Annotated in this window: 105 protein-coding genes and 1 pseudogene (2 of these 106 running past the window's edge); 60 read left to right on the plus strand and 46 right to left on the minus strand. The window is 39.8% G+C overall.

Features of this window, described 5'->3' with window-relative positions; translation table 11 throughout:
• The 6 genes from G0Q07_RS02645 to G0Q07_RS02670 form a co-directional block, all read right to left on the minus strand.
• On the minus strand, window positions 1-510 hold the 5' portion of the coding sequence (locus G0Q07_RS02645; RefSeq protein WP_163344624.1) for a beta-ketoacyl-ACP synthase III. Its footprint begins 489 nt before the window's first position; the window shows 510 of its 999 coding nt (coding positions 1-510); it begins with the start codon at window positions 508-510; the stop codon falls past the left edge of the window.
• Between the two features lie 279 nt (window positions 511-789).
• Entirely contained in the window at window positions 790-975 is a 186-nt protein-coding gene (rpmF, locus tag G0Q07_RS02650) for a 50S ribosomal protein L32 (protein ID WP_163344625.1), read from the minus strand.
• A gap of 12 nt (window positions 976-987) precedes the next feature.
• The gene (locus tag G0Q07_RS02655) at window positions 988-1551 is read right to left on the minus strand and encodes a YceD family protein (protein ID WP_163344626.1); all 564 of its coding nucleotides are present in this window, start codon (window positions 1549-1551) and stop codon (window positions 988-990) included.
• 258 nt (window positions 1552-1809) lie between these two features.
• Window positions 1810-2991, minus strand: coding sequence for a sensor histidine kinase (locus tag G0Q07_RS02660; RefSeq protein WP_163344627.1), 1182 nt, complete (start codon window positions 2989-2991; stop codon window positions 1810-1812).
• Between the two features lie 124 nt (window positions 2992-3115).
• Window positions 3116-5035 (minus strand): 1-deoxy-D-xylulose-5-phosphate synthase, encoded by a 1920-nt coding sequence (gene dxs / locus G0Q07_RS02665; protein WP_163344628.1) that lies wholly within the window; start codon window positions 5033-5035, stop codon window positions 3116-3118.
• Window positions 5036-5134: 99 nt separating this feature from the next.
• Window positions 5135-5899 (minus strand): type III pantothenate kinase, encoded by a 765-nt coding sequence (locus G0Q07_RS02670; protein WP_163344629.1) that lies wholly within the window; start codon window positions 5897-5899, stop codon window positions 5135-5137.
• A 141-nt stretch (window positions 5900-6040) separates the two neighbouring features.
• On the opposite strand from G0Q07_RS02670, the gene G0Q07_RS02675 reads away from it, so the two are divergent.
• From G0Q07_RS02675 to G0Q07_RS02685, 3 genes are all read left to right on the plus strand, one after another.
• Window positions 6041-6535, plus strand: a complete 495-nt coding sequence (locus tag G0Q07_RS02675; protein WP_163344630.1) for a response regulator — start codon at window positions 6041-6043, stop codon at window positions 6533-6535.
• Between the two features lie 110 nt (window positions 6536-6645).
• Window positions 6646-8082 (plus strand): MFS transporter, encoded by a 1437-nt coding sequence (locus tag G0Q07_RS02680; protein ID WP_163344631.1) that lies wholly within the window; start codon window positions 6646-6648, stop codon window positions 8080-8082.
• Between the two features lie 443 nt (window positions 8083-8525).
• The gene (locus tag G0Q07_RS02685) at window positions 8526-8885 is read left to right on the plus strand and encodes a four helix bundle protein (RefSeq protein WP_163344632.1); all 360 of its coding nucleotides are present in this window, start codon (window positions 8526-8528) and stop codon (window positions 8883-8885) included.
• 268 nt (window positions 8886-9153) lie between these two features.
• On the opposite strand, the gene G0Q07_RS02690 is transcribed toward G0Q07_RS02685, so the two are convergent.
• The gene (locus tag G0Q07_RS02690) at window positions 9154-9675 is read right to left on the minus strand and encodes a DNA-3-methyladenine glycosylase (RefSeq protein WP_163344633.1); all 522 of its coding nucleotides are present in this window, start codon (window positions 9673-9675) and stop codon (window positions 9154-9156) included.
• 285 nt (window positions 9676-9960) lie between these two features.
• On the opposite strand from G0Q07_RS02690, the gene G0Q07_RS02695 reads away from it, so the two are divergent.
• From G0Q07_RS02695 to G0Q07_RS02725, 7 genes are all read left to right on the plus strand, one after another.
• A complete protein-coding gene (locus G0Q07_RS02695; protein WP_163344634.1) occupies window positions 9961-11103 on the plus strand; it encodes a DegT/DnrJ/EryC1/StrS family aminotransferase in 1143 nt (380 codons plus the stop codon).
• A 130-nt stretch (window positions 11104-11233) separates the two neighbouring features.
• A complete protein-coding gene (locus G0Q07_RS02700; protein WP_163344635.1) occupies window positions 11234-11611 on the plus strand; it encodes a GxxExxY protein in 378 nt (125 codons plus the stop codon).
• A 72-nt stretch (window positions 11612-11683) separates the two neighbouring features.
• Complete coding sequence (locus G0Q07_RS02705) at window positions 11684-12259, plus strand: acyltransferase (RefSeq protein ID WP_163344636.1); 576 nt, start codon at window positions 11684-11686, stop codon at window positions 12257-12259.
• Window positions 12249-13559, plus strand: coding sequence for a nucleotide sugar dehydrogenase (locus tag G0Q07_RS02710; protein WP_163344637.1), 1311 nt, complete (start codon window positions 12249-12251; stop codon window positions 13557-13559). Before G0Q07_RS02705 ends, G0Q07_RS02710 begins: the two co-directional genes overlap by 11 nt.
• A gap of 217 nt (window positions 13560-13776) precedes the next feature.
• Window positions 13777-14718: a Gfo/Idh/MocA family protein gene (locus G0Q07_RS02715; protein WP_203532656.1), complete on the plus strand. Its 942-nt coding sequence runs from the start codon at window positions 13777-13779 to the stop codon at window positions 14716-14718.
• 218 nt (window positions 14719-14936) lie between these two features.
• Entirely contained in the window at window positions 14937-15551 is a 615-nt protein-coding gene (locus G0Q07_RS02720) for an REP-associated tyrosine transposase (RefSeq protein WP_246222974.1), read from the plus strand.
• A 65-nt stretch (window positions 15552-15616) separates the two neighbouring features.
• Window positions 15617-15829, plus strand: a complete 213-nt coding sequence (locus tag G0Q07_RS02725) for a hypothetical protein (protein ID WP_163344638.1) — start codon at window positions 15617-15619, stop codon at window positions 15827-15829.
• A gap of 422 nt (window positions 15830-16251) precedes the next feature.
• On the opposite strand, the gene G0Q07_RS02730 is transcribed toward G0Q07_RS02725, so the two are convergent.
• The 4 genes from G0Q07_RS02730 to G0Q07_RS02740 all read right to left on the minus strand — a co-directional run bounded on the left by G0Q07_RS02730 (window position 16252) and on the right by G0Q07_RS02740 (window position 20799).
• Complete coding sequence (locus tag G0Q07_RS02730; RefSeq protein WP_163344639.1) at window positions 16252-16905, minus strand: hypothetical protein; 654 nt, start codon at window positions 16903-16905, stop codon at window positions 16252-16254.
• Between the two features lie 620 nt (window positions 16906-17525).
• Window positions 17526-18008 (minus strand): hypothetical protein, encoded by a 483-nt coding sequence (locus G0Q07_RS20190; RefSeq protein ID WP_203532657.1) that lies wholly within the window; start codon window positions 18006-18008, stop codon window positions 17526-17528.
• A gap of 6 nt (window positions 18009-18014) precedes the next feature.
• Window positions 18015-18317 carry a methyltransferase domain-containing protein gene (locus tag G0Q07_RS20195; RefSeq protein WP_203532658.1) on the minus strand — a complete coding sequence of 101 codons (303 nt, stop codon included), beginning with the start codon at window positions 18315-18317 and terminating at the stop codon, window positions 18015-18017.
• Window positions 18280-20799: a YfhO family protein gene (locus G0Q07_RS02740; RefSeq protein WP_163344640.1), complete on the minus strand. Its 2520-nt coding sequence runs from the start codon at window positions 20797-20799 to the stop codon at window positions 18280-18282. The genes G0Q07_RS20195 and G0Q07_RS02740 overlap by 38 nt, the downstream gene beginning before the upstream one ends.
• A gap of 226 nt (window positions 20800-21025) precedes the next feature.
• Here G0Q07_RS02740 and rfbF point away from each other — a divergent pair, with 226 nt between their 5' ends.
• The 9 genes from rfbF to G0Q07_RS02785 all read left to right on the plus strand — a co-directional run bounded on the left by rfbF (window position 21026) and on the right by G0Q07_RS02785 (window position 30176).
• Window positions 21026-21799: a glucose-1-phosphate cytidylyltransferase gene (gene rfbF, locus G0Q07_RS02745; RefSeq protein ID WP_163344641.1), complete on the plus strand. Its 774-nt coding sequence runs from the start codon at window positions 21026-21028 to the stop codon at window positions 21797-21799.
• Window positions 21799-22890 carry a CDP-glucose 4,6-dehydratase gene (gene rfbG / locus G0Q07_RS02750; protein WP_163344642.1) on the plus strand — a complete coding sequence of 364 codons (1092 nt, stop codon included), beginning with the start codon at window positions 21799-21801 and terminating at the stop codon, window positions 22888-22890. Before rfbF ends, rfbG begins: the two co-directional genes overlap by 1 nt.
• A gap of 62 nt (window positions 22891-22952) precedes the next feature.
• Window positions 22953-24266: a lipopolysaccharide biosynthesis protein RfbH gene (gene rfbH / locus G0Q07_RS02755; protein ID WP_163344643.1), complete on the plus strand. Its 1314-nt coding sequence runs from the start codon at window positions 22953-22955 to the stop codon at window positions 24264-24266.
• Window position 24267: 1 nt separating this feature from the next.
• On the plus strand, window positions 24268-24951 hold the full coding sequence (locus tag G0Q07_RS02760) for an FAD-dependent oxidoreductase (protein WP_163344644.1): 684 nt from the start codon (window positions 24268-24270) through the stop codon (window positions 24949-24951).
• Complete coding sequence (locus G0Q07_RS02765) at window positions 24938-25807, plus strand: NAD-dependent epimerase/dehydratase family protein (RefSeq protein WP_163344645.1); 870 nt, start codon at window positions 24938-24940, stop codon at window positions 25805-25807. The genes G0Q07_RS02760 and G0Q07_RS02765 overlap by 14 nt, the downstream gene beginning before the upstream one ends.
• Window positions 25808-25810: 3 nt before the next feature.
• Window positions 25811-26824: a GDP-mannose 4,6-dehydratase gene (locus G0Q07_RS02770; RefSeq protein WP_163344646.1), complete on the plus strand. Its 1014-nt coding sequence runs from the start codon at window positions 25811-25813 to the stop codon at window positions 26822-26824.
• Window positions 26825-26888: 64 nt separating this feature from the next.
• A complete protein-coding gene (locus G0Q07_RS02775; RefSeq protein ID WP_163344647.1) occupies window positions 26889-27836 on the plus strand; it encodes a glycosyltransferase family 2 protein in 948 nt (315 codons plus the stop codon).
• The gene (locus G0Q07_RS02780; protein WP_163344648.1) at window positions 27833-29293 is read left to right on the plus strand and encodes a lipopolysaccharide biosynthesis protein; all 1461 of its coding nucleotides are present in this window, start codon (window positions 27833-27835) and stop codon (window positions 29291-29293) included. The genes G0Q07_RS02775 and G0Q07_RS02780 overlap by 4 nt, the downstream gene beginning before the upstream one ends.
• Before the next feature lie 37 nt (window positions 29294-29330).
• On the plus strand, window positions 29331-30176 hold the full coding sequence (locus G0Q07_RS02785) for a glycosyltransferase family 2 protein (RefSeq protein ID WP_163344649.1): 846 nt from the start codon (window positions 29331-29333) through the stop codon (window positions 30174-30176).
• Window position 30177: 1 nt separating this feature from the next.
• Here the strand turns inward: G0Q07_RS02785 and G0Q07_RS02790 are convergent, their stop codons facing one another.
• The 12 genes from G0Q07_RS02790 to G0Q07_RS02845 all read right to left on the minus strand — a co-directional run bounded on the left by G0Q07_RS02790 (window position 30178) and on the right by G0Q07_RS02845 (window position 42571).
• Window positions 30178-30960: a class I SAM-dependent methyltransferase gene (locus tag G0Q07_RS02790; RefSeq protein WP_163344650.1), complete on the minus strand. Its 783-nt coding sequence runs from the start codon at window positions 30958-30960 to the stop codon at window positions 30178-30180.
• Window positions 30961-30991: 31 nt separating this feature from the next.
• Window positions 30992-31852 carry a glycosyltransferase family 2 protein gene (locus tag G0Q07_RS02795; RefSeq protein WP_163344651.1) on the minus strand — a complete coding sequence of 287 codons (861 nt, stop codon included), beginning with the start codon at window positions 31850-31852 and terminating at the stop codon, window positions 30992-30994.
• Between the two features lie 5 nt (window positions 31853-31857).
• The gene (locus G0Q07_RS02800) at window positions 31858-32769 is read right to left on the minus strand and encodes a glycosyltransferase family 2 protein (RefSeq protein ID WP_163344652.1); all 912 of its coding nucleotides are present in this window, start codon (window positions 32767-32769) and stop codon (window positions 31858-31860) included.
• Window positions 32766-34058 carry a glycosyltransferase gene (locus G0Q07_RS02805; protein ID WP_163344653.1) on the minus strand — a complete coding sequence of 431 codons (1293 nt, stop codon included), beginning with the start codon at window positions 34056-34058 and terminating at the stop codon, window positions 32766-32768. Before G0Q07_RS02805 ends, G0Q07_RS02800 begins: the two co-directional genes overlap by 4 nt.
• The gene (locus G0Q07_RS02810; protein ID WP_163344654.1) at window positions 34055-35332 is read right to left on the minus strand and encodes a glycosyltransferase; all 1278 of its coding nucleotides are present in this window, start codon (window positions 35330-35332) and stop codon (window positions 34055-34057) included. The genes G0Q07_RS02805 and G0Q07_RS02810 overlap by 4 nt, the downstream gene beginning before the upstream one ends.
• A 2-nt stretch (window positions 35333-35334) precedes the next feature.
• Window positions 35335-36381 (minus strand): NAD-dependent epimerase/dehydratase family protein, encoded by a 1047-nt coding sequence (locus G0Q07_RS02815; RefSeq protein ID WP_163344655.1) that lies wholly within the window; start codon window positions 36379-36381, stop codon window positions 35335-35337.
• Between the two features lie 145 nt (window positions 36382-36526).
• Window positions 36527-38062, minus strand: a complete 1536-nt coding sequence (locus G0Q07_RS02820; protein WP_163344656.1) for a glycine--tRNA ligase — start codon at window positions 38060-38062, stop codon at window positions 36527-36529.
• Between the two features lie 390 nt (window positions 38063-38452).
• Window positions 38453-38728 (minus strand): DUF4834 family protein, encoded by a 276-nt coding sequence (locus G0Q07_RS02825; RefSeq protein ID WP_163344657.1) that lies wholly within the window; start codon window positions 38726-38728, stop codon window positions 38453-38455.
• An 8-nt stretch (window positions 38729-38736) separates the two neighbouring features.
• Window positions 38737-40113 carry a DUF5723 family protein gene (locus G0Q07_RS02830; protein ID WP_163344658.1) on the minus strand — a complete coding sequence of 459 codons (1377 nt, stop codon included), beginning with the start codon at window positions 40111-40113 and terminating at the stop codon, window positions 38737-38739.
• A 101-nt stretch (window positions 40114-40214) separates the two neighbouring features.
• Window positions 40215-40928, minus strand: a complete 714-nt coding sequence (locus G0Q07_RS02835; RefSeq protein WP_163344659.1) for a head GIN domain-containing protein — start codon at window positions 40926-40928, stop codon at window positions 40215-40217.
• A 72-nt stretch (window positions 40929-41000) separates the two neighbouring features.
• Window positions 41001-41714, minus strand: a complete 714-nt coding sequence (locus G0Q07_RS02840; RefSeq protein ID WP_163344660.1) for a head GIN domain-containing protein — start codon at window positions 41712-41714, stop codon at window positions 41001-41003.
• 368 nt (window positions 41715-42082) lie between these two features.
• Window positions 42083-42571 (minus strand): Spy/CpxP family protein refolding chaperone, encoded by a 489-nt coding sequence (locus G0Q07_RS02845; RefSeq protein WP_163344661.1) that lies wholly within the window; start codon window positions 42569-42571, stop codon window positions 42083-42085.
• 249 nt (window positions 42572-42820) lie between these two features.
• On the opposite strand from G0Q07_RS02845, the gene G0Q07_RS02850 reads away from it, so the two are divergent.
• From G0Q07_RS02850 to G0Q07_RS02875, 6 genes are all read left to right on the plus strand, one after another.
• The gene (locus G0Q07_RS02850; protein WP_163344662.1) at window positions 42821-44488 is read left to right on the plus strand and encodes a S41 family peptidase; all 1668 of its coding nucleotides are present in this window, start codon (window positions 42821-42823) and stop codon (window positions 44486-44488) included.
• Window positions 44489-44665: 177 nt separating this feature from the next.
• The gene (locus G0Q07_RS02855) at window positions 44666-45517 is read left to right on the plus strand and encodes a mechanosensitive ion channel family protein (RefSeq protein ID WP_163344663.1); all 852 of its coding nucleotides are present in this window, start codon (window positions 44666-44668) and stop codon (window positions 45515-45517) included.
• A 2-nt stretch (window positions 45518-45519) separates the two neighbouring features.
• Window positions 45520-46479, plus strand: coding sequence for a mechanosensitive ion channel family protein (locus G0Q07_RS02860; protein WP_163344664.1), 960 nt, complete (start codon window positions 45520-45522; stop codon window positions 46477-46479).
• Between the two features lie 7 nt (window positions 46480-46486).
• The gene (locus G0Q07_RS02865) at window positions 46487-46912 is read left to right on the plus strand and encodes a nucleoside 2-deoxyribosyltransferase (RefSeq protein ID WP_163344665.1); all 426 of its coding nucleotides are present in this window, start codon (window positions 46487-46489) and stop codon (window positions 46910-46912) included.
• 124 nt (window positions 46913-47036) lie between these two features.
• The gene (locus G0Q07_RS02870; protein ID WP_163344666.1) at window positions 47037-48443 is read left to right on the plus strand and encodes a Gfo/Idh/MocA family protein; all 1407 of its coding nucleotides are present in this window, start codon (window positions 47037-47039) and stop codon (window positions 48441-48443) included.
• Window positions 48444-48459: 16 nt separating this feature from the next.
• The gene (locus G0Q07_RS02875) at window positions 48460-49398 is read left to right on the plus strand and encodes a sugar phosphate isomerase/epimerase family protein (protein ID WP_163344667.1); all 939 of its coding nucleotides are present in this window, start codon (window positions 48460-48462) and stop codon (window positions 49396-49398) included.
• Between the two features lie 50 nt (window positions 49399-49448).
• On the opposite strand, the gene G0Q07_RS02880 is transcribed toward G0Q07_RS02875, so the two are convergent.
• Together G0Q07_RS02880 and G0Q07_RS02885 are read right to left on the minus strand one after the other, a co-directional pair.
• On the minus strand, window positions 49449-49850 hold the full coding sequence (locus G0Q07_RS02880; protein ID WP_163344668.1) for a DUF2752 domain-containing protein: 402 nt from the start codon (window positions 49848-49850) through the stop codon (window positions 49449-49451).
• Window positions 49851-49853: 3 nt separating this feature from the next.
• The gene (locus tag G0Q07_RS02885; protein WP_163344669.1) at window positions 49854-50147 is read right to left on the minus strand and encodes a CD225/dispanin family protein; all 294 of its coding nucleotides are present in this window, start codon (window positions 50145-50147) and stop codon (window positions 49854-49856) included.
• A 475-nt stretch (window positions 50148-50622) separates the two neighbouring features.
• Between G0Q07_RS02885 and G0Q07_RS02890 the strand changes: the two genes are divergently transcribed.
• The 3 genes from G0Q07_RS02890 to G0Q07_RS02900 all read left to right on the plus strand — a co-directional run bounded on the left by G0Q07_RS02890 (window position 50623) and on the right by G0Q07_RS02900 (window position 56417).
• Complete coding sequence (locus G0Q07_RS02890) at window positions 50623-53103, plus strand: outer membrane beta-barrel family protein (protein ID WP_163344670.1); 2481 nt, start codon at window positions 50623-50625, stop codon at window positions 53101-53103.
• A gap of 294 nt (window positions 53104-53397) precedes the next feature.
• The gene (locus tag G0Q07_RS02895; protein ID WP_163344671.1) at window positions 53398-53757 is read left to right on the plus strand and encodes a BlaI/MecI/CopY family transcriptional regulator; all 360 of its coding nucleotides are present in this window, start codon (window positions 53398-53400) and stop codon (window positions 53755-53757) included.
• Window positions 53757-56417, plus strand: coding sequence for a carboxypeptidase-like regulatory domain-containing protein (locus tag G0Q07_RS02900; RefSeq protein ID WP_163344672.1), 2661 nt, complete (start codon window positions 53757-53759; stop codon window positions 56415-56417). Before G0Q07_RS02895 ends, G0Q07_RS02900 begins: the two co-directional genes overlap by 1 nt.
• 134 nt (window positions 56418-56551) lie before the next feature.
• Here the strand turns inward: G0Q07_RS02900 and G0Q07_RS02905 are convergent, their stop codons facing one another.
• Window positions 56552-58501 (minus strand): glycoside hydrolase family 97 protein, encoded by a 1950-nt coding sequence (locus G0Q07_RS02905; protein ID WP_163344673.1) that lies wholly within the window; start codon window positions 58499-58501, stop codon window positions 56552-56554.
• Window positions 58502-58641: 140 nt separating this feature from the next.
• Between G0Q07_RS02905 and G0Q07_RS02910 the strand changes: the two genes are divergently transcribed.
• Window positions 58642-59370: an MBL fold metallo-hydrolase gene (locus G0Q07_RS02910; protein ID WP_163344674.1), complete on the plus strand. Its 729-nt coding sequence runs from the start codon at window positions 58642-58644 to the stop codon at window positions 59368-59370.
• Window positions 59371-59492: 122 nt separating this feature from the next.
• Complete coding sequence (locus tag G0Q07_RS02915; protein WP_163344675.1) at window positions 59493-59972, plus strand: rhodanese-like domain-containing protein; 480 nt, start codon at window positions 59493-59495, stop codon at window positions 59970-59972.
• Window positions 59973-60031: 59 nt separating this feature from the next.
• Here G0Q07_RS02915 and G0Q07_RS02920 read toward each other — a convergent pair whose 3' ends face one another.
• The gene (locus G0Q07_RS02920) at window positions 60032-60238 is read right to left on the minus strand and encodes a hypothetical protein (protein ID WP_163344676.1); all 207 of its coding nucleotides are present in this window, start codon (window positions 60236-60238) and stop codon (window positions 60032-60034) included.
• 118 nt (window positions 60239-60356) lie between these two features.
• On the opposite strand from G0Q07_RS02920, the gene G0Q07_RS02925 reads away from it, so the two are divergent.
• A complete protein-coding gene (locus G0Q07_RS02925; RefSeq protein ID WP_163344677.1) occupies window positions 60357-61040 on the plus strand; it encodes a Crp/Fnr family transcriptional regulator in 684 nt (227 codons plus the stop codon).
• Window positions 61041-61127: 87 nt separating this feature from the next.
• Here G0Q07_RS02925 and G0Q07_RS02930 read toward each other — a convergent pair whose 3' ends face one another.
• The 3 genes from G0Q07_RS02930 to G0Q07_RS02940 all read right to left on the minus strand — a co-directional run bounded on the left by G0Q07_RS02930 (window position 61128) and on the right by G0Q07_RS02940 (window position 64805).
• Complete coding sequence (locus tag G0Q07_RS02930) at window positions 61128-61742, minus strand: collagen-like protein (RefSeq protein WP_163344678.1); 615 nt, start codon at window positions 61740-61742, stop codon at window positions 61128-61130.
• Between the two features lie 126 nt (window positions 61743-61868).
• Window positions 61869-63227 (minus strand): Gfo/Idh/MocA family protein, encoded by a 1359-nt coding sequence (locus G0Q07_RS02935; RefSeq protein WP_203532659.1) that lies wholly within the window; start codon window positions 63225-63227, stop codon window positions 61869-61871.
• A 186-nt stretch (window positions 63228-63413) separates the two neighbouring features.
• A complete protein-coding gene (locus G0Q07_RS02940) occupies window positions 63414-64805 on the minus strand; it encodes an SUMF1/EgtB/PvdO family nonheme iron enzyme (protein WP_203532660.1) in 1392 nt (463 codons plus the stop codon).
• Between the two features lie 281 nt (window positions 64806-65086).
• On the opposite strand from G0Q07_RS02940, the gene G0Q07_RS02945 reads away from it, so the two are divergent.
• The 3 genes from G0Q07_RS02945 to G0Q07_RS02955 all read left to right on the plus strand — a co-directional run bounded on the left by G0Q07_RS02945 (window position 65087) and on the right by G0Q07_RS02955 (window position 68052).
• On the plus strand, window positions 65087-65821 hold the full coding sequence (locus G0Q07_RS02945; protein WP_163344679.1) for a ComF family protein: 735 nt from the start codon (window positions 65087-65089) through the stop codon (window positions 65819-65821).
• Between the two features lie 124 nt (window positions 65822-65945).
• Entirely contained in the window at window positions 65946-66992 is a 1047-nt protein-coding gene (locus G0Q07_RS02950; RefSeq protein ID WP_163344680.1) for a hypothetical protein, read from the plus strand.
• Window positions 66993-67008: 16 nt separating this feature from the next.
• Window positions 67009-68052, plus strand: coding sequence for a rhodanese-like domain-containing protein (locus G0Q07_RS02955; protein ID WP_163344681.1), 1044 nt, complete (start codon window positions 67009-67011; stop codon window positions 68050-68052).
• A gap of 23 nt (window positions 68053-68075) precedes the next feature.
• On the opposite strand, the gene G0Q07_RS02960 is transcribed toward G0Q07_RS02955, so the two are convergent.
• Genes G0Q07_RS02960 through G0Q07_RS02975 form a run of 4 tightly spaced genes read right to left on the minus strand, consistent with a single transcriptional unit; the run spans window position 68076 to window position 70299 of the window.
• Window positions 68076-68516 (minus strand): rhodanese-like domain-containing protein, encoded by a 441-nt coding sequence (locus G0Q07_RS02960; RefSeq protein WP_163344682.1) that lies wholly within the window; start codon window positions 68514-68516, stop codon window positions 68076-68078.
• Between the two features lie 15 nt (window positions 68517-68531).
• On the minus strand, window positions 68532-69140 hold the full coding sequence (locus tag G0Q07_RS02965) for a rhodanese-like domain-containing protein (protein ID WP_163344683.1): 609 nt from the start codon (window positions 69138-69140) through the stop codon (window positions 68532-68534).
• A gap of 6 nt (window positions 69141-69146) precedes the next feature.
• Window positions 69147-69749, minus strand: a complete 603-nt coding sequence (locus tag G0Q07_RS02970) for a YeeE/YedE thiosulfate transporter family protein (protein WP_163344684.1) — start codon at window positions 69747-69749, stop codon at window positions 69147-69149.
• Between the two features lie 40 nt (window positions 69750-69789).
• The gene (locus G0Q07_RS02975; protein WP_163344685.1) at window positions 69790-70299 is read right to left on the minus strand and encodes a YeeE/YedE thiosulfate transporter family protein; all 510 of its coding nucleotides are present in this window, start codon (window positions 70297-70299) and stop codon (window positions 69790-69792) included.
• Window positions 70300-70474: 175 nt separating this feature from the next.
• On the opposite strand from G0Q07_RS02975, the gene G0Q07_RS02980 reads away from it, so the two are divergent.
• Both G0Q07_RS02980 and G0Q07_RS02985 read left to right on the plus strand, forming a co-directional pair.
• Window positions 70475-71299 carry a hypothetical protein gene (locus tag G0Q07_RS02980; RefSeq protein WP_163344686.1) on the plus strand — a complete coding sequence of 275 codons (825 nt, stop codon included), beginning with the start codon at window positions 70475-70477 and terminating at the stop codon, window positions 71297-71299.
• A 45-nt stretch (window positions 71300-71344) separates the two neighbouring features.
• Window positions 71345-71773 (plus strand): globin domain-containing protein, encoded by a 429-nt coding sequence (locus G0Q07_RS02985; protein WP_163344687.1) that lies wholly within the window; start codon window positions 71345-71347, stop codon window positions 71771-71773.
• Window positions 71774-72011: 238 nt separating this feature from the next.
• Here the strand turns inward: G0Q07_RS02985 and G0Q07_RS02990 are convergent, their stop codons facing one another.
• Both G0Q07_RS02990 and G0Q07_RS02995 read right to left on the minus strand, forming a co-directional pair.
• Entirely contained in the window at window positions 72012-72620 is a 609-nt protein-coding gene (locus G0Q07_RS02990) for a porin family protein (RefSeq protein WP_163344688.1), read from the minus strand.
• Window positions 72621-73307, minus strand: a complete 687-nt coding sequence (locus tag G0Q07_RS02995; protein WP_163344689.1) for an SIR2 family NAD-dependent protein deacylase — start codon at window positions 73305-73307, stop codon at window positions 72621-72623.
• 157 nt (window positions 73308-73464) lie between these two features.
• Between G0Q07_RS02995 and dnaG the strand changes: the two genes are divergently transcribed.
• The 4 genes from dnaG to G0Q07_RS03015 all read left to right on the plus strand — a co-directional run bounded on the left by dnaG (window position 73465) and on the right by G0Q07_RS03015 (window position 78479).
• Entirely contained in the window at window positions 73465-75420 is a 1956-nt protein-coding gene (gene dnaG, locus G0Q07_RS03000) for a DNA primase (RefSeq protein WP_163344690.1), read from the plus strand.
• Window positions 75421-75424: 4 nt separating this feature from the next.
• Window positions 75425-75907, plus strand: coding sequence for a pyridoxamine 5'-phosphate oxidase family protein (locus tag G0Q07_RS03005; protein ID WP_163344691.1), 483 nt, complete (start codon window positions 75425-75427; stop codon window positions 75905-75907).
• 9 nt (window positions 75908-75916) lie between these two features.
• Complete coding sequence (locus G0Q07_RS03010) at window positions 75917-76978, plus strand: NAD-dependent epimerase/dehydratase family protein (RefSeq protein ID WP_163344692.1); 1062 nt, start codon at window positions 75917-75919, stop codon at window positions 76976-76978.
• A gap of 745 nt (window positions 76979-77723) precedes the next feature.
• Window positions 77724-78479: an SOS response-associated peptidase gene (locus G0Q07_RS03015; protein WP_163344693.1), complete on the plus strand. Its 756-nt coding sequence runs from the start codon at window positions 77724-77726 to the stop codon at window positions 78477-78479.
• Here the strand turns inward: G0Q07_RS03015 and G0Q07_RS03020 are convergent.
• The 3 genes from G0Q07_RS03020 to rnr form a co-directional block, all read right to left on the minus strand.
• Window positions 78469-79971 (minus strand): glycoside hydrolase family 10 protein, encoded by a 1503-nt coding sequence (locus G0Q07_RS03020; protein WP_163344694.1) that lies wholly within the window; start codon window positions 79969-79971, stop codon window positions 78469-78471. The genes G0Q07_RS03015 and G0Q07_RS03020 overlap by 11 nt on opposite strands.
• 333 nt (window positions 79972-80304) lie before the next feature.
• The gene (locus tag G0Q07_RS03025) at window positions 80305-80907 is read right to left on the minus strand and encodes a TetR/AcrR family transcriptional regulator (RefSeq protein WP_163344695.1); all 603 of its coding nucleotides are present in this window, start codon (window positions 80905-80907) and stop codon (window positions 80305-80307) included.
• A 159-nt stretch (window positions 80908-81066) separates the two neighbouring features.
• Window positions 81067-83229 (minus strand): ribonuclease R, encoded by a 2163-nt coding sequence (gene rnr, locus G0Q07_RS03030; protein WP_163344696.1) that lies wholly within the window; start codon window positions 83227-83229, stop codon window positions 81067-81069.
• Window positions 83230-83448: 219 nt separating this feature from the next.
• On the opposite strand from rnr, the gene G0Q07_RS03035 reads away from it, so the two are divergent.
• Together G0Q07_RS03035 and G0Q07_RS03040 are read left to right on the plus strand one after the other, a co-directional pair.
• On the plus strand, window positions 83449-85398 hold the full coding sequence (locus G0Q07_RS03035) for an Ig-like domain-containing protein (RefSeq protein ID WP_163344697.1): 1950 nt from the start codon (window positions 83449-83451) through the stop codon (window positions 85396-85398).
• A 60-nt stretch (window positions 85399-85458) separates the two neighbouring features.
• On the plus strand, window positions 85459-85755 hold the full coding sequence (locus G0Q07_RS03040; RefSeq protein WP_163344698.1) for a hypothetical protein: 297 nt from the start codon (window positions 85459-85461) through the stop codon (window positions 85753-85755).
• A 5-nt stretch (window positions 85756-85760) separates the two neighbouring features.
• Here G0Q07_RS03040 and G0Q07_RS03045 read toward each other — a convergent pair whose 3' ends face one another.
• Window positions 85761-86144: a DUF3859 domain-containing protein gene (locus tag G0Q07_RS03045; RefSeq protein ID WP_163344699.1), complete on the minus strand. Its 384-nt coding sequence runs from the start codon at window positions 86142-86144 to the stop codon at window positions 85761-85763.
• A gap of 80 nt (window positions 86145-86224) precedes the next feature.
• On the opposite strand from G0Q07_RS03045, the gene G0Q07_RS03050 reads away from it, so the two are divergent.
• Together G0Q07_RS03050 and G0Q07_RS03055 are read left to right on the plus strand one after the other, a co-directional pair.
• Window positions 86225-86578: a hypothetical protein gene (locus G0Q07_RS03050; protein ID WP_163344700.1), complete on the plus strand. Its 354-nt coding sequence runs from the start codon at window positions 86225-86227 to the stop codon at window positions 86576-86578.
• Window positions 86579-86743: 165 nt separating this feature from the next.
• Window positions 86744-89110, plus strand: coding sequence for a TonB-dependent receptor (locus G0Q07_RS03055; protein WP_163344701.1), 2367 nt, complete (start codon window positions 86744-86746; stop codon window positions 89108-89110).
• A 68-nt stretch (window positions 89111-89178) separates the two neighbouring features.
• Here the strand turns inward: G0Q07_RS03055 and G0Q07_RS03060 are convergent, their stop codons facing one another.
• Window positions 89179-91512, minus strand: a complete 2334-nt coding sequence (locus tag G0Q07_RS03060) for a TonB-dependent receptor (RefSeq protein ID WP_163344702.1) — start codon at window positions 91510-91512, stop codon at window positions 89179-89181.
• A 190-nt stretch (window positions 91513-91702) separates the two neighbouring features.
• On the opposite strand from G0Q07_RS03060, the gene G0Q07_RS03065 reads away from it, so the two are divergent.
• Together G0Q07_RS03065 and G0Q07_RS03070 are read left to right on the plus strand one after the other, a co-directional pair.
• A complete protein-coding gene (locus G0Q07_RS03065; RefSeq protein ID WP_163344703.1) occupies window positions 91703-92605 on the plus strand; it encodes a coiled-coil domain-containing protein in 903 nt (300 codons plus the stop codon).
• Window positions 92606-92700: 95 nt separating this feature from the next.
• On the plus strand, window positions 92701-93480 hold the full coding sequence (locus G0Q07_RS03070) for a radical SAM protein (RefSeq protein WP_163344704.1): 780 nt from the start codon (window positions 92701-92703) through the stop codon (window positions 93478-93480).
• Between the two features lie 166 nt (window positions 93481-93646).
• On the opposite strand, the gene G0Q07_RS03075 is transcribed toward G0Q07_RS03070, so the two are convergent.
• Window positions 93647-94090, minus strand: coding sequence for a DUF2147 domain-containing protein (locus G0Q07_RS03075; RefSeq protein ID WP_163344705.1), 444 nt, complete (start codon window positions 94088-94090; stop codon window positions 93647-93649).
• A 369-nt stretch (window positions 94091-94459) separates the two neighbouring features.
• Between G0Q07_RS03075 and G0Q07_RS03080 the strand changes: the two genes are divergently transcribed.
• The 4 genes and pseudogenes from G0Q07_RS03080 (at window position 94460) to G0Q07_RS03095 (ending at window position 101333) form a co-directional block, all read left to right on the plus strand.
• The gene (locus tag G0Q07_RS03080) at window positions 94460-95335 is read left to right on the plus strand and encodes a pyruvate, water dikinase regulatory protein (protein ID WP_163344706.1); all 876 of its coding nucleotides are present in this window, start codon (window positions 94460-94462) and stop codon (window positions 95333-95335) included.
• 215 nt (window positions 95336-95550) lie between these two features.
• On the plus strand, window positions 95551-96795 hold the full coding sequence (locus G0Q07_RS03085; RefSeq protein WP_163344707.1) for a TolC family protein: 1245 nt from the start codon (window positions 95551-95553) through the stop codon (window positions 96793-96795).
• 32 nt (window positions 96796-96827) lie between these two features.
• Complete coding sequence (locus G0Q07_RS03090; protein ID WP_163344708.1) at window positions 96828-98234, plus strand: efflux RND transporter periplasmic adaptor subunit; 1407 nt, start codon at window positions 96828-96830, stop codon at window positions 98232-98234.
• A 19-nt stretch (window positions 98235-98253) separates the two neighbouring features.
• Window positions 98254-101333, plus strand: a pseudogene (locus tag G0Q07_RS03095) (efflux RND transporter permease subunit).
• Between the two features lie 138 nt (window positions 101334-101471).
• Here the strand turns inward: G0Q07_RS03095 and G0Q07_RS03100 are convergent.
• Window positions 101472-101873 (minus strand): hypothetical protein, encoded by a 402-nt coding sequence (locus tag G0Q07_RS03100; protein ID WP_163344709.1) that lies wholly within the window; start codon window positions 101871-101873, stop codon window positions 101472-101474.
• A gap of 1 nt (window position 101874) precedes the next feature.
• Window positions 101875-103395 (minus strand): hypothetical protein, encoded by a 1521-nt coding sequence (locus tag G0Q07_RS03105; protein ID WP_163344710.1) that lies wholly within the window; start codon window positions 103393-103395, stop codon window positions 101875-101877.
• A 773-nt stretch (window positions 103396-104168) separates the two neighbouring features.
• Between G0Q07_RS03105 and G0Q07_RS03110 the strand changes: the two genes are divergently transcribed.
• From G0Q07_RS03110 to G0Q07_RS03150, 9 genes are all read left to right on the plus strand, one after another.
• Complete coding sequence (locus G0Q07_RS03110) at window positions 104169-104984, plus strand: DUF4405 domain-containing protein (RefSeq protein WP_163344711.1); 816 nt, start codon at window positions 104169-104171, stop codon at window positions 104982-104984.
• 39 nt (window positions 104985-105023) lie between these two features.
• A complete protein-coding gene (locus G0Q07_RS03115) occupies window positions 105024-105605 on the plus strand; it encodes an RNA polymerase sigma factor (protein ID WP_163344712.1) in 582 nt (193 codons plus the stop codon).
• 48 nt (window positions 105606-105653) lie between these two features.
• A complete protein-coding gene (locus tag G0Q07_RS03120) occupies window positions 105654-106085 on the plus strand; it encodes an anti-sigma factor family protein (RefSeq protein ID WP_163344713.1) in 432 nt (143 codons plus the stop codon).
• Between the two features lie 3 nt (window positions 106086-106088).
• Window positions 106089-106622: a Spy/CpxP family protein refolding chaperone gene (locus G0Q07_RS03125; RefSeq protein ID WP_163344714.1), complete on the plus strand. Its 534-nt coding sequence runs from the start codon at window positions 106089-106091 to the stop codon at window positions 106620-106622.
• 23 nt (window positions 106623-106645) lie between these two features.
• Complete coding sequence (locus tag G0Q07_RS03130) at window positions 106646-107152, plus strand: Spy/CpxP family protein refolding chaperone (RefSeq protein WP_163344715.1); 507 nt, start codon at window positions 106646-106648, stop codon at window positions 107150-107152.
• A 56-nt stretch (window positions 107153-107208) separates the two neighbouring features.
• Window positions 107209-108015 carry a DUF2202 domain-containing protein gene (locus G0Q07_RS03135; RefSeq protein ID WP_163344716.1) on the plus strand — a complete coding sequence of 269 codons (807 nt, stop codon included), beginning with the start codon at window positions 107209-107211 and terminating at the stop codon, window positions 108013-108015.
• A 352-nt stretch (window positions 108016-108367) separates the two neighbouring features.
• The gene (gene asnS, locus G0Q07_RS03140) at window positions 108368-109804 is read left to right on the plus strand and encodes an asparagine--tRNA ligase (RefSeq protein WP_163344717.1); all 1437 of its coding nucleotides are present in this window, start codon (window positions 108368-108370) and stop codon (window positions 109802-109804) included.
• Between the two features lie 64 nt (window positions 109805-109868).
• Entirely contained in the window at window positions 109869-111320 is a 1452-nt protein-coding gene (gene rpoN, locus G0Q07_RS03145; RefSeq protein ID WP_163344718.1) for an RNA polymerase factor sigma-54, read from the plus strand.
• Window position 111321: 1 nt separating this feature from the next.
• On the plus strand, window positions 111322-111927 hold the full coding sequence (locus G0Q07_RS03150; protein ID WP_163344719.1) for a phosphatase PAP2 family protein: 606 nt from the start codon (window positions 111322-111324) through the stop codon (window positions 111925-111927).
• 57 nt (window positions 111928-111984) lie between these two features.
• Here the strand turns inward: G0Q07_RS03150 and G0Q07_RS03155 are convergent, their stop codons facing one another.
• The gene (locus G0Q07_RS03155) at window positions 111985-112683 is read right to left on the minus strand and encodes a response regulator transcription factor (protein WP_163344720.1); all 699 of its coding nucleotides are present in this window, start codon (window positions 112681-112683) and stop codon (window positions 111985-111987) included.
• Between the two features lie 161 nt (window positions 112684-112844).
• Window positions 112845-113882: a sensor histidine kinase gene (locus G0Q07_RS03160; RefSeq protein ID WP_163344721.1), complete on the minus strand. Its 1038-nt coding sequence runs from the start codon at window positions 113880-113882 to the stop codon at window positions 112845-112847.
• A gap of 201 nt (window positions 113883-114083) precedes the next feature.
• Between G0Q07_RS03160 and G0Q07_RS03165 the strand changes: the two genes are divergently transcribed.
• Window positions 114084-115343, plus strand: partial view of an inorganic phosphate transporter gene (locus G0Q07_RS03165; RefSeq protein ID WP_163344722.1) — the 5' portion only. The gene runs 1014 nt beyond the window's last position; 1260 of the gene's 2274 nt are visible here — the first part of the coding sequence; it begins with the start codon at window positions 114084-114086; the stop codon falls past the right edge of the window.

The following is a 115343-nucleotide window of genomic DNA, read 5'->3' on the forward strand; positions in this document are numbered from 1 at the left end:
AATTAATACAGCAGATGCTCCATCGCCAAAAAGCGGGCAGGTGGTACGGTCTTTATAATTTATTATTGCCGACATTTTTTCGGCTGCAACGATTACAACTTTTTTATAACGCCCCGATTCGATGAATTGTGTTGCGGTAGACAAAGAGAAGATAAACCCTGAGCAGGCAGCATTTAAATCAAAACTCCAGGCGTTATGAATATTTGTTTTGTGTGCAATTATATTGGCTGTGGCCGGCAGGTTCATGTCGGGCGTAATGGTCGCACAAATCAACATGTCAATTTCATCGGGCGATGTGCCGGTTTTTTCCAGCAAATTTTCTACTGCGCGCGCTCCCATGTCACTGGTTGCTTTTCCCTCTTCCTTTAAAATCCTTCGCTCCTTGATCCCGATTCGTTGCATGATCCATTCGTCCGACGTGTCAACCATTTTGCTGATTTCGTCGTTTGTTAACCGGTATTCCGGGAGGTAGGCTCCAACTCCTGTAATTGCTGCCCTGATGTTAGCCATTATTCAAATACAAATTTTTGTTTACTGAAAATATATGTTCTGGTCTTTTTTAAAACCGGGGTTAAATGTAGAGCGATTTGTAAGACACAGCAAAGAAATACCAACAGATGTGGCATGCGAAGGTGAAAAAATGTTCTAGGAGGCAGAACAATTTATAACATTGTTCGAAAAATCAGAAAATAATAAATGGGAATATGCATGTACAAAAAATCCATCTTCGGAAGATACCAAAGATGGATTTTTGTTAGTTAATACCGGAAGTTCCGGATGTTAATTTAACTACAATGCAATTTCTTTTTCAATTACTTGTTTTCCTCTGTAGTAACCACATTCAGGACAAACTGTGTGGTATTTTACAGTAGTTCCACAATTTGAACAAGTAGCCAGAGTAGGGGCAGTAGCTTTGTAATGCGTACGTCTTTTATCCCTTCTCGATTTCGAAATTTTATGCTTTGGATGTGCCATTGTTATGTATTTTTAATTATTATTTTTTAAATTTTTTAGTGCAGCCCAACGCGGGTCAATTTCTTCTTCTTCATTTTCGTCCGCTTCATGCTGCGTTATGTTGTTTAATCTATCAATCATTTCCTGGTTACAGCTGTTTTCTCCGTTTTCATCTGGATGAACATGCCGCAAAGGAATACTCAATGTAACGTATTCGTACATGATTTGAGCTAGGCTGATGGCGTGTTCCTCGGGTAATATCCAAATTACATTTTCGCCTTCGTCAAACTCATCTTCTTCGCCAAATTTTACAAACAATTCGGTTTCTAAAGACACGTCTTGCGGATAATTGTCAAGGCAGCGGTCGCAAACAAGCTCTAACCATCCTTCGAGTGCAAAGCTTAATTTCAGAAATGCACTTCGTTTTTCAAGTTCAACTTTTACGTTAACCTTGCCTTTGTCAACCAGACTCTCATCAAAATGCTCAAAGAACTTATCGTTTACCTCAAATTGGTAATCGTGCAGGCCTTCGTTAAGACCTTTAAACTCAATATTGTATTTGCTTTTCAAGCTCACGATTCCAAAAAGTGGATGCAAAAGTATAAATTATTTATTAACAGTTAAAGAAATTGTAGAAATATTTCAAATTTCTTTCCATATCAAAACAGTTAAATCTTAGTCATTTGCACGAATGTGTGGTATCAAATTTTTGTTTGTCGCCGACAGATCAAACACGAGTGCGGCATAATGGTATTATTCTGAATAGTGGATTCATCGAAGGAGCTCAATTACCGCTGATACAAACTCATTTTATTCCAGGTTTGATAAACTGATTGAATGACAATGGTAGATGCTCTATTTGTTCAGAATAATTCTAAATGTAGTTCCTTTTCCCGACTCCGACCATTTGATGAAAATTTTACCGCTATGGTAAATCTCAACTATTCGTTTGGCCAAAGACAGACCTAATCCCCAACCACGCTTTTTGGTTGAGAAGCCGGGGTGGAAAATTGATTTCTGATGATTTTTGGAGATCCCACAACCGGTATCGGTAAGGTCAATAGTTACCTGTTTATCTTTTTCTTTTACATTAATTGTAATGGTGCCGTTATTTCCCATGGCATCAATGGCATTTTTGCATAAATTCTCAATTACCCACGAAAACAAGGCGCCATTTAATGGGGTTTCAATGTATGCGTTAGTGTCGTAGTTTTGTTCAAATTTTACTTTGGCAGATGAGCGTCGTTTCAGGTACGACACGGCCGAGTTTAAAACCTCAATGAGGTTAACGCGGAGCAATTCCGGCTTCGATCCGATTTTTGAAAAGCGTTCCGTAATCCGTTCCAGGCGGGAAGTGTCTTGTTCCAATTCTTTTATCAGGCTTGGGTCAACATCTTTTAATTTTAGCAACTCTATCCATGCCATCAGCGAAGATATGGGCGTACCTAGTTGGTGTGCTGTTTCTTTCGACATGCCTACCCACACCTGGTTTTGCTCGGCTCGGTTGGTGGCCAGAAAAGCAAAATAAGCAACTAAAATAAAGATGATTATAACAACCAGCTGAATGATAGGATACAATTGTAGGTTTCGCAGGATAGATGATTCCCGGTAGTACAACATCAACTCATAACCATCACCCAAATCGATGGGTATTGGGGCTGCATAATCCTGCATTTTTTTTAGTTCGCGGTTGAGTACTTCTTCTTTTCTGTCTTCGCGATAAGTAATGTTTCGGTCGGTATTAAATGTTCCGTCAGGATTTAATATCAAGATGGGGATGGTTGTGTTTTTCTCACTAACCATATTCAGGAACTGGAGGTAGCGTGTTTGAAGCTGGCTCAGTTGCGGAGAGGTGATATTTATTCCGGCTTCGTTAATCCCTTTAATCGCTTCGGCCCAAATCTCAACTTTGTTACGTTCTTCGGTGGCCATTTTTTTGGTCAGCCAGTTGGTGTAAAGTAAAGAAGCTACCCCGATAAGTACAGCAATAATGAGAAGTAAAATTTTTCCGCGTCGTCTTTTAAGATAAATGTCCAATGCAAATGGTTTTTAAGTACACTCTTCAGAACGACTTAAAGATAAAAATATTATACCGATAAGTGGAATGGTAGAATGTGAGAATAGTTGAATATTGGAATTGGAATGAGCGAGTGCTGTTATGTTATACGATTTTTGTTTTGCCAACTAATTCCTTCACCGTACGAACAATGCCTTTTGCATCAATGCCACATTCGTTATAAAGCTCTTCGGGTGTTCCGTGTTCGACAAATTTATCGGGTATTCCCAGAATTTTTATTTTATTGGTGAATCCGTTTTCAGCCATAAACTCCAATATCGCACTTCCAAATCCACCCTGGATGGCACCATCCTCAATGGTGATTATCTGGTCGAAATTGTGCATAATTTCGGTAAGCATCTCGGTGTCGAGAGGTTTAACAAAACGCATATCGTAATGGGCAGCCGAAATTTCTATTTTAGCCAGACTTTTTACAGCTTGTTGAGCAAAGATTCCGGTTTTTCCAATCGACAACAAAGCAATATCGTTGCCATCGCTTAATTTGCGGCCTTTGCCAATTTCAATTTTTTTAAATTCCTTTTGCCAGTCTGCAATTATTCCGCAACCACGCGGATAACGAATCGAAAATGGTTGTTTATTTTTCTCCAGCTGCGCGGTGTACATCAGGTTACGCAACTCAATTTCGTCCATTGGTGCCGATACAATCATATTCGGAACCGAACGCATATAAGCAATATCAAAAACACCGTGATGCGTTGGTCCGTCTTCTCCTACCAAACCTCCGCGGTCGAGGCAGAAAATAACAGGCAAGTTTTGGATGGCTACATCGTGTATGACCTGGTCGTAAGCGCGTTGCATAAAAGTGGAGTAGATATTACAGAACGGAACCATTCCCTGAGCTGCAAGCCCGGCCGAAAATGTAACAGCATGTTGCTCTGCAATTCCTACATCAAAAGCACGATCAGGCATTTTTGCTATCATTTTGTTCATGGAGCAACCTGTGGGCATTGCCGGAGTTATTCCAACTATTTTTTTGTTTTTTTCAGCCAACTCCAATAAAGTGTCGCCAAAAACATTCTGGAATTTTGGTGCTTGATCAGCTGCGCAATCACATTTGTAAATTTCGCCGGTTTCTTTATCGAAAATACCCGGAGCATGCCATTTGGTTTGGAAAAGTTCGGCCTGTTTAAAACCTTTTCCTTTTTGGGTAATAACGTGTAAAAGTTTTGGCCCGGGAATATCTTTCAGATCCTTCAGTGCGTTGGTTAAATAGTCAACATCGTGCCCATCGATTGGTCCAAAATACCTGAAGTTGAAAGCTTCAAAAAGATTATTCTCTTTCAGGATCATGTTTTTTAATGCATGTTGGTTTTTCTGAATAAATCGGCGTGCTTTTTTTCCAAATCCATCCAGTTTTCCAAGTCCTTCCCAAACGTCGTGTTTCATTCGGTTGTAGGTATCCGATTTTGCAATGTTTAGCAGGTATTTATTCAAGCCACCAACACTTGGGTCGATGGCCATATTATTGTCGTTCAGAATTACCAGTATATCGGCGTTTTCGCCTCCTGCGTTGTTTAATGCTTCAAAAGCCATTCCGCCTGACATTGCTCCGTCGCCAATAACAGCAACCACTTTTCGTTCTTCTTCACCTTTAATTCTAGAAGCAATGGCCATTCCTAAAGCTGCCGAAATAGAGGTTGACGAGTGGCCAACACCAAATGCATCGTATTCGCTTTCTGTGCGTTTTGGGAATCCGCTAAGTCCTTTAAATTTTCGGTTGGTGTCGAATTTGTTTCGCCTGCCGGTAAGTATTTTGTGTCCGTAGGCCTGATGTCCAACATCCCAAATCAGCTGATCGTAAGGGGTATTGTATACGTAATGCAGGGCTACTGTTAGCTCCACAACGCCCAGGCTGGCTCCAAAGTGCCCGGGATTTGTTGAAACCACGTCAATAATATAATTGCGCAACTCCCGACACACATCTTCGAGTTGGTCAACCGGTATTTTTTTTAGATCGTCGGGATTGTTTATTAATTCGAGCAGTTTCCCCTTCACATCATCCATTTTTCCAAAAGTTGTTGAAACAATAACAACTGTTCTGCCACAGTTTGTTCACTGCAAAAGAAATAAAATTACTTGTAATAAAGCATGAGATACTCGATGTTATATAAATGTATTGATCTGAACGAGGCCTTCAAGGGTTAGCATCGGCTCGCAGGCCTTAATGTTTTTGGTTAAGGGAGCAATTACAGAACTAAGCCCTCCGGTGGCTACAACAGTAAGTGAGACATGAAGCTCTTTTTCAGTTCTTTCGATCATCGAATCAACTAATCCGGTGTAGCCGAAAATTATTCCCGATTGAATGGCATGAATGGTGTTTTCACCCAGTACTGATGGCGGAGGAACAATGTGTATTTGTGGTAATTGCGCTGTTTTTCCGGCAAGCGCCCCAACGGCTGTGTGCAAACCGGGAGCAATAGCCACGCCCGATATTTCCGAGTTTTGCCCGATGGTGGTGAAAGTTAATGCGGTGCCAAAATCGATAACCATGGTATTGTTCCCATATTTTTGAAATGCGGCTGTGGCATTGGCAACAAGGTCGCTTCCAATTTCGTAAGGATTGAGAACTTTTATAGGCAAGCGATTGTAAATGTCGGGATCCAGGAGGTTAATAACGGCATTGTCAAAAAGTCCGGTTAACATTTCGCGGAAAGGATGAACAAGAGAAGGCACAACACTGCTTAAAATTATCCGGGAGATATCAGTGCGGCAGATTTTTCCTGCAGTTAGTAACGAGCGGAAAATAACTTCGTACTCGTCGGCGGTTTTCAGCTGGTCGGTTTGAATGCGCCAGTGGTTAACCCATTGCTCATCATTATGGATTCCAAAAACAATGTTTGTGTTCCCGATGTCGATTGCCAGTAACATAATTCGTATATTAAGTGTTCAAAAGTACCTTTTTCTGGTATCAGTTGCGAATGATTGCGGGTTTTTGAGCCATTATGCCCTGTTGTTTTCTAAAAAATTAATATTAATTTTAGAGCTATCACTAACAAGAGTTCTGAAACCATGCAAGGGAGAAAAAATCCATTAATATTTCTGATCGAAGACAGCACCGTTTACAAAGATCTAATTGTCGGTTACTTGCAATCGAAAAAGTTTTCGAATCTGAAAATATTTAAGAACGGAGAAGAATGTCTCAGGCACATTCATTTAAACCCTGATGTTATAATTTTAGATTATTCATCGGAAGGAATTAACGGTTTGGAGCTTATGCTTCAGGTGGAGCGCGAAAATAGCCAAATCGATTTTATTTTTTTGAGTGCGCAAAACAACGTGGATATTGCCGTTAGAATTATGAAACTGGGTGCCGCCGATTACCTTGTAAAAAATGATCAGGCTCCCAAAAAACTGGTTGAATCACTTGAGCGTTTAAAAGAGTCCACCACGCGCGAAAAGAAAAGCTATGGTTTTAAAGTGGGAGTAATCGGATTTTTTATTTTGTTGTTCCTAATCATTATGGTCATCACTTTTTTATCGGTCTTTTTCGATATGGGATTGTAGCCAGGTATTTTCAACACTTTTTTATATGCGAAATGTCAGCCTGTTAGATTTAATATGCTGAACATATTTCGAAAAATACTACCTTTCGAACTTCATCAAATTAAGAAGAAATGGCATTTGTTTCGGTATTAAAAAAATACAACCGCAGTTTTTGGGTAGCTAATACTATTGAATTATTTGAACGTTGGGCATGGTACGGCTTTTTTATGCTCTTTGCCAATTACCTTACCGGATCGGCAGATATGGGAGGACTGGAATTCTCGCAGGAACAAAAAGGTATGATAATGGGTATTGGTACCGGAATCCTTTATTTCCTGCCGGTAATTACGGGGTCTATTGCAGATAAATATGGTTACAAGCGCGTGTTGTTTATTGCTTTTTTTGTGTATACCACTGCGTTTATATTGCTACCGCAATTTGATACATTTGCCGGAGTCTTTGCCATGTATCTTTATTTGGCATTGGGCGCTGCACTTTTTAAACCGGTAATTTCAGCAACAATTGCCAAAACAACTACTGATGAAACAGCATCAATTGGGTTTGGTATTTTTTATATGATGGTGAATATTGGCGCCTTTTTCGGGCCATTGGTTACCTTAATTTACAAAGGACAGTCGGAGTTAATTTTTTATATCTCTGCCGGGATTGTAGCCTTAAATTTCATTCTGTTGATTTTTTACAAAGAGCCTGACCGAACAGTTAATACCGACTCAATTTGGGTGTCTATCGGAAAGGTCTTTACCAATATTGCTTTGGTAATAAAGGATTTTAAGTTTGTTCTGTTTCTTGTTATTGTAGCCGGTTTCTGGACCATGTATAACCAGCTTTTCTTCACACTGCCGGTTTTTATTGCCCAGTGGGTTGATACCAGTGCTGTTTACAATTTCTTCCACCAGTACCTGCCATTTTTTAGCGAAAATTATGGAATTGCCGAAACCGGGCAAATGGAGGCTGAGTTTATTACCAATTTTGATGCAATGTTTATTATTATATTTCAAATTATTGTGTCAACCATTGTAATGAAATGGCGTCCGTTGCGCTCCATGATGTCGGGATTTTTGGTGTGTGCCATTGGTATGGCGCTGACGCTTTCAACTCAGAATGTCATGTTCACGCTTGTAGCAATTTATATTTTTGCCATTGGAGAAATGGCGGGTTCACCAAAAATTACTGAATACATTGGGCGAATTGCACCAATCGATAAAAAGGCACTTTACATGGGCTATTCATTTATCCCTGTATTTTTGGGCAACGTGTTTGCCGGAATTATTTCGGGGAATGTATACGGAGGCATGTCGGATAAAAACGTTTTTGTGCGGCAGGAGGTGGCTGAAAAAGGCATTCAATTAGCTGACGGACTTACACAAAATGAATATTTTAATGCAGCTGCACAAAAAATGGGAATGACTCCTGCAGAACTTACCAATCAGTTGTGGGATAAATATAATCCGTCGCAAATATGGGTGGTGATCCTGATTATAGGGCTGGCAGCTGTTGTAGCGCTGTTTTTATACGATAAGTTTATAATGAAAGGGAAGCGGCAATAATAAGATTGTTGCTCAACATCGAGTTGTTGAAGATCAATGGGTTTGGTTGTGTTTTGTTGAAACTTCCAATTAATATCCAATATAGAATAATCAAATTTTAAATATTGGAATTGAATGTCCGCAATTAGTCACAACCAAGACGTCACCCTGAACTTGTTTCAGGGTCTTTCTCTCAAGCAACTGGTTACTATATGCGAAAGATGCTGAAACGAGTTCAGCATGACGTGCTAAATACTAATTATGACGTAGAACGGATATTCATTATTGGAAATTGGGTATTGAACATTCAATATTGGAAGTTCTTCTTTTTTGTATCTCCCAAAATTGCCAATACCCAATGTTCAATTTAGAATATCTAATGGAAATTAGGGAAAACTCTATAGATTAAACTGTATTGGTAATTTCTTGTGTCGTTCGTATCTTGAAACATAAAAATCAATGATATGAATGAAAGAAAATATGATCTTGAAGAAAGATTAATTGATTTTGTGTTAAAAGTTGATGAAGTAATTGAGAAGCTCCCGAAAACCAGAATGGCAACTCATATTACAGGGCAACTGATACGATGCAGCACCTCTCCTGCTCTAAACAATGGAGAAGCCCAGGCTGCTGAATCGCAAAGAGACTTTATTCATAAAATGCAGATCATTTTGAAAGAGTTGCGAGAAACAAAAGTTTGTCTAATGATTATTAATAGGAAGAAATACTTGAAAGAGAATGATGTTTTTCCAGCCTTAAAAGAGAATGAAGAATTACTGGCTATTTTTGCGAAAAGTGTCAAAACAGCCAAGTCCAAGCTTTAGCTTTCATTTAAAACTTGTTGGAAATTGATTATTGAACATTCAATATTGGGAATTATTTTGGGTATGCCTCTATCCGTTGACGTATTTTCTTTCAAAAATATCCAATAATCAATATTCAATTTAGAATATTTAACGGAATTTTTGGGAATTGGAAATTGATCATTCTACATTGGAAATTCTTGTCAGTAGTTTTTTATTGTTTTAATATCCAATATCCAATATCCAATACTCAATGTAGAATGTTCAATTTATTTCTGGGACTTGGATATTACGTCACTATATAACGCCACGGTTTGCTAATCCAGGGTTCGCCGGCATAGTCTATTCCTACGCGAGGAGCGGTTATATATTTGGACTTTGTCCCCGCATCTTCAACCCATATTCGTTCAGAAGTAGCCAGGTTTTCGCCATAAAATGATTTATTGAGTTGCAGTGCCCGGCCAACTCTTCCCGGTCCTGAAATTCCTTCCACTCCGCGAATTAGCACGGCAGAGGAATCTCCCGCCTTGCCGGTAACAAAATTTAGCATCCAGTACATTCCGTAAATCAGGTAAACATATACCAATCCTCCTTCTTCAAACATTACTCTGGTTCGTGGCGTTAAGCCTTTGTTGGCGTGGCACGCTTTATCATCGCCTCCGCGATAGGCTTCCGTTTCAGTAATTCTGAATTTCACAATCGTGCCGTCGTCAAAATGTCTTACCAACAATTTTCCCAGTAAATCGGGAGCGACCTGGGTTACTTCGCGTTGGAAGAATGAGTTTGGTATGCAATTCCAGTTGACTGTCATGTTTCATTTTTATGAAAGTAGAAATATGCAAAATAAATACGGAACAGCTTACCCTGTGCACTAACCTGAAAAATTTATAAATTTTTCACATGAAGTGTTGACGATTGAAAATCTGAATGATACGTTGTTTGACTTATGGTTTAGTAATTTTCAATGTCAAGGTTAGCCCTGACAAATAATTGAAAAACAATTATTTCGTCAGCCCTTCGGGCGATTAATTCAGTTTTGTGAATTAATCAGGCTAAATTTATACTTTTATAGTTTATTAGAAATAAGCTAAACGGAATGCAAACCATCCTCATGTCGGATATTTACGGGCAGTACCTTACTATGAAAGCTGAAATTGATGAGGCTATTCAAGAGGTGATTAAGTCTACCCGCTTTATAAAAAGTGGTAAGGTGCTTGATTTTGAAGAAAAATTGGCCGACTACCTGAATACCAATGTCGTTGCATGTGGAAATGGTACAGATGCTTTGCAACTGGCTTTTATGGCTTTGGATTTAAAGCCGGGCGATGAAGTAATTACCACTCCTTTTTCGTTTGTATCAACCGTTGAAGTGTTGGTGCTGATGGGACTAAAACTTGTTTTTGTTGATGTTTGTCCGGATACTTTTAACATTAATGTTACGCAAATTGAAAATGCCATTACCACCAAAACCAAAGCAATTTTACCGGTGCATCTTTTTGGTCAGTGTACCAATATGGAAGCGATTTTGAATTTGGCCGGAAAGCATGAATTGTATGTGGTTGAAGATGCATGCCAGGCACTGGGAACCGACTACCTATTTAGTTATGGTACGCGAAAGAAAGCCGGAACCATGGGGCACATTGGATGTAATTCGTTTTTTCCGTCAAAAAACCTGGGAGCTTTTGGCGATGGCGGTGCGGTTTATACCAGCAACAAAACATTGGCTGACAAGATTCGTTCCATAGCCAGTCACGGCATGAAAGCCAAATATGAATACGAACGGATTGGGATTAATTCGAGGCTCGACAGTATTCAGGCAGCCATTCTTGAGGTGAAGTTGAAGTATATTGGTAAGCATATAAAAGCCAGGCAAACGGCGGCCCGGTTTTATGATGAGCATTTACAGGGTTTGCGCGGAATAAAAATTCCTGGCAGAACTGAATTTAGTACGCATACTTTTCATCAATATACTATTCAAACAGATGATCGGGATGAGTTAAAAAGGTATTTGGATGCAAAGGGAATTCCATCGATGGTGTATTACCCAAAAGCACTGCACCTGCAGGAGGCTTATAAAAGTTTGGGATACCGGGAAGGCGATTTCCCAGTTGCTGAGAAATTAACGCAAACCGTATTGTCGCTGCCAATGCATACGGAGTTGGATGAGGAGCAGTTGGGGTATATTGTTGAAGCAGTTAAAAGTTTCTCGCAAAGGCGCAGAGACGCAAAGAAGAATTAAGTTTCTCGCAAAGACGCAGAGACGCAAAGAAATTTGAATGAATAAAGGATGTAATAAATATTAACCCAATTATAAAACTTGGCGTCTTAGCGGCTTGGCGAGAGATTTTTTTCACGCAAAGAAAAGATCAATGACCGAAAATGAAATAGCTAAAATAATAGTCAATACTTGTTATGATGTTCATGTTGAACTTGGCTCCGGATTACTGGAATCAGTGTACGAGGAGATCTTGACTTATGAGCTATCTTCAAAGGGCTTGAAGGTTGAAAGGCAAAAAGCAATCCCTCTTATTTGGGGCGACAAAAAAATGGAAATTGGTTTTAGGGCTGACCTGATTGTAGAAAATAGAGTCATTATTGAATTAAAATCAGTTGAGTGTATTGCACCTGTTCATCCGAAACAAGTATTAACTTATTTGCGGATAACCGGATTAAAACTCGGATTACTGATAAATTTCAATGAGAAATTGATAAAAGACGGGATAACACGAATAGTAAACAAATTATAGAACTTGGCGTCTTTGCGGCTTTGCGAGAGAGTGTTTTCACGCAAAGGCGCAAAGGCGCAAAGAATAAAGAAAATGAACAAAGAATATTATTCACACGAAACAGCCGTGATCGATGAAGGAGCACAAATAGGTTCCGGAACAAAAATATGGCATTTTTCACATGTAATGCGATCTGCAAAAATTGGATCGGAATGTATTCTGGGGCAAAATGTATTTATTGGAAACAAGGTGCAACTCGGCAACAATGTTAAAGTACAGAATAATGTTTCGGTGTATGAAGGAGTAACCTGCGAAGACGACGTTTTTCTGGGGCCTTCAATGGTTTTTACCAATGTTATTAATCCGCGCAGTGCGGTTGAGCGAAAAGAGGAATTTAAACCCATATTGGTAAAAAAAGGTGCAACAATTGGCGCCAATGCCACTATAATTTGCGGAACTACATTGGGCGAATACTGTATGGTTGGTGCTGGTGCTGTTGTAACAAAAGATGTAAAGCCTTTTGCATTGGTAGCAGGGGTGCCAGCCAAACAAACGGGTTGGGTGAGCCGAAATGGAATTGTTCTGGGAGACGACTTAATTTGCCCGGAATCGGGAGAAAAGTATAATTTAGCAGGCGCAAATCTAGAAATAATAAAAAATGAATCATAAAGTAGATATTTTAAAGAAGATAGAACAAAAGAAACTGGTAGTTGGAATAATCGGATTAGGTTATGTCGGATTGCCTCTTGCGGTTGGTTTTGCAGAAGCTGGTGTTCATGTTTTAGGTTTCGACAAAAACGAACAAAAGGTAAATAAAATAAATAGCGGTGAAAATTACATCAAAGACGTCAGGGATGTGGCACTGCGTGAAGTTGTTGAAAGTGTAACATTTCATGCAACCACCGACTTTTCAGAGATGAATAAATGCGACGCACTTTTGATTTGTGTACCTACTCCGCTCGATCGCTTTAAAAAGCCGGACATGAGTTATATTCAATCTGCCTGCAAAGAAATTGGCAGACATATGAAACCGGGAACATTTATAAGCCTCGAAAGTACAACCTATCCAACAACTACCGAAGATTTCATGCTTCCGATCATTGAAAAGGAATCGGGATTAAAACATGGCGATGATTTCTGGCTGGCATATTCTCCCGAAAGAGTTGATCCAGGAAACAAAAATTTTGTAACGAAGAACACACCTAAAGTATTGGGAGCTTTAACAGAAGATGGCCTCGAAGTTGGACAGGCCGTATACAAATTTGCTATTGACAATATTCATCCTGTAAGTTCACCGCGGGTAGCTGAGATGGTGAAGATTCTTGAAAATACCTATCGTTTAATAAATATCAGTCTGATCAACGAGTTGGCACTTTTATCCGGGAAAATGGATATAAATATTTGGGAGGTTATTGATGCTGCGGCAACCAAACCTTTCGGATTTCAGGCCTTTTATCCGGGGCCGGGAGTTGGTGGACATTGTATTCCGCTCGATCCCTTTTACCTGGAGCACATTGCCAAAAAGTTTCAATTCGACCTCAGCATGATCCACACCGCGGGCCACATCAACATGCGGATGCCACATTACATGTATATAAAAATTGCCACTGCCTTAAACCGACAGAAGAAAGCTGTGAACGGAAGTAAAGTCCTGTTTTTAGGTGTGGCTTATAAACCAAATATCGACGATGAGCGCGAATCACCTGCTCTTGAAATTATTGATACGGTTATTCAGAAAGGTGGTGAAGTAAGTTATCACGATCCGTTTGTTACGGCCATAAAAACGGAAGAAAAAAATGAGCTGAAGTCGGTGGCGTTAACCGAAAAGACACTGGAAGAAGCCGATTGTGTGGTGATAACCACCAATCATTCTGTTTTCGATGCTGAATATATACAAGCGCACTCGAAGCTGGTGGTTGATATGCGGAATGTGATTAAAGAGGCATCGGAAAAAGTTTATAAGCTGTAAGAGCAAGCTCTCGCCAAGCCGCAAAGAAGAGGTTTTTGAAACGAATAAAATAATCCTTTGCGTCTTTGTGAGAGTTCACCCCGTTTTTTATTGGGCATAAGGAGGTAATGACAGATGAGATACCGAAACAAGTTCGGCATGACGTTTCAGGGAAATTACAGCATAAGTTAGGGACGTCACCCTGGACTTGTTTCAGGGTCTGAAAGAAAAATCTGTCATGGGCAGATATAAAACACTATTAAAAGAAATTGCATTAACAATGAAACGATTTGCATTAATTGGAGCCGGCGGATATGTTGCTGAACGGCACATGCGGGCCATTAAGGAAACTGGAAATAAGTTGATTTGTGCCTCAGATCGTTTTGATGTAATGGGGAGAATGGACAGCTATTTCCCCGATGCTGAGTTTTTTCTGGAACACGAAAATCTCGACCGGTTTATGGACGATCAACGCATGGCCGGAAAGCCTCTTGACTATGTGAGTATTTGTACGCCCAATTATATGCATCCTTCTCACATTCGTTTTGCGCTTCGGAACGGGGCTGATGCCATTTGTGAGAAGCCGATGGTTATTCATCCCGAAGAAATGCGTATTATAAAAGAGATTGAAGGGGAAACCGGCAAACGGGTTTTTACCGTTTTGCAGCTTCGTCATCATCCCGAAATCATCAAATTAAAAGAACAAATAGACAAAGCACCCGGCGACAAATTTTACAACATCGATCTTAATTACATTACTACGAGGGGAAAATGGTATTTCAAAAGCTGGAAAGGTGATGTCTCTAAATCCGGTGGAATTGCCACTAATATTGGTATTCATTTGTTCGATATGCTGATTTGGATTTTTGGAAGTGTTAAGGAGTGCAAAGTAAGTTTGTATGAACCCCATAAAGCAGCAGGAACCTTAAAATTAGAAAAAGCTGAGGTGAGCTGGCATTTAAGCCTCGATGAAGACGATCTGCCAAAATCAGTTTTAACGGTGGGTAAACGAACTTATCGTTCAATCAATATTGAAGGGAAAGAAGTGGAATTCAGCGATGGATTTACTGATTTGCATACCATTACCTATCAACATATTTTGGCGGGCCAGGGTTTTGGTATTGACGATGCCCGGGAGAGTATAGAATTGACAGAACAGATTCGTGGTTTTGGTAGTTAATAATTTCCATGCCGTGAGCGAAGGTAGATAAATCTTAAAGATTCACCGCCTCACCGCTGTAAACGCGGTCCCCTCCGCAGCCCCCTTTGTCGGCCAACATTAAAGCCTTACCCTGACATTTCCCCCAAATGGGGGAACCGAAGCGGAAGTTTTAATTTAAAGGCGGAGAAACTTTCGTGCTTCAGTCATATTTTAATCGGACTTTCACTGCCCCTCGTTTGCAACGAGGGGTTACTATTCAGTCGATTGTATCGACAATTATTTTTACCTTTAAAACAAAAATGCCCGCAGACAATTATTTTATCTCCGACCAAAACGCAAGTTACTTTTTAACCTTTACTGTTGTAGACTGGCTTGATGTTTTTACAAGAAAAGAGTATAAAGTTGTAATTGTTGATTCGCTCAATTACTGCATAAAAAACAAAGGCTTAACTGTTTTTGCATGGTGTTTACTATCGAATCATTTGCATCTGGTGTGTCGTGCTAAGGACGGAAATAGTATTAGTGCTATTATTCGTGATTTTAAAAAATTTACTTCTAAAGCTATTTTAAAAATGATTCAGGAAATTCCGGAAAGTCGGAGAGATTGGTTGCTGTATCATTTTGAATGTGCCGGAAGATTTGATAGCCGGATTCAGCACTATAAGTTTTGGCAGGAGACAAATCATGCCGTGCTGTTGGATACCTCAGAAAAGATTGATCAGCGTATAAACTATACACATGATAACCCGGTGAAAGCATTGATTGTAGCTCATCCGCATGAATATTTGTTTAGTTCGGCTGTTGATTATTCGGGAGCACAAGGTTTGGTCGAGATTGAACTTGATGTTTAAGCTGATGTCGTTTCAAACGACAATAATGTTACCCCTCGTTGCAAACGAGGGGTAGGGGAGTAAAAATGATTCAGGAGATTTCGGAAAGCAGGAAAGATTGGTTGCTGTATCATTTTGAATGTGCGGGAAGATTTGATAGCCGGGTTGAGCACTATAAATTTTGGCAGGAGACAAATCATGCAGTGCTGTTGGATACCTCAGAAAAGATTGATCAACGCATAAACTATACACATGATAACCCGGTGAAAACATTGATTGTAGCTTATCCGCATGAATAATTGTTTAGTTCGGCTGTTGATTATTTGGGAGCACAAGGTTTGGTCGAGATTGAACTTGATGTTTAAGCTGATGTCGTTTCAAACGACAATAATGTTACCCCTCGTTGCAAACGAGGGGTAGGGGAGACAAATCATGCAGTGCTGTTGGATACCTCAGAAAAGATTGATCAACGCATAAACTATACACATGATAACCCGGTGAAAGCATTGATTGTAGCTTATCCGCATGAATAATTGTTTAGTTCGGCTGTTGATTATTTGGGCGAGAAAGGTTTGGTTGAAGTTGAATTGGATGTTTAGGCTGGGGTCGTTGCAAACGACAGGATTATTAACCCCTCGTTGCAAACGAGGGGTAGGGGAGCAGAAGAAACCCCTCGAAGCACAAAAATGTTTTTTTGATACAAACGAGGGGTTTATTCCTGTTATGATTTCACCAAAATTCCTAATTTTTCAAGGTATTGAGCTTCATCTTCGGTGAAAATGAGTTTGCCCAGGCGTTTGATATCGGCAACGGCATCGGCCAGTTCGTCCATTTTTGCATTTCGGGCCTTGATGGTATATTGGGCATCGCCGCTTTCTTTTTCGCGGTTGGCACGCAGGTCGTCGAGGTTGTCTACATTTGTTTTGTATGTTGCTATGTTTTCACCTGAATGACCAAACGGAACCAGCTTTTCCATTACTTCGGGGTGTTTCTCCAGCTCGGCATAAAACTCTTTCGCTGCTTGCACAAAATCGGTATAACGTGCAACTTTGTTGTTATACAAGCCCAGTTTTAATGCTTCATGGGTATCGGGAGCATACCAATACTGCAGCGAGCGTGTGATTGTGTTGTAAATCTTACGGGCATCGTCAACTGCATTGTTAAAATCGATACGTGCTGCGTCGTATTCGGCGTGTTCGATTTTGTCCTGAGCAATAAGGTCGGTTGTTTCCTGATACAGTGTTTTGTTGGCCTGGTGTTTTGTTTCGTCGAAGCCAAAGGGGGCAAAACGTGTGCTGATTACTGTGTCGTCGGCAGCATTAAAAATTGCAATGCGACAATCTTCCATAAAATTGTTAATCGATTTTGATTTCATCGTTTTTAAATTTTGAAATTAATATTTGGCGGAAAGACCATGGATTGAAGGTTGATAAAGAGAAGTTATTCAATTGCATGGTGCATTTTCGCGTTAACGGGAAAAAAGTTACGGCAATTATTTGTTTTGCACAATAGTTGGTAATGTTAAATTGCGCATTTGTTTTATGTTATGTAAAAGGTTGACTTTTTGTTTGAAAAGACAGGTGTAAAAAAGGTGTTGAGGGATAAATAGCAGGTAGCCCGTGGCTGAATGTAGGTGCCCCAAATGAAAAAGGAGGTAGCCCGCGGTTAATTTGGGGTGCCCCGGATCAAAATAGAGGTACCCAAATAAAAAAGTACCCCGCCCAAATGGAAAAGGTGGTGCCCCGCAAGAAAAGTACTTGTCCCGTTTGGAAATGACATGCAGATTGACAAAAAGTAGGTGTGGTTTTTGATATTTTGGTAGTTGTTGTTGTTTCACCGCCTCGCTGCTGTATACGCGGACTCCTCCGAACCCCTTTGTCGTCTGCCCACTTGCCTTACGCCGACATTTCCTTCAAATAGAGGAAAGAATTTGGAAATATTTATTTACGGCGGAGAAATGTATATGGTTATGGCAACTCTGGATTACATTTCGGTTTAGTTTTGATTTTTATTGCTTAGCAAATAATAGCCACATGTGGTCAAATAATTCCGAAGCCAGGGTGTGGAAGCAATAAGTTGGAGTTGTTTCCGGGGTTTTAGTTTGAATTTTACTTCGTAGTTTGGGTTAACCAGGAAGTGAGTTTTATCCAATACTTCAAATCCATTATTTTTAAATGCAGCCTCAAACCGTTCAATAGAAATTCCTGTTTCCTTAATTTCAAGCAGTTCTTTTATCCTTGAAGCCGGTTCTTTGAATAACTTCAATACTCCTTTATAAAGCGGTACGGGTAGCAGATGAAAATAGGGCATTTTGGAAAGAATTCTGCTGTTACATATCTGCTGATGCCCGCCAAAAGGGTTTTGCCAGGGCGGAAATCCGAAAAACACAACACTTTTTTTGTGAAAGAAGCATTTAAAATATTCCATAAAATACTCCTGATCGGGAATGTGTTCAATCACATCGCGCAGAAAAATCACGTCGAATTACCCCAGATCATTGCGGTTGTAAATGTTGTTTGCAATAAGAGTAAGGTTCGTTAAATTTTTATGCGATGCGTAAAATTCATTTCCTTTATCAATTTTTACTCTCGACAAGTCAATTCCGGTAACCTTACAACCCATATCAACAAAAGGTAAAAGGTTACCTCCTTCACCACATCGGATTTCCAGAATCGTTGAATCAGGCCCGAGTTCAACATGTTGTCCAATGTATGGTATAACATGTTTTTTTGTGGTAAAAGCTTGCTCGTTAAAGTATTGCCACTTTTCCTTGTGTCTTTGTTGCATGCTCTTTGGGTTTGGGTAAAAGTCCTCCGTTGTTTTTGATTGTTATTCCCAGGTAAGCGAGTACGAGTAAAATAAAAACAAAAGAGCTGGCATACGATAATTTAGTTCCAAGAAAGTAGGATTGTGGTTCAAATTTAAACTCAATGGTGTGGTCTCCTGCAGGTATCGACATGGCTCTCAATACATAATTTGCCCTGAAGTAGGGAGCTTTCTCGCCATCGATGTACGCATCCCAGCCTTTGTCGTAAAAGATTTCTGAGAATACTGTAAGTTGTTCCGAGTCGGAACTGAAATTGTATTTTAAATAATTCGGATCACTAACCTCCAGCTGAATACTTCCGCTTTTTTGATAGGTTTTCCCCGATACGTCTTGCTCATATCGTTTATCTATTATTGCTTTGTTGGCTGGATTCAGACCTGCTAAAGCATCAATTTCAGCATCAGCATTTTCAACAATCTCATAGTTATTTACAAACCAGGCATTACCAAGTGTTGCCGGATCCTGCACCGGTGCTCCATTCGGATTAACGATCAGGTATTTGGTGTTTAGCATTTTTAACGCAGGAGTTGTATTAAACAGATTCCCAAATTTATCCGGGGCGAGTCCACTGTTTAATGTTCTGCTTATCTTCTGTATCTCAGGAGAAATATGGTACTCAATCAGTTCCTGGTAGCGTTTTAATTTCGCTGCATGGTATCCGCCTATCGATTTATGGAAATACGAAGTGGAGGCATCGGTAAACGGGTTCACAGTAAGGTTCAGCACACGGTAAGAAAGCGCATCATCCTGATGAATGAGCTTATCTGCTTCTGAAAGGGTATAAGGATTATTCATTTTGCGTTTGGCCACAAAGCTGTCGTTGTTCAGGTAGCGTTTGTTGGTAGGCCACATATCAGCCATAATTAAAACAATCCATAATGCCAGTGCATATTCTGCTTTGATTTTCTTTTTCCAGAAAGCCCATAAAACACCGGCTGCCAGGGCCACAAAAATAAATGTCCGGAAAGCGTCGGTTCGCACCACTATTTTTCGGTCGGCCTGCAAGGCATCTAACAGTTGTTCCGGCCAACCCGCTTGCAGGAGCCGGGCATCGGAAGCCGCAGTAAAATCACCTGCCAGTCCGGGTATAACTGTGAAAACGAGTGCTAAACCACCGGCAATGGCAAAAGAATAGAGCAGGGCCTTATTAAATACCTTATCCGAAACTTCGCGTTTATAAACTTTTGATACGGCCATTACGCCCATAAAAGCCATGGCAAACTGTTGAATGATAATGATATTTTTCACGTCGCGGAACTTATTGTAAAGCGGGAAGTAATCGATCATCAGGTTCGACAGTGCCGGGAAGTATTTACCCAGCGAGAGCGCAAAGGAAACCACAACAGTAGCTACGATCCACCATTTATCTTTTCCTTTAACGATAAACAATCCAAATACAAAAAGAAAACATAGCACCGCCCCAAAATAAAACGGGCCACCTGCAATGGGCTGACTTCCCCAATACAAAGGCAGGTTATTGGCTATGCGCATGGCGTTTTGTTTGTTTTGTCCGCGGGCCAGTAGCTCATATACCTGCGATTTCTCTCCCAGTGGTTCTGCCATGCTACCACCTTTTAGGCGTGGGATAAATGCCGTTAATGCTTCGCCCACATCATAACTATAATCCAGGATATAATCCCGATCCAGTCCATCCGATTTTTTGTGCAGATCGCTGGTCAATTCTGATTTTCCACGAATGCTTTCTTTACTGTATTCGTAAATTGGCCATAAAGTAGATATATTCATTCCGATGGCTAGGATTGCTGCTGTGGCCAAGATTCCTGAGCTTTTCAGAAAAGGTATTATCGCTTTTTCGCGTAAGGCATAAATAAAGTACACGATAACGATGATCAAAATCATTATACCAGCGTAATAGGTCATTTGCAGGTGGTTGGCTGCTATCATCCACGAAAGAGACAATGTACTTAAAAGTGCACCTGCAAGTCGTTTGTTCTTATACGCTAAAAACACGCCCGCTATAAGTAATGAAATATATGTAATTGTAAGGCTTTTACTGGTGTGTCCGGCTTCGAATACCACAAAAAAGAAAGAGGTAAAACCATAAGCCAAAGCTCCTGCCAGGCTAAGCCAGGGATTAACACCAAGAATGATGCACATTAAATAAAACAGACTCAGAAAAAGCAGGTGGTAGCTTACTGGGCGGGGAATCTTTAATACGAAGCCTATTATCTTTTTTGTAATATTTCCTTTGAAAACGGTAGAAATTAAATATCCGGGCATACCGCTAAACATGGCATCGGTCCATAAAGGTTCTTCTCCGGATTCTTTTCTAAAATCGGCCATTGATTTTGACATGCCTTTGTAATGCATAATGTCTGACTGCTGAACCACTTTGCCTTCATATACCGGGAGAAAATATATTGAGGTGGTTATAAACAGTAGTACAATTGGAATAATATAGTTGAACCATTTCTTTTTCATAAGAAGCGTATTTGATTGTAGAGCAAATATAACCAATGAATCTAGTATGACAATATTTTTTGATATTGAGAAAGTACTTTATAGAGTTCCATTTCGCTCGGTCTATTTAACATTGTCTGATTTTATGCCATTTGATCAAGTACTAACCTCGAAATAGTAATTTTGTTATAATCTGCTCAAATCATATTAACTATTATCTTTGTGCTACTTATTAAGATAATTGTCTATGAAAGTTGTAATATTAGCAGGTGGATTGGGATCCCGTTTATCAGAGGAAACTACTTTGAAACCTAAACCTATGGTGCAAATTGGTGGCAAACCCATACTTTGGCACATCATGAAAATTTATTCTTCTTATGGTTTTAATGAGTTTGTAATCCTTTTAGGATACAAAGGTTATATGATCAAGGAATATTTTGCCAATTACTACCGACATATGGCTGACATGACAATTGACATGGAGAATAATTCGATTGAATATCATAAAAATAAGGCTGAACCATGGAAAGTGACGTTGATTGATACCGGAATACATACGATGACAGGAGGAAGGATTAAACGAGTACAGCAATATATCGGCGATGAAACATTTATGCTTACATATGGTGATGGTGTTGCTGATGTCAATATTGCTGAACTAATTAAAAAGCACGAAGAACATGGAAAGGCAATAACAATGACTTCGGTGCAACCAGAAGGAAGGTTCGGAGCTATAATGATAGATGCAAATAATAAAGTTGAAAGGTTTCAGGAAAAACCAAAAGGTGATGGTTCCTGGATAAACGGAGGATTTTTTGTGTGTGAGCCAAAGGTGTTCGACTATATTATTGAAGGTGATAAAACTATATTCGAGCAGTCGCCTTTGGAAAACTTAGCAAGGGATGGTGAATTAATAGCCTACAAGCATAGTGGTTTTTGGAAACCAATGGATACATTACGTGATAAAACTCAATTGGAAGATTTAATTGAACAGGGTAAAGCCCCATGGGTTAAATGGTAATGAATGGAATAACAATGAAACAGCTTTTTAACGGAATATACAGAGACAGAAAAGTATTAATAACAGGTCATACAGGATTTAAAGGTTCATGGCTGAGCTTGTTGCTTAAAGAGCTGGGAGCCGAGGTTTTTGGTTACGCGCTTGAGCCACCAACCCATCCTAGTCTTTTCAAAGAAGCCAACCTGGATGAATTGGTAACTTCCAAAATTGCTGATATCCGGGAGTTGGCTGTTTTACAGGATTTCTTACAAAAGGTAGAGCCGGAGATCGTGATTCATATGGCAGCACAACCGTTGGTCAGAGAATCTTATAAAACACCGGTGGAAACCTATGCCGTCAATGTAATGGGAACTGTTAATTTGCTGGAAGCATGTCGGAATGTAACAGCGGTTAAGGCAATTGTAAATGTAACCACAGATAAATGTTACGAAAATAAAGAATGGCATTGGGGGTATCGTGAGAACGAACCAATGGGAGGCTACGATCCATATTCCAATAGTAAAGGATGTTCTGAACTTGTCACTTCTGCTTATCGAAATTCGTATTTTAATCCAAAATCTTATGAGAACCATGGAGTTGCAATTGCTACTGCAAGAGCCGGCAATGTAATAGGTGGTGGAGATTGGGCTGACGATCGGTTGATTCCTGATTTTATACGGGCCATTTCAAATGGTGAAAAGTTGATGATCAGAAGTCCCTACGCAATAAGGCCCTGGCAACATGTGCTTGAGCCATTGGCAGGTTATCTTAAACTTGCAGAAAAACTTTTTACAGAAGGTTCGAAATTTGCACAGGCCTGGAATTTAGGCCCAGATGATACAGATGCAAGAAATGTTGAGTGGATCACAGCGACTATCTGTAATTTATGGGGTGAAGATGCATCCTTTGCAATTGATAAGAATCCTCAACCGCATGAAGCCAATTATCTAAAATTGGATTGCTCAAAAGCAAAGTCGGAATTGGATTGGTATCCAAAATGGAATATCTATGAAACTTTGGAAAAGATAGTAACCTGGAATAAAGATTTTATTGCGGGGAAAGATATTCGCAAAGTAACCATCAATCAAATTAATGAATATTTTAATTCTTAATTCAATTTAGTTGGTTTAGAGAGAAGAGTTATAAATGAAAAGAGAAAAGAATAGAACCAGACATGGCAGATTTTAAACAATTACGAAAGGAAATTATAGCAAAAACGATAGAATATCACCAGGCACGCTTTGCAAAAAAGGAATTTATACCCGGGAAAACACGCGTTAATTATGCAGGAAGGGTATTTGATGAGGAAGAGATTTGTAATGCCGTGGAAGCTTCTCTCGACTTCTGGCTTACTGAAGGCAGATTCTCTGAAGAGTTTTCGGAAAAAATTGCAGAGTTTCTCGAAGTAGATCATGTGCTTCTTACCAACTCCGGTTCTTCGGCCAATCTTTTGGCTTTTTCAGCCCTGACTTCTGAAAAGTTAGGCGATAAAAGACTTAAGCCCGGAGATGAAGTAATAGCTGTTGCAGCTGGTTTTCCTGCCACTGTAACTCCGATCTTACAGTATGGTTTGATACCTGTATTTGTGGATGTGGATATTCCTACCTATAATATCGATGTAGAAATGATGCGTAATGCAATCACACCAAAAACACGCTGTATATTTTTAGCGCATACGCTTGGTAATCCTTTTAATATAGATGCTGTGATGCAACTGGCAGAGGAACATAACCTTTGGGTAATTGAGGACAATTGTGATGCCTTTGGTAGTGAGTATAAGGGTAAAAAAACGGGCACTTATGCTCATCTTTCAACAATTTCGTTCTATCCTGCGCATCATATCACAACAGGTGAAGGAGGTGCAATTTGTACAAACGATTCGCAGTTAGCATTATTAGTGCGTGCTTTTCGTGATTGGGGACGCGATTGCTATTGTGCCGGAGGCGAGAACAACACATGCGGAAAACGTTTCTCTCAACAATTTGGCCAACTCCCTTTTGGCTTCGACCATAAGTATGTTTATTCGGAAATAGGCTACAATCTGAAGATGACAGATATCCAGGCAGCCATTGGAGCTGCCCAGGTTGATAAGCTTCCTGGATTTTGCGATCGCCGTAAGGAGAATTTTCAAAATTGGACTAAGATCTTCGCAAAATATCCAGACTATTTCATTTTGCCAGAAGCTTCTGAAAACTCAGATCCTGCTTGGTTTGCTTTTATTGTTACATTAAAAGATGGTACGCCTTTTACGCGTGATGAACTCACTGGATGGTTAAATAAAAAACTTATAGAAACCCGTAATCTCTTTGCAGGAAATATGACTAAGCAACCGGGTTTTGTTGGTAAAAACTGGCGAATTGCTGACCATCTTAACGACACCGATTATATTATGAATAACACTTTCTTTCTTGGAACCTATCCTGGCTTAACAAGTGAGATGTTTGACTATGCTGAAGAGATGCTGGAGGAGTTTATAAAACAATATTAGAATGCTGGCAAAAAAGTATAAATCTGAAGTTGTCTCCATCGAAAATCCTTTTGAAGGCATATATACAGTTGAGTTTGCCTCTTTACGTGGGAAATACAAATTTCTTGCGGGTCAGTTTCTTCATATTGCTTTGGATGATGAATACGATGGTGCAGGACAATGGCCCGAATCGCGCTGTTTTTCAATGCAAAGCAGTCCCGGCGAAAAACATATTAAGATCACCTACGCAGTAAAAGGAGATTTTACTGGCCTTATGGAGAATGAATTAAAGGTTGGAGCTGAGGTGTGGTTAAAACTTCCTTATGGAGACCTCTTTCAGCAAAACCACAAGAAGACTAACACCGTATTTATAGCCGGAGGAACCGGAATTACTCCATTTCTCTCACTCTTTAATCATGAGTCCTTTTTGGAATACATCAATCCCAAAATTTACCTTGGTTTTCGTTCAAAAGAATTCAATATTTATGGAGAGGAGCTCAGTAATTTATGCGCATCGAATCCGGAGCTTAATATAATTTACCAAGATGAAGTTGGAATATTAAATATTGAAAAGATCTTCGAAGAGAATGGGACCGATGCTAATTATTTTATTTCAGGTCCTCCTGAGATGATCAAAGCGTTTAAGAACAATTTACTTTTATTTGGTGTTTCAGCCGAAAATGTACTAACTGATGATTGGGAATAACATGAATAAGCAAACGATTCTAATAACGGGGATCAATGGTTTTTTGGGGAGTCATTTGGCAAAAGCTTTACTTGAAAATTATAACATCATTGGACTCGAGATTAATTCCCAAAATTTGTTTAGGCTAAAAGGATTGAAGATAAGGGTTTATGAAGCGAATAAAGAAGGTATAAACAAACTTTTCTACGAAAACAAAATTAATGGTGTTATCCATACAGCCACTTTTTATGGTCGCCAGAATGAATCTATAAAAATCCTCGCAGAAGCCAATCTTTTTATTCCATTTGAAATATTGGATAATGCGATCCAAAACAACTGCAATTTTTTCATCAATACAGATACCGTTTTGGAGCGATTTGTTAGTACTTATGCACTCACAAAACGCCATTTTCAGGAATGGTTGTATCTGCGCCGTAACGAGATAAAGGTTGTAAACCTTCAGTTGGAACATTTCTTTGGCCCGGCTTGCAGTAATACAAACTTTATAACGTCAATGATCGAACGTCTTAAAAGAAATGAGGATGTTATCGAATTAACTCTAGGGGAACAACAACGCAATTTTGTCTATATCGATGACGTTGTTGCCGCATTCATTAAAATAGTCGAACGATTGCCTATCGTTACAGAAAACTATAATAGCTACCAGGTAGCAACGAATGAGCTTATTTCTATTAAGGAAATGATGGAATTCTTAAAAGAAAATGCTAAAAGTTCTACAAAATTAAATTTTGGAGCAATACCTTATCGGGAAAATGAGTTAATGGTTTCGCATATTGAAAATCAGGCATTACTTGAACTGGGCTGGATTCCTCAATATTCAATTAAAGAAGGATTATTAAAAACAATACAAGAATAAGGAATGAAATACTTGATTACCGGTGGTTGTGGTTTTATTGGAAGTAATTTAGCCGCGGAAGTTTTAAATCGTGGAGAAGAATTAGTTGTTTTAGATAATTTGTTTCGACATGGAAGTGGACAAAATCTGGAATGGCTCAAAAAAAAAGGGAATTTTATCTACTATCCTTTTGATATTCGTAATTATAACGATGTAGAGACAGTTGTTCAAAAGGAAAAACCGGATGTAGTTTTCCATTTGGCGGGGCAGGTAGCGATGACTACATCAATCAGTAATCCAAGACTCGATTTTGAAACCAATACTTTGGGAACTCATAACTTATTGGAAGCGATTAGAAGATATCAACCCAATGCAATGATCCTTTATTCTTCAACCAACAAAGTATACGGTGATTTTGATTACCTGACCTTTGACGAAACTGATACAAGGTATATTTGTAAAGAGTTTCCACACGGTTTTGATGAAAGCATTCAATTAAACTTCCACTCGCCTTATGGTTGTTCTAAAGGGGCTGCTGATCAATATTTGATGGACTATGCCCGCATTTATGGATTAAAAACAGTAGTTTTTCGTCATTCAAGTATGTACGGTGGTAATCAACATGCAACTTACGATCAAGGCTGGATTGGATGGTTTTGTCAAAAGGCCCTGGAGATAAAAAACGGAACAGCTGAAGAACCTTTTACCATTTCAGGAAACGGGAAACAAGTTAGAGATGTACTACATGCTGATGATGTTGTCAATCTTTATTTTGCATCTGTAAATCAGATTGATCAGATTAAAGGACAAGCTTTCAATATTGGAGGTGGGATTGATTATAGTTTGTCGCTATTAGAGTTATTCATGTTACTTGAAGATATTCTGGGAATAAAAATGACGTACAAGCAACTTCCCCCTCGTGAAAGCGACCAATTGGTATTTGTAGCGGATAACACTAAAATAACTAACCTAATTGGATGGAAGCCAAAGGTAGAAGCAAAGGGAGGTTTAATTAAAATGTTGGAATGGTTATCATAAATTATTTAAACTTATCACTAATAGAAAGTGAAATTATTAATTCAAATTACTTGATTTTTATCACATGAAATTATCTATACTACTTCCCACCTATAATCGAGAACCTTTTTTGATAAAAAATCTTGAAATGTTGACTGACTACATACGAAAAGGGCAGTTTCAGAGTGATATTGAATTGGTAATTTCAAATAATAAATCACCGGACAAAACAGAAATCAAGGTTAAAGAATTTATTAACGGGAACGGAGATATTCAGATCGAGTATTTTAATCAAGAAGAAAATATCGGGCTTGAAAAGAATGCTCTTTTTGTATTAGGAAAGGCAAAAGGTGAATTTGTTATGTACCTGGGCGATGATGATTATATCGAATATGAATATCTGAGGAATACTTTAAATTTCATTGATGAAAATCCAAATACTTCGGTTGTTATTCCGAGCTTTGTTCCAATTGATACAAATGGGATACAGATTGGAAAGGGGAGAGATGAAGAATTACCGAATAGTTATACTAAAGCAGGATTCAAAAATTGCTTAAAAAATTCATGGAGAGGGCATCAGTTAAGTGGATTGGTTCTAAAACGAAATGGACTTCTTGATGCATATGAAAAATATGAAGTACAAAATATTTATCCTTTTATATTCTTTGTTGCTTATTCTTCTCTTTACGGAGACACATTTCATTTGACTGAATTTCCTGTAAAAGTAATCCAGCCAGGACAAGAAAATAAAGACTGGAATTATGGGAAGGATGGACTATTAAACGAAGTTTTTGATAATTATAAGCGGCTTCCTTTAAATGGTATTCAAAAAGCCAGACTGCAACTGTTCTTTTATAAACGACAATCATGGAGGTTGTGGAATTATGGCCGAAACGGTTTTCAATCGCTCTTAAAAGCATATGTTAATATCTGGTTTTGTGATAATTCGATTACTTTTTTTAAGATTATTTTTCCAATTTTAGCCATATACCAGTATCTAAGCTGGAAAATAAAGAGTGCGTTCAGAGGATGACAACAATTCGAAAATCTTTGACTGCTGGTATAATATTTACAGGATTAGCCAAATACAGTGGTATAATTATTAATATTTTAATAGGTGCAATTCTTGCAAGGTTATTAACGCCTGTCGAATTTGGGATTGTTGCCATTGTTACTGTGTTTATTACATTCTTTAACTTGCTAAGTGATTTTGGGATAGGTCCGGCAATTGTCCAAAATAAAAGCTTAGATTCAAAAGATATTGAATCAGTTTTTATGTTTTCCATTGTATTGGGAATATTATTTGCACTGGTTTTTTTCTTTTCTTCCTCTCTGATTTCTCAGTTTTATAACGAACCCGAACTGAAACAAATTTCAAAGATATTAGCTTTGTCTGTTTTGTTCTTTTCTATACAGATTGTGCCAAAGGCTCTGGCACAGAAAAATTTAAAGTTTAAAGAGCTTGGTGTTGTTACAGTTGGAGTCCAGTTGTTTAGTGGTATATTGGCCATAATTTTGGCTTTTTACGGATTCAGTTATTATGCGCTGGTGTTTCAAAGTGTATCTGTTGGCTTTTTTACTTTAATCTCTTTTTATTGGTTAAATCCGGTAAAAGTTAAATGGAAAATCCGAAAAGCTTCGTTAAAGAAAATACTAGGATTTTCAACCTATCAATTTATGTTTAATTTTGTCAATTATTTTTCACGCAATGCCGATAATTTGTTAATTGGTAAATTCTTTAGTCCTGTATTGTTAGGGTTTTACGATAAGTCCTATCGTTTAATGATGATGCCGGTAGCGAATTTAACCAATGTAATAACTCCAGTTTTGCTTCCGGTACTTGCAAACCACCAGGATAATAAACAGTTGGTATATAACACCTATTTAAAGGTTATAAAGTTATTGGCATTAATAGGATTTCCTTTATCCGTTTTTCTATATTATAGCGCAGGAGAGATAATTACAATTATATACGGAGAACAGTGGTTGGCAAGTATTCCGGTTTTCAAGATATTGGCTTTAACTGTAGGCATTCAAATGGTTTTGTCGAGTTCCGGCTCCGTATTGCAAGCGGTTAACAGGGCTGATTTACTTTTTGTATCAGGATTAATAAGTTCAGTAGTAATGCTAATGGGTATTTCTTATGGTATCTTTATTGGTAAAAGTCTGGAATCGGTCGGATATGGACTGATAGTTGCATTTAGTATCAACTTCTTTCAAGGATTTTATTTTTTAATTTATCGGGCATTAAAATTATCATTGTTTAGCTTCTTCAAGGTTTTTCTTTTTCCCTTGTTTCTGGCACTGGGGATGATAGTATCTTTAGAATTATTGTCTTTTGCAGTTGTTCAGAATATTTATCTTTCTTTGTTTTTTAAAATAGTTGTAGGAGGATTTACCTTTGTACTACTGTTTATAAGCAAAAAAGAGAATCGAAGATGGATTATTGAACAATTAAAGAGAAGGATTTTATCAAAGTTTTTTAAATGATTGTTTGATTATTTTATTGTGCGAAATAGAATTTAAGATGGTTTCAGTAATTATTCCAACATACAATCGGGCTGAATTTATTGAATATTCAATCTGTTCTGTGCTTAATCAGACCTATTCGAATTTGGAGTTAATTGTTGTAGATGATTGTTCTACTGATAATACTGAAGAAATAGTTAATGGAATTGAGGATGATCGTCTTCGTTACATTAAGTTGGATAAAAATAGTGGAGCATGTTATGCCCGAAATTTTGGGATTAAGAACGCAAATTATGACCTGATCGCCTTTCACGACAGTGATGATTTGTGGTATGCTGATAAACTTGAAAAGCAAGTAAAGCTACTCGATCAATTGCCTGCTGACTATGGAATGGTTTTCTGTAGTTTAAAGAGAGATTATGGAAATGCTGCGATCGTTCCACCTTTAAATTCAACAAAAACTAGTGGTGAGATCTTTAAGAATCTTTTAAATGGAAACTTTATTAGCACACAGACGATGCTCTGTAGAAAGAGCATATTTTCAAAGATAGGGTATTTTGATAACAACCTCCCTGCATTTCAAGATTGGGATCTTGTTATAAGGATCGCAAAGAAATATAAGATTAAACATTTACGAGAGTGTCTTGTTGAAGTTCGGATTTCGGATGACAGCATATCGTTAAATCATGCAAAAAGATTAGATGCATTCCAACAGATTATTGAAAAATATAAGAACGAGATCCCTAAACAGATCTTGAAAGATTGGTTTTATGAAGCCGGATATATTGCAATGAAGGCCAATCAAAAAGATAAAACTAAGGCACTCTTGGGAAAGGCAATTGATCTGTATTCAATTAGAGGTATTACTGCATTAAAAAAATTAATTTTCTATCTGTTGAAATAGCTTATTTTTTCTTACAGAAATAGACCGTCTCAGAGGGTATTAATCCATATTTAAAAATTTCTTTCTTCGAATACATATCAGAACATTGATATTCATTCACCTCAAAACCTGCATTTTTTAGTCGGATGTTATAATCTTTTCCATACCACCTAACATGGTCCTTTTGTCCAAATGCTTTTTCCCGTCCCTCTTCTGTTGTAATAGAAAAATCCTCATAGGTTTCATCTCTGTTGTAATCTAAAGGAACCTGAAATATCCCGGCACCATTTTTTGCCATCACCCTTAATAGTTCTTTCATAGCAAGTTGGTCGTCCGGAATATGTTCTAAGACGTGGTTACATAGTACAAAATCAAAAGTATCCTTTTGATAGGTAATAGTCGTAATATCTTCTTTATTAACCTTATTCCCAGCAAAATGTGTAAAGTTCTCAGGGTATAAATCACAAGGGAAGTATTCAATGGTTTTTGAAGATGAAAAAATACGGAAGAAACTTCTCTCAGGAGCGAAATGCAAAAGTTTGGTAGTTGTTTCAGTATAAAAAAATTCTAATGAGTTCTCAATAAAAAGGTATACCAATCGGTCTCTTTCTAATGAGTTACATTTTGGGCACAATGCATTTTCTCTTACAGGATTACCAAATGGTGCAAAGTGGCTAAAATGAGATTTACATATGGGACAATAAACCTTGTTGCCTCTGTAAGCTTTTAATTGTTCATGCTTTTTGAATGCTCGATAAATATTTTTGATGAATTCTGGTGTATACCTCTTAATTATTTCATTCATGCGATTGAATTAAAGTAGAAAGGTAAGAAAATTATTTGTTTTGAATAAATTTGGTTATAAGCTTCGAACCCGCCCAAGTAGTTAATCCACTCAAATATTTATAGAAAAGGAGAAGTTTTACATTAAAATGCAGAAGGCTAAAATGATTGCGGAGTAAAGTTATTGGGATACGATATCGGTCGGGTACAACTTGCAGACTGTTTTTTCTTGTTGTTTGATTGTTGTGAAGCCTGAATTTGACAAGTTCTTTGTTGATATAACCAAAGGAGTAGAAATGACACACTCTGTACAAAAATTCATAATCTAACGACTGAGATAATTTTGTGTTAAAATAACCTATGTCTTCTATTACCGCCTTGGGTATTAAGACACAGGTGGGTTCCCCAATTTTATTTCGTGGCGCATTAAACAGGTTTTTTCCCCCTAAAATCTCTTTCCCCGACTGAATTGTAGTATAGGTTGGTTGATAATAGGATGCTTGATTTATCTCTTCACTTTCTACAATTAATTCTCTTCTGCATACAATAAAGCCAAGGTTGTTATTCTTAAAATTTAACTGCATCATTTGCTCTATACAATCACTGCGGAGGATATCGTCTTGAAACAAAAATTTGATGAATTCTCCGTTTGAATGCTTGATGGCGTTATTCCAGTTTGCGCCAATGCCCTCAGGAGTATGTTTGAAAATAAGAAATGGGATATTTGATTCATTCTTTAATCTCTCAGCAATTTCTATTGTTCCGTCAGTAGAATTATCATCTGAAATTACGATCTCAATGGGGCGATAAGTCTGAGCAATTGCAGAATTTATAGCCTCTGAGAGATACTTCGCTCCATTATATGTTGGAATACATATAGAGACCAGCGGCTTATGTGGTGAAGAGTTTTTCATAATCTCTAACCAAAAAAGTTAAACTTTTTGATTACAAACTTGTATCCGGCAAAACTTGTTAGCCAAAATAGAATTGTTTTAAGGTTAAAGGACGATCTTCTAAAATAAACTCTGGCCTCACTCATTTCCTCCAGCAGATAATGGTACCTTGCCCTTGTACCATTAATTCGTTTTCTGCCCAGCTTGACTTCTTTCCGGAACTCAGGTAGAAATTCTTCAAGTGTTAAAAGCGAGTAGAAATAATCCCGTATCCGGTATTGTTTGTTCAGCGAAAGATTACTTTTATCGACATATCTTTTGTATAGTATCTCACACACTTCTACTGATTCATTATTATAAAAAAGATGTGCAATCCAATCAAAATCGATCTGTCCGAAATGTTCCTCAAACTTTATTCCTTTTAATCTTTTATGAAACATGATGCTTCCCATATACGTGATTTGTTTATTCTTTGTACGTGAGATCTTATCGCAAAATGTTTCATTTTTTTGATATTTAATAAATCCGTTGACACAGTTTTTTACAGATACCCTCGGAATCTGCTTAGATTGATTCTCAATGACCAGGTAACCACAGGTTATAATGGGGGCATACTGTGAGTATTTTAACTGAGTTATTATTCTATTAGGCAGCCATTCATCATCATGGTCCATAACGATGATGTAGTCTCCTGAAGCTTTTGAAAGACCAATATTACGGCCACGGTTTGGGCCCCCGCTATTTGAATTGGTTGAGTAGAAATGAATTTGATTCTTCTTTAGAATATCCGTGGTTTGGTCATGAGAACAATCATCAATAACAACCAACTCTAAATTAAAAATATCACCTTTCCCTTCTTGCGTAAGCACTGAATCAATAGTCCTTTGAAGAAACTTTTCAGAGTTATAAGTGGTTAATATTACCGAAACTTTAATCATAGGTTTTTCAATAATTTTACCAATTTATAAGTCAAATCTCTTCTCGAGTATTCATTTACTTTAATCGTATCCGGTATCACTACTGAATTCTTGAATACCTGTAAAATTGTTTCTTTAATTTTCTCTTTATCCTCAAAATCACAAGCAAATCCGAACTGGTTGTCATTAATTATTCCTGCAACATCCGAATTTTCAGGAGCGATGGCTAAAATCGGTTTTCCGGATGCCAGGTATTCGAAGAATTTTCCTGGGATATGGCCATTTGAGTTTTTTGTATTGTTCAGAAGTAGCAACAGACACGCCGACTCCTGATACTTCTTCACAACTTCTTCGTGTGGAATATAACCGGTCACCGATGTACGTTCTCTCAGTTGCGGGAATTTGTCAAGACTTTTGCCCAGTCCGGCATCGGTTATGCCAATGATCTGGAGTTTTAGTTTTCTTTTAAAATCCGGGAGCTCAGTACAAAGTTCTTCCAGCGCCGACCAAAGTGGTTCAGGATTTCTATATGAATTTATAATTCCGACATGACTGATTATAAAGTTGTCGTTTGCTGATTGATAATCATAGTTTTTAAAATCCTCACTGTCATAGCCGTTTGTAATACAATGTACAGGAGTTTCAACTTTAGCCTGTAGTTCCTTGGTCCAGGTTGGACTCACTGTTGTTACCACATCTGCTGTTTCTAAAACACTTTGTTCAAGCGAACGCTGTCGATTTCGTGCCCAACCTGAGACATAAAACTGGTCGAGCATATCAAGATCAGACCAGGGATCTCTTAAGTCTGCTAACCATGGGATCTCCGGGAAAAGGTTTTTTAATCTCCTTCCAATTAAATGAATACTATGTGGTGTGCCTGTGGTAATTATAAAGTCAGGTTTTAGTTCAGGAATTAATTTTTGAAGCCTTTTTGCAGTTGGTCTTACCCAGAATATTCGGGGATCAGGAATGAGGATATTCCCTCTTATCCATAGCGATAGTTTTTCGGTAAACGATTGCTTTTTTTCATCGAAAAGGAGTCCGGTGTTTACTTTTTCGTCTTTTTTTCTTCCAGTAAGTTTTTTGAATAGTCCATATGGTTCCCAAATCGGCATTTTCAAAACAGTTGCTTCCTTAGCTACGTCTGCTTCCAACGATTGATCGATTACAGGATATTCAGGATTTTTTGGGACTACCACAATGGGTTTCCAGCCATTCTCAGGGAGATATTTGGTGAATTTAAGCCAGCGCTGTACGCCACCTCCACCACTCGGTGGCCAATAATAAGCAATGATCAGAACTTTCTTCATCTGTTTAAAATGGCATTCACATAATTCTCCCAGCTCAGTTTTTCAGCAGTTTTGGCCACATTTTCTCCCGGAAGGGGGTTGTCGAGGTAGTGGATCATCTTTTCCGCCATTGAGCCAATGTCATTGGCATCAGCCAGATATCCGTTAAAACCATCAATAACTGTTTCAGGGAAGTGTCCAACATTGGTAGCCAGAATTGGTAATTTAAAATTATAGCTTAACGATTCAATACCGGAAGGAGTGGCTGTTAAATAATACAGCACCACACAATCGCTAACCTGGAAAAATTTGTGCACATCCTCGTTGGCAATAAACTGATTAAAGACGGCAACTTTATCTTGTATACCATGTTTCTCGATTAATTCCAGTGGCTGATAATCTTTTTCGTCCTCCGAATTTCCCAAGAATATTTTTTTAGCAACTCCAAAAAGTGCCTTTTTAATCTTTGTGCTCAGTTTTTTACTGTCGAGCGTATTCCAAAACGATTCGCCACATATAAGTAAGCTAACATCATCACGTTCCTGGGCAACCCGAGCAAAAGCATCAATAGCATTATGCAGTCCTTTGTATTTTCTGATAAATCCAAAGAAAAGGAAAACGTTCTCTTTCAGGTTATTGTCCTTTTTGAATTTTTCAATGTCGAAATCAGGATCTGGTTGAAAAAGGTCGTAAATTGGATGGTATAATTTGATAACCGTTTGTTCTCCTGATTCAACTGTTCGATCTCCCTTTTCTGTTAAGCTTAGCTTCTTATTCGGGAAAAGTTCCTTTAACTCATTAAATGTTTTTAACGCGTGAACAATATAAGAGTCGGAATTTTTAATGCCGTATTTGGTGAAAAAGCGATCGATTTTGCTTTTTTCCTTTTGAACGACAAAATGTAAATCGAAAATAATTTCTGTATTACACTTTTTCTTAATACGTTTTGCAATATGCCTTAAGGGGAGACCCTGTAAGGCAATCGACCATTGAAAAATAACCACCTCAGGATTTAGAGAAGCTATAAAATCGGCAGTTTTTTTCCAAGTAGAAGGACGGTTGTAATTGGTCAAGTAGGTACATTTGATGTCTGTCCCATCAAGTAAATCAACTTTACTCTGAGTGTCTTTAAATTCCCTGGGTACAATACTGGGGTATTGTTGTGTCCAGGAAACAATGTGGGTATTTACGTTCTCAATTTTGTCAAATGTTTTAGCCAACGAAGTATTATAGTTGGCCATGCCTCCCTTAAATGCAGGTCCGGGACCAAAACAAACAACCGTCCTTTTACTCATAATTAGTTTTTTAGTTCTTTTGCAGCTACTGCGTCATAAACTCGTTTCATTCCTTCGCGAATGGAAATTTTTGCTTCCCATCCCAGGTTTTCCTTTACCCAGTCCATATTGCAGTAGCGGGAATGAACGCCAACAGGTTTATCAAGTAGTTGTTTGATAGGAGGGTTATATCCGGCAAATTCGCAGAAAACGCCAATAATTTCCTGGAAGTTAGTTAGTTTACCCATTCCTATATTAATAGCAGTTCCGTCGTGAATTTTATCCATTGCAACATGAATACAGTCTATTACATCGTCAATATGAACAAAGTCGCGTCCTTGTAAACCTGTTCCCCAAACTTCAAATGGATCTTCTTTATAAACAGCTCGTTTGGCAATTGCCGGTACAGGGTAAGAATAATCCTGATCTTCGCCATAACCCGAGAACGGGCGAATACATGTAATATTAACGTCGTAGTGTTTGGCTGTTATTTTGGCTAAAAATTCTCCTGTTAGTTTAGACCAACCGTAAGTCATGTCTGGCTGTCCCATATTATTGAAGTCGATATCTGTTTCCTTCAGCTGAACTTGGTTATCTTCAGTTTGCTTATCAACCGGATAAGCTGCACTTGAACTTGGATAGAGAACCCTGGCTGGTTTATGACGGCTAATCCAGTAAAAGAATTCAGCATCAATAGAAAGATCCAATGCAACCATGATCGGGTCTCCGTCAATTTTTGCTCGTCCTCCAACAATTGCAGCAAAATGATAAACGTCCTGAAATTTTTCGATATCAAGATCATACTTGGTCTTGAACCAGTGAGGATCTTGTCCAAAGTTATGAAGTGTGTTTCGAAAATCATCTTTTAAGAACAGGAGACGTTCTTCTTTTCCAAACACTTCTATGTCTTTGATCTTACGGGTTAATGGTTCGTCAAGCCATGTGCTTGGATGAGTTCCAATCGATAAATCATCAATAAAAATTATTCTATCTTTTGTTGTTTTGAATAGTCTTTTGACCATGTTTTTTCCGACAAAACCGCAACCTCCGGATACCAAGTGTGTCTTCATAGTTTATTTTATTTAGAATTTGATGGTTAAATATATGAGATTTAAAATAATTAAATAATAAATTAAGTCATGAGAATACCTAAGACCTCATGCTTTCAAACATATTGCCTTTTGAAACTACTCGGGAATGATGATTTAATTTTCCTTACAACTTCCCAAACAAACCCTTATAACTAACCGCATCGCCAATAATTTTGCCTAAATCGGCAATGGCAACACGTTCTTGTTCCATCGTGTCGCGGTAGCGGATGGTTACGGTATTGTCTTCAGCACTTTGGTGATCAACGGTAACGCAGAACGGAGTTCCAATGGCATCCTGACGGCGGTAACGTTTACCAATTGAGTCTTTTTCGTCGTACTGGCAGTTAAAATCAAATTTCAGCTCGTTGATAATTTCGCGGGCTTTATCAGGCAGGCCATCTTTTTTTACCAGCGGAAGTACAGCTAATTTTACCGGTGCCAGTGGTGCCGGAAGTTTAAGAACGATACGCGAATCTTTCTCCAGCTGTTCTTCGCAATACGAAGCAGCAATTACCTGCAAAAACATACGGTCGACACCAATCGATGTTTCAACTACAAAAGGAACATAAGACTCGCCCAACTCAGGGTCGTAATAGCGAATTTTTTTACCTGAGTATTCTTCGTGTTGCGATAAATCGAAATCGGTACGCGAGTGGATACCTTCCACTTCTTTAAATCCGAATGGGAATTTGTACTCCACATCAACAGCAGCATTGGCATAATGTGCCAGTTTTTCGTGCTCGTGGAAACGGTAGTTGTCGTCGCCAAAACCAAGTGCGCGGTGCCATGCAATTCGGGTATTTCTCCATTTGTCGAACCAGTCGAGTTCGGTGCCGGGGCGAACAAAAAACTGCATTTCCATTTGTTCGAACTCGCGCATACGAAAAATAAACTGACGCGCTACAATCTCGTTACGGAAAGCTTTACCAATTTGTGCAATACCAAACGGAATTTTCATACGTCCGGTTTTTTGCACGTTCAGGTAGTTTACAAAAATTCCCTGTGCCGTTTCGGGGCGAAGGAAAATTTTTGAAGCTCCTTCGGCAGTCGATCCCATTTCGGTGGCAAACATCAGGTTAAACTGGCGAACATCAGTCCAGTTTCGTGATCCTGAGATCGGGCAAACAATACCTTCGTCTTCAATTATTTTTTTTAATTCTGCCAGGTCGTTGTCGTTCAGTGCATCTGAGAACCGAGTATGCAGATTATTCCATTTTTCCTGGTTGGCAAGTACACGAGGATTGGTTTCGCGGAATTGTTTTTCATCAAAAGCTTCACCAAAACGTTTAGCAGCTTTTTTGACTTCCTTGTTCATTTTCTCCTCGTACTTCGCCAGTTGGTCTTCAATCAGTACATCGGCACGGTAGCGTTTTTTCGAGTCTTTGTTGTCGATTAATGGGTCGTTAAAAGCATCAACGTGGCCCGATGCTTTCCAAATTGTGGGATGCATAAAAATGGCGGAATCTAAACCAACCACATTTTCGTGTAAACGTACCATGCTGTCCCACCAGTATTTTTTGATGTTGTTTTTTAATTCAACACCCATTTGTCCGTAATCGTAAACTGCTCCGAGACCGTCGTAAATCTCGCTCGATTGAAATACAAATCCGTATTCTTTGCAGTGCGCTACCAGTTTCTTGAAAATATCTTCTTGTGCCATCTAACTATTATTATCTGAATTGTGAACGCAAAAATAGGATAAAATTCTAAAGTACAGGGACGAGAGCTGGAAGATTAAGGATTAGTGATTAAAGATTAATAGAATGATTCGTGTGTGAGGGATTGAATTAGATTGAAAGGAGATTGATTAATTGAAAAACTGTTGAATTGTAAAATTGTATTTTTCCTCTTCGTGGAACTCCGTGAATTCTTTGTGCATCTCCGCGGTAAAAAAGTCTGTGGATCTTTACAAATTGCGAAAGTAACATCCAGAGCCGTCTACAATCACAAATCGTTAATCATCATTCGACATTCTCTTCCTATCGCTCCCGATGCTTCGAGCGGGATTTCGTTCAGCAAGCTGTCCTCAACTTTCCACTTTTTCCTTGTGCTATTCTACCTCTTCAAAGTCAACATATTCACTATTATCGTTCTGGTTTCTACTATGCTGACCGGGCTTCCCTTCAACCGTTACTTTTCCTTCGGGGCGTTTAGGCTGTTGCTGACGTTGTTGTTCACGCATCTTCTGTTGCATATTCTTCATCCCTTTATCAATTATTTTCGGAACGAGATAGCGCATAATAAAACGAAAACCAAAGTAGATAACAGCAATTATAATGAGGGTTCTGATGAAGTTTACTATGTATAGCGTAATAAATAAAATCATTTTTAAAACTATTTTGGCTGTGTGGAAAATAATAAGTTTACACCAAAGCGCAAATTTAAATTTTTTGCTTTAGATGGCTGCACTAGTTTGGCAATATTATTGGTCGCCAGGTAAAGTTGTACATTTTTCCCGGTGTAGCTGCATGCAAATCCGGGTAATAGTTGTTCTAAATTATACAGGTTTAGTCCACTGCTTAACTCGAAACGGGTACCTAAAAATAGATTAAAATAAGCCGATAAATAGTTGTTGGCTTGTCCGTTGTAGTAAGTGAGGTTATCAGAAAAATTCAATTTCATTCGTTCGTTAAGGCGATGTGTTGCCAGCAGGTTTAGCTTTACCGGCAGCAGCTGGTACTGGCGTTGGGTGAAAGCTTGGGCCGATGTTATATAGGGCAGCGAATCGGATAAAGCGAGCAAAGCCTCTTTGGGTTCCAGATAATTGGGTGCATCTGGATCTGAAGATTGATAGAGATTGCCTACTGTAAAATCGATTGATCCGGTAAACGTATTCTCGTAAGCTCTGTAATTTAATGTGGTAAAACCCAGATCGGCAATGGCCAGGGCAATGGTAGTTTGTTTGTTCAGCTCGTAGGTAAATCCCAGATCGATGCCAGCTCCCATATTTTTGAAGTTAAAGAAATAATCGCCGGCACTGAGGTCGGGCTTTATGATTGTCTTATCTTCCAGCGGGTGGTATTGAACATCGATAGGGCCGGAAACCCGGTAAGTTCCGCTGGGTATAATTTGCAGAACTTGCCTTTCTTCATCCGTCTGAACCGATAAATTCAGCTTGTCGATATCGTAAAAAAACTGACCAAACAAAACCTTTGGGCGAATTCCGACGCTCAGCTCCCTGGTTACCTGCTTTGCATACGAAAAAGCCAATTCTTTAAACAGATGTGTTTTTATGGAGATGGGGCCATAATCTTCTTTCTGTCCCGAATAGGATAGAAGTCCATTGTCAATAAATTTTAGAAATTCATGGTCGAAATTTCCCGAAAACAACATCCTTTCCGACAGGGAAAAACTTAGCGTGTGTTTTTCGCTTGATAGACTTAAATAGATGAGTGGCAAGGTAGCAACTGCTGCGGCATCGCCGGGTTCGCCTAATGAATTGTAAAATCGATCGAAACTATATGAGAAATTTTCGGAGAAAATATAATTGGGCGAAAAATTGGCGTTCCATTTAAATGCTGCACCAGATAACAGTGGCAGGCCAATCACCAGTTTTTCGGTTTGGTTGTGAATGGCGGGATTTACTTCCGACGACTGACTTATCGCTGACAAAAATTGCAGCGGATTTCCGTTTTGTGCTTTTGTAGGTATCCAACAAAATACAGCAAACAGAAGTACTAAAAATCTTATTTTTTTGGGTAAGTCCTTCATTCCAACTAATAGAACGCAAAAATATGGTTTCTATTGAATTAGGAAGATTACAGGCACAAAAAAAGGCGGAACCGGCCGCCTTTTTCATTTGTATTTTATTTTTATCGCTGACTTACGTCGCCACCGCTCGATTCGTCAATGTCTCTGATATCGGGGCTGCCGTGGTAATTAATATCCGATCCGCTACTGGCTTTAGCATAAATTTCGCTGCTAACACTAACCGTAATATCTGATCCGCTGCTTGCGTTGGCATAACAAATGGCCGACTCCAGGTCTTTGGCTTTTATATCCGATCCGCTACTGGCATCAACCCGAAGCGTTTTTACTTTACCACGAATTTTAGAATCGGAACCGCTGCTGGTATCAACCAACAGATTTTTATAATACACCTCGATTTTTAAATCGGAACCACTGCTGCAACTTACATCAAGCGATTCGCCTTCCAGTGTATTTGTCGATTCCACATCGGAGCCCGATGAAGCCGATAGTTTTTTTAACTCTTTAACGGTTACATAAACTTTTCGTGTTTCGTTGCCGCTGCCCCAGTTAAACCAGTTTTGGCGTTTCATGTAAATTTTAAGCGTTCCGTCTTCTACTTCGGTTTTCAGGTCATCAATAATATCATCATCGGCAACAACTTTTACTTCTTCGGTGTTGCCCATAGTCAGGTACAGATCGATTCCGGTTGAGACTTTTATAGCATTAAAACCACTGATTTGGCGTATTTGAGTTTCGTCGCTGTTGCCGGCAATAACAGTTCCGTAGCTGGTAACAGCAATTATAAGCAGAAATACAATTTTTTTGAATGACTTCATGTGCGTTATTTTTTGTTTTTGAATTGAGACTGTTGAAAAGACGCTGCCAAAAATAGAAAGTTACACTTGCGGCTAATTTTTTATCACATTTCCGCCCGACGACTTGCTGATTTCAGTGTTTTTCGGATTTCCATTATAAAATACATTTCCTCCGCTACTGGCGCTTGCCTGAATTTTGTTTTTGGTGTTAAGCCAAATATTTGCACCACTGCTAGCTTTTGCCTTAGCAGTTTTGGCTTTTAAATCACCGGCTTTTAAGTTTGACCCCGAACTGGCTTGGGCATTGATTGAATTGGCATTTCCATCCAAAAAGATATTCGACCCCGAGCTGGTTTGTGCCGTCACATCATCGGCATCGAGAGAGAATCTTAAATTGGCACCCGATGACGCGGAAAGATCGATATCGCGAACATTTAAAATGTTTTCTGAAAAAACATTACTGCCTGATGATGCTTTTGTGGCCTCGAGCTTGGGAAGCGTAACAAATACTTTTTTGCTTTTCGCTTTTCGGATTTTGTCGATCGCTTTTATTCTAAGTTCTTCTCCGTGCAGTTCGGTTACTATGCTATTATGTAGGTTTTCGTCGGCTTCAACAACTACTTTGTAATCGCTGCCCATTGTTACATACACATTCATTCCTCGACTTACATTTATTTCGGTAAAATCTTCAAGGTCTCGCTCCTCGGTGGTTACATTGCCATTTCCGTTAACGGTTGACTGTAACAAACAAGAAGAAGTGGCAAGCAATAACAGGATACCCGAAAGGAATACTACAAACTGTTTCATCGTTTTTTGTTTGGTTTATAATTATCATGCAAATTATTGAAACATGTTGAAACCGCGAAATTATTTCGTTAAACCCGGGTATTTTATCGGTAAGCAGAAATTGAACACAGAGAATTTCGAATGATGACTAACGATTTTAGATTGCCGAAGGGGGAAGAAAGTTTTCAGTATTCAGTCGCAGTTAACAGTTTTACAATAGAACAATTTAGCCGTAGTAAACAAAAACTTAATTGGTGAAACAAACTATTGTGTCCTATGTATCTAATGTGGTTCAATTCTTGGTGTCTTTCAGTGTTCGTGTTTAAGATTTAATCATAAAAAAAAGCCGGCAACCATTGCCAGCTTTAAACATTTACTCAAAATAACCCTTAAGCACCGTGCCTAAAACGATTACGGGGAGTTGGATTCCTGTCAAAACCCTTATCTCTTCTACTTTTCATTTCGTCGAATTTTATGCGTTGTTCTTCGCTTAACATCGAACGAATTTCCTGGTGTTGTTTGGCCCTTATCTTTTGGATATCGACCTGAATAGCTGCCATTTTTTCAATATTGTCTTCAATGGCTTTCATGTCTGCTTTTTCAGCAGTTGTTAGTGTGCGTTGTTTGGCTCTAAGTTCATTTAATTCATTGCGTAAAGGCTGAATTGCTTTGGTCGATTTAAGACGAAGTTCTTTCATTTTTTCTTGTTGCTCTTCCGTAAAAAAGTCTTTGAAATTGGCTCTTTCTCTGTCGAAACGCTTGGCCGTCATTTCGCGTTGTTCTGGCGATCTTCTTTTTCGCTCCGGTTGCTGTGCCATTGTTGTAATTGAAAATGCAAATACAACAATTAATGCTAAACTTAAAATCTTGGTTTTCATGTCTCTAAAAATTTAAATTGTTACGTTTTCTGGTGCTTTGACGGCGATGTTTTTGAATGGTTTAACGCATTTTGATTTTTAACGCCGTTTAACTTTTCGGCTGCGGGAATGTTAAACCAAATACATAAATGGTTGGTTTTAATATAAATTAACGTAATGTAATGCCGACTAGCGTGGCAAGATTTGTTACTTTTGGGCCTTCGATGCGAAGGAGCAGATAGTGAATAGTGAATTCAGAAAAGAAGAATTATGAAGAAAAGAATATTAATAGGAATAACGATAGTTGCAGTTATTGGGATTAGCTTTTTTAGTTTTACCCGCGACGAGAAGAATTTTGAAATTGCAAAGAATCTGGATATTTACCACACTTTGTTTCGCGAGTTGAACATGTTTTATGTTGACGATGTGAATCCGAATGATCTGGTAAAAACCAGTATTGATAAAATGCTGAGTTCGCTTGATCCGTATACCAACTATATTTCGGAAGATCAGATGGAAGATTTCCGTTTTATGACTACCGGCGAGTATGCAGGAATTGGGGCTTTAATCAGCAAACAAAATGACAAAATTGTTATTGCCGAACCCTATGAAGGTTTTCCGGCACAGAAATTTGGAATAAAAGCCGGCGATATTATTCTTGAGGTAGCTGGAAAAGAAACCAAACTGATGAGTACCGAAGATGTGAGTTCGCTGTTGAAAGGACCCGCGAATAAAGCTGTTATAATAAAATTACAGCGTCCCGGCCAGAAAAAGCCTTTTACGGTTGATGTTATTCGCGAGAAGATCAGTATCGACGCTGTTCCGTATTACGGAATGCTCGATCAGAATACGGGCTACATTCGTCTGTCGAATTTTACAGCCAACTGTAGCAACGATGTTAAAAAAGCTTTCCTTGAACTGAAAGAGAATAACCCTGATGGTTTAATTCTCGACTTACGTGGCAACCCGGGTGGCTTGCTGGTTGAAGCGGTAAAAATTGTAAACTTTTTTGTGCCACAGGGAGAAGAAATTGTAAGCACGCGTGGAAAAGTAAAACAGTGGGACAAGGTGTATAAAGCAACCGCAACACCAATCGATACTACAATGAAAATTGCAGTTCTTGTTAATAGTGGTTCGGCCTCGGCTTCCGAAATTGTAGCCGGAGCTATTCAGGATCTCGATCGTGGAATTATTGTTGGTACACGCACATTTGGAAAAGGATTGGTGCAAACAACACGCGATTTGAGTTACAACACCAAATTAAAAGTTACTACAGCTAAATATTACATTCCGAGTGGCCGCTGTATTCAGGCGTTGGATTATTCGCACCGTAACGAGGATGGAAGTATCGGTCACATTCCGGATTCATTGATTAGCGAGTTTACCACAAAAAAAGGCCGTAAAGTATACGACGGCGGTGGAGTGGTTCCCGATGTGAAAATTGATGGTGACAAACTCAGCAATTTAAGTATTGAGCTGGTTACTCGTTTTATGATATTTAATTTTGCCACAAAATATTCAAACGAAAACGAAAGTATTCCGGAGCCGGAAGCATTTTCTATTACTGATAATATTTACAATCAGTTTGCCGATTTTCTTGAACAACGTGAGTTTAAGTACGAATCAGCATCGCAAGACGATTTGAAAGAATTGTTGGAGACCGCCAAACGTGAAAAATACTACGGACTTGCAAAAGAAGAATTTGAAGCCCTGGAGGCGAAACTTGAACCGGATATGGATAAGGATTTAACTATGTTCAGACCTGAAATTAGTGAGTTGCTGGAAAGCGAAATTGTTTCGCGCTTTTATTATCAAAAAGGATCGATAAGAGCATCAATCAACGACGATAAAGGAATTAAGAAAACGATAGAAGCATTGCATTCTGAAACAGCCTATGCTGCTTATTTTAAGCCCGGGATGATAGTTGGAGTGAATTAATACTATTTTTTGTGAGACACAAAAAGAAGGAGGTTTTTTTGAAAAAGACCTCCTTTTTTTTAACCATATTTTCCATTTATTATTTCAAAAATAAAACAAAATCAATATCGCCTCTAAAACTTTTCAAATCTGCTAGTTTTTAGTACTTTTCTAACTCCAATAGTTTGATTAATAGTTATGACGTTTAAAGAGATTTTAAATATTGAATTATACAATAAAGGAGATTTTACATTAACCGTTTACAACATCTTTTTAATACTTGTTGTAATTCTGGTTACGCTAATTTCACTAAAAATTATCCGTCGTTTTTTTAAGCGCTTTATTAAAAGAGAGGAATCCGAACGGAGCTCATACTGGTCGGTGTATCTCATTCTTCGATATGTCGTTTGGGTCATCATTATCATTTTTCTTTTAGAATCTTCCGGCCTGAAAGTTTCTGTGTTGCTGGCCAGTATCACCGCATTGCTGGTTGGTGTTGGATTTGGTATTCAGCAGCTATTCAGCGACTTAGCCTCGGGAATAGTACTGCTGGTTGAGCGAAACTTGCAGCTAAACGATGTTATTCAGATACAGGATGGCACGGTGGGACGAGTGATCCACATTGGCCTACGTACATCGAGATTAAAAACCCGCGACGATATTATTTTGGTGGTGCCCAATTCGAAATTTGTTAACGACAAAATAATCAACTGGAGCCACATGGATTACAATACCCGTTTCTCAGTTGATGTGGGTGTGGCATACGGATCTGATACAAAACTGGTAACTAAAATCCTTCTTGATTGTGCAGCAAAAAACGGTAATGTTTCAGCAGCTCCAAAACCTTTTGTGCGATTTAATAATTTTGGTGATTCGGCATTGGAATTCCAAATCTTCTTTTGGGTGCGCGAATCGTTTTGGGTAGAAAACACAAAGAGCGAAATGCGCTATGCCATTGATGATGAGTTTCGCAAAAATGGAGTGCAAATTCCATTCCCTCAACGTGATATACATATTAAAAGTACCGTTGACCAAAATAAAACGCACTAATTATGAAAAGATTCATCCGGTTTATTGTCCCTGTTATATTGCTGCTTGTAGCAATATTTTTTAAAGGTTTTTTGGAGAAACACGAGTTGGTATCGCCCGATTATTATAACTTTTTTAACAAAACCGGTTCAATTTTGCTGATCGTAAGTATCGCCTGGGCTTTAATGGCAATTTTGCGTGGCTTTAAAAGAGTTATCCTTTCAAAATTAGACACCTCGCAGGAAGATAATCTACGTGAGCGCAAATTCCTGACACAGTTCAATATCATGGAAAGTATCATTTATTTCATGATTGTTTTAATTGCAATAGGAGCATCATTAATGTTGTTTGAAGAAGTAAGGCAGCTGGGAATCAGTCTTTTTGCCTCGGCTGGTGTTGCCGGTATAATTATTGGTTTTGCGGCGCAAAGGCTTATTGCTACGGTATTGGCCGGTTTGCAAATTGCCATCACGCAGCCCATTCGTCTCGATGATGTGGTGATTATCGAAAATGAGTGGGGAAGAATAGAGGAAATTACTCTTACTTATGTGGTGGTAAAAATCTGGGATCAGCGCCGTTTGGTGGTGCCTTCAACCTATTTTTTCGAAAAACCATTTCAGAACTGGACACGCAATACTTCCGAGATTTTGGGAACCGTGTTTTTATATACCGATTATCATGTACCGTTCGATGCGTTGCGAGCGGAATTAACACGCTTGTTAAACAGCACACCGTTGTGGGATAAAAGAGTAAACGTTTTGCAAGTTACCGATACCAAAGAATATGGTGTTGAAATACGTGCCTTGATGAGTGCAAAAGATTCGCCAATAGCCTGGGATCTTCGGGTTTTTATTCGTGAAAAAATGATTGAGTTTATCCAAAAAAATTATCCTGAGAGTTTGCCGCGCACACGTGTTGTTTTTGAAAAAGGAACGCCGGATTTAAACACCGATCAACGAAACGAGACAACAAAAGATGTATAAAACACCAATGAAAATTTATTTTGCCGGTTCCATACGCGGAGGGAGACAGGATGCCGTGCTGTACGAAACGATTATTCAATACCTAAAAACCTTTGGTGAAGTACTTACTGAACATGTTGGAGATCCTGCATTAACCAGTGTTGGCGATGACGGACCAAGCGATCAGTTTATTCACGATCGCGACCTGGAATGGCTGCAAACTTCCGATGTAATTGTGGCCGAAGTAACAACAGTTTCGATGGGTGTTGGCTACGAAATTGGCCGGGCTGTGGAAATGGGCAAACCGGTACTTTGTCTATTTCGTGAAGGGGCCAAAACCAATTTATCTGCTATGATCGCAGGCTGCGAGGCTATTAATTTGGTTCATTATTCAAATTTTGAGGAACTTAAAAAGCCAGTTCAGCAATTTCTTTTTTCGCTTAACGTTTTGTAGAAAATTTAAGATAATGCAATTGGAACTGTATTTTTATTATTTTCATTGCGTCTATTTGACAAATTCAATTATCTTGTGTCGAATTTTGAAAAATAATTGATCACTAATAAAAAAATCTAAACCTATGGATTCAAAGAAATCAAATCAATTAAATCGAAGGAAATTTCTTGGGCTTTCAGCACTTGGCTTATCCAGTTTGACCATCCTTCCCAGTTGGACAATCAACGGAATTAAAATTGCTCCCAGCGACAGAGTAACAATGGGATTCATTGGCCTTGGACAGCAGGGAATGAATGACTTCCGTAGTTTCTCGGCAGTTCCCGGAGTGGAAGTAGTTGCCGGTTGCGATGTTGATAGTATGAAAACAGAACGTTTTAAGCGCACTGTTGAGGAATGGCAGGAATCGTTGGGCTTGGCGCCTCGCGTAGATAAGTATGAACGATACGAAGAATTGCTTGAGCGCAAAGACATTGATGCAGTAGAAGTTTGTTCTCCTGACCATTGGCACGCTTTAATGACAATTCATGCATGCCAGGCTGGTAAAGATGTATATGTTCAAAAGCCACTTTCTTTTACCATTGCCGAAGCGGAAAAAATGGTACGTGTGGCAAACGATACAAAACGAGTTGTACAGGTAGGAAGCCAGCAACGTTCTAGCGCTGAATTCCAAAAAGCTATTGCACTGGTTCAAAGCGGTGCTATTGGCCATATCGATAAAGTTTACGCAAAAGTTGGCGACCCACCATCTCCTCTTGATTTACCAGAGATGAAAGTTCCGGCTAACCTGAACTTCAACCTTTGGATGGGACCATTGAATGATCCAAATATTCATTATCATTCAGATCTTTGTCCTCCTATTTCGCTCAATCCGCCGGAAAGAGAAAAATTATGGGGTGCATGGCGCTGGTACCGCGAAACCGGTAACGGATTTACTGCCGACTGGGGTGCGCACATGTTCGATATTGCACAAGCTGCTATTGGCATGGATGGTTCAGGTCCTGCAGAGATTATTCCTAAAGGTGTTGACGGAGCCGACTATATGACCTTTAAATACCTGAACGGTGTTGTAATGACAGAACAACCGTACCTCGAAGATATGCCAAATGCTCAGGGGATTAAGTTTATTGGCGACGACGGTTGGATTGAAGTAGCGCGCGGTTACCTGGCTTGTTCAAAATCAGATTTAGTTCCTGATGAATTAAGAGGAAGACGTCCGAAAAATCTGACTCCGGAAGAACGTAAAAAAATGTTTGAGGAAATGCAGAAAGCACAAAAAGAGGGTGGAGGTAGCTTCGAAATCAGTTCTCCACATATGGAAGATTTCATCAGCTGTGTACATTCAAGGCAAAAACCAATTGCGTCGGTTGAAGTGGGTGCAAGCACGGCAATAACTTGTTGCTTAGGAAACATGGCTACTGAAATGCAACGTCCCGTTAATTGGGATCCCGCAACACATAGCTTTGGAACCGATAAAGAAGCATGGAACCATCGTTTGTATAATTACGATTATCGCGGTTCTTATAAGTTATAAATCAACCAAAAACCTTATGGATAAAAGAGAATTTTTAAAGAAGATGGGGCTGCTTACTGCCGGTGGTATGGTAGCTGGTTCATTGAAGCCTGCAACTGCCGCCTCTATGGTAGGCATGGGTGGAAAGGAAATAGGTTTGCAAATTTATTCAGTAATGCGCGAACTGAATGCCGATGTTCCTAATGGCTTGAAGAAAATAAAAGATATTGGTTACAGTACCATTGAGCTGGCGGGTTATGGCAATCGCAGAATGGGCGAGTATTCTGTTGAGGAATACCGTAAACTGGCTGATGATGCGGGGTTGAAAATTACAGGATCACACGTTAATCCTCCTACCCGTGATATTACGAAAGACAAACTGGGAGAGTTATCCGATTTCTGGAAACAAACTGTTGAAGACCATGAAAAATTTGGTGTAAAAACTTTGGTTCAGCCAATGATGCCAAATGTGCCAACGCATGATGCAGCAAAAGTGGTTTGCGAATCGTTTAACCATGCCGGTGAGATAGCAAAATCGGCCGGAATTAAATTTGGTTATCACAACCATAATATGGAATTCGGACGCGTTGTAAAACCGGAAGACAAGGATAAACCGCATAATCCCTGGATGCCGGTGGGCGATGTAATCTACGACTTGTTTCTGAATGGTACCGATCCAAATCTGGTATTCTTTGAAATGGATGTGTACTGGACCGTAATGGGTGCTAACGATCCGCTTGAATACTTTGAAAAGTATGCCGGAAGATTCCCTGTACTGCATATAAAAGACCGTTCTGTACTTGGCCAGTCGGGGATGATGAACTTTGAAAACATCTTTAACAAGGCTTACGAAAATGGTTTGGAAGGTTTCTATGTGGAACTGGAAGGAATCAGAGACGGAAGTATGACTCAGTTTGAAGGTGTTGAAAAATGTTACGATTATTTAAATGATGCTTCATTCGTGAAGCAATCCTAACCAAGTTAATTATATAAAACGGGTGTGTTTTCACATCCGTTTTTTTGTGCCTATACTTCAGGTGCCAACACATTAAACGGATACCACGGCAGATTTCGTGCAATCCAAAACAGAACAACTATGGCTAAGACAATCAAGGGCGTTAGTTTCTTGTAAAACAGGTTCGGAAGTTTCCAGTTAAAAGCCTTGTTTAGTAATGGATGTGTGTAGTGATACAGTATAAAAAGAGCTGCTGGAAGAAACAGAAAATTATACCCAACCACACCTGCAAAATCAAGGTGTAATAAACTGTGCAAAGCACGTTGCGATCCACATCCCGGGCAGTAGCCTCCCGTTAGCGAATGAAACAGGCACTGCGGAAATATCGTATGCCGGGCGGGGTCGAGTACAAAAAAAAGAACTGCTACCCCAATAATTACGAGTAGCAGTATGCTGTTGATTGTTTTTTTCATCTTTTAAAAATCAAAAGCGCCCTGCATAAGACCTGCAAGTGCGCCAAACACTGCAAGCATGGTAAAAATTAAAGCCCAGGCTATACCTGCGGCAACTGAAATCCATGCCCACAATTTTGCATTTCTACTTGCTGATAGTGCGGCGTCATAATTTCCGGCACTCCAATGTGAATTTACCTGGGCAGCAAAAATAATGGCTACTAACCCAAATATTTTACCACAAAAGATGGTAGCCAGAATGGCAAATACCAGGTAGTTAGATGGTGGGTATTGGGATTGATTTACTTGTTCGTTCATGATAAGTAGTTTTAATAAGACAGGAACATAACAAAGTTAAGCGAACCAATAGGTATAACAAAGTATCGGCTGAAAAATAGTTATACCTTCTAAGCTGATTTGATTACATTCACGTAACCTAAATCTTAAAATATATTAAAAAGAAGAACCTAACGGTTACGCTCCATTGTAAGAAAGCCCAATCGCATTATTTTTGCGCCCGTCTTGGATTAAGTAGCAGAAGGCACTTTTTCCATAGATTTTAAGTTTTGGTAAAATGCCATCCGGGAGGGTGGCATTTTTTTATAGCAAACTTTCAGTAGCATGTTTTGCTACAATTTATAACCGTCAGAGCATGATACTTCAACCCCATTTTAAATCTGGTATTTACCAGTTTTATTGCGTTAACAACTAATTAACACCTTGTGATTAAACTAAAAGCAGAATAAACGGTCTTAATATACAAATAGAGCAAAAGGAAACAATTTAGAAAGCCATGAAGTACTTGAAGAACGTAATATTAATAGTCCTCATAATTGTGGGGGTAAAATCTTATGCATCAGTTGAAGATCCTGTAAAAGAGGATGACCCAAGCGATGACGGAAAGGGAAGGATCACTGGAATGATCGTTGATAAAAAGTCGGAAGCTCCAATGGAATTTGCCAATATCGCCGTTTATAATGAGACCGATTCTACTCTTGTTACCGGTGGAATAACCAATGATAAAGGTGTTTTTGAAATAGAGAATCTGGATTACGGTAATTATTACCTGGTGGCAAACTTCATCGGTTTTGATGAGAAAAATGTTGTAGACATTAAGCTAGAACGTGCCAACCGTGTTCACGATATTGGCGAGATCAATCTTGCACCTTCAACCGTTGCAATCGGCGAGGTTAATGTGGTAGCTGATAAAGCTGCAGTGGAATATAAGCTCGACAAGAAAGTAGTAAATGTAAGCCAGGTAATTAGTGCTATTGGTGGAACAGCAGTTGATGTTCTGGAAAATACACCTTCAGTTCAAGTTGATATTGAAGGAAATGTATCGTTGCGCGGATCGGGAAATTTTACCGTTCTTATTGATGGAAGGCCAAGTGTTTTAAGCGGTAGCGATGCATTGCGTCAAATTCCTTCTTCAGCAATCGAAAACATTGAAATTATTACTAACCCATCGGCAAAATATGAACCCGATGGTGCAGCAGGTATAATTAACCTGGTAATGAAAAAGAACTCGATGAACGGATTGAACGGCATTGTAAACGCCAGTGTTGGAACAGGTGAAAAGTACCGTGGCGATTTTATGCTGAACTACCGTTTTGAAAAACTGAACCTGTTTTTTGGTGCCGACTGGAGCGATGAGATTAATAATGGGAATATGGCTTTGGAACGCGAAACGTTTTATAACGATACAACTGAATTTTTGGAAATGGGTGGTGATCGTAAGTGGATTCGTGGAGGTCATCGTTTTAAAGGTGGAGCCGATTTTTATTTGGGCAACGCGACAACATTAACACTCTCGGGAGAAACCGGAACATCGGAACGAGGCAGTGAAGGTGGTGGCCGGACAGAGAATTATACAGTGCCGGCTTCGGAACTCATTCGTTCAATCAGTGAAGAAACATCGGAACGCAACAACGACTTTTACACGCTCAATATGAATTTTCAGCATAAGTTTGATGATAAAGGACACCGGCTTGAAGCCACGGCTTTCTATTCAGATGAAACGGGAACCGACAATGAAATTGAAGCAGAAATACTGGCCGACGAGAATTTTAATCCCGGCGAAGAGTATTTGTCAAATGTCTCAACACTGGAAACAGAAGACGAGCAAGATCTGCGTTTAAAACTTGATTATACCTATCCGTTTAGTGAAGATGGCCGATTTGAAGCCGGTTACCAGGGACGATTGGAAAGTGAAATTGAATCACTTGAATTTCGTGATTTCGACCAGGCAAGTGGCTCGTGGATTATTAATGATGAATATTCAAGTACTACCGATTTTCAGCGCGATATACACGCCGTTTATTCTACTTATAGTAATAAAATTGGTGAATTCGCGTACATGGCCGGTTTGCGCGGAGAGTTAACTGCACGCGAGATACAAAATACCAGCGCCGATAATGTTTCGTCGTTAAATCGTTTCGACTTATTCCCAACAGCCCACTTTTCGTACCCGGTTGCAAAAACCGCAGACGCAACAGCAAGTTACAGCCGAAGAATTAATCGCCCGAGTGGCCGCGATCTTGATCCTACTCCCAATTATTACAACCGCTATACCATTCGTTTTGGTAACCCCGATTTGGAACCAGAATACACCAATTCGTATGAGTTAGGTGTAATGAAACGGTTTGGAGAAACACGGTCGTTTATTTCAGCCGATTTGTTTCGTAGGGTAACCAACAATAAAATAGACCGCTTTCAGGAACTTGGAGATGATGGTATTACTTATTTGTACACCGACAATTTTGATAAAGATTATTCAACCGGTCTTGAAGTTACCGGAAACCTGAGTTATAAGAAGTGGTTAATCGTAAACGCAAGTGTAAATGTTTACGATTATAAAATTACCGGTGAGCTAAATGGCGAATCCATCGACAGGCAAAGTACCAACTGGGGCGGACGAATGAATACAACTTTCAAGTTTTCAGAAAATTCACGTTTTCAGCTAAATGCTTTTTTTAGAGGACCATCAACGTCTGCACAGGGTGAAAGTGCTGCCATGTTCTTTACGAATATCTCGTATCGCCAGGAGTTTATGAATAAAAAACTTTCGGCAACAGTTAGCGTTCGCGATCCGTTAGGAACAGCTGGTTTTGAACGGACAAGTTATGGCGACAACTTTGAAAGCTGGTTTCGTTTTGAGCGTGAACCACGTGTAGTAATGCTTACCTTGAGTTACAAGATTAACAACTTTAAAGAAGATAATGGAAACCGTGGCGGTGGCGACGGCGGAATGGATATGGGTGGTGGAGAATTCTAAAATAATACGCTAGAATATTAATATTAGATGCTGTTCTGTTTTAAGAACGGCATTTTTTATTTCGCGCTTTAAAGCCCGTAAACAGTGAAGTGTAAGAATTCTTTGGATCTGAAAAACGGAAAAACACGTTTAATAACTGAAAAAACAGTTGCAAAACTGAAAAATCAGTTGTATGTTTGTCGTTGTAATTCAATAACTGTCATTTCGAAGGAAGAATGACTGAGAAATCTGTTGCTAATGTTCGCTGTTGTTACAGATTCTTCTCTTCGTTCGGAATAACATAAAGTTGCTAAAATGAAAAAACTAACAAAAAAGGAAGAGGAGTTGATGAAGATCCTCTGGAATCTGGAAAAAGCATTTGTAAAAGATATTGTTGAGTTATATCCCGATCCGAAACCACATTACAACACCATTTCATCGTTGGTGCGTTTGTTGCAAGACAAAGGTGTTATCGGTTTTAAACAATACGGCAACACCTACCAGTATTTTCCGCTTATTTCGAAAGAAGAGTACCGCCGTTCGTTTATGAACCAGGTGGTAAGCGACTATTTCGATAACTCATACAAAAGTGCAGTAGCCTTTTTTGTAAAGGAGAAAAACCTGTCGGAAGACGAGATCGACGAACTGGTTAACCTTATTAAACACAAAAAGTAATGGAAGATATTTTGCTATATATCGGAAAAGCGGCAATGGCCCTGGGAGCTTTTTATATGGCTTACCTGGCCTTGTTCCAGCACCAGAAACATTTCCTTTTTAACCGGATTTATTTACCCGTTTCGTTTTTGATCAGTTTTTTAATTCCACTGGTAACATTTACCAAAGTGAATTACATTAAGGAAATTCCGGCAGCGGCAGCAAACAGTTTTGCCTTCCTGCCTGAAGCAACTACAGCTCCCCAAACGCAATTTACTTTGGAGTGGTATCATTATTTACTGGCGATTTATGCACTAGGAATAGTAGTATTTTTCTGCCATTTGTTGATCGGACACCTCAGAGCCATGAAGATTATCCGTTTTAGCCGACTAAAAGAATTGTTCGGGGCCGAAGTAAATCTAACCGGAAAGGATGTTCACCCGTTCTCGTTCTTCTCAAGAATTGTGTTGTCGGAAAAAACGTTGAAAAATCCAAATCTGAAAATGATCATCGATCACGAAATGATTCACGTAAGGGAACGTCATACTCTCGATATTCTTTTTGCCGAATTCTTGTTCCTACTTCAATGGTTTAACCCTTTTGCATGGTTGGTGAGAGATGCCATGAGAAATAATCTGGAGTACCTGACCGATGATCAGGTAGCCCAAAAACATAATGCCGAAGCTTATCAATTGGCCATGGTAGGTTTAGCGCATAAAAAAGGAGTGGCTCCCTTTTTGAATGCGCTTAACGGCTCACAACTAAAAAACCGTATTATTATGATGAAAAAGAAAACAGAAAACCGTTACAGCCTGCTGAAACAGCTGGTTGTGCTCCCCCTGCTGGCCATTTTGATTATGGGTTTGTCGAACAAAGAAGTACGAACCGAAGTGTTACAGGAATCGAATATTGACGTAGAACAATCAAGAGAAACAGTGCTTGTAAAGCATTTGGTTACATTTAGTGGCGTTGTTGTGAACGAAGATGGAACCGTGTTGCATGGGGTAAATATTTATAATAGCAAAGGCGAGTTGGTTGATGAAACTAATTCGGATGGAAAGTTCAGGTTTTCACCGGAAGCTAATGAAAACACCTTTTTGGTAACAAAGGATGGCTATGGTTCTGTTCAAATAACAAACGACACTGGGAAATCGAAGGAACAATTATTTCTTCAATTAGATAGAATTGAAAAATCGTCTGAAGAAACGGTTGTAAGTGGTAAAATCACCAACAACAAGGGTGAACCTCTTTCGGCAGTGGCAGTGTTGATCGAAGGAACTACTACCGGCACCATTTCAGACTTTTCGGGCAACTACGAGATAAAAGTAGCCAACAAAGATGCTGTGCTTGTTTTTAATATGCTGGGTTACGAGTTCCGGAAAGTTCCGGCCAGCAAAGAGAAAATCAATGTGGTGTTGACTAAAAGTGATATCGAATCGCAACAATCGCCCAACGGGGTTGTGGTTAAACCGGAACACACCGTTACCGGAAAGATTACCAACGAAGACGGTGATGGTATTCCAGCCGCAATGGTTCTGGTAAAAGGAACCACAGTTGGTACTGTTTCTGATTTCTCAGGCAACTATAAAATTGAAACCGACGAAAAAAATACACTGGTTTTTAAAATGATTGGCTACGCCGCGAAGGAAGTTGCAATTGATGGAAAATCAGAGATTTATGTACAACTTAGAGCCGATGGTAGTGGAAAAAAGGATGAAGTGAAAGTGATTGGTTATGGGGTGCAAAACAAGGACAATTTGCCAAAGATCGATATTGAGAAGCTGGGCTTTGAGACCACTTCGGGAGAAGCTCCCCTCTATTTTGTTGATGGCAAGGAAATGGGCAATGTGGCGAATATTTCCGCTGAAGATATTGAATCCATTTCTGTTTTGAAAGACGAATCAGCCACCAGTTTGTATGGCGATAAAGGTAAAAACGGGGTAATTATTATAACAACCAAGAATGCTGTTAAAAAAGAAATAAGCGACGCTTTGGTAATTGTTGACGGCATACCCTACGGCGGAGATATAGATGATATCGATCCGGAAACCATCGAATCAGTAGAAGTACTGAAAAACGAAAATGCCACCAAACGGTATGGACCAAAAGCTAAAGATGGCGCTGTAGTTATCAGATTAAAAGGTTCGGCCGGTTTGGATGGAAAGTCGCCGTTGATGTTTCTCGACGGTGAAAAATACACCGGCGATATGGATGATATTGATCCTGGAAATATTCAATCAATCAACGTTCTGAAAGATGCTTCAGCCATTGAAACTTTTGGTGAAGAAGGGAAAGATGGCGTGATACTTATTAGAACAAAATTGTCTGATATAGCTTCCATTATGGATTTGCGAAAGTTCATTGCACAAAAGATTAAATATCCAAAGGAGTTGGTCGAAGCCAATGCTACTGGTGTTAGCAAAATCTATGTCAAGGTGAATAGCAGTGGGAGCATTATCTCTGCTGATGAAAAAGTTATTAAAGGAGCAACACCAGTTGACGAGGTGATTGTTGTAGCTTATAAACAAAATGAAGCGAATGATACAACAGTTTTGGACGCACAAAATAAATTCAACCGCGAAGTAAAAAGGGTAATTCTCCAACTACCAAAATTGAATATTCCAGAGTTTATGGATAAAACGATCGTTTTTAATGTAAAATTCATGCTGCAAGAAAAGTAACTGGCAGGTATCTTACCTAATACAAAATAATTCAGCGGGCGACTATTATTAAAAAAAGGATGCCATCCGTTTTTGAGTTAACTCAGAGGGATGGCATCCTTGTATACTCGAAACTCGTGTCTCGCGACTCGAAACTAATTCTTCTCAATGATAGCCACCCAGCCACCACCGGGAGCCATTTTAACTTTTACGGTTGAATCGGAAGTTACTTCTACTGTTTCCTGTGCAAAGTCGGCAGCGTGTTTATCGGCATTCAAACCGTCTTTCCACACTTTCATGGTGTACGTTCCATCGCCAAGGAAATCTAGTTTTAATTCCATTTCACGCGGATCCCAATCGGTTAACGCACCCACATACCAGGTTTCGCCCGAGCGGCGTGCCACAGCAATGTAGTCGCTAACTTTGGCTTCCAGCACTTTGGTATCGTCCCAAACTGCCGGCACTGCAGCAAGGAATTCCATACATTCCGGTTCGCGGTAATAGTTCGATGGATTGTCGGCCAACATTTGCAGCGGACTCTCAAAAACAGGGTACAAAGCCAGCTGGTGGCAGCGTGTTCCCTGGCTCATTGGCTCGGTAAATACCGGCGTGAAATTCGTTTTGGTTTTGTTGATCATTGCTCCCGGAGTGTAGTCCATCGGGCCGGCAACCATACGAATAAAAGGCAAGGTTACATCGAGTTCCGGATCGGGTAAATTCGACCATTTGGCATTTTCCATTCCTTTCACTCCTTCGTACGAAATTACGTTAGGATAAGCGCGGTCGAGCCCACTTGGTTTGTATGCTCCGTGGAAATCAACCAGCAATTCATGCTCGGCACATTTGCGGGCAATTTTCTCGTAAAAGTTTACCATCCACTGGTCGTCGCGTTGCATAAAGTCCATTTTAATACCTTTTACGCCCCACTCCTGAAACTGATCGAGCGATTCTTCCAGTTTGTCATCCATCGCTTTCCAAACCACCCAAAGAATAATGTCCACATTTTTTTCTTTTCCGTAGTCAACCAGCTCTTTTACATCTATATCTTTTTCCTTCTGCATAATATCCGAAAGTACATACCAGCCTTCGTCCAGAATGATATATTCCAACCCGTATTTCGATGCAAAATCAATGTAATATTTGTAGGTTTCATTATTTACACCGGCCACAAAATCAACACCGTAAATGTTGTTGGCATTCCACCAGTCCCAGGCTACTTTTCCCGGTTTAATCCAGTCGGTATTCTCTATTTTCTGTTCAGGAGCCAGTTTGTAAATCATTTCGCTTTCTACCAGCTCGGCATCATTTTCGGTAATAATCATGGCACGCCACGGAAATTCGCGAGGCCCGTTGCATTCAGCAATATAATCGGCATATTTTGTGGGTTTTACATCGCGGTCGCTTAGCTGTTCAGTTTCCAAAACAACCCCTGGATATTTACCCACCAATGCATATTTGTTCTCGTCGCTGCCACGTAAAAACATCCCCGGGTAATCCATCAGGCTCGATTCCGAAATATAAGTTTTTACGCCGTTTCCGCAATCAACCAGCAACCCGGTTGAAGCAAAACGTTCGCTGCCAATATTCGACAGGGTTTCGCGCAGGTATTCGCGTTCCTGGTGGGTCATCATACTTTCTTCTTCCGGAAACCAAAGTTTGTTGTCGGCCGGGAAAACAAAAGAGGCCAGCTCGCTTTTCACTTTGTACTCGCCATCCTTATCCGACACCCAACGGTAGGCAGCACCTTCGTCGTAGGCTCTGAATTTAAGTGCGTAACCTTTAACTGTTAATGTCAGTTCCTTATATTCATCTTTTATTGTGGCATATTTCCGCTGAACAACCGGAGTAAGTTCCTGCGATACGTTGTTGGTTTTTGCTTTTCTCACTTTGGCATCCACGCCCCAAACGGTGCCGTCGTAAAGCTCCATCGAGATTGGCGATGGTGCCACAATTACAGTTCCGTTTAGCAACACCGAGTAGGTAACCGTTTCATTAACATTTACCTTAATCTGAATTCTTCCCGATGGCGAATCCAACGAATATTCTTTTGCCGAAAGGGTAAAAAACATGCTGATTAAGATAAACAGCATAAATAACTTTTTCATAGTAGATAGTTTTAGGTTTTTGTTTCGAAAGTAAAAATAATTTGATGTGCCGTTGTAGCACAAATGTTCTGTTTTCTATTAAACAGGATGCAGAAAAATGATTTTATACCTATCTTACAGTAAATTTAAAAAGATAGGTTATGAAGATTATAGTTACACTGATTGTACTACTTGTATTTACTGTTTTTGCACAGGCTCAGCAATTTGAAAAGGATGTATTTAAAACCTCGGAAGGGGAGCTGGAAATTACTTTTATTGCACACGGGACACTGATGATGGAGTTTGACGGGAAAGTGATTCATATTGATCCGGTTTCGTGGTATGCCGATTATGCTACCATGCCAAAAGCCGATTTGGTTTTGATAACACACGAGCACGGCGATCATTTGGATGCAAAAGCAATTGATGCAGTTAAGAAAGAGGGAACTCAGGTGGTGCTCACCAAAACCTGCAACGAAAAATACGCCGGAACAGCGGTGCTTAGCAATGGCGAGTCGGGAACATTCGCCGGAATAAAAGTTGATGCAGTACCGGCTTATAATATTAAACACGAACGCGATGCCGGGCAGCCTTTTCACCCCAAAGGAGTTGGTAATGGTTATGTGCTGCACTTTGGCGATAAAAAAGTTTATGTTGCCGGCGATACCGAAAATATTCCTGAAATGGCCGGGCTAAAAGACATCGACGTGGCGTTTCTGCCCATGAATTTACCTTATACAATGACTCCGGAAATGGTGGCCGATGCTACCAAAATGTTTCAGCCTAAAGTACTTTATCCGTATCATTTTGGCGAGACAAATACCGATGAGCTGGCTGAATTATTAAAAAATCAAAACAAAACCGAATTACGAATACGAAACCTTAAATAGGGTAGAAATTCTTTTTACCTTCAAGCTTCAAAAGATTAATTTGAAACTAACACAATTCATGGACTTAATATTGATGAATTCTGTGTGCTTGGTTTAATCTGTTTAACAAAAAATTTCATGATATGAAGAAGATGGGAACTCTCATTTTGGTGATGGTAGGTTTTATGTTGGCAGCTACTGCCCAGGAGAAAAAGGTTTATGACGGTTATAAAGAATTAGTTGCTGAAGCTAAGCAGCAAATTGAAGTAATTGATTTACATGGATTTCACGAGAAATATATGGATGGATTAAAAAATCGCAAACCCGATTATATTTTGCTTGATGTTCGCACAGCGGACGAATACCATGCAGGACATGTGCCCGGTGCGTATTTAGTGCAGCGTGGTGTGCTTGAATCGCACATTGCCAAAGAAGCGGTGTGGGAAGGATTTAGACATGCAGTGCCCAAAAAGGACGATACTATAATTTTATATTGCCGCAGTGGAAGCCGGTCGGCACTGGCAACAAAAACGCTGATGACTTTGGGATACACACATGTTTATTCGCTTGATGGTGGCTGGAAAGCCTGGCATGAAGAATATCCGAAACTGGAACGGTTTTAATAACACATAATCTTCCTGCACCAAACAAATGTCGGGTAGGTTATTGTTTCCTGTCCGTCTTACTGATGCTGCTTTTTACATCCGCGAACAACACAAATTGTAGTTGCTGCAAGGCCAATCGATGCAAACACAATCAGAGCGGTATAAAATACGGTGGATGATAAATTGGCACAACACGTTACGAAGCCCAAAATGATTGTAGCAAAGAATCCCAAAATTCCCCAAAGACCTAAATTGTAGCAAGCAAGTGTTAATAATTTATTCATGATATTTTACTTTTTACAAGTATACGCTCAATAAAGATCATTGGTTCATAAACCATTGTGAAATAAATCTCGTATACTTGTGATATTAATTACAAATCAGATCTTTCTTATGAATTTAATGACTAATACATGCGTAGATTGCACGCTGAAATCGAATGCTGTTTCGGTGTTGGACAACAATGAGTTATGCGCACTTGAAGAGGGCTGTTCGAGAACGATATACGATAAAGGTGAGCTTATTTTTAAAGAAGGTGGCCCGGTGCAACATATCATTTATTTACGTGAAGGATTTGTAAAATTGATAAAAAGAGGAGCCGGGGGCAAGGATTTTATTTTCGGTATTTCAAAAAAAGGAGCCTATCTGGGCTTGCAGAATTTGAACAAGGATACAAAAACAAATTATTATTCAGCAGTAACACTCACCAAATCAGAGGTGTGTTTTATCGATCGGCAGTGTTTTACGGAGCTGCTTAAAAAGAATGGCGAGTTTGGCCTAAAGGTCCTTTCAACAGTTTTTACCGATGAAATGAATTATTTTGATCGGTTGGTAAATAATGTTCAGCAACAATTACCTGGCCGTGTGGCCAATGCAATTAGTTACTTTGCGCGTGAAGTTTACGGCGAAAATCCGTTCGTACTGAATCTTACACAAACCGAAATTGCCTCCTTGGTTGGAACCTCAAGGGAAAGTGTATCGCGTATATTAAAAGAATTTCAGGATATGGGAATCATCTCTTTAGACAAAAATGTACTTACTATTCTGAATGAAAAACGGCTTGAGGAGATTAAAAATAAAGGCTAGGTTTTGGTAATTATTTCTTTTGATAAAGAATAAAAAAAACCGCTAATCAGTTTCTGATTAGCGGTTTGATATTCTATGATTTTCTGATTATTTTATTTCAAGACTGGTATCTATAAACGATCCCGGCTCAATTGCACCTAATGATTTTAACTGTATATTAGATGAATTCAATATTGAATTCAAATCATTGGCATTTACATCTGCCAGACTGATAAAATCGGACGGAACAACTACTACCCTGAACGTTTGATCCAAAGTGTAATCGGTTGATAAGCTGGCTAAATCTACATCTCCCCCTAAAAATACCGACATATCTACAATGCGTTCGTTGGGGATATCACCGGTAAAATCGAAATTATACTCCAAAATAGCACCCGATGGGAAATACTCAGTTTGTGGAAGCGGACGCCAAAAGTCCAATCCATCCTCATTGGTCCACAAAATATAAGCTAAAATCACATCCGATTCGTAGGGATCGAATCCATTATCCTCAAAATTAAAAAACATTTGGTAATTGTTTCCGGGTGTAAAATCACCGGTAAATTCGAAAGTGGTTCCAACAAAATTGTAACCATCTTCTCCCGGCATCCCCGGAGGTCCAACAGGACCTTCGCATGAAGCAAAAATACCAGCTACAATTATTAATAAAAATGCTGAAATTTTTCTGAAGGTAATTGTTTGTTTCTTTTCAATTGTTTTCATAGCAAATAGACTTTTAAATTATACTTCGTTTGTAATGCTAAAACAAGTATAGTGCCAAAAAAACCTCCGACCAAGGCCGAAGGTTTATTATGGATTGATTGATTAATCTTAAAAGTGGCTACAATTCTATTCTCTGTCAACTGTTCCCGGAACAGGAACACTGGCATCTTGCATGTAACCAATATCACCCATGATGAAGGTATCCGGGCCAAGCTTCATGTCCGAGTTCATCATTTCATCCCAGGTAACTTCTTTTCCTGTATATGCCGAAACACGGCCCATAATTGCCACCATTACTGAATTAGCAGTTTCTTCGGCTTCGTTAAACGGAATATCCTCACGGATACAGGTGATCAGGTTTTTGTGCTCTTGCACGTATGGACTGGTTTCGTGATCTTCGTACGAGAAAAGGTTATTGCCATCCACATCTGTAATTGTTGCTGTGCCTCCCTGAGAAGTAAATGCTTTTCCTTTTGTGCCATGCATAACTTCGTTTACCGCATTTGTACAGCCATTAATTTGACGGCATGTACTTAAAATCTGACGTCCGTCGTCGAGTTCATAACGAATGGCAAAATTATCGTACTGATCGCCGGTTGGGCGTCGCTGACGTGAGCCAAAACCAAGCGCTTTTATAGGGTGTTTGCCAAAGAACCAGTTGGCTACATCGATATTGTGCACGTGTTGTTCAACAATATGATCGCCCGAAAGCCAGCACCAGTTTACCCAGTCGCGAATCATCCATTCCATTTCGCTCCATTCGGGCTTGCTGTTTCTGTACCACAATTGACCACCATTCCAATATACTTCGGCAGTGGTGAGTTTGCCAATTGCGTTATTGCTGAGTTCTTTATATACATCTAGATATTTATGCTGGTGGCGGCGTTGAGTACCCGTAACCACTTTTAATCCGGCAGCATCGGCCATTTTAGCTGCGGCTAAAACCTGGCGAATTCCAACCGGATCAACAGCAATAGGTTTCTCCATAAATACGTGCTTGCGTGCTTTAACAGCTGCTTCGAATTGCTGTGGGCGGAATTTTGGTGGTGTTGCCAGAATTACAATATCAACACCTGAATCGAGTACTTTTTCGTAAGCATCAAAACCAACAAAACAGTTTTCGGCAGGAACTTCCTGTCCCGATTCTTTCTTGATTCTTTCCACACAGCTGTCTAATCTGTCCTGAAAAACATCAGCCAGAGCAGTTACCTGAACGGTTGAACCACCGGCTTCCAAAAAGTTAAGAGCTGCACCGGTTCCGCGTCCGCCGCAACCAACAATCCCGGCTTTCAGAACTGTTCCACCCGGAACCTGGTCAAGCATTGGTGGATATTTGTACTCTCTTTTTACCCAATCGTATTCGGCGCTTGCAGAAGAGCCTCCGCCAGAGCACGATGATAAAGTTCCCATTCCCATTGCGCCTGCTGCACCAACTGTGGCTGCTCCGGCTAAAAATTTCCTTCTTGAAAAATTGTTGTTACTCATGATACTAATGTTTTAGTTGAATTTAGGATTCAAAATATATAAGTCATTTTCCGGTTTTCTCATCAAATTCGCACACCACTCTAAAACCAATCGAATTACAGTCCGATAACCACCAGATACTTTTTGGCATTTGCGGATCGGTTTTCATCCATTCTTCGGTTTTAGTGTAATCGCGTGCAGCACTTCTTACTTCGCCAACAGGGCTTTTAAATGTCCCTCCCGAATAACATGCTCGTCACCCGAAGCCGGTCCTTTTGGATCGGTAACTCCATCATTTAAATTTGAATAAGCATCTTCGGAGTACCAGTCTGCGCAATATTCTGCTGCATTACCAAGCATGTTTTTCAGTCCGAACGGATTGGGCTCAACCACATCCGGTTTGGCAGTTTTCAGGCTGCTGTTTTTTTCGTAAACGACGTAGTTATTAATAAGGTCGCTTCCTTTGCCAAATAATTTTCCAATAAAATTTTTGTCTTTAAAATCTTTTGGTTGGCCTTCGAAAAAGAAAGGCGTTTCTGTACCTCCGCGGGCTGCATATTCCCATTCTGCTTCAGTTGGCAGTCGGTATGTTTTGCCGGTAACTTGCGATAACCATTTACAATAGGTTTCTGCCGAATGGTAACTCATTGTAATTGCCGGTCGGCTCCCCAGTCCCCAGTTTTGGTCGGGTTGCCCATAAGGTGGTGTTGGACCTGAAATTGCATCAACATCGGCCTGAGTGCGCGAACCTTCAGTATCGGTTGATCTTCCTTCGGCAGCAGTGGCACTATAAAATGCCAGATATTCGTCCCAGCTCACTTCTATTTCGGCCATAAAAAATGAGCTCACATTCACAGTTTTCTGAGGGCCTTCATCGCTCTCACGAAGCTGTTCCGATTCAGGACTACCAATTTCGAAGCTTCCGCCCGGAATTGCTTTCATGTTAAATGCGATGGTTGTTCCCGGAATGGTTTCTGTATAATCGTTATGCCCGGCTACATCTGCCGCAGATGTATATTTTTCTTTTGATTCATTACCGGCATTTCCAAATTCAACATTCTTGGCATGCAAGGCATTAGGATCATAATGTCCAACATGCAGATGGCAATTTATACAGCGCAGTTCTTCTTCGTTTTGCGAATAATAAAGATGAGCTTCCTGACCTTCATTAGTAAGTGTGAGCGGGAATAAATTATTGTGGCAATTGATGCACGATTCTTCAAAAACAAAATGCTGAGCCTGTTCCAGCGTAGATTTAGCTTCCCAGTTAAAATCGGCACTGTCTTTAAAAACATAGCCATAAGCATCGCGTGCCGAAGCTTTAATCTTTTCTTTCAAGTAGCCTTGTCCTTTCGGAGGAAGGTGGCATTCTACACATCCAATATGCATACCTATTCGGTTTTCATGATGCACAGAAAGTTTCCACGAATCAAAAACATGAGGATGTACGTGGCACATTTCGCACGATTCGTTTGTTGAGGTTGCTTCGATGACTTTAGTAGAAGATAGGGCAACAGCAATACCAAGTATAAATCCGATAAAAATAATCAGTAACAATTTTTTTCGAAGGTAGTTACCAAAACGTTTAAATATGGCCATTGGTTATTTTAGGTTTTTTAATTCAACAAAGCTTTCAAAATTAATAATATATCTGACCAAATAACTGACTTTTGTATGTTGTGAAAAAGAATTATGTAACATTTTAGCTAACTAAAATAGTAAGTCATTCGTTTATTGGCTTTTATATATGACGCCTGATCTGGCGTAAATACCTATTCGCTATAGAAAAAAAGGTTGCCTGGAACGCAACAACCTTTGGAGATGATTTCCTCAACGGAATACGAGAGAGATAAGGGAAGTAATTTTTAACTTATTATTAAATGGTTGAATACATAATTTTGTATCTTTCAGTTATGAACCGGCTCAAACAAAATATCTCCGATTTTTTAGGTTTGTTTTTCCCCGAACTGTGTGTTGCCTGCGGGAAACGTCTGGTGTCGCAGGAGAAGTATGTTTGTTTCGATTGCTGGCAGGATCTTCCGGCAACCAATTTTCATTTTAAACAGGAAAACAAAGTTGCTCAATTATTTTGGGGACGGGTTGATATTGTTGCTGCAACAGCATTTTTCAGCTATAAAAGAGGTAGCAGATACCAACAGCTTATTCATTTTGTGAAATACAAGGGATTAAAAGAACTTGGTTCTGAAACCGGTAAAAAGTTTGGCTATCAATTATTGGAATCGCCCGGTTTTGCTGAAATTGATGTTATTATGCCGGTACCGCTGCATCCGCGAAAAGAAAAGAAACGCGGATTTAACCAAAGTGAGTGGATTGCCAGTGGAATTGCCGAAGTATTAAAAAAGCCGGTTGACACAAATACTTTGTACCGACGGGTTTTCACATCAACTCAAACAAAACGAAACCGTTACGAGCGCTGGCAAAATGTAGAGAATGTTTTTGGACTAAACCATCCGAAGCAGATTGAAAACAAACACGTTTTACTCATCGACGATGTGGTTACCACCGGAGCAACTCTTGAGGCCTGTGCTATTCATCTGTTAAAACAGCCCGGAACAAAAGTTAGCATTGCCACACTTGCTTACGCTGATATTTAACTCTTGCTCTCATTTCCACGGAAATGATACTCCTACTTCGCAAAGTACCTTTAAACAATGTTTCCCTACAATCTGTTTAACCAACAGAATGAATGATTTTAACATTTCATAAAAATAAAACAAAATGAAAATTACAAATTTGTTAGTGCTAGCCCTGGTAGTTCTGGGCTTTATGGCATGTAATCAAAAACCGGCAGCCGAAGAAGATGCTAATGTGAAGTATTACAAGCAGTTGCTGTTTAGCGAAACGCCATGGGATTTGGAACGTGGTTCGCATGAAATTTCAGCCGAAGAAGCTGAAACAGTTAATAATTACAAGTTCACCTGGAATGATGAGGGGAAATTGGTTTCAGTAGAATTTAACCGCAATGGAGTGTTGTTAGGATATTCAAGTCTGCCGGCCGCAAAAGTTACTTACACCTACGAAGGCAATAAGCAGCTTAAACATTTCTTTAATAAAGAAGGTGAGCCCATTGAAAGCGGAGGTGCATTTACGCAGGAATATACTGTAGATGATTCGGGAATGCGCGTTGCTATGCGTTTCCTCGATAAAGAAGGGCAAGCGGTGGAGAACCGAAATAATATTCATAATTATGAATGGTCGAAACTTGAAGATGGAATGATACGCGAATTGCGTTACAACCTGGCAAAAGAAGAAACGATCATGAATCCGTTTTGTCCTTTTTATGAGTTGCGTTTTACCTACAACCAGAACGGTTATGTAACCCGAATGGCCAATTACATTGAGGATACAATGTACAATTGTACGGCCGAAAATTGTGGCGATGTGGGTGTTTCGTATTTCTTATTTGAAAATAACGATAAAGGCGATTTGCTGAGCTTTTCGGTACACAGTACCACCGGACAGCTTTCTAATTTATACTGGGGTTGGGCCAAACGCAAAAATGTTGTGGATGAAAATGGCAACCCGGTAAAAACAGTTGTTTACGACCAGGACGATGAACTGCTTGGTGGAAAAGGAATTCCCGTAACCGAGAATGAATACAATGAATATGGTGCACTTGTGAAAAGCATATCGAAAGATGGCGATGGAAATGTAGTGAACAACCCGAATAATGGTGTGGCCGTGGTGGAATACAAATACGACGAGCAGGGGCGAAGAACCGAAACCCTGCGCTACGACAAAGAAATGAATCCTGTAGAAAGTTAGAATAGCACAATAAATTATGATCCAGATAAAACCGATTTTAAGCTATTTTTCACTGGCCCTTTTTGTTGCATTGATTTCCTGTTCGGGAGGACAGAAAAAGACCGAGCAAACGGAGACCAGTGTAAAAGAAACGACTCCAAAAGTTGAGGTAAATGCAGAAGCAAAGTTATTGCTGAAAACCTTAAATGAAATGGGCGATTATGCCAACAGCCGTGACTTCCCGTCGCTGATAAAACCATCGTCAGTTTATGAAGATCTCGATGGCAATATTCATATTGTCGATCTACGTAATGAAGATGCTTTCGACGACGGCCACATAAAAGGTGCTGTTCGTGTTGATTTTATCGATTTGCCAGCGTATTTTACTAATGATATCAAGCCATTTGAATACGACAAAATCGTGGTTGTATGTTATTCCGGGCAGATTTCGAGTTATGCCACTTCGTTGTTACGACTGGCAGGCTATGGCAATGTTTATGCTATGCGTTGGGGAATGAGTGGTTGGAACAAAGATTTTGCTGAAGATGCATGGCTCGCCAATGTGTCTTCTGATTTTCAGGACCAACTCGAAACAGAAGAGCATGAAAAAGCGCCACTTGCAGATTTTCCAAAACTAAACACCGGTAAATCCAGTGGTGATGAGATTTTACAGCAACGCATCAACTCGCTATTTGCAGCTGGTTATTCGGATGCTTTGGTGCATGCCGATGATGTGTTTGAAGAACCTGGAGATTATTATACGATTAATTACGACCGCAGAGACAAATACGAGTCGGGACATATTCCGGGTGCCATTCGGTACAAACCCGGCGTAACGCTTGGAATTGTGTCTGAAATGCAAACGATTCCGGTTGATGAGGAAGTGGTGTTGTATTGCAATACCGGACACAATTCGGGTTTTGCAACGGCTTATCTGCGTTTGTTTGGTTACAATGCAAAAACACTGACCTTCGGCAATAATGCCTTTATGTACGATAAAATGAAAGAAGAAGAAAGCACCCTTTCGTGGCTGCCGTTTACCGAAGCCGAAATTCAGGATTATCCGTACGTTCTGAATTAATTACAAAGTTGTACTAAAAGATATTATTCCAGCCTGATCGTTGTATCGGGCTGGAATTCATATTTTAGCTCCTCCGGATTTTCTTCATCCGAAAGGATAAAAACACCATCAAATTCCAGTTGATTTAGAATTACCCAAGCCTTCGAACTTGTGGCAATATTACCCGAATAAAGCAGAATTTTCCCTTCCAGCGATTCCAGTTTCTCCTTGTTTTCTTTTTGTAGCAGTTGGTCGAAAGGAATCACCAGAGCATTTGGGAAACGTTGATTTTCAGCATCAAATTCAACAATAAAATATTCTTCATTCAATTCGTTTAACTTCTGCACCGAAATGGTTACTTCATTTGTAGTTGTCAGTGCCTCGTTTACATTGCTTTTAAACAGGTTCGAATTAAAAGTGCGCACTAAAACCAGTACAAGAAGTAATAGCAGAACGCCTAAAATCCATTGTATATTTTTATTCATCTTGTTTTGGCTTTATTAACAACCTCCGTCCAATTGCGATTCTTCCAATCGTTTCGCTTCGAGGTATTGCGTTTTTAAACTGTCGGGTAAACTGTTGATATGTATAAAGGTTTTTCGGGCTTTGTATCGGTTTTCAAAGAGCGCATTTTCGCGGGGAGTAATTCGCTCGCCTTCAAACTTGCTCAACATTACTGTTTTATACCATTCATTCATTCCGCCTTCCATCACAAACGAATTGGAGTAACCCAGTCCGCTTACAATAGTCCACGCCATGTTGGCCGTTTCATCGCCGTTGCTGTAGTACACATTTCTCACTTTGTCCTGATTCAGATAGCCTTCCCAGTTGGGATTAAGAAGATCGTTGTACGGAATATTGATTGAGCCCGGAATGTTACTTTTCATAAATTCTGCGGGACTTCGCAAATCGATAAGTTGAATGGTGCTGTCTTCGATATTTACAAAACGAGCCACTTCATCAACGGAAAAATACATGTCGGTATTTGCGGATAGTTCCACCAATTCGGTGGGTTTGAGTTGAAACGACTTTGCAGCGTTAAACGGTAGAAAAGCCAGTATTAATCCAACTCCTGCCAGTAATATCGATATTTTTATTCGTGCATTCATTTCCAATTAAATTTCGGATGTGATTTCTTTACGCGGAAATTTTTTCTCGGCCAGTTCGGCCAGCCAAAACATGGCAATGGCAGCTGCAATCAGCAAAAACGTAAATACTCCCGGAGATACTCCCAGCCATTCATCCACGCGCACCGGACCTTTGTAATTAGCTCCGGCAAGAGTTTGAATTAAGGGATAAGTTTCGGCAAAAAGAAATGCACCACTTAAACCGCCAATGAGGAAAAACAATGCATCGATTTTCCCGATGGATAAAGCACTGATTCCGGTTCCGGGACAAAAACCACCCATAATAAATCCGGCTCCCATAATAACTCCACCAACGAGTGTTGCAGTTACATAGTATGGATTTACATACACCAAATTTAAATCGAGTAATCCAAAATAGCTGAGCAGTTGTGAACCTGCCAGTGCCACTATTGCAGCAGTAAAAAATACTTTCAAAACAGTGGTGTCGTATCCGTAAAACATGCCGGCCAGTTTGCGGCTCGATGAAAAGCCGGCTTGCTCAAGTGCAAAGCCAAAACCAATTCCGATCAAGAATCCGATGCCGAGATTCAGCCATTGAGGAAGGTCGTTAAGTACTGTAATCGGTCCCATAATTAAATTTTGTATTACTGAGTTACTGAAGGATTGAGTTTTAAATCCAAAGTTTTCGGAAAAACCATGCAAAAAGGAAGGCAGAGCCAAAAATGCCGAACATGGTCATAAATCCGGCTACCGAAAGAACGGCCATTCCCGAGAGTGCAGCGCCACTGGTACATCCGCGCGCCAGTTGTGCGCCATACACAAAAAACACGCCCCCCAGAAAGGCAAACAAGAGTCGTTTGCCATTCGATATTTTTGGCGATTTTTCAATTTTGAATTTTAAACGGCCCGAGATAGCACCGGAAATAAACCCACCTAAAAACATTCCAAGTACTTCCAATGCCAACCAGCTTTTTAACGGATTTTGTCCATCAAGGAAATATTTACTGTAGTAGGGCGATTCCATGGCGTGTTGGTGATCAACCGTTTCAACAGCTGCCACAACAGCATATTTTAGTCCTCCACTGGCTCCCAGTCCGCGCCCCGAAAAAAACATGGCGCTTAAAAGTATCAGCCCAAGCAACACGCCCGCCAGGTATGGGTTCATATATTTTCTCTTCATTGTAATAAAAGGTTATAAATCGGTACCATTATTACAATCCAGGGAGGCTTATTGTTTTAATACGATAAAATTCACTTAAAAAATTATGTGGGTAATAGTTCAGAGAAATATTTAATATGATAGATTTGTGGCAGTATATTTGTAAGCTATTTTGAATATAAAAAATCATCAAACCATGAAAAGTACCCTACTTCTTGCTTTTCTTTTCATCCTGACTTTAGCAGCTACTGCCCAGGATAAGATCATAAAAAATAATGCTGAAATACTAAATTGCAAAGTCACCGAGATTGGGGCCAATGAGGTAAAATATTACTATGCCGAAAGTCCGAAATTGATTTTTGGGATCGATAAAGCTCTGGTTGACCGGATAGAATTTGGTACCGGAGAAGTTATCGAAATTGAAGAAAATTCGTTTAGAAACCCGGAGTACTACGTTAATCAATCGAAAAATGCTTTAAAGATAAATTTCCTTTCGCCATTGTTCGGAACAACAGAATTTGTCTACGAAAAAAGCCTGAAGCCTGGTAGGTCGTGGGAGACTGCACTGGGTATTGTTGGTCTTGGAAATGATATCGATGATATCGATCCGCGTGGAATTTATGGGAAATTCGCCTATAAGTTTATGCGCACTCCTGATTATTATATGAATAAAATGCATTACTCTCATATTTTAAAAGGTGGTTACATTGCTCCTGAGATTGCTTTTCGATACATGTCGTTTGATGGCTATAGCTACAATTATTATTATGATTCAAGCGGTTATTATCACGGATCTTCCAGTTCGGGCAGAGAAAGCCAGGTAACATTAGCAATAATGCTGAAATTCGGAAAACAATGGGTTTTCGATGATGCTTTTTTAGTGGATTTGTATTGGGGTGTAGGTTATGGTGTTGGTGCCCACGATTACGATGGCTTGCCCTATGGATTTATTGTTGCTCCTGATGATTTCCCGATTGCACTTACAAGTGGTCTCCGAATTGGCTGGGTTTTTGGAAAGTAGTCTCAACAACTTTTGCTTTTAGTTGTTTCAAGACAAAACAGCAAAATGGAATTTGAAATCACTAAATATTATAAGGGAGTGCGACCGGGAGTTACGCTTCCTTCATCGCAAATGTTCCAAATTTTAAAAGAAGATGGAATGCGAAAAATGGTGAGCGACCATTATGATTTGATTGTGCAGAGTTCGATTAAAGATCTTTTTCCAAAAAATCCGATAAAGCTGGAGAAAGCAAAAGAACATTCGGCTGATTTTTTTATCCAGATTTGCGGAGGCCCCGATTATTTTAATCAACACCGCGGAAAACCGCAACTAAACAGACGACATCGGCCTTTTACAATTACTGCTGAAGCTCGGATTGAATGGTTAAACTGTTACAAACAGGTGTTAAGTAAACTGGATTTGCCCGATGAGGTATTAAAATCTTTCTGGAAATATCTGGATGATTTTTCGAAGTGGATGGTGAATAGCTATTGAAAGGATTAGTGATTAAGGATTAGCGATTAAGTGAAAAAGGTGTTGTCGGTGGATTGGTTATTAGTGAATGAGTAATTGGGTGAATGAGTGGCAGTAGACCAATTGTAGTAGGCGGCTCAAAACAGTTTTGCAATTTAACCATTTTACAATCTTTTTCAATCTCCATTACTCTCACTATCTCAGTACTACCTTCCAATAATAAAACTTAGCGTCTCGGCGTCTTTGCGAGAGAAAAAACTTAGCGGCCCAGCCTGTAATACAAAGCCAGCGAAATTACATTGTTGAATAAACCGTTGTGGAAATAATAATTGGTTTCCGATTTGTCGCTACTTGGAATTACCGATAACGCAAAACGAAGATCAACCGAAGCATGTTCCAAAAAATCAAATTGAAATCCTACAAAGGGCTGCAAGTCGAAAGTATTAAAATCCTGGCGATCGGGTTCAGGGATTTCACCGTCGCTGTTTAATTCTTTCGAGTGGATTAAAACCCCCGGAGCAATTCCACCAATAATCATACTTCTGTCGTTAGTTCGGAAGGCCATAAATAGCGGAATGTCAATATAGCCTAAACGCATTACATATTTATCTATGTCGGGTTGTTTTGGATCGAATGATCTTCGCGATCCTTTTTGCGAATATTTAATCTCCATTCCGGCCACAATTGCCGGAGCAATATCGGTTTGCACAAAAATACCTGCCAGCACACCTGCTTTGTGGTATCCTTTCAGGTTGTCGCCTTCAACCTGTGTTCCATTGAAACCTGCAATTAAACCTGCATCAAAACGCTGGGCAAAAACAAAATTTGCAATCAAAAGAAATCCTAAGGCAATAAATATCCGCTTCATTTATTTCAATTTTTCCAGTTCCTTTTTTAAAATATCAACCCCAATTTCAGCTTTTTTTTCGATATACGTAACATTTTTGTGGTAAACTTCCGGCCGGTGTGGGTCGATAACAAAAATCGGCGTGTCCTTTTGCACATAACTTACCAGGCTTGCTGCAGGATAAACTGCCAGCGATGTTCCAATCACAACCAGTATTTCGGCTTGTTGTACAATTCCAATCGCATTTGGTATTTCAGTTACAGCCTCACCAAACCAAACAATGTGAGGTCGTAACTGACTTCCTTTCTCACAACAATCTCCTAGCTTGAGTTCCCAATTTTCGAGTTCGTAAAGCAAATACGAATCGAGGGTACTTCGGGCTTTCATCAATTCACCATGTAAATGCGTAACATTTTTGCTTCCTGCCCGCTCGTGCAGGTTATCAACATTTTGAGTGACCACATGCACATCAAACCATTTTTCAAGCTCAGCAATTCCGCGATGTCCGCCATTGGGCTGTGCATTAAAAAGTTGCTTCCGTCGTTCGTTGTAAAAGCGTAAAACCAACTCGGGGTCGCGTTCCCAGGCTTCAGGAGTGGCAACTTCGGTAACATCAAATTGTTCCCATATTCCACCTATATCGCGAAACGTTTTTAATCCGCTTTCCTGGCTCATGCCGGCTCCAGAAAGAACTACTAATTTCTTCATCATTAAAATATACTAACGAAGATAAATGTACAATTAATAATGAATTCGTTCAAATTGAGGTTGATAATCTGACGCTTAATTGAAAAGGCTTTTAATTGTGGATATTATTCGATGCAAAAGGTGTTCTATTCATGCTAATTCTGATATTTTTGTACTGATGATTGATCACGCGACGATAGACAGAATAATTGATGCTGCAGAAATTTCAGACGTTGTTGGCGATTTTGTTACGCTTCGAAAACGAGGTGTAAACATGCTTGGTTTGTGCCCGTTTCATAACGAGAAAACGCCATCGTTTACCGTGTCGCCGGCCAAAGGTATTTTTAAATGTTTTGGATGTGGAAAAGGAGGAAACGCTGTGAATTTTATCATGGAGCACGAGACCTTAACTTATCCTGAGGCATTAAAATGGCTGGCCAAAAAATACAATATCGAGGTTCGAGAAGAGGAGGAAACCGAGGAGCAAAAGCAGTTAAAAGATTCGCGCGAAAGTTTGATGATCGTTTCCAGCTTTGCACAAAAATACTTTACACGTTATTTGTGGGAAGAAAATGAAGGCCGAACTATTGGTTTAGGCTACTTTCGCGAGCGTAGTTTTCGCGACGATATTCTGAAAAAATTTGAGGTTGGCTTTGCCCCCGACGGGAAAACACCGTTTACCGACGCTGCACAAAAGCAAGGTTATAAACTTGAATTTCTGGAGAACACAGGATTAACCATAAAACGAGATAATTGGTTGCGCGACCGTTTCGCTGGGCGTGTAATGTTTCCCATTCATAACCTGGCAGGGCGTGTAATTGCTTTTGGCGGCCGCATTTTAAAAGAGGATAAAAAAACAGCCAAGTACCTGAATTCGCCGGAGTCGGACATTTACCACAAAAGCCGCGTGCTATATGGAATTTTTCAGGCCAAACGCGAAATGACGCGTACTGATAAATGTTACATGGTGGAAGGTTACACCGATGTCATGTCCTTGCATCAGGTGGGCATCGAAAATGTTGTGGCTTCGTCGGGAACTTCACTAACACCCGATCAAATTAGGATGGTACGTCGTTTTACACCCAATATTACCATTATTTACGATGGCGATTCAGCGGGAATAAAAGCTTCGTTGCGCGGAATCGATTTAGTGCTGGAAGAGGGGATGAACGTAAAAGTACTTCCCTTGCCCGACGGTGAAGACCCCGATTCGTTTGCAAAAAAAATGGGTGCTTCCGGATTGCAGGAATACATTGAGAAAAATGAGACCGACTTTATCCAATTTAAAACACGACTGCTGCTAAAAAGCACCGAGAACGATCCGGTGGCCAAAGCGCGCCTGATTTCTGATGTTATTCGGTCGGTGTCTGTAATTCCTGATTCCATAACACGCTCGGTGTACATAAAAGAATGTAGTCGGTTGCTGGGTGTTGAAGAGCAAGTGCTGTACACCGAAGTAAGAAAACAGAAGCATAAACAGACCGAAGAGTTTCAGAAAAAAGAATTTCGTGAGAAACACCGTCGGCAGGCGTTACCTCCACAGCCGGAGCAGGAAGAATCGGTGATCCCTTCTGTAAAAATTTTGGTAGAAGAGCTCGAGTATTTGCGTTTTCTGCTGAAGTATTGTTCAACACCGTTGTTTGAAGAGGAAGACGATGAAACGCACGAAACACGCATGTTGTCGGTTGGTGAGTTTATGATCGATGAATTGGAAGCCGATGAATTAGTATCGGAAAATGAGTTGTTTAAAAAGGTGTTTTACGAAGTTCGGGAGAATTTGTACAAAGCGGATTTCGATCCGTGGAAACACTTTGTTTATCATCCCAATGCCTGGATGAGTAAATTTACAACCGATCTGCTTTCCGAAAAATATACCGAAAGTAAACGCTGGACTAAAGCCGGTGCTTTTACCGAAAAAGAGGAAGATATTCTTGACATACTCATCCCGAGAATCGTGAATGAATACAAACTGCAGAAAATTAAACTGATGATGGCCGATATTGAAAAAGCCATTGACAAGGCATCTGCAGAAAACGATTTTGATAAAGTGATTGAAGAACAATCAACATATATGAACCTGAAACGGGCTGAAAAAGAATTAGCTAAAAGCCTCGGAAGCCGAACCATAAATTAACGATATGCGAACATACTTTATTGAAGACCGCAAAGAAATCGATGAAATAATCTGCTCGTGCAAAACCTGTTATTTTGCCATGTCGGTGGATGATAAACCTTATGTGCTGCCACTGAACTTTGCGCTGGAAGGCGATACCATTATTCTTCACTCGGCAATGGAAGGGCGCATGTGGGAAACTATAAAAAGTAATCCGCAGGTGTGTATAAACTGGACACTGGGCGAAGAACTGGCCTGGCAGGATGTGCGTGTTGGATGCAGTTACCGGGTAAAATCGAAGTCGGTGAACGTGGAAGGCAAGGTTGAGTTTATTGATGATTTTGATGAAAAATACCGTTGTCTTGGATTGATTATGAAACAGTACAGCGAGAAGGAATTTAAATTCGGAACGCCGGCGGTAAAAAACGTCGGGCTTTTTAAGGTTCATATTGAAACGATTACAGGAAAAGAGTTTGGCGCAAAAGCTGAAACTCCCTGGAATTCATAAAACAAAACAATGATTTTTGTAACAGGAGGTACTGGGCTGGTTGGAGCTCATTTGTTGTTTGAGCTTTGTAAAAAGGAAAAAAAGGTTCGTGCTTTAAAACGCGAAACAAGCAACTTGGCACAGGTTCTAAAAACGTTTGCGTATTACACCGATCATGCTCAGCAGTTATTTGATACAATTGATTGGGTGGATGGCGATATTCTGGAATATTATTCGCTCGAAAAATTATTGAATGGCGTAACAGAGATTTACCATTGTGCAGCCATTGTTTCTTTTGAAAGCAAAGAGCGGCAACGCATGATCTCAAATAATGTGGAGGGAACAGCCAATCTTGTAAATGCCGCTATCGAGAATGGTGTAAAAAAGATTTGTCATGTAAGCTCCATTGCCGCGTTGGGAAAATTACAGAATGGCGCCTCGGTTACTGAACAAACCAATTGGGTGCCATCAAAAAAGAATTCGGGGTATTCAGAAAGCAAATTTTATTCTGAAGCCGAAATATGGCGAGGTATTGAAGAAGGACTGGATGCTATTATTGTTAATCCGTCGATTATTTTTGGCCCGGCCAATTGGGAAAGCGGAAGCGCAAAGATTTTCAAAACCATATGGGATGGCATGAAATTTTATACCAAAGGAGTAACTGGATTTGTGGATGTTTTTGATGTTGTACGTCCCATGATAATGTTGATGGAAACTGAAAACTTCGGGAAATGTAAAAATCAACGCTATATTTTGAGTGCTGAGAATTTAAGCTACCAACAAGTGTTTTCTCAAATTGCTGAAGCACTGCAAAAACCAAAGCCCGGCATTTGGGCCAACGATTTTTTGATGGGTTTTGTGTGGCGCGCTGCAACTTTTGCCGGCTGGTTTACACAAAAACCGTCGTTAATAACGCGTGAAGCTGCAACCGGACGAAATATCGTTAACAATTTCGACGGTTCGAAAATTACCCGAATGATCGAATACAACTATCTTCCTATTGCTGAATCAATAAAAAAAACAGCCAGTTTTTTGAAAGAGGATATGAGTCAAAAGTCTGAAACAGCTAAAACATTTTCAGGAAAAGAATAAATTGACTGTCCGCAATTAATCACAACCAAGACGTTCCCCTAAACTTGTTTCAGGGTCTTATTCTCAAACAGCTGATTATTAGACACGAAAGATGCTGAAAACGAGTTCAGCATGACGTGCTAAATACTAATTATGACGAACAGCAGATATTCATAAAGAATAATTAGCAGAAAAAAGAAAAGGCAGGAAACCCTGCCTTTCTAAAACTCAAATTTTTTATCATTCCTAATGAATGCCCTAACTTGTACTAAAAGTCTTCCCAAACTTTTAATATGATATAATGGTATAGTTCACTACTCTTCAACAAGTAGTATTGTATTTCTTTTTCAGCCCTGTAACCTTACAAAAAGGCATAAATGGGCAACTCTTCGTCCACAAAAAGCTGCCCATAATAAAAACAAAAAGATAAAAAATAAGGGTTTGTACGGCCAAAGTATATTGTTGTTTATTAATTTCCAAATAATTCAATGAAAAATTGGCAGAAAACAGGCTAATGAGAATAATTCTTAGTTATTGATTATCATAAAAAGTCCAAGTCAATGAAATGTTAATATCGGCTGGCAAGGCGAACAAAGAAAAGAATGGAATTAACAAAGCCTCGTTCGTAGTATGTTTTGTTTAACGTAATTTGATGTAGTTTCACTGTTGGTTTTCAGATTTTTTTTATGGATTTCAATGAGGTGATTCCAGCTAGTTTTTATAAATTTAAAAGAACTTTTTAGGACTAAATAATGTTTCGAAAAGTATGTGTTACGATATTAAAACCAAGGTTGAAGCAGCCTTAAAACGGGCACGGCATTATGGCAACGAAGAGGCTATTCAGATGCTGATCGAACAGTTCCGCCCTTTTCTGGAGGAGGAGTTTTTTCACGTTTCGGGTTTCCAGCATCCCAAAATGCTTATCTATACCAGAGAGGATTTTGAATTACCGGCAGTTGCAAGCTGGGGGCTTATTCCTTTTTGGGTAAAAAACGAACAACAGCAACTTGATATTTGGAATAAAACGATTAATGCACGGGGCGAAACCATTTTTGAAAAACCTTCGTTTCGCACTTCTGCCAAATCAAAACGATGCCTCATTTATATCGATGGATTCTTCGAGCACCATCATTTTGGAGGGAAAAAGTATCCGTTTTATATTCAGCGGGTGGATGGTGAGCCAATGGTGCTGGGTGGCTTGTGGGATGAATGGACAAACAAGGAAACGGGTGAAATGGTGAATTCCTTTACAATTGTTACAACCATAGCCAACGCGCTAATGAAAAAGATCCACAACAATCCAAAACTAAAAGAAGCACGAATGCCATTAATCCTAAATGAAGACAAGGCTGATAACTGGCTAAACGGTACTTCTGAAGAAGCGAAAGCAATGATTCTACCTGCAACCGATGGCCTTTTAAAAGCGCACACCGTTAGGCGTTTGCGAGGAAAAGAAGCAGTGGGCAATTCGCCGCAAGCCATTGAAGAGTTTATTTATTCCGAACTTAAATTCAGAGCCTGATTTTTATTGGAACAGATAAACGGCTTTCGTTGCTCAGGCGGTCGAGTACCGAAATACGCAATTCGTATTTTTTCTTTTTTCGGTTGATTCGGTTAAATTTAAATTGCGGATCTTTCGTAATAGTGTAAACATATTTAGCGTTATTCTGATCGAATTTTTCTCCAACCTCATTCAGGTAAAGCACATAACTCCAGGCTTTGTCCATTTCGCTTTGAGCTTCTGCGGGTGTCCATTTTATCTTTCTACCCCATTTTTTAATTTTTACTAGTGGCTGAGGTGCTTGATTATCAAGCCAGGGCATTGGCGGAACAATGGCCGGAGATTTGTAATAACCCAGTTTCAAACTGTCTTGTAATCCCAACAAATCACCATTAAACCATTTACTGCTGTAAAACGACGAGCCTTGAATTTCGGGAATCGATCGGAGAATTTGTATTTGTTTGGTAAGCTGATCGGGTTCGGTCCATTCTTTGGTTTGCGAAGTGCGACTGACTTTGTATGGTGCTTGCCCAATGTACATGGCACGCCCGTATGAATGGTCTTTCCACCAGTTGGCTAGCAGCTGAAAATCGACAGCCGGGTGCCCGATTTGCCAGTATAGTTGAGGCAGTGTGTAGTCGATCCAGCCTTCCTTCTGCCATTTTATAATGTTGGCATAAAGGTGGTCATAATTTGTCGCTCCTGCTTTTGTGTCGGAACCCAGAGGGTCGTCGGTTTTATTTCGCCACACACCAAATGGGCTAATGCCAAATTTTACCCACGGTTTGGTCGCCTTTATCGAATCGTTCAGCATTTTTATCGTTATGTCCACGTTTTCACGGCGCCAGTCGGCTTTGTTTTTGTTCGCAAATCCCCGGCTGTAATATTTGAACGAGGTGGAATCCGGAAATTCCTCTTTTAACGGATAAGGATAGAAATAATCATCGAAATGAATGGCATCAACATCGTAACGTTTTACAATGTCCTGAACCACGCTTGTAACAAATTCGCGAGCCTGTGGCAGTCCCGGATCAAAATATAAGCGGTTACCATATTTTAAAATCCAATCGGGGTGTTGAAATGCAATATGGTTGATCGCAAGCGGGTCGTCAAGTTTTTGTGCAACCCGGTAGGGATTTAGCCAGGCGTGTAGTTCCATTCCGCGTTTGTGGCATTCCTCAATCCAAAACTCCAGGGGATCGTAAAAAGGCAGCGGGGCTTGCCCCTGAACTCCGGTAAGGTAACGCGACCATGGCTCCAGATCTGACTGGTAAAAAGCATCGGCAGCTGGGCGTACCTGCAAAATTATGGCATTCATGCCCAAACTTTCATGTAAATTTAAAATATCGATTATTTCACGTTGTTGTGCATAGGTGCTTAACCCGGGTTTCGATGGCCAGTCGATATTAACAACAGTAGCCACCCAAACAGCTCTGAATTCGTACTTAGGTTGCGATAGAGCAACGAGTGAAAAAAACAGGCATGCAGCGAGAAGAGAAAATAGTTTTTTCATAATGTGAACATTGTTACGCACAAAAATAAGAGAATGTTATCTTGTAGGAAACGAAAAGGGTAGAATTTACTGTGTGAGTCTTTCAACTAAAAAAAATTGATATCTTTGTGGCAGATATACGAAGTAAAAAAGTAAACGATATTTAAGACAAACACCAGACTTGTCATTCTGACAAGTTTGTGGTTTATTAGGTTTAGTTGGTTTAGGTTAAAAAGGCTGTCAGAAGGGCAGCCTTTTCTTTTTTATAAATCTGAAAGTTTTGTTCCAAAAAATGGCAGTAAAAAAGGCTGCCGGATTCCTCCAACAGCCTATATAATTTTTTTTGATTGAGAACTACCTTTTCATTATTCCGTAGCACATAATCTTTAGAATAATATCAACGCTTCGTTCAAGATTTACATTGCTGTAGTTCCCTGCTGCAAGAGGCATTTCCAGTCCTTTTATAGCTGTAGTAATGCCAATGGCTGCCAGGTTAAAATCGTAAATTTCAAATTCATTTTTCCGAACTCCTTCAATCAGTATCCTTTTAATCATTCGGATCTCGTCTTGTTCGTATTTTAATTTTACCTCATCGATAAATCCAACGGCAGTAACGTCGTTTTCAATGGCATGATAGAAATTGGCCAAATTGCGGAATGTGGCCATTTTTGTTAAGATGTAATCGCGCAATTTGTCCACCGGATCGGTGTTCCTGTTTATCACTATCTCAAGCTCGTATGCCAAAATATCTACCTCTTTCATAATAACAGCCTGAAAGAGGTCTTCTTTACTCTTAAAATAGTAGTAAAGCGAGCTTTTCCCTTTGCGTACTGCATTGGCAATGTCGTCGAGAGTGGTTTTTTTGTAGCCGTATTTGCTGAAAATTTCACGAGCAATCTTTAGGATATTTTCCCTGTTTACATCCTTTTTATTCGCAGTTTCCGTTGAATATTGCATGAATTAAAACGTTTGTATATGTTAAAACTTGGCCAAATATAACTATTTATTTCAGCCGATATTATTTTTTAGAATATTTTACTCTCACAGACGACAATAATTCCCATTGTTTGAATGCCCTGCCACGGGTTGAAATTTGTTACGCTGATATTCGAATAGCTACCCTTTCTCTTGTTCTGCAAGCCTAAAGTCAAGTTGTTTTCTTTCAAGATTGGTGCGCCATACCCGAACATTTATCTTTTCGCCAAGCTGAAAACTTTTTTGTGAATGGCGCCCCACGAGGGCATAATTTTTTTCATCGAAAATATAGAAATCATCATCCATTTGGGCAATTGGTATCATGCCTTCAATTTTGTTTTCAAGCTCAACATAAATTCCCCAGTCGGTTACTCCCGAAATGGTTCCCGGGTACGTTTTACCGATATGATCCTGCATAAATTCAACCTGTTTGTATTTTATAGATGACCGCTCGGCTTTGGCTGCTTTGGCTTCCATTTCAGACGAGTGCTTGCACAGTCCCTCGTATTTTTGTTCGTTAACCGAACGCGCTCCGTCTAAATATTTTTCCAGCAGGCGATGCACCATCATATCGGGATAGCGCCTGATGGGTGAGGTAAAGTGAGTATAATAATCAAACGACAAACCGTAATGCCCAATATTGCGGGTTGAATACGCGGCTTTCGCCATTGTTCGGATTGCCAGTGTTTCTACAACATTCTGTTCATTTTTGCCTTTTACTTCGGTTAGTAATTTGTTAAGCGAAGTTGAAATGGCGCGCGGTGTTGTGAGCTGAATACCGTGACCAAAGCGCTTGATAAAGGTGTTGAATGAGGAAAGCTTGTCGGGGTCGGGTTTGTCGTGAATACGGTAAACAAAGGTTTTCGGAGTTTTTTTCTCCGGAACTTTTCCAATAAACTCGGCCACTTTTTTGTTGGCTAGCAACATAAATTCCTCAATCAGGTGGTTCGATTCTTTCGATTCTTTAAACGAAACAGAAACCGGTTTGCCGGCTTCGTCAATGTCAAATTTCATTTCAACGCGTTCAAAAGCGATTGACCCGCTATTAAAACGTTGATCGCGCAATTTTATGGCCAGCTCATTGAGTTTTAACACTGCTTCAGAAAAATCACCTTTGCCGGTTTCAATAATTTCCTGTGCTTCTTCGTACGTAAAGCGTCGGTCGGAATGAATGGCTGTTTTGCCAAACCACTGCTTTTTTATTTTTGCGTTCTCAGTAAGTTCAAAAACAGCCGAGAAACACAATTTATCTTCGTTTGGCCGAAGCGAACAAACACCATTCGACAGCCGCTCGGGGAGCATCGGAACAACCCGGTCGACCAGATAAACAGAAGTTGCACGGTCCTGCGCCTCGTCCTCAATAATAGTATTTGGGCGCACATAATGCGTAACATCGGCAATGTGAACACCAACCTCCCAGTTTCCGTTACTCAGTTTTTTTAGCGAAAGTGCATCATCAAAATCTTTTGCATCAGCCGGGTCGATAGTAAATGTGGTGGTTTTGCGCATATCACGCCGCTTTTTAATTTCTTCTTTTGGTATCTCCAGCGGAATTTTTTCGGCTGCTTTATCTACGTTTTTCGGGAATTTATGCGGCAGTTCAAACTCGGCCAGAATAGCGTGCATTTCGGCATCGTTATCGCCAGTGTCGCCAAGCACTTCTTTAATTTCTCCAAACGGACTGCGTGCATTTGCCGGCCAGTCATTAATTTCGGCAATGGCTTTTTGCCCGTCTTTTGCACCGTTTAGTTTTTCTTTCGGAATAAAAATATCGAAACCAACTTTCCCGGACGGAACCAAAAATGCAAAATTCTTGGTAGTTTGCACCTTTCCCACAAATATTGTTTTTGCCCGTTCCAAAATCTCGGTTACTTCCCCTTCCAAATCGTGCTTTTTGCGGCGTGCATACACATGAATTCGCACCTTGTCACCTTCCATAGCATGTTTCTGGTTGCGCGATGAGATAACAACCGGCTGCTCCAGTTCGTCGCTGACAACGTAAGCAAAACCCTGTGGTTGCATTTCAATAATACCCGTTACTTTTCCGGTGCGCGCTTTCAGTTTAAATTTTCCGCGCGATATCTGATCGAGGTAATCATCGTCGGCAAGCTCCTGAAGTACAACGTTAATTAGTTTACGTGTCTCCGGATCTTTGATACTTAATGACCCTGCTAGTTTGCGGTAATTAACTGTGTTGCCGGGGTTTTCGTAAAGTGTTGAAAGTATTGCATTTTTAAGCTTTTTCTTGTTGTAAGTGCCGCTGCTTTTCTTTTTGCGCAGTTTATTCTTTTTCTTTCTTCCCATTTTGTTTTTTTATTATCACTAGCAAGTTAAAATAATTCTAAAATAAGTTTCAATAATAAATGTGGAAGTTGCGAACAATATGAAAACTGCTATTTATATATTTCGGAATATTTAACAACTGGGCACCTCCAATATTTACAAGAATTTGTATGTTTGTAGACCATTTTAAGGGTTCGCGATAATGCCTGTGAATACCTTGAAAACAGACATTTTAAATATATGAAGTTAAAGGGGAAACTACCGTTTTTAATTATTGCAATGCTGGCCTGGATTGTCATTATTTCTTCCTGTGCCAACATTGGGATGCCGGCAGGAGGACCGCGAGATTCCGTACCACCGGTTTTGCTGGAAACCAGTCCGGAATACCGCGCATTGAATTTTAATAAAGACGCTATCAGATTTACATTCAACGAATATTTGCAGACGGATAAAATCTCGGAGGAGTTGGTAATTTCTCCACCACTGGAGAAACGTCCGATTATAAAAACCAAATCAAAAACGCTGATTATTGAGTTTAACGAGGATTTAAAAGACAGTGTGACTTATTCGCTCGATTTTAAAAATTCGATTGTGGATAACAACGAAAAAAATCCCTTAGAAAACCTGCGTTTTTCGTTTAGTACCGGTCCTGAATACGACTCGTTGCGAGTGGCCGGGCGTGTGATAAACGCATTTAATCTTGAACCAAATGAAGAGGGTTCATTGTTGGTTTTGCACTCAAATCTGCACGACTCGGCTGTGTTCAGGGTACGTCCCGATTACATTGCAAAAACTGATGAGGAAGGTTTGTTTATGATTGATAATATTGCTTCAGGAACCTATAAATTATTTGCGATTAACGACATGAACAACGACCTGATGTATAACGAAGGAGCAGAAGAAATCGCTTTTCTGGATACATTAGTGATCCCTGAAGCACACTTTCATGCCGAGGCCGATACAATGGTTAGTGGCGTTGATTCGATGTTGGTTATGGGGCATACACATTTTTCTCCCGAGCCATTTTACATGCGCTATTTAATGGAAGATATTTTTGAACAGTATGTAGAATCAACCGAACGTGAGAGCCGGAATAAGTTTTTATTTCTGTTTAACGAATCAATTGCCGATACTTTTTCGGTAAACCTCATCAATCACGAGGCAGAAGATTGGCAACTATTTGAATATGGCACGAAAAAAGATTCGGTATTGATGTGGATCACCGACACGATGGTTTCCAGGTACGATTCACTTTATATGCAATTAGCCTACACGCAGCTGGATTCGGCGGGGCAGCCTTATATTAAAAACGATACAGTTTTGATGCATTATGCCGACCCGAAGGAAGAACCAGAAAAGAAAAACAGGAGACGCGGCAGGGAAGACGAAGAAGAAGAGCCGAAGCCGGAACCAATACCTCAGTTTACCTGGAAAACTGATATTCCGTCAACCATGGAACTGAATGGAATGATCCGCTTTGTATCGCCCCAACCTGTTGATACATTCAATACTTCGATGGTTAGGATGTATTTAACAGAGGATACCCTAAAAACTCCATTGCCGGTAACTGTGCAAGAAGACGCATCACAATACCGGAGTTATTCAATACGTTACGACTGGGAACCGATAACCGGATATACTCTTGAAATTGATTCGGCAGCATCTGTAAATATTTATGGAATAACCAGCAAGGCCTATTCTAAAGGTTTTAAAACGCGCGAAGAGGATTATTACGGCAGCCTGGAATTCAATTTTACGAATGTTACCATGCCTATGGTCGTACAAATTTTGAAGAATAACGACGATGAAGAGGTGCTGCGGCAAAAAACCTTTGCAGAAAACGGCACGGTATTGTTTGAATATCTGGCGCCCGAAAAATACAAAGTAAAAGTTATTTACGATGCCAATGGAAACGGCAAATGGGACGCCGGGAGTTTCCAGGACAAAATACAACCCGAGCGCGTAGCTTACGTGCAGGAGGTAATAAAACTACGTTCGAACTGGAGCGAGAGCCATAGCTGGGATTTAACGCCCGATCCGATGTTCAGTAAAAATATTCGCGATATAGAAGAAGAAGAACGGAAGCGCAAAGAAGCACTGGAGAAACAGCAAAAAGAAGAGGAAGAGCAGCGAAATAATAGCATGCTCAGACCAGGATCAAGTGGATCAGGTGGTTTTCAGCGGAGATAAGCCTGGCGGCTGAAATTTTGATTAAATTTTCTACCTTTAATAAACTTTATATATAAAATTATGGCAAGTGTAAGAGACCTGAAAAAGGACATTGATTTAGTAATGTCAATGGCTTTAAGCGATTGTTTTTACGTGTTGGAATACAACAGTAATATTGATGAAAAAGCGGTATACGAAATTGCCGGCGATATTGTAAAGAAACATCGCGAATTGCGTTTGCGTACTATTCATCCTGATGGAAAAGATAACCCAAAACTGGTAAAACAGTATTACAAAAAAGTAGTTCAGGATATGTTAGCAGCTGCCGATGCTGCATTGGAAAGATTGTCTGCCGAGGTAAAAAAAGTAGCCAAGTAAAAAAATTACATCAGCGTAAATATTTTGTGAGCAACCACTTTGCCTTTATACCAAGTGGTTAGCTCCCATTTTCCCAACTTGTCTTCAAGCGGTTCCCAAATGCAGTCGCCCAAATAAAATTCAAAATCATTGGTACGGATAAACTGTTCGCCCGTGAACGGAGGTCTTAAATTTCCATTGTCGTCTTTAAACGGCGGATGATCAATTTTAAAATCAACCTTCTCGCCCTTGCCGTTTTTAATGTGTAGCACGTAGCCAAACTCGGTTCCTATTTCAGCTTTAATTTCTGTTGTAAAATCCAAAATTTTAGGGATGTCTCTACTCTCCCTATCCCATTTTGAGTACTCTCCGTAGCTGTAGATTTTAAATGTCGGTCGCCGTTTTGCCATTGTTAAATAAAACACAAAAGTAATAATTGTTATAAACTTATTTAGAAAGGTTCTTAACTTTGCTTCCTTTAATCGTTTTAGTGAGTTTAATTAGAAAACATACCAATTTACTGTTTGTATTAATTCTTCCGGTGTATTTGTACATCGTTCAAACGTCAATACAAAATAAACATACTCATGTTTATGCAAACGGTATTGTTGTTGCTCACTCGCATCCTACATCGGATACGGAAGGCCCCATAAACGACCATAATCATTCGCAACGGGAAATTAATCTGTATTCCTCGCTGCATTCCGATCTTTATGAAACTCCGGGACTTACCGCTTTCAATTTTGAAGTGCCTGTTGTTCATATCGATTACGTTGTTTACAACGAGCAGGAAGTAACAATTCCTGTTTCTCGTCATACCATTCCCCGGGCGCCTCCTGTCTAGTTTTCAAATACTTATTAGCGTTGCAGAATTGCAACCACTTAGCCGTCTGTGTTTAAGTGGATTGTCTTCCATTTAATCCGTGTTTTATCGATGGCTAAAGCGGTGTATTCCGCTATTCAAAAAATGACAGATTTAGTAGTTTGAAAACAACATATTACACAGATTATGAAACCCATATATGCAATTTTATTGCTATTTATTTCATGTACGTTCGCTTGGGCAGAAGGACCTGACGACGACAAAAAAAACAATACCGATGCTATGCTTTTTGGCGATGTAAAATCGGGCGAAGAACATATTCCGTTTGCAACGGTAACCATTAAAGGAACTACCATTGGTACGGCAGCCGATGCAACCGGGCATTTTAAAATGGCGCACTTGCCGCTTGGAAAACAGGTGGTTGTAATATCGGCAATTGGCTACCAAACAATTGAAAAGCAAGTGCAGATGGAAGCCAAAAAAAGTGTTACCATTCTGGCCGAACTCGAACCGGACAATATTGGTATTGAACAAGTTGTTGTTTCTGCCGATCGGAATGCAAAAAGCCGAAAAGAAACGCCAACAATTGTAAACAGTATAAATCCGAAATTATTCGATCGCGTTCAGAGTGTTACATTAAGCGAAGGTTTGAATTTCTCGCCCGGATTGCGCATGGAGAACAACTGCCAGAACTGTGGTTTTTCGCAGGTGCGAATGAACGGACTGGAAGGGCCGTATTCTCAAATTCTAATTAACTCGCGCCCCGTTTTTAGTGGGCTGGCGGGTGTTTATGGCCTCGAGTTGATTCCCGCAAATATGATCGAGCGGGTGGAGGTAATTCGTGGTGGCGGATCGTCGATGTACGGAAGTAATGCCATTGCCGGAACCATTAACCTGATTACAAAAGACCCAGTAACTAATAGTTTTGAAACCTCAACAAACAATAGTTTTGTTGGAGCCGGAAGCAATTACGATGCCGCCAGCGATTACAACATAAACATTAATGGCTCGTTTGTAACCGACGATTATAAAACAGGAATGAGCATTTTTGGATTCCACCGAAAACGCGACCCTTTTGATGCCAATGGCGATGGGTTTTCGGAGTTGGCAAGCATCAATAATACCACAATTGGAGCACGTTTTTATCAGCGTGTAGCGAGCCGTGGAAAAATTACGGTCGATTATTTTAATATAAATGAAGACCGCCGCGGAGGAAATAAATTCGAGCTCCCATTGCATGAGTCTGATATTTCCGAAAGTGTTGAGCACCAGATAAACTCGGGAGCTGTAAATTTTGATTTGTTGCTTCGCGAAAGTGATAAATTCTCCGCATTTGTTTCTATGCAGGGAGTTGACCGCGATTCGTATTACGGCGCTGAGCAAGATCCTTCGGCCTATGGGCACACTGAGGATTTAACTTATGCGGCAGGTTTGCAATATATCCGAAACATCGACTACCTGCTGTTTTCTCCGGCAACACTTACTTCCGGAATTGAAACAAATGGCAGTTCGCTGAAAGATGAAAAACTTGGTTATTACGATGCTGCGGATGATATTCATTATGGGAATACACAAATTGCCGACCAGGGAATGACTACTTATGGCGCTTTTCTGCAATCGGAGTGGAAAACCGAAAAAGTGGTTTTTAGTGCCGGTTTACGCTACGATCATTACAACATTGAGGAAAAAATTGAAAACAGCGACGATGTGAGTGGCAATGTATTAAGTCCGCGGGTGAGTTTGCTGTATAATATTGCCGAACACTTACAGTTTAGAAGTAGTTTTGGCCGTGGATTTAGGGCACCGCAGATTTTTGACGAAGATCTTCACATTGAAACCTCTGGATCGAGAAAGGTCCTTCACGAGAACGATCCGGATTTGAAACAGGAATCATCAAACAGTTTTACGACATCGCTTGATTATTCCAATCATTTTGGCGATTGGCAATACCAGTTGTTGGTTGAAGGATTTTATACCCAGTTAATCGACCCGTTTGCAAATGAATATGGTACGCCCGACGAAAACGGAACAGTAGTTTATACCCGTGTAAATGCCGAAGACGGTGCCCGCGTGCAGGGAATTAATATGGAGTTCAACGCTTCTCCATCGCAAAAATTTCAGCTGCAGTCGGGATTTACTGTTCAGAAAAGTGAGTTTGAAGCGCCGCAGGAATTTGGCGAAAAACGCTTTTTCAGAACGCCAAATACTTACGGATATTTGAGTGCAAATATTAGTCCAACACCCGTATTTGATATTGCACTAACCGGCAACTACACGGGTAAAATGCTGGTGCCGTATTTCGGGCCTGAAATAGCAAATCCTGAAACCGGCGAATTACGGGAAAGCGATTCGTTTTTTGATACAGGGGTGAAACTCTGTTATCATTTTCGCTTGTCAGATCAGATGAAAGTGGAGTTGAGCGGTGGTGTAAAAAATATCTTTAACAGCTACCAGGAGGATTTTGATTATGGAATTGATCGCGATCCTTCGTATGTGTATGGGCCGCTTTCTCCACGCACAATCTATTTCGGAATTAAGATCGGAACATTATAGCAGATGATTGAACAATAGAAGTAGTAAGGCTGTCCGGCGAATAAATAGGGCAGCCTTTTTTATGTATTTTAGTTAAATAGTTTAACACCAAAGAAAACTGACCGGGGTTTTGCCGGACCGTAAACATAGCCACTATCGCGGTTTTTACCTTTGTCGAAATCATCCTGGTAATTATCGAAAAGGTTACTCACTCCACCAAATAATTCAATTGATGAGTCGATCCTGTTTAACTTGAAAGTATAACCAACTTTTATATTGGTTTCCATAAACGTTGGCGAATCAAAAAGAACATCCTGGTCGATTGTTCCCACATCTCCGGCCAAACCGTAATGAGGCACCAGCATTGTTCCAGTGTAAACACCTGAAAGGGAGGCGCTGAATCTGTTTGTTGGAGTCCAGGTGAGTGTGTAGTAGCCATACGTTTCCGGGGTGCGCAAGTACTTTTTCTCACCCGGCAATTCTTCCGACCATGCAATGGCATTGTCATACTCGCTGCTCTGAACAGTTATTCCACCTTCAATCTGTAGTTTTCGGTCAAAGTTTGCACGCGCTTCTAAAGTAGCTCCGTAAACCTGGCTTTTTCCGCCGTTGCGTTTTTCCATCAATGAATTTCCGGCATCATCAGTTCCAACTTCTTCCAGAATGAAAGCATCTTTAAGCTGGGTATAAAAACCTTCCAACGTAAATCCTATAATGTGTTTTTCGGTGGGTTTATCCCAGTTTAACGAGGCACTTAAACTTTGCGAATGTTCTTCTTCCAGATCGTCGGTCAGTTCAATGGTTTGAATTCCTCCACCGGCAAAAGCAATGTGCATATCGGCATCAAAGGCTTGCGGAGCACGAAATCCGGTTGACCACGACAGGCGCAATTGGGTATACGAATCGGGTTTCAGCAGCAGTGAAATCCGCGGATTCAAAATCAGTTTGTCAACAAAATTGTGTTTATCGGCACGCACTCCGGCCAGCAAAGTTGTTTTCTGGGTAATCGACCAGTCGCTTTGAATAAAAGCACCAAAGTTTTTCGTTTGTTGATCGATCAAATAATCGTAAGCTGTAATTTCATCAAAAACATCGTCGTAAATAAACTCGGTACCAAAGGTTAATATGTTGGTTCCGGCTCCCACAAAATCGTTAATGGCGTGGTTTAACTGTGCACCAATCTGGTAGGTGGAATTTTTAGAATCGCCGTATGGAGGATCGTTATTGTAGTCCTGAAGTTCTTGTCCGCCATCGGGCGCAATTCCCGTAAAATGATCGCGTTGTGTGTACTGTCCGGCAGAATAAACAACAAAACTGGTGCGCATTGTTGGGCTGTAAGTGTAATCAATTCCGCCCATTAGTACATTGTGCGTTCGTTCTTCCGATTGTTTGGCCTGATAAGCCGCCCCGTCAACCATTTCGCCACCGTAGCGGTACTCGTATGTGCTTGAGAAACTGGCTTCAATTTTCTGGTCTTCATCAATCTGAAAGAAAGAATTAATGCCAAACGAGTTATTTTTTATTTCCGGCAATTCCGAGAAATTATCGCCGTTGGCATCAAAAGCATCGCGGTCCCGGTGAAAAGCATACATCGACATTCCGGCATTGCGCTTTTGTGATAAAGCGGTTAGTGTAGCACTTACGTTGTAGTCGAGAGCGTCGCTTCCAATAATTGAATTGTTCGAGGTAACTTGGTACGAATTTCGTTGCGGCAACTTGGTAATAATATTTACCGTTCCGCCAATGGCACTCGATCCGTAAAGTGCAGATGCTCCTCCACGAACAACTTCAATACGTTCCACCATTTCAGTTGGTAATTGTTCCAGCCCATACAATCCGGTTAGTGGGCTAAAAACAGAACGACCGTTAATTAATATCTGGCTGTAGGCGCCGCCCAAGCCATTCATCCGTAACTGGGTGTAATTACAGGTTTGGCAGTCGGTTTCCATGCGTAATCCGGGTTGAAAACTCAACGATTCAGAAATGGTTTGTGCCGCTACTTTTTCTATTGTTTTTGCATCCAGCACATTCACAATCACAGCACTTTCTGTTTGCCGTTTAAATGTTTTGGTGCCGGTAATCACCACTTCGTCCATGTGAATTACGTCTTCTTCCAGGTCAAATTTAACCTCAACCGTTTCGCCGGCTTTTAAAACTACTTGTTTTTTGCTTTCCTTGTAACCAATCATTTTGGCAACAATGGTAAACTCTCCAACCGGAAGGTCAACCATCATGTAGTGCCCGGTAACATCGGTGGTGGTTCCGTAGTTGGTTCCATCAAGGTAAATGTTCACAAATGGAATATGTTTGCCTTCTGATACAACGTGCCCGATAATTACGGCATCGGAATGTTCGTCCTGGGCAAAAAGTTGAGGTGAAATCAAAATTAAAATCAGAGTAAGAGATAATATCGTTTTAATCATTATAATCAATCTTTAGACTTTCTAAACAAAAAAAATACGATCGTGTTCGCGTTACTATCCAATCTCAACAAATTTTTATGAGAACCCTTAAAATTCAATAAAAGACATTGATTTATTGCACGAATTTGCCACCGGATAAAAGATTACTATTTTTGTTTCGTTTAACGGCAGAACTAAAAATTTAAAGTTAATGAGTAGCCAGATTGATTCGATGCAGAAAGATTCGAAAGACAAGAGAAACAATATAATTGTTATTGTTCTTGCTGTGGTATTGGCAGTTGTGTTGGTGTTGTTCTTTTTGCAACGACGCGATCACAAAGTGATGGTTGACGAAATAAAGGCCGAAAAGGACTCCATTCAGTTTCAATTAACCGAAATTGCTTCCAGTTATGATTCGTTAGAAACAGAAAACGATACCATAAGTGAGCAGCTTTTTATGGCGCAGGCTAAGGTAAAAGACCTTTTGATAGAAGTGGAGCAAACAAAAAAAGTGAGCTATTCTAAAATATCGAACTACCAACAGCAAGTAACTACTTTACGCGGTATTATGCGTGATTTTGTGGTTCAGATCGATTCGCTGAATCGCCGCAACGAGCAGCTGATGGACGAAAACCGCGAGGTAAAACAACAATACAAGCAAGTTGAACAACAAAACGAACAACTGAGCAAAGAGAAACAACAGTTGCAGCAAAACCTAAAACGTGCAGCTATGCTTGAGACGCGCCAGTTGGTGGCAGAGCCGTTAAATACCCGTAGTAAGGAGACAAAGTTTGCTCGACGTACGGCAAAAGTTCGCATTTATTTTGTATTGGGACAGAATACGACTGCCGATCGTGGTCCTAAAAAAATATATGTACGAATTATGCGCCCTGATCAGCTGTTAATGGTGAAATCGGAAAACGATGTATTTCAGTTTGAAGATTTGAAAATACAATACTCTGCCATGCGCGAGGTGGTTTACGAAGGTCAGGATTTGCCCGTGGCCATTTTCTGGGACAATACCAACGAGCCCGAAATGATGCCGGGAACCTACACCATCAATTTGTTTGCCGATGGAAATGAAATTGGCGAAACAACATTTGAGATTCAGTAAATTGTCAGACTTTACTTTTCGTACGACCAGCGTGACCAGACTTTCCTTTAAACATCAAACCTGTCAGTGATACATTAACTGTAGAGATTCATTTTATGGCAACATTTCTATTCGATAAAATAATATTCGGGCCGGTAAAAAGTCGAAGATTGGGCGTTTCGCTGGGGATAAATTTATTGCCCACCAAAACCAAAGTTTGTTCATTCAATTGTATTTACTGCGAGTGTGGATTTACGCCCGGAGAATACGAGGAAAAAGTAACTTTCCCATCGCGTGCGGATGTGCGAATGCGACTGGAGGTGAAATTGCATGAAATGGTTGCTGCCAACGAACTGCCCGATGTAATTACTTTTGCTGGCAACGGCGAGCCGACATTGCACCCCGAGTTTGCAGGAATTATCGACGACACCATTGCCTTACGCGATGAAATCACGCCCAACGCCCGAATTGCTGTATTGTCGAATGCAACAATGATTCACCGCAAATCGGTTTTTGAGGCCTTACTGAAAATAAAAGACAACATTCAGAAACTTGACTCGGCTTTTGAAGAAACGGTAAAGTTATTGGATTGCCCAAAAGGAAATTTTAACCTTGCCAATACCATCGAACAGCTGATTGCTTTTAATGGCAAGGTAATTATTCAAACCATGTTTGTGAGGGGAAGCTACAAAGGCAAAACCATTGACAATACTACTAAAGAAGAGATTTCGACATGGATTGAATTGCTGAAAAAGATAAAACCTTTGCAGGTAATGATTTATACGATTGCCCGCGATACCCCAATTGATACTTTGGAAAAAATACCGCTTGACGAATTAAATGCCATAGCCGAAAGGGTGCGCAAAGAAGGTTTTGATGTGCAGGTTTCGGGATAACCTGTAGAGATTGCTTCAGCCTTTTATAAAGGCTAATAACAGGCTAAATATGTGTTAATCAAGAAATATATCTAGCTGTCATTTCGACGAAGAATGAGGAGAAAACTCTTAAAGTTAGGAACAGATTTCTCAGTCGTTCCTCCATCGAAATGACAACAATATTGATTTAAAGTGTTGTTCTGTACCACTCCGAGCTGCGCCCCAGCATTCTAATTCCGGCAACAAAACCTTTAAGTTTCAAAACATCTTCACTTTCCAACCAGCTGTAACAATCGTAGGTTTTTCCCGATTTGGGGTCGTAAATAGAACCGTTTATCCATTCTTCTTCTTTTGCATCGTACTCAAAACCACTCAGAATCTGTACTCCTACTATAGAGCGATCGCGTAGTGCCGGATCAGGATTTTCAACATCTTTTGGAGGGGCTCCGTTGTTGTATTTCTCCGGATTTACATAGACAATGGTGCCAATGTATTTTCCATCTTGTTTTTCAACTTCAATTTTAGATGTTTTTTCATCGTTCCACCACACGCCAACAATTTTATCGGCTTCCTGTGCCTTACCTGCCAGCGCATACATTCCAAGTAAAAAAAGAATTACCAACTTCTTCATAATGTCTGATTTTGAATTAATATTCAGGATTAAATATAAATAATTACGTGAGTAATTCATTTGTTTCGGGCAATTTAAAATTCTCTTTACGAAAGTTTTGGTTTTATAGCTGTATGGTTGCAGTTTCCATTTCTCTCCGCTGAGAGGGTAGTTCTGTTCTTTAATGTCTGGCTACGGAAAACAAAATTACACTTAAACACCAATTCTTCCGATCAGTTTCCACCATAAAAAAACGATAGGAGTTCCCGATTTGATTTACCGGTATAATTGGAATAATTAAATGATTAGAGCGATTTATGGTAAATCTGTTTTTCTGATAAACTAATTCAATAGGGTTGGTGTTTTAAATGAAAAAGTGAGCATAATATTATGAACGATAAATCACCAGCACCAATTTATGTGGTATCAGGCGGAACGGGTATTGCCGGTAATAACCTGGTTCAGGCCTTATTAATTCAGTACCCTGAAAATAAAATTCATGTTGAGATAATAGGAAGAGTGACCACCGAAGATGAGGTTTTCGATATAATCATGAAAGCCAAAGCCGATAAAGGATTGATTGCTCATACAATGGTTAATCCTGAATTGCGCCGCAAAATTAATGAGTTGGGAAAAGAATTCCATGTTCGTGTTATTGATTTGATGGGCAAATTAGCCAATTATTTAGATGATACACTAGATGTAGAGCCGATGGTACACCCGGGATTATACCGCGAAATTAATCATCAGTATTTTGATCGGATCGACTCCATTGAATTTACCCTATCGCACGACGATGGTATGAGTCCCGAACGACTGCGCAATGCCGAAATTATTTTAACCGGTGTTTCGCGGGCGGGAAAAACGCCGCTTAGCGTTTACCTGGCCATGTACGGTTGGAAAGTGGCAAATGTACCGCTGGTACCCGGCGTTCAGCCTCCCGATGAGCTCTTTCAGATTGATCCTGAACGGGTGTTCGGTTTGTATATTGGAGCCAGCCAGTTAATTGCGCACCGGCAAAAAAGAATATCGAGCTGGGAAAATCACCGCGCCGAATCGTATGTCGATCAGCGTGCCGTGCGCGAAGAGATCAGAAAAGCAATGTTTGTTTTCGATCGGGGAGGATTTACAGTTATTAATGTTTCAAATAAACCCATTGAAAGTACAGCCAACGAAATTCTATCTTTAATGTCGAAACGTTTCTCCTACCGCGGACGAAAGTTAGAGTCGCCATACCATGGAAAAGAAGGACAAGAACAGGAATAAATATCAGATGATCTCCTTTCTTCAGAGTCATATGTAACCGTATTTTTCGAACTCAAAACGACGGTTTTTTTATTTTAATGTGTCAAATGTTTATAACGGCCAATATAGTTGTTTACTATGGGTCATAAATAAATTTGTATGTCAATCATTAAACAAAGTGCGAAAGTCTTTGTAACTTAATGCGCAAGAACTTGATTGTAAATTCAAAAAAAACCATGATAAGACTAACAAAATTCAGTTTAGTTTTCCTGTTATTTCTGACTGGCAGCGTTTACGGGCAAGATGAATTGTTAACCATTCAGCAGGCTGTAGAACATGCTATTGGCAATAACACTGAGCTAAATCAGATGCGGGCGCGTTTAGTTCAGAAAGAAAACGAGTGGAGAACCAACACCGGAATTTCAGCTCCCGAAATCAGCTATTTTAAAGAAGGTATTAGCGATGATCCAACAGCACCGTTTGCCGAAAAACGTGTGGCCATTACGCAGGAAGTAGACTTCCCTTTAACATCGGTTTATCGCGTAAAAGCGTTGAAGCAGGAAGTTGAAGCGCAACAAAATGTTATTGTTGCTAAAGAAAAGGAGATCAGCTCGCAGGTTAAAAGTAAATACATTGAAGTAGTTTATGCGCTTTATCTGCAACGTTCGCGCGAGAACCAGTTAAATCTTGCACAAGATCTGTACAACGCAGTTTATACTAAGTATGAAACGGGCTTGGGAAACGGCATCGATTTGGTGAATGCCGAAATTCAGCTCGATGAAGCCCGTAATGATCTCGATCAGAGTGAGTGGATTTTACACCAGGCACGATACGGCCTTTTTAACGTGATTGGCCTACCCATTGAAGAGCAAAAGTACAGTATTGCATTTGCCGACACCTTGTTTGCTACCGACATCGATATTTCGCAGATTCAGGCGCTGGCCGTTCAGGAAGAACAGCCGGCTTACCGGGCATCGATGAATATGCTCAATGCTTCCGACTTTTTTTTGAAAGAAGCCAAAAGCAATATCCTCCCCGATATTCGATTTAGTTTATATAAACAAGATTATGGAACCGGCTACGATTTTAATGGATTTGAAATTGGGCTGAGTATTCCGATTTGGTATCCCTTCGATCAGAAAGGAAAAATACAAATGGCCACTGCCCGAAAAGAAGAGCTGCTTTGGAGCCAAAAGGAAATTCAGTTAACTATGAAAAAAGAAATTGAATATGCCTGGCACAATTATTCGGTGAGCCGGTCGATCGTTAACCGCTATCACGATTCGATGAAAGAACGTTCATCGAGACTACAGAGCATGTCCTTAAGAGCCTACCAACTCGGAGAAATTGACCTCCTTGAACTTTTAAATGCGCAACAAATCTATCTAAAAAGCGAGCAGCGTTATTTAACTGCTCTACGCGATTATTATATGCAACTGGCTGCATTAGAGCAGTATCTTGATAAGGAATTAATTTATTAGAACTACCAATAGAAACCACTAAAAATAGGATTATGAAAAAGATTCTTTCGCTTCATTGCATTCCGCTCAGAATGACGGTGAGTTATGATTTTGAAAATGGAGGTGGCGATATTTTGGAGGTAAAGCCGCCAAAGTATTGCCACCTCCATCCATCCTCCGTAGTCGCCTGTCATTCCGAGCATAGCGAGGAATCTGAATCAAATATAGTGGACACTACTGTAGAATTACAACATTTAAAAAATATGAAGACCAAATTTATTCACCTCGGAATTGTATTTATCCTTTTCTCGTTTACAGCCTGTAATACTGGTAATGAAACGAAAGAAGAAACAACAGTGGTTCAGGCCGATGTTCCTCCATCGTTAAAAGACGACACTGAAAAAACGCTTTTGATTAAGCTGACGGATAAAGAGCGCGATGAACTCGCGATAAAAACAGAAGCTATAAAAAGCGAATTTGTCGATCATCAGATTTTGGCACCGGGCGTAGTTTTTCCGTCGCCCGGACATTCCAGTATTATCAGTACGCCAATTAACGGACAGGTAACGGCCATTAAAGTTTACGAAGGCGACTGGGTGAATAAAGGACAGGAGTTGTTTCGTATTCAAAGTCTGCAATATGGGAACCTGATTTCGGAATACCTACAGGCTTACGCACAGGAGTCTTTTCAGAAAAGCCGTCTGGCTCGTTTAGAGCAACTTGTTGAGGAGCGGATTAGTTCTACCAGTGAATTGGAGCAGGCAACAGCAGAGTATAAACGTGCTTCGGCATCGTTAAAATCAGCTTATGCCAAGCTACGCGCAGTTGGTGTTCCTGATTTAGAAATTGAACAATTTTCAGACTTAGGGAATTTTGAACCAACATTAAAAATTGTTGCACCAATAAACGGAGTTATTGAGAAGAATTTTGTGGAGCTGGGGCAATCTGTTAATGCGCTAGAAAACCTTTCGAGAGTGCTCGATACCCGACAGGTTCTGATACGCGGTTATGTTTCGCCGGGCGATGCAGTGTTGGTAAAATCTGGCAATAGCGTCGATATTTCAAAACGAGAACAGGAAGATGTGGCCATAAAAGGCGAAATTACTTCAGTTAATCCCGGGCTGGATGAAAACAGCCGCTCAGTGGTGGTAAATATTATTATCCCTTCGGAAAACGGCTGGCCAAAACCGGGCGAAAATTTGCGACTTGCTATTACTTCTGAATCGCAAAAAGAAACGGTGGCCATAAAGTTGGAGGCACTTACTTATGATGGAGATCAGGCCATTGTTTTTGTGAAAAAAGATGCTAATATCTTTGAACGCCGTGCTATTGAAATTGATCAAATAAAAGGCGACTTTGTTTTTGTGACCTCAGGACTTGCCGCCGGTGAGGAAGTTGCCGTTACAAAAGTTTTTAGCCTAAAAGCGCTGTCTCGTTTCGATATTATTTCTGAAGAATAAAACTTAAAATCCTCAGCTGATGCTTCAAAGTATAATTTCATTTAGTGTCCGTCAAAAATATGTAGCCTTGTCATTAGTATTATTAATGGCTATAGGCGGTTATTTTTCGTTAATAAACTTGCCCATTAACTCGCAGCCGGATGTGACGCCGGTTCAGGTTTTGGTTATCACCAAGGCCGGCCGCTATTCTCCTTTCGATGTAGAAAAACTGGTAAGCTATCCGATAGAAACGGCCATGAACGGCCTTCCCGATGTGGCTGAAGTGCGCTCGATTTCGCAATTCGGACTTTCTGCGGTAACCGTTGAGTTTGATGAGGGAACAGATATTTATTTTGCCCGGCAAATTGTTAGTCAGCGGCTGCAATCTATTACTGATGAGTTGCCACCAGGGGTATCCAGCCCTTCGTTGGGGCCCATTTCAACAGCACTTGGCGAAATTTATCAGTATGTAGTAAAAGGAGAAAACTATTCACTTTCGCAACTGCGCGAAATCCAGGACTGGCTGATCGCGCCACAATTAAAAATTGTGAGAGGTGTAACTGAAATCAATTCATTTGGAGGCTTTGTAAAACAATACAATGTTATTATTCAACCCGGTTTGCTTCGAACATACAGCATCGGTATTTCTGAAGTGATGGATGCCATTGCACAAAACAACAGTGTTTCGGGTGGAAACTACATTCAACATAATGGCGAGCAGTACATAATTCGTGGTGTTGGACAGATTACCAGCATGGATGATGTGCGGAATATCATCGTGAAAAACATTGATAACAAGCCCATTTTTATAAAAGATGTGGCCAGTGTTGTTGAAGGGAAACAGATCAGGCAGGGCGGTGTTACCAAAGACGGGAAAGGCGAGGTAATTACCGGAATTGTTATGATGCTTCGTGGCGGAAATGGCCGCGAAGTGATTTCTGATATAGAGGATAAAATTGAAGAAATAAACCGGAGTTTACCGGAAGGAGTTAGCGTTGAAAAATTTTACGATCAGTCAGATCTGATTAAACGAACCACGTCAACTATTTCTACCAACCTTATGGAAGGTGGTTTTTTGGTAATTGTAGTATTGCTTTTATTGCTTGGCGAGATTTCCGGAGCGCTGATTGTAGCCATGGTTATTCCGTTCTCAATGTTGTTCGCTTTTATCGGAATGCGCGAATTTGGACTGGCCGCCAACCTGATGAGTTTGGGAGCTATCGACTTTGGAATGGTAGTAGACGGTTCGGTGGTAATGGTAGAAAACATTGTGCACGATTTGCAAAAAAACAAGAAAGAGTCGAAAGATGAGATCATTCGTAAAGCGGCAAATCATGTGGTGCGGCCCATCTTTTTCGGTGTACTCATAATTCTGATGGTTTATGTTCCGATTATGACATTCAGCGGAATGGAAGGTATTTTGTTCCGCCCGATGGCGATAACCGTTGCTGCAGCAGTGTTTGGATCTTTATTACTCGCATTAATATTTGTACCTGCAATGTCGGCCATTGTATTCCGAAAAAAGGTAAAAATACGCAGGAACTACATCATCGAATGGATGCGGCCGCGCTACCAAAAAGGCCTTGAAAAAAACATGAATAAAATTTGGTTTATAGGATCTTCAGCATTGGCCGTCTTTTTGGTTTCCATCTTTTTAATGACACGTTTGGGAACAGAATTTTTGCCTGAGCTTGATGAAGGTTCTATTTTGATAGAACAGGTTCGAATGCCGTCGGTAACATTGGAAGAATCGATGGAAAATGCCGATTGGCTGGCCGGGAAGATCATGGAAAATATTCCCGAAGTTAAAACCGTAGTACCTAAAACCGGACGGTCGGATTTGGCCAACGACTGGATGGGCGTGCACCAAACCGACGTGTGGGTAGTACTAAAACCCATTGAAGAATGGACTAAAGGCGTAACCAAAGAAGATATAATTAACAGGATAGAACCGTATTTGCAAACTGAGCCCGGATTGGCCTATAATTTTACTCAACCCATTGCCATGCGGGTTGATGAGTTAACCAGTGGTGTAAAATCCGATCTGGCGGTAAAAATCTATGGCGAGGATCTGGAAGTACTCGATAAAATTGGTGAGAATATTTCCGCATTGTTATCCGGTTTACCCGGAACTGATAATTACTACGTGGAGCAGTCGGCCGGACAGCCTTACTTAACGGTAAATATCGATCGTGAAGCGGTGGCATCATTTGGCTTAAATGTGGATGATGTACAGAAAGTTGTTGAAGCTGGTATCGGCGGGCAGGAAGCCGGGCAATTATATGAGGGGCAAAGACATTTTGGTATTGTTGTTCGTTATCCTGAAAATATTCGCAATCAGCTACCAAAAATTGCAGAGGCTCCGGTGCATTTGCCGGGTGGTGGGTATATTCCGCTAAAACGTGTCGCCAATATTGAGTTGCAGGAAGGCCCGCGCGAGATTCAGCGAGAGAATGGCTGGAGGCGTTTAATCGTGGGTATCAACATAAAAGACATCGACCTGGGAACCTACGTTTCGCAACTGCAGGAACAGATTGATAAAAGTGCCAGTATCCCGTCAGGCTATTTTATCGATTATGGCGGAACGTTCGAAAATCAGCGCCGTGCCATGAAGCATTTAATGCTGGTAGTGCCGCTTTCCATTTTTATCATCATCGGTTTAATGTACCTGAACTTCGGGAAAATGCGCTATGCAATCCTGATCTTGTTGAACCTGCCGTTCGCTTTGTCTGGAGGAGTTTTTCTGTTGTGGATGAGGGGATGTATTTATCAATAACAGCAAGTATTGGTTTTGTAGCTTTGTTTGGAGTTGCGGTGCTGAATGGTATTGTACTGGTCGATCATATAAACATGTTGCGGAAAGAGAAAAAAGGCGACCTTAAAAAGCTGGTTATCGAAGGATCGGTAGATCGTTTGCGCCCGGTGTTAATGACGGCTCTGGTAGCGAGTTTGGGTTTTATTCCTATGGCTTTTAACACGGGGCCTGGCTCCGAGGTACAACGTCCGCTGGCAACAGTAGTAATCGGAGGATTGGTAACATCTACATTTTTAACGCTTATGGTTTTGCCAATTGCTTATTATTGGATTGAACGAAAAAAGACTCCGGAGAAAGAAGCATAGAACTTTTGCAATTAGTAGTTTATAAACGGGACGCGATACAATCGCGCGTCAGCGGGATAATATCGTTTTCATACGATTAGTATATAAGAGCAGGAACCTTTCTTCATACATAAAGAAAGGTTCTATATAATTTCAGCACTATTCGATAACAGTGAAATGTTTGGTTCTGGTTAGCTTGACACTATCCTGTCCCAATTCTTCTACAATATAAATGTTTCTCTTTCCATGTAAAGGATCTTGGCGATTTTCAATCAGGGCTCTTATCCATTCGATATCTTTGAGCTCATTTTTATGGTTACTATAAAAATATTGTTTTGATATTATTTGCATTTCATCTATTGGCTGAAAACCAAACCAAAAACCCCTGTTAAGGTTGGGCGTATAGTAAAAACTGCTGTCAGAATTACTTTCTGCTTTTTTAAACATACCATCTATATTGTTTTCAAAAAAGATATAATAGGGTTTTTCCCGAATTTTATCCTGTGCATTACTTACTGAAATAATGATTCCAATAAAAAGAAGGCTGATTATTGTTTTCATATCAATTACATTCTTTATTGCCCGAATTAATTTCATTTACTTTTGCATTTATAGCATCTTTCTCAGCTTGTGTTTTCTGCTGCCAACCATAAGTATAACTAAGCCCTTGCCAAGCCAACGCTTCGTAATAATCAATCCCGTGAGCATAGTTATCATACTGCCTCAATGTTTGTGCCATATTTGGGATGTAATATTGTGACATGTAATCATGTTGATAATCAGGATATCCATAAGTTTGATAGTAAGCAAACAGATTTTCAAAAGTAGTATTTTCCAAATTATCTAAACCGCCCAATTTATTAACCTCCTGATATAGGTATGCATGTATTGTTTCATGTAGTATTGTTTTTGCGGTAGTAACCGGGGCAACTTCATCAAAATAGTAAGAGTTGATTTTAATTGTTACTGTGTTGTCACCGTTGTTTTTTGCAGAACCATAACTTGGATCAGTGCTGTTTACTCCAGGGGTACTCCAATATTCGACTTTATAAGTTACGTGGTAGGTATCAGACCCAAAATATTCACTAAGTAATTGCTGCATTTGGTTTGATGTGACTAACTTATCATATACACAATCAGCTTTAGTATCTTCAAAGGAAGGATCTTCAATAACCTTTGGGCAACTACACATCGGGCAATCAACTGTTGTTTCACCACCGCCATCACTTGGTTTTGGTATACTTTTAAGCGAAATAGGCTGGTTGAGACACCCTTTGCATATAGGGCAAATATCACAATTACAGTTATCCTCGGCAACCGAAGTTGTACCTGATCCACCATTATATTCATTATACCAAGGTATATAGTTGGAGCCATCACTGGTTCCACCAACCCAAACATAATCATATTCGCATACGGTTTCATAAACAGTAACATCTCCTGTTTCTCCGTTTGAATATGCCCTTACTCTTGTATAGCAAACAGGAATCAAGAGCATTGTGGACACACTTTTCTCCACAAAGTCTTCATCTGTTGCTATTAAATCGTCACCTTCCATCAGTAAGCTGCTTTCTCCATATTTCTGTAGGTCAAAGATTATAAACAAATCTTCAATCTTTTCAAAAGTTGGAATTGGTTTTTTATTTTCCTTAAATCTATCCAGTTTATCTCTTACAAATAATCGGTACTTTAGTTTCTTTTTGTGTTTTACACACAAAATTACTGCTTCTGTTTCGCAGCTATTATCGTGGCTAACGGCAACCTGTGCTACTGTTTGTTCTTCGTCGGAGAAAAAACGAGTCATCTCCCAATCAGGGTAACCATATTTTTCTACTAAATTCTCGATGAATTTTTCTGCTTTGTTTTGTTTTTCAATATCGTTCAAAACTTCAGCTATAAAACCTGTTTTTAACACGTCATCGGCGGATTTCAGATTCCCAGGATCTAAAAAACGTTTTTCAATAGCTGTTAATTCTGAATTATCCACGGGTGGAACAACTTCTTCAACTATTTCTTCCTGACAGGAATGAAATGACAGAGGTAAAACTGCTATTAACATTAAAATAATAACATACTTTTTCATAATTTTACAAAGTTTGTGGGATTTTGGGTTGCCTCCCAACTTCCCGGTTTAACAAATAGTATTGCAGACCCGGCTTTTGTCGGGATTGTTTTTTTCTGGTGGAATTACAGTTTGGGTTTCATAAAATTAAAGAAACAGGTTTGTAATTAACAGCACCTAAAATAAATACTATTATTGTTAATTACATGAAAAATAAAAAATAGGGAGGGCTAATTTAAAGTGTTTATAAATAGGTGTTTAACGTGATGTGCTTTACACAGTTCCGGACTTCATCCAGCGATATTCCCAAGTTGCTGATTTTGGTTCGCTGCTTGTCTGCAAAGTTTTCTTACTGAGAAAAGGATGTCCTCTTCATTCCTTCAAGGTTTCAAAAACCTTGAAGGTCTATCCGCAACCATCAAAAGTATTTCCTCAACCACCAACCATCAATCTCACCAGAAAAGAAGTAGTTATCACCTCAGAATTAGCCGTCATCACCCAAAAAAAGGTCTCATCACCCGTCGGGAAGGTCTTATCCCCCGGAATTTGATCGTTATCCCCCGGTAAAAGGGTGTTATCGCTTACACTTTGTCGGTTATCACCGGAGAGATTTTGTAAAATGGTAGTGATAGATAGAAAATTCGGGTGATAATCTATTTTTTGCGGGTGATAACTGTAGTTTCTGAGTATATAAAACTTCAGGGCCTAACAAAGAAATTGAAATCCCAGCGCAAGTTTTCTATAAGTTCAGTGTCATACCTTAAAATTCAATAAAAACATAAATTTAAAAATTGATGAAAACAAAGTTTAGCTGGCGGGCCTTTATAAGTTTTGGATTAACCTGGGCAATTTTAGTAATTCTGGTTTCGGGTGTAATTTTGTACGTGGCTCCTCCGGGACGCTATGCTCACTGGGTAAACTGGGAGTTGGCAGGTTTATCAAAAGAAGGCTGGCAGGCCATTCATACTCTGTTTTCGCTGGCGTTTATTGTACTCTCCATATTTCACCTGTTTTCGGTGAACTGGAAATCTTTTGTGTCCTATCTTAAATCAAAAACCACAAGAGGATATAATAAGAAGAAAGAACTCATTTTATCAATTGTAGTGGTGCTGGTATTCTTTTTCGGCACTGTTTTTTCCATTCCGCCTTTTCAATCGGTGATGGATTTAAGCGAAAGTGCCACCAACTCGTGGGAGAAAACCGAAGAGCGGGCGCCCGTTCCTCATGCCGAGTTATTAACGCTAACCGAACTGGCTCACCAGTTGGATATGGAGTCGGTTGACGAAGTAACCCGAAAACTCGACAGTCATAAAATCGCTTACAACGATATTCATACCCAAAGTTTGCAGCAAATAGCCGTAGCAAATAATTCTACGCCACTGGAGATTTATGAGATCATTGTTAAGAAACCGGCAAATGAAGGCCACGGAATGGGCGTAGGACGAAAAACCATTGAAGATTTCTCCAAGGAACTAAATAAAAGTACCGATGAGTTGATGCAAATTCTGGAGAAGAACAGCATTGATGCGAAACCAACGGAAACCTTGCGTACCATTGGGGAGAATAATAACCTTCCACCGCGCGATGTTTACAAAATCCTTTCCGAATAATTACCATTACCTATTTAAAGTAGTATTTTTCTAATCAGAATGTCCGACATCGAAATTATAGAGCAACTAAAACAGGGCAGCGAAGCGGCTTTTAAAAAGCTAGTCGACATGCATCAGAAACTGGTGGTGAATACCTGCTATGGTTTGGTTCAGAACCGCGAAGATGCCGAAGATATTGCGCAGGATGTTTTTGTTGAGGTGTATCGTAAAATCGATAAATTCAGAGCCGATGCAAAACTATCAACCTGGTTGTACAGGATTGCAGTTAACCGCTCGCTAAATCACATTCGCAATAACAAAAAACACAGGTGGTTTCAGGGGTTTGAAAATGAGGTAGCAGAAAAAAACAGGGAGCTGTTACAAGCCAGGACTGCCGATTCGGATGAGCCGGAATACGATTTCGAGAACAAACAGCGGGCAATTATTTTAAAGGAGGCAATTAACAGTTTGCCGCAGAATCAGAAAGTGGCGTTTACTTTAAGCAAATACGAAGATCTGTCGTATCAGGAAATTGCAGAGGTTATGAATCTCTCAGTTCCGTCGGTTGAGTCGCTTTTGTTCCGGGCAAAAAAAGGCCTGCAGAAAAAATTATACAAGTGCTACAAAAAAAAGTGTATGTAGGCGCAAGTTTTTAAAAATGAAAGTGTCATATAATTAAATACTGAAAAGATGAAATGTAATAAAGTACATAACAAATTAATTTTCTTTCTCGAGAAGGAGCTGCCGGTTTCAGAAATGGAACAGGTTCAGAAACACCTGGATGAGTGTTCTGAATGTGCTCTTTTTGCAGCGGAAATGAAAAATACACTCAGTATTTTGGATAGCGATAAAGTAAGAGATGAAAATCCATTCTTTTTTACCCGTGTAAAAGCACGACTTGAAAATCAGGCGGAAGAGCAACTTTCGGCGCGACCCGTTTTAACCAAGGTTCTACAACCGGTGGCGTTTTCAATAATTTTGTTACTTGGTATTTACGGAGGGTTTAAACTGGGGCAGGCACCTAAAACAGATTTTGCTGATAACAGTTTAAGCGAACAGGAAATGGTTCCGTACTGGAACGAACTGGACGCCGAACCAATCGAATCATTTTTAATGGAATAACAAATGGCACGAAAAAATACATATCGCATTTTAATTTGGGTAGTTGTTATTCTGGCAGCAACAAACCTGTCGATGGGAATTTCGTTTTGGTACCACAAGCAACAGGATCAAAAAGCTGCGGAAGAGCAACAGCAACAGGTTGAAATGCCCTCGGAACAACGGACGCGTTTTTTCCGCGAGCAGCTGAACTTACAACCCGAACAAGTCAATTCGTTTCGGGAGTTGAACAGAAACTATAACCGGAGTGCACGCCGGATTTCTGATCAGCTGACTCTACTCAGAATTGAAATGGTGGAGGAAATGGGAAAAGCCGAGGCTGACACCACAGAACTTCACGCTATTTCAAGCGAAATTGGAGCGATGCACAAAACCTTAAAGAATCTAACTGCAGATTATTATCTCGATATGAAAGCGGTTTGTAATGCTGACCAACAGGAAAAGCTAAAGGAAGTTTTCCTGTCGATGACAAAATCAAAAGAAGATGTTTCGTTGCCTCAACGTGGTGGCCGACGCCACGGGCGACAGAATAGAGAGTAAATAACAATTTAAATAATAAAGTAATGGAAACTAGCAAGTTAATTAACGTTGCCTGGGTGATCTTTGCCCTGGTGTTAACAACAACAACCGTATTTGCTCAACGTGGAAGAAGAGCAAACGCAGTACAAAACAATCCGAATCTTCCTTGTTTGACCCAGATTTCGGATCTGACAGAGGAACAGGAAACCAGTATTCAGGGACTCGAAGCCAGTCACCAAAAAACTATGGATGAATTACGTGAACAAAGGCGTTCAACAGTAAATGCTGTTGATAAAAGTGAAATAAGAACAGAAATGCTAAAAAATGTGGAGGCTCATCGCAATGAGGTTAAATTGCTTTTAACTGAAGAGCAGCAAAAACAATACGATCAGATTAAAGCTAATGGTAGTTGCGGGCGAAATCAGAATGTTGGCAGGAGAAATGGAAATAGCCGGGGGAATCGGAGTAACAATAATTGGCGTAGAGGCACCGGCAACTCTCGGAATAAAGTTGGAAGAGGAGTTGTTTGTGGCAGGGCTGCAGGAATTTAAACGAGAATAGATTTGAAAAAATTAAATAAAACAATTTGAACAAAAAATTTAATGAGATGAAAAGAATTAAGACAATTGTAATTTTCGTAGTAGTAGCAGGAGCTCTATTTTTTACCTCTTGCTCGGAAACAGATGGTGCTGATGAATCGATGGTATTAGCCGATAAAAGTGCAGCCTTTGCAGCATCTCCCGGAGATAGTTGTACCTATGATGGTGAGCTTACAGAAGCAGATATTGAAGGATTGCTTTTTATGCGGGAAGAAGAAAAACTAGCTCACGATGTTTATTTGTATTTTTATAATATGTACGGCGAGGCAATATTTCAAAACATTGCGAACAGCGAACAAGCGCATACCACAGCGATCATGAGTCTATTGGAAGGATATGGAATTGATGATCCGGCACTGGATGTTTCAGGTGAATTTGTAAACGAAGGTTTGGCCGATTTATACAACCAGTTAACTGAGCAGGGAGCGGTAAGCCTGGTTGATGCACTTGGTGTTGGAGCTGCCATTGAAGATCTTGATATAAAAGATTTGCAAGCATGGCTGACCGAAACCACAAATAATGATTTAATTCGGGTATATGGAAATCTTTTGAGAGGATCCGAAAGTCATATGCGTGGTTTTGTGCGAAACTTAACTGTACTTGGCAGTGCCTATGAAAACCAATACATTTCAGATGAAGATTATGCAGCTATCTTAGCCGGATCAAATACGCACGGCAACGGTTACGGTGGCAATGGTAATGGTCAGGGAGCCTCATCAGGCTATAATAATGCCGGTGGAGATTGTGATGGAACTGGAACTGCATCAACAAACAGAAATCAGGGTGGTCGGCAAAATGGAAAAAAGGGGAATTAAACGAAGTAATAAAAAATAGTTGTTGGGTAGGCTGTCTTATTTTAAGGCAGCCTTTTTTTGTTGAACAATCCCAGGTGGTATTAGATTTGTCGACACAAGTCTAATTCCATCCTGTTGATTGGTTTTGATTCCGTTAGCCGTCGAGCCACCTCAAATCTTTTTTTCGGTAATTTCATAAAAACACCTGCTCAAAACAGGGGGCTTTTTCACGTAAGTATTAAAAATCGGATGAAAATGTACCTTACGTTTATATTATTGCTAATAAAGTATAAATTTGTAAGCTTAAAATTCGAAAAGTAAAAAGGCTGTAAAAGGGCCAACAGACAAATTAAAGGCAGAAAAAATAAACATCATGGCACGTTTAAAAATCAAAGAGATTCTGAAGAGTGGCGAAACAGGCAGCGAAGTGGTTGCCAAAGGTTGGGTAAGAACAAAACGCGGAAGTAAAAATGTAAATTTTATTGCGCTAAACGACGGATCTACTATTCATAATCTTCAGGTGGTAGTTGATGTTGCAAGCTTTGAAGAAGAATTATTACACAAAATAACAACCGGAGCCGCAATAGCCGTTACCGGAGAATTGGTAGAATCGGCCGGAAGTGGACAGAGCGTTGAGTTGAATGCAAAATCGATTGATTTGTTGGGAGCTGCCGATCCGGAAAAATATCCAATTCAGCCCAAAAAACATTCGCTCGAGTTTTTGCGCGAAAATGCTCACCTGCGTTTCCGTACCAATACGTTTAGTGCCATTTTTCGTATCAGGCACGCTATGGCTTTTGCCATTCATAAATATTTTAACGAAAAAGGTTTTAACTACCTGCACACGCCAATTGTAACGGCCAGCGATGCTGAGGGTGCCGGACAAATGTTCCGTGTTTCTACGCTTGATCCAAAAAATCTACCATTAACCGAAGATGGTGAGATAGATTACAGCCAGGACTTTTTCGGAAAAGCTACCAACTTAACGGTTTCCGGTCAGTTGGAAGGTGAGTTAGGCGCACTGGCACTTGGCGAAATTTATACTTTCGGACCAACATTCCGTGCCGAGAACTCGAATACAACACGTCACCTTGCCGAGTTCTGGATGATCGAGCCTGAAATGGCTTTTTACGATCTGAAAGATAATATGGATCTGGCAGAAGAATTCCTGAAATACTGTATTCAGTATGCTTTGGATAACTGTATGGATGATCTGAAGTTTTTAGCAGATCGTTTAAAGCAGGAAGAGAAAAATAAACCACAGGATCAACGATCGATGGATTTGATCGAAAAGCTGGAGTTCGTTCTGAAAAGCGATTTTGTGCGTTTGCCTTACACCGAGGCCATTACTATTCTTAAAAATTCGAAACCATATAAAAAGAAAAAATTCCAGTTTCCGGTTGATTGGGGAGTTGACTTGCAAAGCGAACACGAACGTTACCTGGTGGAGAAACATTTTAAGTGCCCGGTAATTCTTACCGATTACCCAAAAGATATTAAAGCGTTCTACATGAAACAGAACGACGATGAAAAAACAGTTGGTGCAATGGATGTGTTATTTCCGGGAATTGGTGAAATTATTGGTGGTTCGCAACGTGAGGAAGACCTTGAAAAACTGACAACCCGCATGAAAGAGATGGATATTCCGGCTGAAGAAATGTGGTGGTATTTGGATACCCGCCGCTTTGGTTCGGTTGAACACAGTGGCTTTGGTCTTGGTTTCGAGCGCCTTATGCTGTTTGTTACCGGAATGGGTAACATCCGGGATGTAATAGCTTTTCCGCGTGCACCTAAAAATGCTGAATTTTGATGGTGTGATTTAGAGAAGCTACTCCAAAAAAAATGTTATTTTTACGGGAGTAACAATTGGGATTATGGAGCAAAAACTAACATTACAACAGAAGCTGCTCCAAAAGTTATCACCTCAGCAAATTCAGGTGATCAAACTTTTGGAAATCCCAACTATGCAACTCGAGCAGCGAATCAAAAAGGAATTGGAGGAAAATCCGGTTTTGGAATTAGAATCGGACAGCCCCTCGTCGGATGACGATCAACTGAGTGACAGCCAGGATAATAATTCGGATGTTGACAATGAAGAGTTTTCGGTTGACGATTATTACGAGGACGATGAAATTCCAACTTATAAGTTAAATGTAAATAATTACTCCAAAGACGATAAATACATTGATGTACCATTTTCGGTAGGGACAAGTTTTCATGAGTTTTTGAATGAACAGTTGGGACTTGCCGACCTGGATGATGAGGAGCAGCAATTAGCCGAATATATTATTGGCAACATTGACGACGACGGATACCTTCGGCGAGATTTAATGGCCATTAGCGATGATTTGGCCTTTAATATGAACCTTGATGTTCCGGAAGAAAAACTGGATAAAATTTTACGGGCTATTCAGGAATTTGATCCTCCCGGCATTGCCGCCCGCGATTTGCGCGAATGTTTGTTGTTGCAACTTCAACGGAAAGAAGGAAAGAGGTTTGAATTGGCAAAAGCGATTGTAAAAGACTATTTCGCGGAATTCACAAAAAAACATTACGATAAAATAAGATCGAAACTGGAGCTTTCTGATGAGGAATTAAAAAAAGGTATTGACGAGGTTCGTAAATTAAATCCAAAACCTGGCAGCTCCTACAATAACCCTTTAAATAAATCAAATCAGCATATTGTTCCCGATTTTCTTTTAGAGCTCGTTGATGGGGAGTTAAGCCTTTCATTAAATCAGCGTAATGTTCCGGAGCTAAAAATAAACGATACGTATTCGGAAATGCTGAAAACCATGAGTCAAAACCAGAAGGCGCAGAAAACCGATAAAGAAGCTGCCACTTTTGTGAAACAAAAAATGGACTCGGCAAAATGGTTTATCGATGCTATACACCAGCGGCAAACTACTTTGTTGCTTACCATGTCGGAGATTATTAGTTTTCAGAAAGCGTATTTTCACGAAGGTGATGAAACAAAACTTCGACCAATGATTTTAAAGGATATTGCCGAAAGAACCGGGCTTGATATTTCAACCATTTCAAGGGTTTCAAACAGCAAATACATTCAAACGCATTTTGGTATTTACGCGCTTAAATATTTCTTTTCTGAGGGTATGGCAAAAGATGACGGGGAAGAAGTTTCTACTCGTGAAATTAAAAAGATACTGCAAGAATGTATTGAGGGAGAGGATAAGCATAAGCCTTTAACCGATGAGAAACTGGCAAAGATACTTAAAGAAAAATCATACAATATTGCGCGAAGAACTGTTGCCAAATACCGCGAGCAGTTGGGAATATCGGTAGCACGTTTACGTAAAGAATTATAAGATGTCGGAGAAAATAGCGAGGATTATATCCATAATATTTCATCCGGTATTGATTCCAACAATTGGAATGTTTCTGCTAATGCATTCCGGATTTTATTTCGAATTACTTTTATGGGAGGCAAAACGTTTTATCCTGTTGGTTGTATTTTTCACCACCTGCATATTGCCTTTACTTTCGGTTGCCGTACTTTCGCTAAATCCTCGTTTTAATATTAACATGCCCGGCAGCCGCGACCGTCTGATTCCTTTATTAAGTGCATCGGTTTTTTACTATCTGGGTTTTATTTTATTACGAAAAGTACAGGCTGTTCCCGAGTTTAAGTTATTTATGCTGGCTTCGGTGCTCGTAATTATTTTATTGCTCGTTATTTCGCTAAAATGGAAGATCAGTAACCACATGGCAGCGATTGGTAGTTTGGCCGGAACATTGTTTGCGCTGGCTTTCCGAAATGGAGTTAACCCGGTTTATTCGGTTTTAATCGTTGTGCTGTTGTCAGGGTTAATTGGAACGGCCCGGCTTATTCTCTGCAAACACGACATGAAACAATTAATAGCCGGGTACGTACTGGGCTTTATTGTGCTTTATCTTGTTCTTTATATTGTATAACGGGTATTAAAAAAGGGACTTTAAAAAGCCCCTTTCGTCTGAAATATCTCTATTTTGTTAGTCAACAAATTTATAACCAATCCCTTTCAGTGTTTTAATGTGGTCGTTGCCAATCTTTTCACGTAGTTTTCTGATGTGAACATCGATGGTTCTATCGCCAACTACTACATTTTCGCCCCAAACCGAATGGTAAATTTCTTCGCGGGTGAACACTTTGCCTGGTTTTGAAACCAAAAGCGAAAGCAGTTCAAATTCTTTTCGTGGCAATATCATTTCATTGTCGGCAATACGAATCAGATAGCGTTCTTTATCAATAAGTAAATCGCCAATTGTAATGGTGTTGCTATCTACTACTTCAACCGGTTGGGTTGCTTCGCCTGTACGTTTTAACAAGGCTTTTACACGGCTAACCAAAACTTTTGGGCGAACAGGCTTGGTGATGTAGTCATCAGCTCCTGCCTCGAACCCTGCAATCTGTGAGTAGTCTTCGCCACGGGCAGTTAAAAAGGCAATAACAGTGCTGCTTAGTGCTGGAATTTTCCGAAGTTCTTCACATGCAGCTATGCCATCCATTTCCGGCATCATTACGTCTAATATAATGAGGTGTGGCTCCTGTTTCTCAGCAACCTTTATTGCTTCTGCTCCATTTCTGGCAGTATATACTTGATAGCCTTCTTTTTCAAGGTTGTAACTCAGGAACTCAAGGATGTCCAACTCGTCATCAACCAATAAAACTTTAAATTGATTTTCACTCATAACATAATAATTCTTGAACAAAAGTAAGTGCTACTTATTAAAGAACAATTAACTTTTCTTTAAACAAAAAATAAACACGAAATTAAAATATCGCTTAATCGAAACAAAATACAAATTAATAGGCACACTTACGTTTTTTTTAACGGAAAGTTATAATTCGGCTATTTTTGCTTTTCAAGTGTAAAATTGAATGTTGTTCCCTGGTCGAGAACACTGCGTACGTTAATGGATTGATTATGAGCTTCAATAATGTGCTTTACGATGGAAAGACCAAGCCCGGTGCCGCCCTGCTCGCGCGAACGCGACTTGTCTACACGGAAAAAACGTTCGAAAACACGGCGAAGATCTTTTTTGTCGATCCCAATTCCGTTATCGGCAACTTCAACAATAATATTGTCATCCAAATCGTGAAATGAAATGTTGACATGACCATTTTGTTTGCTGTATTTTATGCCGTTAACAATGAGGTTGGTCACCACTTCCAGAATTCGTTTTTTATCCGCTTTTACAAAAACCGGCCGATCGGGTTTGTTAATAATCTGCACGGTTATCTGGCTTTCCGAGGCTTGCCAGTGTTCCATTTCAATTACTTCTTCAACGGTTTTTACAATGTCAAAACGGGTCATGTTTAGTTTTAACTCTCCCGACTCCAGTTTAGTGATCGATTCAAGGTCTTCAACGATTGATACCATTCGGTCAATACTTTTTTCTGTTCGTTTCAGGTATAGTTTATTAATCTTCGGGTCTTCAAGCCCGCCTTCCAAAAGTGTTAAAACATAACCTTGTATATTAAAAATTGGTGTTTTCAGCTCGTGTGATACGTTTCCAACAAAATCTTTCCGATATTTTTCCAGCTCTTTTAGTCGTTCAATTTCTTTTAATTGCGATTTTGCCCATTCTTCAACCTCGTATTTTACATTTAATAGCAAACTGTTTGAGTCTATTCTTTCCTCCATTTTTTTTCCGCTGAGTGGCAGATCACGAATGGTGTTGTACAGGGGTCTTATACGGTCTATAATGTATTTTTTTATGATGTATAAAATAGCAAAGTAGGCCGCTACAAAAAAGACTACAGTGGAAGTGCCAATAATCAGAATATTTTCGCCAAAGTAGTGAGCCAGTAATGAAATTCCCAATGCCAGCAGCGTTAAAACAATGGCAACCAGAATGGCCAGAAATTTCGAAGAATATGTTCTCATCAAAATATATTTTATTAATATGTAACCTTTATTGGTTACAATAACGTTGCAAATTAAGGTTTCAAATACCGTATAAAAAAGTGATATTTAATTGGTTAATGGTAATTTCATGGTTAGTTAATATTTTATTAATATTACAAAACAAATAAACTTCTTACTTACTTTATATTTGCCGACCTTTATTTTTTAAATCGAACATAAATGGAAAACTTTTACCTGATTCTTGTAGTTGTACTTTTTGCTTTAGCTATTTCAGACCTGATTGTAGGAGTTAGTAACGATGCTGTAAATTTTCTTAACTCAGCAGTCGGATCGAAAGCAGCCCCAAAATGGGTGATCTTTTTAATGGCAAGTTTAGGAGTACTTATTGGAGCTACTTTTTCGAGTGGAATGATGGAAGTAGCACGAAAGGGAATATTTCATCCCGATATGTTTGTCTTTTCCGAAATCATGATCATTTTTCTGGCAGTAATGATAACCGACGTTATCCTGCTCGACATGTTTAACACCTTTGGGATGCCGACTTCAACTACAGTTTCGATTGTATTTGAATTGCTTGGAGCAGCCGTTGCTGTATCTATCGTGAAAATAAAAGCAGCGGGCGGATCTGTTGTAATGGAATTGTCGCAATACATTAACTCGAGTAAGGCACTTGCTATTATTACCGGAATATTGCTCTCGGTGTTTATTGCTTTTACGGTTGGTGCCATTGTACAGTATTTAACACGCTTGTTGTTCACCTTTAAATATCGTGGGCCAATGAAATATTTTGGTTCGGCTTTTGGTGGTTTGGCCATTACCGTTATCACCTATTTTATTGTAATTAAAGGAATGAAAGGCTCAACTTTTGCAAGTATTGAGGTGGCAAGTGGCGAAACAGTTCAGGAATGGTTAATGCACCATACCGGATTAATGTTGATATACAGCTTCGGATTCTGGATCGTTTTTATTCAGTTACTAAAATGGATTTTCAATATTAAGATATTAAAGGTTGTAGTACTGGCAGGAACATTTGCACTTGCAATGGCTTTTGCCGGGAACGACCTTGTAAACTTTATTGGCGTGCCGTTGGCTGGTTATAATTCGTTTCAGGCATGGGTTGCTCAAGGAGCTACCAACCCCGATACTTTTTCGATGGCCATGCTTGCCGGGAAAGTAGGAACACCAACATTTATGCTGTTGATTGCCGGATTGGTAATGATTGTTACGCTGATCATGTCGAAAAAGGCAAAGTCGGTAATTGCAACTTCACTCGACCTGTCGAGACAAAAAGAAGGAGATGAACGTTTTGGGTCGTCGTTTGCCGCCCGTGTAATTGTTCGCGGAACCACAAAATTTAACAACCGGCTGTCGAAAGTATTGCCGGCTGCTGTAACTCAGGGAGTAAACTCACGTTTTGAGCCACATAGCTATGTTAGTGAAGAAGACCAGAACCCACCCTCTTTTGATAAGGTTCGGGCA

Source organism: Draconibacterium halophilum, from assembly GCF_010448835.1.
Classification (GTDB): Bacteria; Bacteroidota; Bacteroidia; order Bacteroidales; family Prolixibacteraceae; genus Draconibacterium; species Draconibacterium halophilum.

Coding starts and splice junctions, on each gene's coding strand:
- rpmF (WP_163344625.1), bottom strand. CDS start 975: ATGGCACATCCAAAGCATAAAATTTCGAAATCGAGAAGGGATAAAAGA.
- dxs (WP_163344628.1), bottom strand. CDS start 5,035: ATGGATGATGTGAAGGGGAAACTGCTCGAATTAATAAACAATCCCGAC.
- G0Q07_RS02670 (WP_163344629.1), bottom strand. CDS start 5,899: ATGTTACTGGCAATCGACATCGGGAACACAAACATTGTTTTTGGAATC.
- G0Q07_RS02675 (WP_163344630.1), top strand. CDS start 6,041: ATGCAAGGGAGAAAAAATCCATTAATATTTCTGATCGAAGACAGCACC.
- G0Q07_RS02680 (WP_163344631.1), top strand. CDS start 6,646: ATGGCATTTGTTTCGGTATTAAAAAAATACAACCGCAGTTTTTGGGTA.
- G0Q07_RS02685 (WP_163344632.1), top strand. CDS start 8,526: ATGAATGAAAGAAAATATGATCTTGAAGAAAGATTAATTGATTTTGTG.
- G0Q07_RS02690 (WP_163344633.1), bottom strand. CDS start 9,675: ATGACAGTCAACTGGAATTGCATACCAAACTCATTCTTCCAACGCGAA.
- G0Q07_RS02695 (WP_163344634.1), top strand. CDS start 9,961: ATGCAAACCATCCTCATGTCGGATATTTACGGGCAGTACCTTACTATG.
- G0Q07_RS02700 (WP_163344635.1), top strand. CDS start 11,234: ATGACCGAAAATGAAATAGCTAAAATAATAGTCAATACTTGTTATGAT.
- G0Q07_RS02705 (WP_163344636.1), top strand. CDS start 11,684: ATGAACAAAGAATATTATTCACACGAAACAGCCGTGATCGATGAAGGA.
- G0Q07_RS02710 (WP_163344637.1), top strand. CDS start 12,249: ATGAATCATAAAGTAGATATTTTAAAGAAGATAGAACAAAAGAAACTG.
- G0Q07_RS02715 (WP_203532656.1), top strand. CDS start 13,777: ATGGGCAGATATAAAACACTATTAAAAGAAATTGCATTAACAATGAAA.
- G0Q07_RS02725 (WP_163344638.1), top strand. CDS start 15,617: ATGATTCAGGAGATTTCGGAAAGCAGGAAAGATTGGTTGCTGTATCAT.
- G0Q07_RS02730 (WP_163344639.1), bottom strand. CDS start 16,905: ATGAAATCAAAATCGATTAACAATTTTATGGAAGATTGTCGCATTGCA.
- G0Q07_RS20195 (WP_203532658.1), bottom strand. CDS start 18,317: ATGCAACAAAGACACAAGGAAAAGTGGCAATACTTTAACGAGCAAGCT.
- G0Q07_RS02740 (WP_163344640.1), bottom strand. CDS start 20,799: ATGAAAAAGAAATGGTTCAACTATATTATTCCAATTGTACTACTGTTT.
- rfbF (WP_163344641.1), top strand. CDS start 21,026: ATGAAAGTTGTAATATTAGCAGGTGGATTGGGATCCCGTTTATCAGAG.
- rfbG (WP_163344642.1), top strand. CDS start 21,799: ATGAATGGAATAACAATGAAACAGCTTTTTAACGGAATATACAGAGAC.
- rfbH (WP_163344643.1), top strand. CDS start 22,953: ATGGCAGATTTTAAACAATTACGAAAGGAAATTATAGCAAAAACGATA.
- G0Q07_RS02760 (WP_163344644.1), top strand. CDS start 24,268: ATGCTGGCAAAAAAGTATAAATCTGAAGTTGTCTCCATCGAAAATCCT.
- G0Q07_RS02765 (WP_163344645.1), top strand. CDS start 24,938: ATGATTGGGAATAACATGAATAAGCAAACGATTCTAATAACGGGGATC.
- G0Q07_RS02770 (WP_163344646.1), top strand. CDS start 25,811: ATGAAATACTTGATTACCGGTGGTTGTGGTTTTATTGGAAGTAATTTA.
- G0Q07_RS02775 (WP_163344647.1), top strand. CDS start 26,889: ATGAAATTATCTATACTACTTCCCACCTATAATCGAGAACCTTTTTTG.
- G0Q07_RS02780 (WP_163344648.1), top strand. CDS start 27,833: ATGACAACAATTCGAAAATCTTTGACTGCTGGTATAATATTTACAGGA.
- G0Q07_RS02785 (WP_163344649.1), top strand. CDS start 29,331: ATGGTTTCAGTAATTATTCCAACATACAATCGGGCTGAATTTATTGAA.
- G0Q07_RS02790 (WP_163344650.1), bottom strand. CDS start 30,960: ATGAATGAAATAATTAAGAGGTATACACCAGAATTCATCAAAAATATT.
- G0Q07_RS02795 (WP_163344651.1), bottom strand. CDS start 31,852: ATGAAAAACTCTTCACCACATAAGCCGCTGGTCTCTATATGTATTCCA.
- G0Q07_RS02800 (WP_163344652.1), bottom strand. CDS start 32,769: ATGATTAAAGTTTCGGTAATATTAACCACTTATAACTCTGAAAAGTTT.
- G0Q07_RS02805 (WP_163344653.1), bottom strand. CDS start 34,058: ATGAAGAAAGTTCTGATCATTGCTTATTATTGGCCACCGAGTGGTGGA.
- G0Q07_RS02810 (WP_163344654.1), bottom strand. CDS start 35,332: ATGAGTAAAAGGACGGTTGTTTGTTTTGGTCCCGGACCTGCATTTAAG.
- G0Q07_RS02815 (WP_163344655.1), bottom strand. CDS start 36,381: ATGAAGACACACTTGGTATCCGGAGGTTGCGGTTTTGTCGGAAAAAAC.
- G0Q07_RS02820 (WP_163344656.1), bottom strand. CDS start 38,062: ATGGCACAAGAAGATATTTTCAAGAAACTGGTAGCGCACTGCAAAGAA.
- G0Q07_RS02825 (WP_163344657.1), bottom strand. CDS start 38,728: ATGATTTTATTTATTACGCTATACATAGTAAACTTCATCAGAACCCTC.
- G0Q07_RS02830 (WP_163344658.1), bottom strand. CDS start 40,113: ATGAAGGACTTACCCAAAAAAATAAGATTTTTAGTACTTCTGTTTGCT.
- G0Q07_RS02835 (WP_163344659.1), bottom strand. CDS start 40,928: ATGAAGTCATTCAAAAAAATTGTATTTCTGCTTATAATTGCTGTTACC.
- G0Q07_RS02840 (WP_163344660.1), bottom strand. CDS start 41,714: ATGAAACAGTTTGTAGTATTCCTTTCGGGTATCCTGTTATTGCTTGCC.
- G0Q07_RS02845 (WP_163344661.1), bottom strand. CDS start 42,571: ATGAAAACCAAGATTTTAAGTTTAGCATTAATTGTTGTATTTGCATTT.
- G0Q07_RS02850 (WP_163344662.1), top strand. CDS start 42,821: ATGAAGAAAAGAATATTAATAGGAATAACGATAGTTGCAGTTATTGGG.
- G0Q07_RS02855 (WP_163344663.1), top strand. CDS start 44,666: ATGACGTTTAAAGAGATTTTAAATATTGAATTATACAATAAAGGAGAT.
- G0Q07_RS02860 (WP_163344664.1), top strand. CDS start 45,520: ATGAAAAGATTCATCCGGTTTATTGTCCCTGTTATATTGCTGCTTGTA.
- G0Q07_RS02865 (WP_163344665.1), top strand. CDS start 46,487: ATGAAAATTTATTTTGCCGGTTCCATACGCGGAGGGAGACAGGATGCC.
- G0Q07_RS02870 (WP_163344666.1), top strand. CDS start 47,037: ATGGATTCAAAGAAATCAAATCAATTAAATCGAAGGAAATTTCTTGGG.
- G0Q07_RS02875 (WP_163344667.1), top strand. CDS start 48,460: ATGGATAAAAGAGAATTTTTAAAGAAGATGGGGCTGCTTACTGCCGGT.
- G0Q07_RS02880 (WP_163344668.1), bottom strand. CDS start 49,850: ATGAAAAAAACAATCAACAGCATACTGCTACTCGTAATTATTGGGGTA.
- G0Q07_RS02885 (WP_163344669.1), bottom strand. CDS start 50,147: ATGAACGAACAAGTAAATCAATCCCAATACCCACCATCTAACTACCTG.
- G0Q07_RS02890 (WP_163344670.1), top strand. CDS start 50,623: ATGAAGTACTTGAAGAACGTAATATTAATAGTCCTCATAATTGTGGGG.
- G0Q07_RS02895 (WP_163344671.1), top strand. CDS start 53,398: ATGAAAAAACTAACAAAAAAGGAAGAGGAGTTGATGAAGATCCTCTGG.
- G0Q07_RS02900 (WP_163344672.1), top strand. CDS start 53,757: ATGGAAGATATTTTGCTATATATCGGAAAAGCGGCAATGGCCCTGGGA.
- G0Q07_RS02905 (WP_163344673.1), bottom strand. CDS start 58,501: ATGAAAAAGTTATTTATGCTGTTTATCTTAATCAGCATGTTTTTTACC.
- G0Q07_RS02910 (WP_163344674.1), top strand. CDS start 58,642: ATGAAGATTATAGTTACACTGATTGTACTACTTGTATTTACTGTTTTT.
- G0Q07_RS02915 (WP_163344675.1), top strand. CDS start 59,493: ATGAAGAAGATGGGAACTCTCATTTTGGTGATGGTAGGTTTTATGTTG.
- G0Q07_RS02920 (WP_163344676.1), bottom strand. CDS start 60,238: ATGAATAAATTATTAACACTTGCTTGCTACAATTTAGGTCTTTGGGGA.
- G0Q07_RS02925 (WP_163344677.1), top strand. CDS start 60,357: ATGACTAATACATGCGTAGATTGCACGCTGAAATCGAATGCTGTTTCG.
- G0Q07_RS02930 (WP_163344678.1), bottom strand. CDS start 61,742: ATGAAAACAATTGAAAAGAAACAAACAATTACCTTCAGAAAAATTTCA.
- G0Q07_RS02935 (WP_203532659.1), bottom strand. CDS start 63,227: ATGAGTAACAACAATTTTTCAAGAAGGAAATTTTTAGCCGGAGCAGCC.
- G0Q07_RS02940 (WP_203532660.1), bottom strand. CDS start 64,805: ATGGCCATATTTAAACGTTTTGGTAACTACCTTCGAAAAAAATTGTTA.
- G0Q07_RS02945 (WP_163344679.1), top strand. CDS start 65,087: ATGGTTGAATACATAATTTTGTATCTTTCAGTTATGAACCGGCTCAAA.
- G0Q07_RS02950 (WP_163344680.1), top strand. CDS start 65,946: ATGAAAATTACAAATTTGTTAGTGCTAGCCCTGGTAGTTCTGGGCTTT.
- G0Q07_RS02955 (WP_163344681.1), top strand. CDS start 67,009: ATGATCCAGATAAAACCGATTTTAAGCTATTTTTCACTGGCCCTTTTT.
- G0Q07_RS02960 (WP_163344682.1), bottom strand. CDS start 68,516: ATGAATAAAAATATACAATGGATTTTAGGCGTTCTGCTATTACTTCTT.
- G0Q07_RS02965 (WP_163344683.1), bottom strand. CDS start 69,140: ATGAATGCACGAATAAAAATATCGATATTACTGGCAGGAGTTGGATTA.
- G0Q07_RS02970 (WP_163344684.1), bottom strand. CDS start 69,749: ATGGGACCGATTACAGTACTTAACGACCTTCCTCAATGGCTGAATCTC.
- G0Q07_RS02975 (WP_163344685.1), bottom strand. CDS start 70,299: ATGAAGAGAAAATATATGAACCCATACCTGGCGGGCGTGTTGCTTGGG.
- G0Q07_RS02980 (WP_163344686.1), top strand. CDS start 70,475: ATGAAAAGTACCCTACTTCTTGCTTTTCTTTTCATCCTGACTTTAGCA.
- G0Q07_RS02985 (WP_163344687.1), top strand. CDS start 71,345: ATGGAATTTGAAATCACTAAATATTATAAGGGAGTGCGACCGGGAGTT.
- G0Q07_RS02990 (WP_163344688.1), bottom strand. CDS start 72,620: ATGAAGCGGATATTTATTGCCTTAGGATTTCTTTTGATTGCAAATTTT.
- G0Q07_RS02995 (WP_163344689.1), bottom strand. CDS start 73,307: ATGAAGAAATTAGTAGTTCTTTCTGGAGCCGGCATGAGCCAGGAAAGC.
- dnaG (WP_163344690.1), top strand. CDS start 73,465: ATGATTGATCACGCGACGATAGACAGAATAATTGATGCTGCAGAAATT.
- G0Q07_RS03005 (WP_163344691.1), top strand. CDS start 75,425: ATGCGAACATACTTTATTGAAGACCGCAAAGAAATCGATGAAATAATC.
- G0Q07_RS03010 (WP_163344692.1), top strand. CDS start 75,917: ATGATTTTTGTAACAGGAGGTACTGGGCTGGTTGGAGCTCATTTGTTG.
- G0Q07_RS03015 (WP_163344693.1), top strand. CDS start 77,724: ATGTGTTACGATATTAAAACCAAGGTTGAAGCAGCCTTAAAACGGGCA.
- G0Q07_RS03020 (WP_163344694.1), bottom strand. CDS start 79,971: ATGAAAAAACTATTTTCTCTTCTCGCTGCATGCCTGTTTTTTTCACTC.
- G0Q07_RS03025 (WP_163344695.1), bottom strand. CDS start 80,907: ATGCAATATTCAACGGAAACTGCGAATAAAAAGGATGTAAACAGGGAA.
- rnr (WP_163344696.1), bottom strand. CDS start 83,229: ATGGGAAGAAAGAAAAAGAATAAACTGCGCAAAAAGAAAAGCAGCGGC.
- G0Q07_RS03035 (WP_163344697.1), top strand. CDS start 83,449: ATGAAGTTAAAGGGGAAACTACCGTTTTTAATTATTGCAATGCTGGCC.
- G0Q07_RS03040 (WP_163344698.1), top strand. CDS start 85,459: ATGGCAAGTGTAAGAGACCTGAAAAAGGACATTGATTTAGTAATGTCA.
- G0Q07_RS03045 (WP_163344699.1), bottom strand. CDS start 86,144: ATGGCAAAACGGCGACCGACATTTAAAATCTACAGCTACGGAGAGTAC.
- G0Q07_RS03055 (WP_163344701.1), top strand. CDS start 86,744: ATGAAACCCATATATGCAATTTTATTGCTATTTATTTCATGTACGTTC.
- G0Q07_RS03060 (WP_163344702.1), bottom strand. CDS start 91,512: ATGATTAAAACGATATTATCTCTTACTCTGATTTTAATTTTGATTTCA.
- G0Q07_RS03065 (WP_163344703.1), top strand. CDS start 91,703: ATGAGTAGCCAGATTGATTCGATGCAGAAAGATTCGAAAGACAAGAGA.
- G0Q07_RS03070 (WP_163344704.1), top strand. CDS start 92,701: ATGGCAACATTTCTATTCGATAAAATAATATTCGGGCCGGTAAAAAGT.
- G0Q07_RS03075 (WP_163344705.1), bottom strand. CDS start 94,090: ATGAAGAAGTTGGTAATTCTTTTTTTACTTGGAATGTATGCGCTGGCA.
- G0Q07_RS03080 (WP_163344706.1), top strand. CDS start 94,460: ATGAACGATAAATCACCAGCACCAATTTATGTGGTATCAGGCGGAACG.
- G0Q07_RS03085 (WP_163344707.1), top strand. CDS start 95,551: ATGATAAGACTAACAAAATTCAGTTTAGTTTTCCTGTTATTTCTGACT.
- G0Q07_RS03090 (WP_163344708.1), top strand. CDS start 96,828: ATGAAAAAGATTCTTTCGCTTCATTGCATTCCGCTCAGAATGACGGTG.
- G0Q07_RS03100 (WP_163344709.1), bottom strand. CDS start 101,873: ATGAAAACAATAATCAGCCTTCTTTTTATTGGAATCATTATTTCAGTA.
- G0Q07_RS03105 (WP_163344710.1), bottom strand. CDS start 103,395: ATGAAAAAGTATGTTATTATTTTAATGTTAATAGCAGTTTTACCTCTG.
- G0Q07_RS03110 (WP_163344711.1), top strand. CDS start 104,169: ATGAAAACAAAGTTTAGCTGGCGGGCCTTTATAAGTTTTGGATTAACC.
- G0Q07_RS03115 (WP_163344712.1), top strand. CDS start 105,024: ATGTCCGACATCGAAATTATAGAGCAACTAAAACAGGGCAGCGAAGCG.
- G0Q07_RS03120 (WP_163344713.1), top strand. CDS start 105,654: ATGAAATGTAATAAAGTACATAACAAATTAATTTTCTTTCTCGAGAAG.
- G0Q07_RS03125 (WP_163344714.1), top strand. CDS start 106,089: ATGGCACGAAAAAATACATATCGCATTTTAATTTGGGTAGTTGTTATT.
- G0Q07_RS03130 (WP_163344715.1), top strand. CDS start 106,646: ATGGAAACTAGCAAGTTAATTAACGTTGCCTGGGTGATCTTTGCCCTG.
- G0Q07_RS03135 (WP_163344716.1), top strand. CDS start 107,209: ATGAAAAGAATTAAGACAATTGTAATTTTCGTAGTAGTAGCAGGAGCT.
- asnS (WP_163344717.1), top strand. CDS start 108,368: ATGGCACGTTTAAAAATCAAAGAGATTCTGAAGAGTGGCGAAACAGGC.
- rpoN (WP_163344718.1), top strand. CDS start 109,869: ATGGAGCAAAAACTAACATTACAACAGAAGCTGCTCCAAAAGTTATCA.
- G0Q07_RS03150 (WP_163344719.1), top strand. CDS start 111,322: ATGTCGGAGAAAATAGCGAGGATTATATCCATAATATTTCATCCGGTA.
- G0Q07_RS03155 (WP_163344720.1), bottom strand. CDS start 112,683: ATGAGTGAAAATCAATTTAAAGTTTTATTGGTTGATGACGAGTTGGAC.
- G0Q07_RS03160 (WP_163344721.1), bottom strand. CDS start 113,882: ATGAGAACATATTCTTCGAAATTTCTGGCCATTCTGGTTGCCATTGTT.